Source organism: Novosphingobium sp. fls2-241-R2A-195 (assembly GCF_030209485.1).
GTDB lineage: Bacteria > Pseudomonadota > Alphaproteobacteria > Sphingomonadales > Sphingomonadaceae > Novosphingobium > Novosphingobium resinovorum.
Genome location: NZ_JARVRY010000007.1, coordinates 107,726 through 211,428, shown reverse-complemented (window position 1 = coordinate 211,428; position 103,703 = coordinate 107,726). Strand labels below are relative to the sequence as shown.

The following is a 103,703-nucleotide window of genomic DNA, read 5'->3' as shown; positions in this document are numbered from 1 at the left end:
GGATAGGCGCCGGTCCGTCCGGCGTAACCCCCGTTTCCTGCTTACTCCGAGGGCGAGCCAACTTCACCGCACGAACATACGGCCTAGTGTATCCTTGATGGGAGGTCGGGTGGGGGCGTGGGCCGGTGCCGAATCCGCCTGAAGCGGACAAACTTCAGCCCGGTTGCATTCGCGGCGCTCTGCGGCCATTTCCAAGGGCATGACCCAAGGCACCGAACAACATATGCGCGTGGGGATCATTCCCGTCACGCCCCTCCAGCAGAACTGCTCGCTCCTGTGGTGTACCGCCACGATGAAGGGCGCGCTGGTCGATCCCGGCGGTGACCTGCACAAGCTGAAGCAGGCACTGGAGAAGACCGGGGTGACGCTTGAGAAGATTCTTGTCACGCACGGCCACCTCGACCACTGCGGGCAGGCCGGCGTGCTGGCCAAGGAACTCGGCGTGCCGATCGAGGGGCCGCAGGAGGAAGACCGCTTCTGGATCGCGCAGCTCGATGAAGACGGGCCGCGCTGGAACATGGAGGCGCATACCTTCGAGCCCGACCGCTGGCTCGAAGACGGCGACAAGGTCACCGTAGGCGAACTGGAACTCGACGTCGTTCATTGTCCGGGGCACACGCCCGGCCACGTCATCTTCCATCACGAGCCCAGCAAGTTCGCCATGGTCGGCGACGTGCTGTTCCAGAACGGCATCGGCCGCTGGGACTTCCCGCGCGGCAATCTCGACGATCTGGTGCACTCGATCACACAGAAGCTCTGGCCGCTCGGGGACGACGTTACTTTCGTCCCCGGCCACGGCCCGGTGAGCACGTTCGGACAGGAGCGTCTGACGAATCCCTACGTCAGCGACGAGGCGATCAAACGCGGGCTACCGGTCTAGAATCGCCCCGTCGCGATCAGCACGGCCATCAGTGCGAGTCCCAGCAACGTCAGCACCGAGATGATGAAGCCGGCCGCGCGCAGGGGAGATTTCTCCGCCTTGTCCATCCCGATCCCGTGGGCGATGCGCGCCAGCAGATAGAGTGCGCCGACGATCGCCAGCCATTGCCCGGCTTTGCCGGAAAGCTCGATTGCGGCGACGAGAATCAGCACGAACGGCGCGCTCTCGCCGTAGTTGGCCTGAGCGCGCATGCGGCGCAGAAGCACGGGATTCTCGCCATCGCCGTGCCACACCTTCGCCGCCATGCGCGCCTTGCCGGTACGCACCGCCAGCCAGAAGGCGACGACGGCTGCTGCGGCGGACATGCTGAGGGTGGTCTGCAGAATCATATAGGCGTACTCCCGATTGGTGACGGCTTGATGGTGGAGGGAGTAACGGGTTGCAACTCGCGTGAAATGGGTTATAGGCGCGCCTTCGCAAGCCGCCGTGTCCCTACCCGGTCACCGGCGGCCTTTTTGACAGACACGTATTTGCAGGAACAGGTGCCGAAATGGCTGTCCCTAAAAGAAAGACTTCGCCCTCCCGCCGGGGCATGCGCCGCAGCCATGACGCGCTGAAGGTTGAAGCATTCCACGAATGCGGCAACTGCGGCGAACTGAAGCGCCCGCACAACCTGTGCAATTCTTGCGGCCACTACAACGGTCGTGAAATCGTCGCGGTCGAAGTCTAAGACTTAGATCCTACGACGTATTTCGGAGAAAGCCCCATGAGTTTGCCGCGTATCGCTATCGATGCGATGGGCGGCGACGAGGGCGTGCGCGTCATGATTGAAGGCGCCGCGCTTGCGCGCCGCCGTCATGACCGTTTCAAGTTCCTGCTCGTCGGTGATGAGGTGCGGATCAAGGCCGCGCTCGAAAATCATCCGAACTTGCGGGCCAGCTCCGAAATCCTGCACACCGATGGCGTGATCAGCGGTGAGGACAAGCCCAGCCAGGCGCTTCGCCGGGCCAAGGGCACGTCCATGGGGCGCGCGATCGAAGCGGTGAAGCTCGGCCATGCCGGGGCTGCCGTCAGCGGCGGCAATACCGGCGCGCTGATGGCGATCTCCAAGCTGACGCTGCGCACGATGCCCGGCATCGATCGTCCTGCACTGGCGGCCCTGCTGCCGACGCTGGGCGACAACGACGTCATCATGCTCGACCTCGGTGCCAATACCGAGTGCGACAGCCGTAACCTGGTCCAGTTCGCGATCATGGGCGCGGCTTATTCGCGCGTGGCCACCGGCCGCGCCGAACCGCGTGTGCGTCTGCTCAACATCGGCACCGAAGAGACCAAGGGCACCGAGGAACTGCGCGATGCAGCCGCTGTGCTCAAGGGCGCGGCCGAAAACCTTGCGATGTCCTTCGACGGCTTCACCGAGGCGGACAAGATCTGCCGCGGCGACGTCGATGTGGTCGTCACCGACGGTTTTACCGGCAACGTCGCTCTCAAGGCGGTGGAAGGCACGGCCCGCTTCGTCGCCGACCTGCTGCGCCGCGGCTTCAGCAGTTCGCTGCGCTCCAAGATCGGGTTCCTGATCTCGAAGCCGGCTACCGACCTGCTCAAGCACCACCTCGATCCCAACAATCACAATGGCGCGGTCTTCCTTGGCCTCAACGGCATTGTCGTGAAGAGCCACGGCAGCGCCAATGCTGCAGGCGTGGCCAATGCCGTGGCGGTCACCGCCCGGCTCCTGGAGGAAAACGTGACCGAGCGTATCTCTGCCGACCTGGCCCGTCTGGGAGGGTCGACCTGGCGCATGCCTAAGGGGCTGACCGGCGTACAGGAAGAGCGCGCCTGATGATTCGTTCGGTACTGATCGGAACCGGCTCCGCGCTCCCGCGCAATGCCGTCAGCAATGCCGAACTGGCAGGGCGGGTCGATACCAGCGACGAATGGATCGTCGAACGTACCGGCATCTCCAACCGCCACATCGCCGAGGCCGACGAGACCACCTCCAGCCTCGCCACCGAAGCGGGGCGCAAGGCGATCGAGGCTGCGGGCATCGATGCCGATTCGATCGACCTGATCGTGCTGGCGACTGCCACGCCCGACCAGACGTTCCCCGCCAGCGCCACGATCGTCCAGAGCCGGCTCGGTTGCCGTGCGGGCGGAATCGCCTTCGACGTTGCTGCGGTGTGCTCGGGCTTTCTCTATGCCGTCGGCGTTGCCGATTCGATGCTGCGCACCGGCATGGCCAGGCGTGCGCTGGTCATCGGGGCGGAGACTTTCAGCCGCATTCTCGACTGGGAAGACCGCACGACTTGCGTGCTCTTCGGCGACGGCGCGGGCGCCGTGGTGCTGGAGGCGCAGGAACAGGTGGGTGAAACTCCCCGGGGAATCCTCGCGACCCGGCTTCACGCCGATGGCGCGCACAACCAGTTGCTCTTCGTCGATGGCGGTCCCTCGACCACCGGTACGGTCGGCAAGCTGCGCATGAAAGGCCGCGAGGTTTTCCGCCACGCCGTCGTCAACCTTGCGGAAGTCCTGCGTGAAGTCATTGAAGAGGCTGGCCTTTCCACCTCCGACATCGACTGGCTCGTGCCGCATCAGGCCAATGCGCGCATCCTTGATGCGACGGCCAAGAAGCTCAGTCTGCCGCCCGAAAAGGTGGTGATGACGGTCGGCCAGCATGCGAATACCTCGGCTGCGTCGGTTCCGCTCGCACTCGATGTGGCAGTGCGCGACGGTCGCATCAAGCAGGGCGATCTCGTCATGCTGGAGGCCATGGGTGGCGGATTTACGTGGGGTGCGAGCCTGATTCGCATCTGACAAGCGACTGCACCGCACCGGTTGCGTTCAATATTGGACGCACCGTTGATTTCTTGCCTGTTTCTAATATTATGCGTCACATCGGCGCACTATGGGGATGCGGGATTGATGCGCGCTACGGATACTTTGACAAGGGCTGAGATTGCCGAGGCGATTCATCGCAAGCTGGGCATATCCCGTGCCGAGTCGCTTGCCATGGTGGAAGCGATCCTGCAGCACATGACGACGGCCCTCAGCGATGGCGAGAACGTCAAAATCTCGGGCTTCGGCACTTTCCTGCTGCGCGACAAGGGCGAACGGATAGGCCGCAACCCGAAGACCGGCGTAGAAGTGCCGATCACCCCCCGGCGCGTCATGACCTTTCGTGCCAGCCAGATGCTGAAGGACCGTATCGCCACAGATTGACGGGAAAGTTCCGTCGGGAAAAGGCAGGTATGGACGTTTCAGCACCCGGTGCGCCTGTAAGGGCAGCATTTTTCGAAGATGCCCCGCTTTTCGAAGACGGGAAGGAGCCGCAGGCGCTACGCACGATCGGCGAAGTGGCCAAGGCGCTCGCGATCAGGCCCCATGTGCTAAGGTACTGGGAAGAGCAGTTCGCGTCGCTCCAGCCGATTAAACGTAGCGGAAATCGACGATATTACCGTCCGGAGGACGTTGAGTTGATCCGCGAGATCGATCGGCTTGTCCATCGTGAGGGTTACACCCTGCGCGGCGCAGCCAAGGCGATCAGCGACAAATCGTCACTGGCGGTAGCAAGTATTGCGGCACCCGAAATGAGCAATCGGCAAGAATCATCGGCAGAAGATTTCTTCCGTAGACTTTCGGAGATTCGCGAAGGGCTCGCGGGCGCGCTCATGCGAGCCTGATCATTACTCAGTCCCGCAATATCTCGAGAACCTGACCGAGCAGCCAGTCCTGGGCATCGGGTTCGACATAGCTGTGGCTGGCTTTGCTGCAGATACGGATGCGGTCGTCGGTCTTGTCCCAGTGGGAAAGGAAGGCCAGTCCGGTACGATCGCGTCCCGCGATCAGGAAGCGCACCGACCCTTTGAAGCCTGCGATACCTTGCGCTATTTCGGCAGTCAGCCCGCTCAGTGTCGAAGGCGCGGGGCGGGTGGCGGTAACCAGGCTCCGGGCCAGCTTTGACAGTGAGACCTTGCCGGTCAGCAATCGCTTGATTGCCGCTGGATCAGCGAGACGCCGCCGGTAGTGATCGCGCACGATCTCGGCAGGGGCTTCCTCGTCGGAATTCTCGATGGTCCAGGGGTTTGAAAGCACAAGGCCGTCCAGACCTGCGCCTCCTGCAAGCATCAGGGCACTGGCAGCGTCGCAATTGCCGAAACCGATGACATGCTGAACATGGGGGGCTTGGCTTCGCAGGGCTTCCAGCGCCGCGGCAATATCCGCAGAACTGTGCCTGAATCCAAGATTTTCGCCTTCGCTGTCACCCACGCCGCGTCGGTCGAAGCGCAGGACTGGAAAGCCGTGGTCAGCGATTCGGGCGGCGAAGCGGGCTTGACCGTTCCACGCTCCGGCGCGCACTTCGTTCCCGCCCGAGACGAGCAGAATTGCGCAGTTTCCTTGAGCTTCGTCTAGAGTGGCTGCGAGCCTTTGACCGGCACAGGCGAAAAAGAGGTGCCGTCGCTTCATGCCCGGAGCGCTCCTGTCAGCAGGGTGGCAAGGGCGTCGGCCTGTGCGCCATTCTCATCGGGCTCCGCGCGTAGCCAGAGGCCGCTTCCACCGACTTCATCCTGCCCGATGACAGTGGGGGTTTCGTCCGGGACCATCGGTTCGAAATCGCGGTAGAAGTCGGGACCGATTTCGTAACCGGCGAGGGTTATGCCGCGCGTGACCGCTGCTTCGGCGAGAGCTTCGCGGTTTTCCTCCCGCCCGGCTTCGCGGGATGAGAGGATGCGTGCGCGTAACAACTGGCGCAGGATCGTCGTTGCCTTGACGGGGGCATAGTGGAATGCGGGCAGAGACTTCGGAGTAAACAGGCTGCCGCCGCGCATGCCCAGCACGTGGGTCGCCCTGAAATGCCGGGCAGCGGAGGTCATGGCATCCAGCCAGCCCGCCGGATTCTGAATGACGAGGGGCAGCATGCTCTCGTTGCAACCGGGGAGATCGGGCAAAACGCTGTCGATCCTGGCAAGTTCGAGTCGCCGCATGACCTCTACGGTGAAGCGACGCAGCTTGTTCCCCTCATCGAAGAGGGCGGGTATGATCAGCAGGCGATGATCGCGCCCCGCATCGCAGGACAGCGCGAATTCCTCGCTGGTTCCGCCGCCGGGGAGCGGGCAGGGCCAGCTTGCCGGAACCATCAGGCGCCGCGCTTCGCCTCTACGAACGCGAGCAGGCCGCCGTAAGTCTCCAGCATCTCGCCTTCGATCTCGTCGTCGTCGATGATGATGTCGAGGCGATCCTCGAGTTCAGTCAGAAGACCGGCCACGGCCATCGAATCCAGTTCGGGAAGGTGCCCGAACAGGCCTGTGTCATCATCGAACGTATCGGCCTGACCCGGCTTGAGCCCAAGCACATCCGTCAGGATGCGGCGCAGCAGCAGGTCGGTTTGGTCTGGCATGGCCCCTCGGCAATCTGTCATTCTTGACGGCGCCCTCTAGCCGCGCTTCGCACTTGCGGCAAGTGACCGCAGACCGATCCCGGCAAGAGAAGCCCAATTGCGCGGATCGAAAGGGCGGAACATGTCGAGCCGGTAGCGGGGCCGCTGGGTTTCCATCCAGTCCTGCTTGTAACGATCGTCGCCGGTGCCGAAATCGACGAGATCCACGCGGTCGATTTCGATCACGTGGCGCATCAGCGCCGCCGTCAATACGGAGCCGGGAGAAAGCGGCTTTGCGGCCTCCCGGTGGGCGAGCTTGTGGATGAACGCGGTGCCGCCCTCCACCGTCCACATCTGGGCGGCAATGGCAGGGCCTTCGGGAGCATCGGCAGCATGGGCCAAGGCAAGGCGCAGGCGGCCCGCTGTGCCCTCTGCTTCGGCAAAAGTACGCAGGAACGCGGGCGAGCCTTCCTCGGGCTTCCAACTCTCGGAGTAGATTGCTTCGTACTGTTTCCAGGCTTCGGCGTCGAAGCGGGACAACACCCGGGTCGTGACTTTGCCCGACTTGCGCTTGAGGGTCGTGCGCAGCTTTCCGGGGCGGCCGGCGAGATAGTCCTCGAAACTGCGCTCCATGACCGGAAGCACGCGATTGGTGTCGCAGACTTCGCGTCGAACGAGCCACCCGGTGGCCTTGAATGCTCTGGTGAGGGTGGACATGCTCCCGTCCTCTTCCGGCAATCCGTGAAGCGTCACGCGGTGTGTCCGGCGGCCCAGATCGCGAGCCAGAGCCTGCAGGGGAGCTTCGCCGCTGAGGATCGGTCTGAACCGGAAAGTGTACCAGTTAGCCAGTGCCGAAAGCTGGCCGCGATGCCCGCAGAGCGGAAGAATCGCCACGCCATCAGCTGATTTCGCCACCGCAAGCACTGGCAGGATGCCGCAGTGTTCGACCAAGCCCTGCCACCAGGCCAGTCGATCGAAGGGCGCATGCTGCTGCGCGTCGGAGAGCAGCCGCGCAAGCGCTTCATCCGATTGCACTTCCTTAAGATCGGAGTGATAGTCGATCTGCAAACTCGCCACGTACCCCTCGCGGAGCCTTTCCTTCTCATGCCCGGCCCAACAACGCTCGGCCCAATGTCCGATAGCGCCGAAAATCCGATCCTGCCGCTCGATCACCTCGTGCTGCGAGGGGTCGATTCAGATGACGCGCTAGTGCTGCGCGAAGGCGTGCTTAGCTGGAAGGATTTAAGAAGGCGTGTCTCTCTTCTTGCCGCTTGGCTGGCTCGCGAGGTTCCCGAGCGGGGCGCGCGGGTGGCGACGTGGGCGGCCAAGGGGGAACTCACCTGCCTCATGCCGCTGGCGGCGGCGCGGGCGGGGCTGGTGCATGTTCCGGTCAATCCGCTGCTCAAGCATGCACAGGTCGCGCATATCCTTTCGGATAGCGGTGCTGTGCTGCTGATCGGAACGCCGGCCCGGCTCAAGACGCTGGAAGCGGACGACGTTCCCGCGCATTGTCGGCAGTTGGGGGAGGCAGAGGCACTTTCGACTGCGGCCGAACTCGACGGTGATATGCTACCTTCCGAGGCTGATCCCGACGACCTGGCCGCAATTCTGTACACCAGCGGATCCACGGGGCGCCCGAAGGGGGTCATGCTGAGCCACGCGAACATGTGGCTCGGGGCCGAAAGTGTCGCGGACTACCTAGGTCTGGCGCGGGACGACCGGACCTTGGCGGTGTTGCCGCTTTCGTTCGATTACGGGCAGAACCAGTTGCTTTCGACTTGGCATGCGGGGGGCTGTGTAGTCCCGCTCGACTATCTGATGCCGCGCGATCTGGTGAAGGCGGTGGAGAAGCATGCCATCACGACACTGGCGGCCGTGCCCCCGCTCTGGGTGCAGGTCACCGAAATGGAATGGCCGGTGCAAACGGCATCGCGCCTGCGGCGCCTAACCAACAGCGGCGGCGCCTTGACCGTGGACCTCGTTCGGCGACTCAGGGCGCTGTTCCCCCAAGCTCGGCTGTTCCCGATGTACGGCCTGACCGAAGCTTTTCGCTCGACATATCTAGACCCCGATCTCGTCGATACGCATCCCACGTCCATGGGCATGGCCATTCCCCACGCAGAAATACTTGTTATCAATGACTTGAATACTGTATCTCAGGATGGAGAAGAGGGGGAATTGGTCCATTGCGGACCACTGGTGGCGCAAGGATACTGGCAGGATCCGGCGCGCACCGCCGAACGCTACAGACCGGCGCCTGCCGCCTCGCGATATGGCGGGATCGCCGTCTGGTCTGGGGACCGCGTGAAGCGCGAGCCGGACGGTTTGCTGTATTTCGTCGGTCGCCGCGATGCGATGATCAAGAGCGCAGGCAATCGCATTTCGCCTCAGGAGGTCGAGGACGCCGCGCTTGCGACCGGGCTTGTCGCTGAGGCGGTCGCTCTGGGCGTGCCGGACGAACGACTGGGGCAGGCCGTTCATCTGGTGGTCCGGGCCTCGCCGGAAACTTCAGACGCAGTCGAAGAACTGCCACGTAAACTCATGCAGGAACTTCCGAATTTCATGCATCCCAAAGTGATTCACTGGCGTGAAACGATGCCGGTCAGCCCGAATGGAAAGCTCGATCGTACCGGTCTTGCCACCGAGATCGTGCATGGGATCGAGCAAGGGGGGGCAGCCGCATGAAGCCGCTGGGGCCGATTCCGGTCGGGTACGAAGCCATCGGCGGCACGCTTGCTATCGGTGGCCGACCCGTGACGCATTGGGTCGAGGAAGCGGCGTCGACGCCATTGTTTCTCTATAGCAGCGACCTCATCCGTGGACGTGTGGCCGCGTTGCGCTCGTCGCTGCCTGGGCGTGTCGCTCTCCACTACGCAGTCAAGGCCAACCCGTTCCCGCCGCTGTTGGCGCTGATGGCCGGGCTGGTCGACGGGTTCGACATTGCATCGGGAGGGGAGCTCGAAATCGTCCGCGATGCGGGCCTCCCTTTGCATCACGTCAGTTTTGCCGGGCCGGGCAAACGCGACGCCGAACTGGAAACGGCGATCCTCTCCGGCGTGACGCTCAATCTGGAATCCGAGGGCGAAGCAGTCCGCGCCATCGCCATCGGTGATCGGCTGGGCATCGCTCCCCGTCTCGCCATTCGCGTGAACCCGGAGTTCGATCTCAAGGGATCGGGAATGAAGATGGGCGGCGGCGCCAAACCGTTCGGTGTCGATGCCGAACGGGTGCCTGCGCTGGTGCGCGAGGTCGTCGCCAGTGGTGCGGAATGGCGCGGGTTTCATATTTTCGCGGGAAGTCAGGCGCTCGATGCCGAGGCGATCGCCGAGACGCAGGGCCAGGCGCTGGCGCTGGCGGCTCGGCTCGCCGAAGACAGTGGAACGCCACTCCCGCACTGCAATCTGGGTGGCGGGCTCGGTATTCCCTATTTCCCAGGGGACACGCCGCTTGATCTTTCGCTCCTCGGCGAGCGCTTGGCTGCGCGACTGGAGACACTTCCCGAGGTGCTGCGGGACACGCAGTTCTGCATCGAACTGGGGCGCTATCTCGTCGGTGAAGCTGGCGTCTATATCGCGCGTATTGTCGATCGCAAGATCAGCCACGGCGAAGTCTTTCTCATCACCGATGGCGGGCTGCATCATCAGCTTGCGGCTTCGGGCAATTTCGGGACCGTGGTGCGGCGCAATTACCCTTCGGCGATCGCCACCCGTTTCGGCGCGGAAGTGGAGGAGGAAGCCTCGATCGTCGGATGCCTCTGCACGCCGCTCGACAAGCTGGCGGACAAAGGCGGTTTCCCTCGCGCCGAAGTGGACGACCTGATCGCGGTGTTTTGCGCCGGGGCCTATGGTGCCAGCGCCAGTCCGGCCAGCTTCCTCGGCCAGGGCCCCGCGAAAGAAATGCTGGTCTGACCTTGCGTTAACGCCTGAATCGCTCGCGTCCCGATTTGGGACCGCCGTGGAATTAGCCTTGCAAGGCTAACGCAATATTCACCGTTTGCATCGATACGGGGGACTGAATTTTGCCGGGCCTGACTTGCGCGCATGGCGTGCGAAGCGGGCCGGGCGCAGGACGAGGACGTTTTGATGCCGCATCTTCCAGCCCGACTTCTGGCCGCTACCGCGCTTGCCAGCGTCGCCCTGACCGGATGCGGCGCCTCCGGCGGCCCTGCCCGGGAATTGCCGCCCGCGTCTTTCGTGTCGATGCAGGAAGGGCCGGGTGAGGAATACGTCATCGGTCCGCTCGATCAGTTGACCGTCTTCGTCTGGCGCAACCCCGAACTCGGCGCGAAAGTGCAGGTTCGCCCCGATGGCCGCATCACCACGCCGCTGATCACCGACATGCCCGCCGTGGGCAAGACGCCTTCGATGCTGGCCGAGGACCTGCGCCTTCAGCTGTCGCAATACATCGAGGACCCGCTGGTTTCGGTCATCGTCGATGGGTTCTCAGGCACGTTCAGTCAGCAGATCCGCATCGTCGGCGCCACCGAAAAGCCTGCGTCGATCCCGTACCGCGCGAACATGACCGTGCTGGACGCGATGATCGCGGTGGGGGGGCTTTCCGAATATGCCTCGGGCAACAGCGCGCGCCTGATCCGCTTCGACAAGACGGCGGGCAAGCAGCAGGAATACAAACTGCGCCTCGGCGACCTGCTCAAGAAGGGCGACAGCAAGGCCAACGTCATGCTGTCTCCCGGTGACGTGATCATCATCCCGGAAAGCATGTTCTAAGATGGATTCGCTCTACGAAGAACTGCTCGCCGGACTGCACAGCATCTGGCATCGTCGCTGGATCGCGCTGGCCGTGGCCTGGGCGGTCTGCCTTGCGGGCTGGCTGGTCGTGGCGCTGATCCCGAACAGCTACGAATCGCACGCGCGCATCTTTATCCAGCTCGACGACGCCCTGGCTGAGCAGGTCGGCATCGGCGTGGCGGACAAGAAGCGCGACATCGAGCGAATTCGCCAGACCCTCACCAGCGCCGTGAACCTCGAGAAGGTCGTTCGGGCGACGCGCCTCGGCGACACCATCGAGAACCCCAAGGCGATGGAAGCGGCGGTCCTCAAGCTGGGCAAGAACGTCAAGGTCGTGAGCCAGGAGGACAACCTCTTCGAGATCACCGCGACCGCCAACGACAGTTCCTTCTCTGATGCCGAGAACGCCAAGCTGGCGCAGAGTGTGGCACAGAAGCTGATCGACATCTTCCGTGAGGAGAACCTCTCCGGCAATCGCGGTGACATGGTCGAGACGCTGGAGTTCGTGAACCAGCAATTGCGTACGCGCGAGCGCGAGCTGGAATCGGCCGAGAGCAAGCGCACCGCCTTCGAAGCGCAGCACCCGGAAATGGCGCTGGGTGGCGCGGCCGTGGCGCAGCGTCTGGAAACTTCGCGCGCGACGCTGCGCGATATCGATGCCGACCTTTCGGCGGCGCAGAGCGCGCTGGCGGCGATCGACGGGCAACTTGCAGGCACGCCGCGCACGATCTCTGGCGGCGCGGCGGATGGCGGGGCGCAGTCCTCGCTCGCCCGCGCACAGGCTGATCTCGCGGCGATGCGAGCGCGCGGCCTTACCGAGAATCACCCGGACGTGATCGCGGCCAAGAACCAGGTTGCGGCGCTGCGTGCGCCTGCGGCTCAGGAAGCGGCGAGCGGCGGCGGCACGATGAATCCGGCCTATTCCTCGCTCCAGTCGATCCGCGCCGAGCGGCAGGCGAGCGTACAGGCTTTGCAGTCGCGCAAGGCGGCCACGCAGTCCGATCTTGCCTCGCTGACTGCCTCCGCGATCTCCGATCCCGAACTCGCGACCCAGGCCCAGCGCATCAATCGTGACTACGACGTGCTTCGCCAGCAGTACGACAAGCTTCTCCAGGACCGCGAGGAACTGCGCCTGCGCGGCGAAGTGAAGACCGAGCGCGAAGCGGTGAAGTTCCAGGTCGTCGATCCGCCGACGAGCCCGCGTACGCCGGTCGCGCCGAACCGTCCGGTGCTGCTGCTGGGCGTGCTGATCGTGGGCTTCGCGGGTGGGTGCGCCGGCGCCTTCGCCTTGAGCCGGGTGCGTTCGGTCTTCGCAACCACCGCGGGGCTGGAGAAGGCGACCGGCCTGCCGGTGCTGGGCGCCATCTCGCACAGCCTGACGGACCGGGCACGCGCGCTCCGGGCCAAGCGCCTCAAGTATTTCTATGCCGGGACCGCCGCGCTCTGCGGACTGTTCGTGGTGCTGCTTGCCGCCGAATTCATTCAGCGTGGCATGGTGGCGTGAGGGGACTGACATGACCGATCATCGCAAGATCCCCGTTCCCAACCAGCCTGATGAACCGGAGGGCGAATCGCTGTTCGAGCGCGCCAATGGCCGGTTCGACTTCAACACGCTGATTGCGAAGCCTGTGGCGTTCCCGGAGCGGTCCGCCAGGCGTGCGCCTGCAAGGCCAGAGCCCGTTTCCGCTCGACCCGCACACGCGCCTGCAGCCGTGGTTCCGGCTCCGGCGCCTCAGCCCGCCGCAGAACCGGCGCCTGAGCCCGCACGCTTCAGCGATACCGTGCATCCCGTCGATCGCGAGCACCTGCGCGAGCAGGGCCTGATCGTGCCCGAAGGCGCGGTCACCGAGCTTCTGGAGGAGTTTCGCATCATCAAGCGCCAGCTGCTGGTTCAGGCTGCAGACCTGCGCCGCCAGAAGGCGGGGCCGATGGCACAGCGCGTGCTGATCTCCTCGCCGCATCCGGGCGAGGGCAAGACTTACTGCGCTCTCAATCTCGCGCTGTCGATCGCGGCGGAGAAGGAGAGCGAAGTCCTGCTCGTCGATGCCGACTTCGCCAAGCCTTCGATCCTCTCCGCGCTCGGCCTTCCGGGCGGTCCGGGGCTGATGGACGCGCTGATGGACGAGACGATCGACGTTGCGACTTGCGTGCTCGGCACCGACATTCCCGGGCTCTGGGTGCTCCCCGCGGGAGATACGACGGCGCACGACAGCGAGTACCTGTCCAGTTCACGCACCGCCCGTATCCTCGACCGGCTGACGCAGGGTGCGGCGAACCGCATGGTGATATTCGACTCGCCTCCTGCGCTGGCGGCTTCGCCTGCGGCCGAACTCGCCAAGTACGTTGGCCAGACGGTCGTGATCGCGCGCGCCGACAAGACCGGGCGAGGGTCGCTGGACGACGCGATCTCGCTGCTGGGTGCATGCCCTAACGTGCAACTGCTGCTCAACGCGGCCCAGTTCAGCCCGAGCGGTCGCCGCTTCGGCTCCTATTATGGATACAAGGGATGACCCGCATGAAGCAGGCATCTGGCATGGTGGCGCTGGCGGCGCTCGCCTTTGCGCTGCCGGTGGCGGCTCATGCCCAGTCGACCGGCTACGGTAGCGGCATGGGTAGCGCCGGTTCCGGCATGGGCGGCGATAGTGCATCCGATGCGACCTCCGGCAAGTCCGATCGCGCGTCGCGGCGCGGTGCGAAGGGGCAGACCAAAGGTCAAGGCGGCAAGCGCATCGACATCGCACCTTACATCGAGGTCGACCAGATCGTCACCGCCGAACTTTCGCCCGGTAGCGACGTGCTGACTTACACCCAGGTCGCGGTCGGCGTGGATGCCTCGATACAGGGACGCAACAATGGCGCTTCGGCCTCGGTGCGCTACCAGCGCCAGTTCGGCTGGGGCAAGAAGGCGGGCGACGGGGATGTGATCAGCGGCCTCGTGCGCGGCTACACAACTATCGCGCCGGGCGTTACCTTGGAGGCTGGAGCACTCGCTTCTCAGGTCAATGTCGAGAACGGTGGCTCCGCGCTTGCCGCAGGACCGCTCTCGGGCAACGGCAAGTCCACAGTCTATTCGGTCTATGCCGGCCCCTCCGTGACCCAGCGGATCGGCGACCTCGACGTGGGCGCCAACTACCGCGCCGGTTTCACCAAGGTCGAGCAGTCGAACGCTTCGCGTGACCTCCAGACCGGTGCAGCGGCCGACGTCTTCGACAAGAGCGTCGTCCAGTCTGCGGACGTGCAGGCGGGCTTCGCGCCGGGCACAGTGCTGCCGGTCGGCGTGGGCGTCGGCGGCAGCTTCTATCAGGAGGATATCTCCAACCTCGACCAGCGGGCCCGCGACATGCAGGCCCGGGCGATGGTCACCGTGCCGGTCAGCCGCACCGTTCAGGTGGTTGGCGCAATCGGCTATGAGGACTTGGAGATTTCCAGCCGCGATGCCGTTCGCGACGCCGATGGAGCGCCGGTGATCGGTTCCGACGGCCGCTATGTCACCGACAAGTCCTCTCCGCGCGAGATGGCCTACGACGTCAGCGGCCTCATCTGGGATGCCGCCGTGATGTGGCGCCCGAGCCGTCGCACTTCGCTGTCGGCGCATATCGGCCGTCGCTATGGTTCGACCAGCTTCGGCGGCACGCTGGCTTATGCGCCAAGCGATCGCAGCCAGTTCAACGTTGCGGTCTACGACAACGTCTCGGGCTTTGGCGGGCAGGTCAACCGCGCGCTCGATCAGCTGCCGGACGATTTCGAGGTCGTACGCGATCCCATCACCGGGGAACTGCGCGGCTGCGTCGCCTCGCTGGAGGGCGGTAACTGCCTGTCCAGCGTCCTAGGCTCGGTCCGCTCGTCTACTTTCCGGGCGCGCGGCGTGGCGGCGAACTATTCAATGAAGTTCGGCCGCCTGAGCGCAGGGATCGGCGCGGGCTACGACCGCCGCAAATACATCGCCGCGCAGAATACCGTCCTCGCCTCCGCCAATGGTGTGCTGGATGAGAACTGGTGGCTGGTGGCCTACATCGGCGGTGATCTGGGCCGCGACGCGGGCTGGTCGGCCAACGTCTACGCCAACTGGGTCAGCAGCAACGATCCGCTGACCGGCGACGTTGCCGGCTACGGGGCTTCGGCCAGCTACTACAAGATGTTCGCGCCGCGCCTGCGTGGTACGCTTGCGATCGGCATTGACGGGGCGAAGAACGACACGCCCTCCATCGACGACCTGTGGACCGCTTCGGCGCTCGCGGGTCTGCGCTATACCTTCTGAGGAGAGAAACCCGATGTTCGACGACTTCTACGGGCTCGACGCCAGGCCTTTCCAGCTTACTCCCGATCCGGCGTTCTATTTCGAGAGCAGCACGCATCGCAAGGCGCTGTCCTACCTCGGCTACGGTCTTGCCCAGGGCGAGGGCTTCGTGGTCATCACCGGCGAGGTCGGCGCGGGCAAGTCCACACTCGTCGCCTACCTGATGGCGACCATCGATCCGGCGCGCATGACGGCCGCCAACGTGGTGACCAGCGCGCTCGACGGCGAGGAGATCGTCCACGTCGTCGCGCAGTCGTTCGGGCTGCCGGTCATGGGGCATGACAAGGCATCCGCGCTCGGCACGCTGGAAGCGTTCTTCCACGACGAGGCGCGTGCAGGACGCCGCTGCCTGCTGATCGTCGACGAGGCGCAGAACCTTTCGGTCAGCGCGCTGGAAGAGCTGCGCATGCTCTCCAACTTCCAGCTCGGCTCGCACCCGCTGCTGCAGACGCTGCTGCTCGGCCAGCCCGAGTTCCGCGAGACCTTGCTCGAGAGCAACCAGCTCGAACAGCTGCGTCAGCGCGTTATCGCGACGCACCATCTCGGCCCGATGCACGTGCGCGAGGTCCAGCCTTACGTCGAGCACCGCCTCGGCTGCGTCGGCTGGAAGGGCAACCCGAGCTTCGATGCGGCGCTGTTCCCGGCGATCCATGAGGCGACCGGCGGTATCCCCCGCCGCATCAACCAGATCGTCAACCGTTTGCTCCTGCTGGGTGCGGTGGACCGCCGAGAGCACCTCGACGCCGCGATGCTCGAGCAGGTGCTTGACGAGATGAACGACGACGGCGCGCTGGCAGTGGTCACCAAGGTCGCGGAGCCTGAAGTTGCCGCTGCGCAACCGGTGGAAGCCGCGGCTTTCGCAAGTGCGCCGGTGCAGGCGATCGATACCTCCGTTGTCATGGCGCTGATCGAGTCGGCACTCGCCGATCGCGAGGCGCTGGATACGGAAGGCGCGACCGCGCTCATCGAGGCGGCGCTCGCTCATCGCGACATGCTCGACACCGCCGGCGCCAATGCGCTGATCGAGGCTGCCATGGCCGGGCGCGACACGCAGATTGGTGAGTTGCACTCGGCGATCGCACAACTCACCGCTGCTGCCGAAGAGCGCGAAGCCTCGGCACGGCAGGCGCAGGGCGAGCAGTTCGGGGCGCTTGAGCAGCAACTGGCGGATGCCATCGCCCGCTCGGACAAGCTCGAGGCGCGCCTCGGCGAGACCGAGCGCACGCTGCGTCACACGCTGACCATGCTGATCGAGTGGATCGAGAGCGGCGACGGCCAGCGCAACGTCGCCTGAGGGAGTTTCTACCCCATGTCGGTGCCGATCAACGGCCTTTCGGTCGATGTCGAGGACTGGTTCCAGGTCGGCGCCTTCGAGAAGGTGATCGACCGGGAGAACTGGAACTCGCTGGCCACGCGCGTCGAGCGTAACTGCGACGAAATCCTGCGGCTTTTCGCCGACGCGGGGGTGAAGGGCACGTTCTTCACCCTCGGCTGGGTGGCGGAACGGAATCCCGCCTTGATGTGGCGGATCGCCGAAGAAGGCCACGAGGTCGCCAGCCATGGCTGGGATCACGAGCGCGTGTTCCGTCTCGGCAGGAAGGCCTTCGCCGCCGACATCGACCGTGCCCGCAAGGTGATCGAGGACGCCTCGGGCCAGACGGTCAAAGGCTACCGCGCGCCCAGCTTCTCGATCGATGCCCGTACGCCCTGGGCCTTCGAGGTGCTGGCGGAGCAGGGCTATGCCTATAGCTCCAGCGTGGCTCCGATCGCGCATGACCATTATGGCTGGCGGGAAGCTCCGCGCTTTGCCTTCCGGCCGATCGCCGATGCCGAACTGATCGAGATCCCGGTCACGACCGCCCGGTTCGCCGGACGGCGGCTGGCGGCTGGCGGCGGCGGCTTCTTTCGGGTGCTTCCTTACGGGTTCTCGCGCTGGGCGATCCGGCAGGTGAACCGCGATGATCGGCGCCCGGCGGTGTTCTACTTCCACCCGTGGGAGATCGATCCCGGCCAGCCCCGCGTCGAAGGGGCGCCGCTGCGCTCGCGTTTCCGGCACTACACGAACCTGTCGGTGATGGCCGACAAGCTGGAGCGACTGGTCGGCGAATTCCGCTGGGGCCGCATGGACGAACTGGCCGCGCGCGAAGCCTTGCGCGCCGAACCGCTGGCCTTCGCTGCATGAACGCGCCCTTCGTGCCACTGACCGCGCAAGTCCGTCTCGTCGATCTGACCGACCCGGGCGAGGTCGCGCGCCTTCAAGGCTTCGTGGCGCGCCATCCGCAGGGGACGCCGTTCCATCGCCCCGCATGGTTCGTCTCGGTGGCAAAGGCGACCGGCAACCGCGCGCTGGCGCTCGTTCAGGAGAAGGGGGGCGAGATCGTTGCTTTCCTGCCGCTCGATGCCATTCATTCGCCGGTATTCGGCCGACTGCTGGCCTCGACCGGGTTCGCGGTCGGCGGCGGGCTGCTGGCGACCGGGGACGCCGATACCACCGCCGTATTCGCCGCCGTTGAGGAACTGGCACTGCGCCTCACCTGCCCGACGATCGAACTTCGCGGCGGGGTACTTCCTCCGGCGGGCGAAGGCTGGGCACTCAAGACCCGTTCACACGCCAACTTCGCCCGCCCGCTCGCGGCTGACGACGAAGCGCAACTGCTGGACATCCCGCGCAAGCAGCGCGCCGAAGTGCGCCGCTCGCTGGGCATGGACCTGACGATCGAGATAGGCACTGCGGAAGCGGATCGCGCCGCGCATTACGCCGTGTTCTGCGAAAGCTATCGCAACCTCGGCACGCCGGTCTTTCCCCGAGCGCTGCTCGATGCGGTCATCGATGGTTTCGGCGACGATGCGGACATTCTCACGGTGCGGCATCAGGGCGTGCCGGTGGCGAGCGTCATCAGCGTCTATCATCAGGGCGCCGTCATGCCGTATTGGGGCGGCGGAACCTGGGACGCCCGGCGCCTCAGAGGCAACGACCGGATGTACTACGAACTCATGCTCCACGCCCGGCGGCGCGGCTGCACGGTATTCGACTTCGGCCGCTCGAAGACGGACAGCGGGGCCTATAATTTCAAGCGCAACTGGGGCTTCGAGCCAGAGCCGCTGACGTATGCGACCTGGACGGCTCCCGGCATTGCCAGGCGCGATGCCGACCCGACGAGCGGCAAGCTCTCGCTGCAGATCAAGCTGTGGCAGCGGCTGCCTCTGGCAGTGGCCAATCGCCTCGGCCCCCTGATTGCACGCGGTATCGGTTAATGGGTGAAATTCTGTTCCTGGCGCACCGCATCCCGTTTCCCCCGGATCGCGGTGACAAGATACGCTCCCATCACGTGCTCAAGGCGCTTGCCGCACTGGCTCCGGTGCACGTGGCCACATTCTGCGACGACGAGCAGGACCGTGCGTTCGAGCCGGACCTGGCCAACCTTGCCGCAAGCTATCGCCTGGTCGAGCGGTCCAAGTCGCTGCCGGTCGCCGGAGTGCAGGCACTGGCCAGCGGTCGGCCGATCAGCCTCACCGCGTTTTACGACAAGCAGCTCGAAGCCTATGTGCGCGACCTGCTTGCCGAGCGGGACATCGATACCGTCTACGTTTTCTCCGGCCAGATGGCCCAGTACGTGCCCGGCGAATTCCGTGGCCGCGTCGTTGCCGACCTGGTGGACGTCGACTCCGCCAAGTTCGAAGCCTACGCCGCGAAAGGACGTGGCTTTCGATCATGGATGGAGCGGCGAGAAGGCCGCCTTCTGCGCCAGGAAGAGGCGAGGATATGCGCAGGTGCCTCCGTCACGTTGCTGATAAGCGGCGCCGAAGTGGGCCTCCTGCGTTCGCGCCTCGCCAGTGATAGCCATGGAGAGCGTTACGGCGAGCATGGCCGCGTGCGGGCAATGGGCAATGGCCTTGACGCCGCATATTTCGACCCCGGCGCAGTAAGCCCGGAACCGCGCATGATAGAGAAGGGCGCGCCGCGCATCGTCTTCACCGGACAGATGGACTACGCGCCCAACATCGAGGCCGCCACGCGCGCCATCGATCGCGTGTTGCCCCTCGTGCGCCAGACCTGTCCCGACGCCACGCTGCATATCGTAGGGCGCAATCCGCCACCGGTTCTGCGGGACCGCTCGGGACGGGATGGCATCCAAGTCTGGGGCAGGGTGGATGACATCCGGCCGTGGCTCACCGCTGCGGATGTCGCCCTGGTGCCGCTCGAAATCGCGCGCGGTGTGCAGAACAAGGTACTTGAAGCGATGGCGATGGGCTTGCCCGTAGTTCTTTCCCCTGGCGCGGCGATCGGCATCGACGCGCTCGACGGGCGTGATTTCGCGATACGTGACGGCGATGCCGCGATGGCACAAGCCGTCCTCGACCTCGCGCGCGCGCCAGAGGCCGCGAAACTGATGGGTGCTGCTGCCCGGACGTGGATCGTCGGCAATGCCAGCTGGGAGGCCGCACTGGCGCGCCTTCCCGAATATCTCGGAACGATGAGCGAGGCGCTTACGGATGTCGCCTGAGCTGGCCGCATCCATTGCGGGGCCCGCCCGTGCGTGGCGCGCTCTTTCGCCGCAATGGCGCGGCGCTCTCCCGCGCCTCGGCGCGGCATGGCTGGTGCTGCTGGCCGGCTTTGCGGGAGACTGGGCGGCGATGGCGCGGCAGTGGTGGGACATTTCCACCTACAACCATGTCCTGCTGATCCCTGTGATCCTCGGCTGGCTAGTCTGGCAGCGCTGGCCACAGTTGGAGCAGCTTACGCCCCTGGCCTGGTGGCCGGGCCTGGCCTTGCTTTCGGGCGCGGCGTTCCTGTGGTTGCTAGGGGCAATGTCGGGGCTGGACCTTGCCCGGCAGGCGGGAGTCGTGGCCATGCTGGGGGCATGCGTCCCCTTGATCCTTGGTGTCAGAATCAGCGTGGCGCTGGTGTTCCCACTCGGCTATCTTGTGTTCTTGGTCCCCGTCGGTGAGGAACTGGTAAACGTCCTGCAGACGATTACCGCCGAGATCACAATCGCCCTGACGCACCTCAGCGGCATTCCCGCCGAGATCGACGGTGTCTTCATCAATACGCCGGCCGGTCTCTTCGAGGTCGCTGAAGCCTGTTCGGGCGTGAAGTTCCTCATTGCCATGGCCGCATTCGGCGTTCTTGCGGCCAATGTCTGCTTTCTGAGCTGGCGCCGCCGTACGGCGATGCTGCTGGCCTGCGTGGCCGTACCTATCCTGGCGAATGGCGTTCGTGCCTGGGGTACGATCTATGCCGCCCAGATTTTCGGTATCGAGGCGGCGGCGGGCTTCGACCATATCGTCTACGGCTGGTTCTTCTTCGCGATCGTGCTGGCGCTGGTGATCGCGTGCGCCTGGCGATTTTTCGATCGGCCCCTGAATGCTCCGGTGATCGACCTTGTCGCCATTGAGAATGCCTCCTGGCTGGGTCGTCTGGAGGGCTTCGCCTTTCCCGGCACTGCAGCGTTGGTCGGGTTCGCGCTCGTGCTGGGCGCGGCGCGGTGCTGGGCGCTTGCGGCGGATACTATCGCCGCGCCGATGCCCGCGCGCATCGACCTGCCTGTAGTCGAGGGATGGACCCGCGTGGACTACGCGCCGGCGATCTGGTGGGAACCGCGCGCTCAAGGTTCCGATCATCGCCTCCTCGGGCGCTACCGCGATGCCAGGGGGCATCAGGTCGATGTCTTCGTCGCGCTCTATGCCAGTCAGGGAGAAGGGCGCGAGGCCGGCGGTTTCGGCCAGGGCGCGCTAGTCCCCGCCAGCGCCTGGGCGTGGCAGGCACCCGGGCCCTCTCTCGAAGGTGGAAAGGGCGAACGCCTCCTCGGCAACGGCAGTGTCGAGCGGTTGGCCATGACGTGGTATCGTCAGGGCGCCCTTTTGAGCGGGAGCAATGCCCGGCTCAAGCTCGCGGTGATCGCCGACCATCTGCTGTTCCGGGCGGAACCCACGACCATGCTGATTCTTTCCGCCGAAGACATTCCGCGTGGCATGGCCGAGCAGTCGATCGCTTCCTTCCGCGCCTCCACCGGATCGCTTGCGCGCTGGATGGACGGTATCGCTCAGGTCAGGTAGGTCGAGCGACGATGTGCGGGATCGCTGGAATCTATCATCTGGAAACGCCCAAGCCGGTCGATCGCGCCCGGGTCGAGGCTATGTGCGACGCCATCGCGCATCGTGGGCCTGACGGGCAGGGCGTATGGACGGCACCGGGCGTTGCCCTGGGGCATCGCCGCCTGTCGATCATCGACCTGGCAGGCTCACCGCAACCCATGGCCTCTCTCGATGGCCGCGCGATGCTCGTCTTCAACGGCGAGATCTACAACTACCGCGAACTGCGGCATGAGTTGAAGGCGGCTGGGGAGCATTTCCGCACCGATGGCGACAGCGAGGTCATTCTGGCAGCCTGGCGGCGCTGGGGGCCGGATTGCGTCACTCGGCTGTTCGGCATGTTCGCCTTCGCGATCTACGATCTGGATGCACGCACGCTGTTCCTTGCGCGCGATCGACTGGGCGTGAAACCGCTGTACTACGCGCAGTTGAGCGACGGAAGCCTGGCCTTTGGCTCCGAACTCAAGGCCCTGACCGCTCATCCGCTGCTACGGCGGGAGATCGACCCGCTGGCCGTCGAGGATTACCTCACCTGGGGCTATGTCCCTGACGATCGCGCCATCCTGAAGGGCGTCTCCAAACTGCCGGCGGGACATTCTTTGCTGCTGCGGCATGGGGCGCCGATGCCGCGCCCGGCGCAGTGGTGGGACGTCTCCTTTGCAGAACGGCGCAAGGGTAAACCCGCCGACCTTGAGGCCGAACTGCTGCATCTGATGCGCCAGGCGGTGTCATCTCGCATGGTCGCCGATGTCCCGTTGGGCGCGTTCCTGTCGGGCGGTGTCGACAGTTCCAGCGTCGTCGCGTTCATGGCCGAAGCGAGCGGCAATCCGGTACGCACCTGCTCGATCGGATTCGATGTCGCCGGGCTTGATGAGAGTGCCTATGCGACGAAGATCGCGCAGCGCTTCGGCACGAACCACGCCTCTCGGATCGTTTCCCCCGACGACTTCGCCGCCATCGACCAGCTCGCGGGCATGTTCGACGAACCGTTCGCCGACGCCTCTGCCCTCCCGACGTGGCGGGTCTGCCAGCTGGCGCGTGAATCGGTCACGGTGGCGCTGTCGGGGGACGGTGCCGATGAGGCGCTCGGTGGCTATCGCCGGCATGTGTTCCAGGCCGGCGAGGACAGGGTCAGGGCGTTGTTGCCGCAATCGCTGCGGGGGCCGGTATTCGGAGCGCTTGGTAAGGTCTATCCGAAGGCCGACTGGGCTCCGCGGCCGTTGCGCGCGAAATCGACCCTTCTCGCGCTGGCGGGTGATTCTGCGCAAGGCTACGCGCGTTCCATGGCGTTTCTGCCGCCCGAATTGCGCGACCGCCTCTATTCCGACGAGTTCCGCCGTCTGCGAGGCGATTACCGCGCCGAGGATCCGGTGCTCGCGCTGATGCGCGGGGCGCCGGCTCGTTCCGGGCTCGATCGCGCCCAATATGCAGACCTCAAGGTCTGGCTGCCGGGCGACATTCTCACCAAGGTCGATCGCACGAGCATGTCGGTCAGCCTCGAGGCGCGCGAGCCGCTGCTGGATCACCGCCTGATCGAATTCGCGGCGAGCTTGCCGGAGCGGATGCGCGTACAGGGCGGGCAGGGCAAGTGGCTGATGAAGCGGGCGATGCGGCGCTATCTGCCCGATGACGTGCTCTTTAGGCCCAAGCAGGGCTTCGTGACGCCGATCGCGCAATGGTTTCGTGGTCCGCTCGCCGAAACGGCCCGTGACATTGCGGGAGGAACTGCCTTGGCGCGCACCGGCTGGTTCGACCAGCGGCGCCTCTTGGGTCTCGTCGACGCGCATGTATCGGGAACTTCGGACAATTCCCGATTGCTCTGGCAGATGCTCATGCTTGACAAGGCATTTACCTCGCTGGGTGTCAATTGATCAGCCCGCTTGACGGCGCTTTGCCCGGAAATTCGGCGTTTCGGCCGGACCACGCCATTAACTACACAGTTTCTTAGTATCTTTGCGATAGCTCATGCCCACCAGAGCCTCATTTGCAGGGCATGAATGAACAGAATCGGTCGCCATCACCAGTATTCAGAGCGGAAGCCTGCCGCGCTGGTGAAGTGCGCCTGGGGCAACCTCACGGTTCGGGCAGGGGGAAAGCCATGACCGACGTGTGGGGGCAGTTTCGCAGCTTCTGGAAAAGGCCGCGTGTCCGGATCGTTTTCTGGGCAGCGTTGACGGGCCTTGCGATGGGTATCAGCGGTCTTGGTCTGCCGCTTGAGGACTACTTGCGCAACGTGCGCTGGATGTCCCGCACACAGCCGGCGAGCGGCGACATCGCCATCGTTCTGCAGGACTCTCAGACTCTTATCCAACTCGGCGCCAATGACATCTCTCATGGTAACGACGCAGATGCGATCAACCAACTCTTTGCTGCAGGCGCAAAGCGAGTCTTCTTCGACCGGTCGTTTTCGATGCCGGGTAACGCAGCTGACGATGCCAAGTTTGTGGCAGCGCTGAAGGCGAACCATGGAAAGGTGGTGCTGGGTGCTGCGGTGGACAGCAATGGCCAGATGGGTAACTTTGCCGGCAAGATTCCGCTTCAGGCTTATCGCGACCATGCCGGAGTGGCATCGGTGCTGGTTCGCCATCGCCCACTCAATCAGAACGTCCAGCTTCCTTATGCATCTGGAAGCCCGGTGGGCAAGATTCCCTCCCTTGCAGCTGCGATTGCCGGGGTGAATGGCAGCACCGACGAACTGTTCTTCCCGGACTTTTCAATCGCCGTCAGTTCGTATCCCACTTTAACTTATATCGATGTGATGCGCGGTCATTTCGATCATTCGCTTGTTCGCGGCAAGAATGTTCTGATTGTTCCGGCTGCAGTAACCTTCAATGATATTCATTCGATCCCCGGTCAGGACGTTAACGCACCGGGGGGCTATTTCCATGCGATTGGCGCCGATACTCTGAAGCTTGGCATGCCGCGTGAGTATGGCTGGTTTCCTGCATACCTGCTGGTTCTGGTCGTTATTGCATCGGGTCTTGGCCGAGGGCGCGTCCTTGACGTCTACCGTTTTACGGGCCTGGTTGCGGTGGTGGGTGCTGTGCCGTTCCTTTTGGACTATGTAAATGTCCAGGTTGAGGTCATTCCTGCCTTTTCCGTGGCGCTGGTGGCTGTCATTCGTATGCGGAACCTCGACAGGGTCGAGGAGGCGGGAGAAACCAACACAGGTTCGGGCTTGCCCAGCGTTCAGGCTTTGCGCAATTCGCCTGATCTGTCCACGCGCATTCTGGTTGCCCTGAAAATCCGCAACTACGGTGGGATCATCGGCAGCTTCGCCGAGCATGTCGAAGCGCAACTCGCCAAGGAGATCGTGCGACGTATCCGCATCAGTGACGAAAGCGTCCTGATCTATCACGAAGGCGGAATGTTCGTCTGGCTGTCATCTATCCGCAGCACTTTCGACCTCTTCGAGAATCTCGAAGGTTTGCACAGGATCGTCCAGAATGGCATCCAGGTAGGTGGTATCGACATCGACCTGTCGTTCAACTGCGGCATCGACTCGGATTTCGATCGTCCGCTTTCGGGCCGGGTCGCCAGCGCCATGCAGGCAGCCGAAGAAGCCGTGCGAAATGACGAACTGGTCTATCAACACGATGCCCGCAAGCATGAGGCGCAGTGGGAAATCTCGCTGCTGACATCGCTGGATCGCGCGATCGACAACGGGGAAGTCTGGGTGGCCTACCAGCCTAAGCTCGACTTGCGGTCGAACCGCATCAGCGGAGCCGAAGCTCTGGTTCGCTGGACTCATCCCGAGCGCGGACCGATTAGCCCGGATAAGTTCATCCGCATTGCCGAGGAATTTCACCGGATCGAGCGCATCACCCGTTTCGTCATCAACGACGCGGTGAGGGTTGCAGTCGAACTGGAGCGCCATGGGTACGAGATGACGATGTCCGTCAATATTTCGGCCCAACTCCTGCGCAATCCGGGCTTGCCTGGAATGATCGCGGAAATTCTCGCGGCGCATGGCCTTTCGCCTAACCGCCTGATTCTTGAAATCACTGAAACCGATCGTCTCGATCGCAGCTCCAAGACGTTCCAGATGCTCCAGCGCCTGGTCCAGTCCGGTTTGCGCCTTTCGATCGACGACTTCGGCACCGGTAACGCGACGATCGATTATCTGCGCTACCTGCCTGCAAGCGAAGTGAAGATCGACAAGACATTCGTGTCGTCGATGGAGGGTAGCAAGGAAGATCTGCTGCTAGTGCAGTCGATCATCGAGATGGCGCACTCGCTGGACCGCGTCGTCGTGGCCGAAGGTGTCGAGACTGCTAAGGTTTTGGAGATGCTGTCAGGCCTCAATTGTGATCTAGTTCAGGGTTATCATGTGAGTCGCCCTGTCCCATTTCGGGATTTCTTGGACTTCGTATCCGGCCGGAGGGCGCGTTTGATTGGTTAAAAATTCCTTGATGACTCGTTAACTAACTATTATCCATGAGTTCGACCGTAGCAATGCGGTCGTTCACATGGGGAATGAAGATGAACAAGGACATCTGGGGCGGTGGTTGGTGGGGCGGCGGTCTCTAATAGAGATTTCCGTTGCACTAGTCCGAGATAATTGACTCGGATCACTGCAAATAAAAAGAAGCGCTTTCCAGAAGAACTCCTGTCTTTTGGAAAGCGCTTTTTCTTTATCTACTGCATATGTTTGTGCAAATGGGAATGGGTAATAGCGCCAGATGTGCATGCAAACCGCCGCCATTAGTTGGTTAACCAACTAATATATCGGACGATGCCGCGCAAAATTATGCGGCTTCGGCATAACGAAGCGCATCCCGATTCGGGACTTGTTAACGAAGTTCAGCCTTCGCCGTGGCCGAGTGCGAGGTAATCTGCGCTCTGCATTTCATTAAGGCGGCTGATCGTGCGGTCGAATTCGAACCGTCCAGTCCCGGATTCATACAAATCCTCAGGAGCTGCATCAGCAGCTGCAATCAGCTTGACCTTGTTTTCGTAGAGTGCGTCTATAAGCGTCACGAAGCGTGCCGCCTCATTTCGACGGTCCGGCCCCATCTTCGGAATGCCGACGAGGATCACCGTGTGATAGGCGCGGGCGATCGCGAGGTAGTCCGCCGCACCGCGAGCCTCCCCGCAGAGCCGCTTGAAGCTGAACACGCCGACGCCCTTGAGGCTCTTCGGGACGTGAAGCATCCGGCCGCCGCCGACGTCGATATCCGCCGACGGAACATGTTCGCTGTCTTCGGGGGGGTAGTCGGTGAGACGGTAGAACGCCTCTCGCGCAGCTTCCGTCGAAGGTTCTCCGAGCGGTTCGTGCCAGGTCGCCATGCCACCGAGGCGCTGCATGCGATAGTCCGTCGGGCCGTTCAGGGTCAGGACGTCGAGTTCCTGCTCGATCAGTCCGATGAACGGCAGGAAATGCTCGCGGTTGAGACCGTCCTTGTAGAGCTCGGAGGGCGCGCGGTTCGACGTCGTCACGATCGTCACGCCTTCGTTGGCGATCAGGTACGTGAAGAGCCGGCTCATGATCATCGCATCGGCCGAGTTGTTGACCACCATCTCGTCGAAGGCGAGGCAACGCACGTTTCTAGCAATGGCGGCGGCGACCGGCGGGATCGGGTCGCCGGTTTCCTTCTTGCGCTCGTCGCGCAGGAGCGCGTGGACTTCCAGCATGAAGGCGTGGAAGTGCACGCGGCGCTTGCCGGGAATGTCGAGCGTCTGGACGAACAGGTCCATTAGCATCGACTTGCCGCGTCCGACACCGCCCCACATGTAGACGCCGCGCGGCGTGACGGCCTTCTTGCCCAGCAGCTTGCCGAAAAGACCGGTCGAGGACGACGACTTGTAGAATTCGCGTTGCAAACGGCTCAGTCGCTCGGCGGCCGCTGCCTGCTCCGGATCGGAGCGCAGTTCGCCGGTCGCGACCAGCGCCTCGTAGCGTTCGAGCATCGCGCTCATCGTGGCGCGCCCGGCTTGCGCAAGGTACCCATGAAGCTGGCGACGAGATGGTCGCCCTGCTGCACGGTGCCGCGCATAAATGCGAGGCGACCGGTTTCCTTCATCACTTCGGACACGACGTCGAGCGGCTCGCCGATGCGGCCGGCGCCGATGAACTGGTTGGTCAGTTCCAGCGTCACGCCGCCGATCATTGCCGGGCCGACGATAAGGCAGGCGGCGGCGAACATGCCCACGTCGATCATCGCCAGGGTGACGCCGCCGTGGATCGCATCGAGGATGTTGCTGTGCCGCTCGTCGACTTCAAGCAGTCGCAAGCACGCGCTCCGCGGGCCATCCGGGCGGACGATCATCCGGCCCAGCCCATGGGAGTTGAACCGAGGTCCCTCGTTCAGTTCCCATGTGTGCCAGCCCGGAAACTCCGGGTCCGGCTCATGGACGAATGCATTCTGCACCACGGCGACGCAGCCCGATCAGACCTGTCCTGTCAGACCTGTCGCTCGGCCTGCATCTTCTTGATTTCGGCGATGGCGCGCGCGGGCGAGAGGCCCTTCGGGCACACGTTCGCGCAGTTCATGATGGTGTGGCAGCGGTAGAGGCGGAAGGGATCTTCCAGCTCGTCAAGGCGCTCGCCGGTCATCTCGTCGCGGCTGTCGGCGAGCCAGCGGTAGGCCTGCAGCAGGATCGCCGGGCCGAGGAACTTGTCGGAGTTCCACCAGTAGCTCGGGCACGAGGTCGAGCAGCACGCGCACAGGATGCACTCGTAGAGGCCGTCCAGCTTCTCGCGCTGTTCGGGGCTCTGCAGGCGCTCCTTGCCCGACGGGGTGGTCGAGACGGTCTGCAGCCAGGGACGGATCGAGGCGTACTGCGCGTAGAAGTGCGTGAAATCGGGAACCAAGTCCTTGATCACATCCATGTGCGGCAGCGGGGTGATGCGGATGTCACCCTTCAGGTCCTCGATCGCGGTGGTGCAGGCGAGGCCGTTCTTGCCGTTCATGTTCATTGCGCACGAACCGCAGATGCCTTCGCGGCACGAGCGGCGGAACGTCAGCGAGGGGTCGATCTCGTTCTTGATCTTGATGATCGCGTCAAGGACCATCGGACCGCACGCATCGAGGTCGATCTCGAACTGGTCGTAGCGCGGGTTTTCGCCCGAGTCCGGGTCGTAGCGGTAGACGGTGAACTTCTTGACCTTGGTGGCGCCCTCAGCCTTGTGCACGTTGCCGCGCTTGCTGATCTTGCTGTTCGCCGGGAGGGTGAAGGTCGCCATGGTAGAATCCCCGTGATCTTGCAGTGCGGCATGAACCGCTTTGTGGTCCCCCTCTAGCGATTCGTCCGCATAGGGCAAGAGGTGACTATGGAGAGGTGAGCGGTGGAATATCGGGAAATGCACCGATATCGGCGCTGCAGCGGGCCTTGCGGGCGCATGGCGCGCAAGTGCCGTTGCGAAAGTCGCGGGCGTCGAGGTTTACACGGTTTACACGGTCCAGAGGGAAAAGGTGTCACTTTGCGCGGTCTGGCCGCTGCCATCCCACGAAAATCCGCCATTCCTGTGCTGGAATGTGTCACCTTGTGTGTAACCTTGCGGCGCCGATGTGTCACCTTGGGTGTCACTTTACGATCCCGGGGTGTCACCTTGCGGGCCGGACCTGTCACCTTGCGACGGAAAGCCGCGAGCCGGAACACGGTGCCTCGGATCGAAAACAAAAGAGTGAGAACGCAAGAGGACATGGCCGGAAAAATACTCCGCCCATGTCCCTGTAGGAAAGCGGCGGTCAGTAGTTCGGCAGATGCGTGCCGAGGTGCTTTCCGGCGATGTAGCCGAAGGTCATGCCCGGACCGAGCGTGCCGCCTGCGCCTCCGTAGGCCTCGCCCAGCACCGCCGACATGACGTTGCCCGCCGCGTAGAGGCCCTGTATCGGATTGCCGCTCCAGTCGAGGACCTGCGCATCGGCGTTGGTCTTCGGACCACCGGCGGTGCCGAGCGCCCCGGCTTCCATCTTCACCGCGAAGAATGGCCCCTGATCGATCACGCCGAGCGTGCGGTAAGGCGGTTCGAACTCCGCATCGCCCCACATGTAGAAGTTGTCGTAGGTGTTGTCGCCGCGGTTGAAGTCGTCGTCGTGGCCCTTGCGGACCAGATCGTTGAAGCGCGTCACCGTCGCCGCGAGCCCCTGCGGATCGATCCCGGCCTTTTCGGCGAGTTCCTCCAGCGTGTCGGCCTGCATCATGAACGAGGGCACGGGGCCGCCCGGGGGCGTGTTGAAGGTCTGGTACTTGCTGCGATAGCGCTGGTCGATGATCAGCCAGTACGGCAGGTTGGCGTAGGCGTGCGTACCTGCATCGAAGGCGTGGAGCGCCTTGCCCATGGCGTTGTAGTTGGCCGCCTCGTTCACGAAGCGCTTGCCCGCACGGTTGACGAGGATCGCGCCGGGGCGCGCGCGTTCGTCCGAACCGAGCAGATAATTGGGCTTGGCGGCGCGGTGCTGGGGCTGGAATTCCAGTACGCTCTGCTGCCAGAAGGCGTGCTGCATGTTGCCGAGCTGGGCGCCCGCCTCGATCGCCATGAGCAGACCATCGCCTTCGTTCTCGGGCACGCTGACCGGGCCGGTGAGGGGGCCACGCAGGAAGGTCTTCACCAGCGTCTCGTTCCATTCGAAACCGCCGGTGGCGATGACGACGCCGCGCCGGGCGCGCACGCGGTAATCGCGGCCACCCGCATCCTCGGCGACGACGCCGATCACGCGATCACCGTCTTTCACGAGCTTGCGCGCGCGCTTCTCGAATTCGACCGGAATGCCGCGATCGATCACCGCCAGGAACAGCGATCCCGCCAGTGCCTGACCCAGACCGCGATAATCGCCTGCCTCGCGCTCGGCGAGCGTCGCTTCGTCCAGCGTGCCGTTGATCGCTTCCATCAGGCTGCCGCGCACCGGGTAGGCCATCTTGGTCGGGTTCACGCGGGTCGCCCATTTGCCGAGCCGTTCGAACGAGAAGGCATCGTTATCCAGCGAGCGGCCGCCGTCGGGCTTGGCGCCGGGCATATAGGGCTGGTAATCGGGGAAATCGGCATAGGCGTGGAAGCGAACCGGCGTCTTGTCCGCGAGATAGCGGATCATCTCCGGCCCGGTTTCCATGAAGGCCATGAGCGTATCGGGATCGAGCGCCCCGGGTGCCAGCGAGTCGAGATAGGCGACGACATCTTCGTCGTCTTCGGTAATGCCTGCTTCGAGCTGGTGGTGGTTGCCCGGAATCCACAGCATGCCGCCCGACATTGCGGTGGTGCCGCCGACCATGCCGGTCTTTTCGAGGATCACCACGTCCTTCGCGCCGAAGTCATGCGCGGCGATGGCCGCCGTCATGGCTGCGCCGCCCGATCCGAGCACGACGACGTCGGCCTCGAGATCCCAATTCGCGTCTTGTGTCATCCAGTCCGTCTCCCAACAGGCCGTTCGCGGACGACAGGATCGGCGGAAGACCGCCTGCGCCGCTTGTTCTTTATGCGGGCACTGTAGGTTTCGGCGGGGACGGACAGCCACTCCGACATGTCATAGGGCACGGTGCCTTCGGGCCTCCCAAAGTGACGTCATTGCGAGCGCAGCGAAGCAATCCACGGCCGCGTAAACCGCCCTGGATTGCTTCGCTGCGCTCGCAATGACGAAACAGGGGAATCGGCCCTGAACGCAAAGACGCCGCGCGTGACCCCTTGGGATCGCGCGCGGCGCCTGCGTTTTCAGACTTTTAGCGATTACTCGCCGAAAGTGCGCTGCCACCAGCCACGGCGCGGCGTCGGAGAGGCTTCCGCGTCAGCCGGAGCAGCCTCAGCGGCGACCTCGGGTTCGGCGACCGGCTCGGGAGCCGGAGCCACGGCAGCTTCCGCCTCGACGTCCGCCTTCTTGCGACGGGTGCGCTTGGGCTTTGCCGGAGCTTCCTCGGCGACCGGCTCGGGAGCCGGAGCCACGGCAGCTTCTGCCTCGACGTCCGTTTTCTTGCGACGGGTGCGCTTGGGCTTTGCAGGCGCTTCCTCGGCGACCGGTTCGGGCGCTTCGACGACGGCTTCTGCCTCGACGTCCACCTTCTTGCGACGGGTACGCTTGGGCTTTGCCGGCGCTTCCTCGGCGACCGGTTCGGGCGCTTCGACGACGGCTTCGGCTTCGACGTCCACCTTCTTGCGGCGGGTGCGCTTGGGCTTTGCAGGCGCTTCTTCGGCGACCGGTTCGGCCGGGACGATCGGCTCGGCACTGATGCCGCCATCGGCGACCGGCAGCGCGGCTTCTTCGGCAGCCAGTTCGAGACCTTCAGCGCCGATCACGGCGTCCTCGCCCTCTGCGCCGTTCTCGGCCTCACCTTCACCGCGACGACCGCGACGACGGCGACCACCGCGACGGCGGCGCTTCTTGGGTGCGTTGGTGTCGTCACCCTCGGCCTCGGTGCCCTCGGCTTCGACGATGCTCTCGCCTTCGTCTTCGGCGTCGTCGCCTTCGTCCGAAGCGTCGGCAGCTTCGACCTCAGCGGTCTCGGCACCGTCCTCGCGGCGATCGCGGTTGCGGCCACGGCGGCGCTTGCGGCGCTTGCTGCGGCGGCCTTCACCGTCCTCGGACGCTTCGGTGCGCTCGGCAGCCTCTTCGGCTTCCAGCTCTTCGTCCTCGTACTCTTCCTCGACGAAGTCGTCCTCGACGTCCTCGGCGATGGGCTCGAAGCGGGGCACGAACTCGTTGCGCGGGCCCGACGACATGACGCGCATCTTGGCGCCTTCGTTCTCACCCTCGGGGATGACTTCGACGGTGACGCCGTAGCGCTCCTCGATGTCGGCGAGGTCGGTGCGCTTGGCGTTGAGCATGTAGACCGCCGCCTCGGTGGAGGCGAACAGCGAGACCACGATGCCCTTGCCCTTGGCCGCTTCGTCCTCGATCAGACGCAGCGCCGAGAGACCGGCGGAGCTGGCGGTGCGGACGAGGCCGGTGCCGTCGCAGTGCGGGCACGAACGCGTGGTCGCTTCGAGAACGCCGGTGCGCAGGCGCTGGCGGCTCATTTCCATCAGGCCGAAGCTGGAAATGCGGCCGACCTGAATGCGGGCGCGGTCGTTCTTGAGCGCTTCCTTCATCGCCTTCTCGACCTTGCGGACGTTGGAGCCGTACTCCATGTCGATGAAGTCGATCACGACGAGGCCGGCCATGTCGCGCAGGCGCAGCTGGCGGGCGATTTCGGCAGCGGCTTCGAGGTTGGTGGCAACCGCCGTCTGCTCGATCCCGTGCTCCTTGGTGGCGCGGCCCGAGTTGATGTCGATCGAAACCAGTGCTTCGGTCGGGTTGATGACGATGTAGCCGCCCGAACGCAGCTGCACGACGGGGTCGTACATCGCGGTCAGCTGGTCCTCGGCGCCGAAGCGCTGGAACAGCGGAACCGGGTCGGCGTAAGGTTTAACCTTGCGGCCGTGGCTGGGCATCAGGAGCTTCATGAAGTCCTTGGCGGCGTGATAGCCGGCCTCGCCCTCGACGATCACTTCCTCGATGTCGCGGTTGTAGATGTCGCGGATGGCGCGCTTGATGAGGTCGCTGTCCGAGTGGATCAGCGCCGGAGCGGCCGAGCGCATGGTCTGTTCGCGCAGCTCGTCCCACAGGCGGGCGAGGTAGTCGAAGTCGCGCTTGATCTCGGTCTTGGTGCGCTGGAGGCCCGCCGTGCGGACGATGCAGCCCATCGAGCGGGGCAGGTCCATCTCAGCGATGATCGACTTCAGGCGCTTGCGGTCCGAGGCCGAGCTGATCTTGCGGCTGATGCCGCCGCCGTGGCTCGAATTCGGCATGAGCACGCAGTAGCGGCCCGCGAGGCTGAGGTAGGTGGTGAGGGCCGCGCCCTTGTTGCCGCGCTCTTCCTTGACGACCTGGACCAGCAGCACCTGGCGGCGCTGGATGACGTCCTGGATCTTGTAGCGGCGGCGCAGCGCCATGCGCTTGGCGCGCAGGTCGTCGGCTTCCTTCGAGCGGCCCGAGGGACGGCCACCCTGGCGGCGACGGCCACGGCCACGACGGTTATTGCCTTCGGACTCTTCGTCGCCGTGCTCGCCTTCGTCGTCGGCGTGGAACGGGTTCTCGACCGCGCCGTCCTCGATCGTGGCGACGTGGTCCTTCTCGGAGGTGTCGACCTCGGTGATGCCGCCATCGTCGTTGTAGCCGCCGTCTTCGTCCTCGTCGTCACCTTCGGTGGCGCGCAGGGCGGCTTCTTCCTCGGCGTGGGCGGCTTCTTCCGCCAGCAGGGCCTCGCGGTCCTCCTTGGGGATCTGGTAATAGTCCGGGTGGATTTCGCTGAAGGCGAGGAAGCCGTGGCGGTTGCCGCCGAAGTCCACGAACGCGGCCTGGAGCGAAGGCTCCACGCGCGTCACCTTCGCGAGGTAGATGTTCCCCTTGATCTGCTTGCGTTCGGTCGACTCGAAGTCGAACTCTTCAATGCGGTTTCCCTTGACGACCGCCACCCGCGTTTCTTCCGGGTGGCGCGCATCGATCAGCATGCGGGTTGCCATTTGGTATTCTCCGTGCGCGTCGACGCCGGGCCGGATCAGCCTGGCGGATGCGCGTATGTTCACTGTAGGCGAATGCGCCCCGCAGAATCACGACGCGGCCACTTGGGGCGGCGTTCCAAACTGAGGGGGCGAGTTTTGGCGCAATGGTGGAGCAATCCAGCGCTCCATGCGCGGCGAAAGTAGTGGCTGCCCCAGTAGCATGTGTGGCAGCATGTGCGTCTGCGAGCGAAGACACGCGCGGCGTATTAGAACGCGCGGAAAGTTGCGACCACGCCGCCCGCGCCCTTTCGGGCGTCGAATGGCAAGGCGGCAACTGGCTTCTCATGGCTCACTTCAACCTGATAAGGCACTCCGGAAAAAGGATTATTTCCGGCTCCCTGGACCGAGGCTTGCGTCTGGCTCTGCCGGTCCTGTCCGGCGCCATATGGTTATGGTATTGCCGGATTGCGAGGACCGACGCGCATTCCTCGCCTCGGTTCTGCTGGCCTAGCATTCATGACGCAAGACGGCAAGTTGCTTGGACCGTTGGAATTTGGCGGGCATCGGCCCGGGGCGGAGCGGCTGACCAGCCTGTGGGAAAGCGCGGGGGCGCAGGATTGCCCGCCCGCCAAACGCGGCTTAGTCCTTGGCGCAAATGTCGCGCACCTTGCAGTTGATCCTCGTCTTCGTCGCGCCGCTGGCGGTGCTTGCCGCCGCGTTCGCGGTGAGCGGGGTATGGCCGGTGCGGGCCGGGGGCTACGACTACGTCATCCGCTTCGACCTGCCCGGGGTGAACGCGCCGATCGACCTGCCGCGCGTCGATGGGCCGCCCGACGCCAGCCGTCCGCTGGTGGTCATCGATCCGGGCCATGGCGGCTTCGATCCCGGCGCGGGGGCAGGAGCGCTGAAGGAAAAGGCCGTGGCGCTGCAGATCGCATTGGCGCTGCGCGAGAAGCTGCTGGCAAGCGGCGGCCTGCGCGTGGCCCTGACGCGCGACACCGACCGCTTCATCGCGCTCGCCGATCGCCCTGACATCGCCCGGCGGCTGAACGCGGACTTGTTCGTCTCGATCCATGCCGACAGCGCCGAGGCTGATTCGGCGCGCGGGGCAAGTGTCTATGTCCTCTCGGAAAAGGGATCGAGCCAGGCCGCCGAGCGGTTCGCCGAGCGGGAAAACGGCGCCGACCGCGTGAACGGCGTCAAGCTGTCGAAGACGAGCGCGCAAGTGGGCGCGATCCTGCTCGACCTCTCGCAGCGCGGGGCGCAGGCGCGCTCCACCCAAGTCGCGACGCTGCTGCTGCGCGAACTGGGCGACGCGGGCGTTGGCATGCATCGCGACCGGCCGGAAGCCGCTGCGCTGGCGGTGCTGAAGGCGCCCGACATGCCCTCGATCCTGTTCGAGACCGGCTACATCAACAACCCCGACGACGCGCAGGCGCTGGGATCGAAGCAGGGGCAGCAGGTTCTGGCGGAGGCGGGCGCGAAGGCGATCCGCGCCTATTTCGCAAGGAACCCGGGTGGTTGAGCGGGCTGCACGCGTCGTCCCGGACGTGATCCGGGACCGGTGGCGGTGTTTGGGCGGCAGGCCGCGGGCAGCTTCGTGCGCTGTTTACGGCCAGCGGTTCCGGATCAGGTCCGGGACGACGAAGAGTTGCGACGAGAGTGGTTTCCTTGCGCCAAAACGCCGTGCTAGAGGGCGCACGCAATGACCGACGCGATTGATCCCGGCGAACAGCCGCCCGAAGACGCGACCTACCGCATCCGCCGCGATGGGCCGGGACGCCTTGCCGCTCTGCGCAGGGCTTGGCACGAACGCAAGTGGATGCGCCGTTTCGGCTATCTGTGCATGGCAGGCTTTGCCGGCATCGCCGCGTTCTGGGTGTTCCTTGCCCACGACCTGCCGGACGCCAACAAGCTGCTGGAATACCAGCCGCCGCTGCCGACGATGGTGCGCGGGATGGACGGCGAGATCGTCTATTCCTACGCCCGCGAACGGCGCGTGCAGCTGCGCTTTGTCGATTTCCCCAGGCCGATGGTCAACGCCTTCCTCTCGGCCGAGGACCGCACGTTCTGGACGCACGGCGGCGTCGACGTCGGTGGTCTGGCGGGCGCGGTGGTGGATTATGTCACCAAGTACGGCTCGGGCGTGCGCGCAAAGGGCGGCTCGACGATCACCCAGCAGGTCGCCAAGAACATCCTGATCGGCGACGAGTATTCCGTGACGCGCAAGCTCAAGGAAATGATCGTCGCCCGCCGTATCGAGGGCGTGCTGACCAAGCAGCAGATCCTTGAACTCTACCTCAACGAGATCCCGCTCGGCCGCCGTTCGTTCGGCGTGCAGGCGGCCTCGCGCGCCTATTTCGACAAGGACGTCGAGGACCTGTCGCTCAGCCAGAGCGCGTTCCTTGCGATCCTGCCGCGTGCGCCGGAAGTCTACGGCCGCAAGAAGAACGAGGACCGCGCGATCGAGCGCCGCAACTGGGTGCTCGACCAGATGGTGCGCAACGGCTGGGCCAGCGCGCAGGACGCCGCCGCTGCCAAGGCGGAGCCGCTCGGCCTCGTCACCCAGCGCACCAGCACGTACGAACCTTCGAACGGTTACTTCCTGGAGGAAGTTCGCCGCCGCCTGATCGGGAAGTACGGCGAAAAGGCCGAGGACGGTCCGAACAGCGTCTATGCGGGCGGTCTGTGGGTGCGTACCTCGCTCGATCCGCAGATGCAGGTCGCGGTGCGTGATGCGTTGCGCAAGGGGCTGCTGCTCTATCACGGCAATCGCGGCTTCGTGCGGCCGATCGCGCATCTGAGCGACCTCGAGAACTGGCAGAGCCAGCTCGTCGTCGCCAACAAGACGATCGACTACAAGGACTGGCGCGTCGGCGTCATTCTCGATGCCTCGGGCAGCACAGGGCGCATCGGCTTCTCCGACGGCAACGTTTCCACGCTGACCGGTATTTCCGACAAGGCCAAGGTCGGAGATCTGGTCGCGGCCCAGCCGGTGGGCGGTAGCACCTGGGCGCTTCGCGGCATTCCCGAAGTCTCGGGCGGCATGATCATCGAGCAGCCCGGTTCGGGTCGCATTCTTGCCATGCAGGGCGGCTTCGATTCCGGGATCGACAGCTTCAACCGCGCGACGCAGGCCGAACGCCAGCCCGGCTCGACCATCAAGCCCTTCGTCTACGCGACCGCGCTGCAGAACGGCATGACCCCCGCCACGCAAGTGCTCGATGGCACCTTCTGCGTGTTCCAGGGCGCGGGTCTGGGCAACAAGTGCTTCCGTAACTTCGGCGGCGCGGGCGGCTCGGGCAGCCATACGCTGCGCTGGGGCCTCGAACAGTCGCGCAACCTGATGACGGTGCGCATCGCCAACGACGTGGGCATGGCCAAGGTCACGCGCACGTTCCACAACATGGGCATCGGCGATTACCAGAAGTACCTGTCGTTCGCACTCGGCGCGGGCGAGACGACGGTGGGACGCATGATCAACGCCTATGCGGCGCTGGCCAACAACGGCGTGCAGTTCTCCGGCTCGGTGATCGACTACGTGCAGGACCGCAATGGCAAGGTGATCTGGCGGGCCGACAAGGGCACCTGCAACGCCTGCAACATGGCGCAATGGGACGGCAAGCCGATGCCGCGCATCCAGCGCGTAGGCAAGCAGGTGATGGACGCGCCGACGGCGTACCAGACCGTGCATATGCTCGAAGGCGTCGTCACCCGCGGCACGGCCGAGCGCCTGCGCGACCTCAAGCTGCCGATGTTCGGCAAGACCGGCACCACCAACGGCCCGACCGACGTGTGGTTCATGGGCGGCAATCAGGACTACGTGGGCGGCGTCTACATCGGCTACGATACGCCGCGCTCGCTGGGCGGTTACGCGCAGGGTGGCCGCATCGCCGCGCCGATATTCAAGGACGTGGTGCTGGCGACGCCGGGCCGCTGGTCGCACCAGCCTTTCGTGGCGCCGCAAGGCATCCGCATGGTCCGCATCGACCGCGTGACCGGCAAGCGCGTCATGGGCGTCGAGCCCACCGACGAGCCGAAAGCCTCGGTAATCTGGGAGGCCTTCAAGCCCGACACCGAACCGCGCCAGTACACCGCAGAGGACGAGTTCAGCCGCCGCCGCGACGCGCTGGTGGCCTCGATCCGCAGCGCCCGCGACGTGCGCGATGCGAATGCGGCGGCAGCGGCGGGTGACATGGGCAACTTTGCGGAAGAGCAGGGCGGGGTATACTGATCCCCGCCGGGGCCGGACGGGACATGCGCCGCCGGCCGAACAGGAGGGGAAGTCGATGAAGAGAATGGCGGGTATGCGCGGCATTGCAGGCTGCGGAGTGATGGCCCTGATGCTGGCGACGGCGCCGGTCGCGTCCGGACAGGCAGCTCCTGCGGCGCAGGAAACGAGCGCCGCGCCCGATGTCCGCCCGGACGTCGCGGCCTATCTCAAGGCGTTCTACGCCAAGCCCAACCCGCCTTTCACGCGCGAACTGCTGATGCAGATACACAAGCTGCCGCCTGCTGCGCTGGCGGCGATGGCGCAGCAGGATCTGCCGATCGGGAACGTTACCACGAAGGACGTGACGATGCCCGGGCCCGGCGGGCCGATGGCGCTGCGCCTGTTCGATCCGCGCCCCAAACGCGGCCCCGGCTCCGTCGTGGTGTTCTATCACGGCGGCGGCTACGTGCTCGGCAGCATCGATACCCATGCCGGGCTCGCGGCGGAGATCGCGCGGCAACTGGACCTGCCGGTGGTGTCGGTCGAGTACCGCCTCGCGCCCGAGAACCCCTGGCCCGCCGCACCGGACGACGGCGAGGCGGCGGCGCGCTGGGTGGCAGCCAACGGCAAGGCCTTCGGGCGCGCGTTCACCGGCCTTATCCTCAGCGGCGACAGCGCGGGCGGCAATCTCACGCTCGTCACCGCCGCGGCGCTGCGTGACAAGCCTGCGGCCGTGCCGGTGGTGATGCAGATCCCGATCTATCCGGCGACCGATTTCGGCAAGCTCTATCCCTCTTCGAAACTGTTCGCCGAGGGGTACATGCTCGACGCGAAGAGCATGGCGAGCTTTACCGAGCACTATGCGGCCGATCCCAAGAGTCCGCGCACCTCGCCGATCCTCGGTGATCTGGCGGGCCTGCCGCCGACGGTGCTGGTGACGGCGGGGCTCGATCCTCTGCGCGACCAGGGGCGTGCCTATGCCGCCAAACTGGTCGAGGCCGGGGTGCCGACCGCCTACTTCGAGGGCAAGGGCCTGATCCACGGCTTCGCGACGTTCCGCAAGGCGATCCCTTCGGCCCAGACCGACACGGCGGCGTTCCTCCATGTCGCCCGGGCGATGCTTGACGAGGCCGCGCCTCCAAAGAAATGACATGATCGTGTCAACATGACACCCCGTTTCCATGGAAACGGGAGTATCTGAGTCGCGTCATCCGCTGGTAGGACTGGTCGATGAGACCATCCGCCTGAACGGCCGCCTGCGCAGCGTCTTCGGCGAGGCGCGGGCGGGATGCGCGCTCAACGACAGCGAGCACATGGTGCTCACCGCGGTGGTGGAGGCGCAAGATGCCCCCACCGTCGCGCAGATCGGCCGCTCGATGGGCCATGCGCGCCAGCTGGTGCAGCGCGCCGCCAATGCCCTGCGCGATGCCGGGCTGGTCGAGACGTTCGAAAATCCCGCACACAAGCGCGCCATGCTGCTCCGCCCGACCGCACGAGGCGCGGCGCTCAAGCGCGAGATCGACGCGCGCGCCGATGCACTGGCCGCGCGGCTGGTGCTCGATTCCGAGGAAGTCGCGGCCGCGACGGCCGCGCTGCGCGCGGTGCGCAGGCAGATAGAGGCGCATTTCCGCGCTCGCTGAGGAGAGGATGATGGACGCCGATCTCGACCGGCTGGCCCCAGTCGGGCCGCTGACCGAATGGCTGGACGCCTTCGTGCCCGAACTGGGCAAGGGGCCGCTGCGCACCGCGGTGCTCTCAGGGGGCACGTCGAACGTGGTGCTGACGATCGACCGGGGCGAGAAGCCGATGGTCATGCGCCGTCCACCCGCCGTGCCGCCGCCGGGAGCGGAGAAGGGCGTGCTGCGCGAGGCGCGTATCCTGACGGCACTCAAAGGCACTCAGGTGCCCCATCCGGTGTGCTACGGGTCCTGTTCCGACGACAGCGTGGTCGGCGCGCCGTTCTACGTCATGGAGAAAGTCGAGGGCTGGGCACCGAACTTGCGCGGCGAGAAGATCCACAACGAACCGCCCTTCGATGCGATGCCTTGCGAATACGGCATCCCCTTCGCCATCGTCGACGGGCTGATCGCGCTCGCCAACGTCGATCACGAGGCGATCGGGCTGGGGGACTACGGCAAGCCGGGCCGGTTCCTGGAACGGCAGGTCGATCGCTGGGCGGGCCAGCTGGCGTCCTACAAGGAGCGCTACGGCTACGAGGGCCGCGTGCTCGAAGGCTATGCTGAAACCGAGGACTGGCTGCGGCACGCGCGGATGCCGGAGGAAGTGCGCGGGATCATCCACGGCGACGTCGGCACCCCCAACATGATGTTCCGCCACGGCCCTCCGGCGCGCCTTGCGGCGATGATCGACTGGGAACTGTCCACCATCGGCGATCCGATGATCGACATGGGCTGGTTCACCGGCGGCATGCGCGACGAGGACGATCCGGACCGGGAGTTCCCGACCGCACTGAACAACCCGGCCAACTTCCCGACGAAGCAGGAACTGGCGCGCTATTACTGCGCGGGCACCGGGCGCGACATCCGCGACTTCGAGTGGTTCTCGGTGCTCTCGAAATTCAAGTCCGGGTGCCTGCTCGAATACAAGGTGGCGCAGGCGGAGGCGGGGATATTGCCGAAGGAGACGGGGCGCTTCTTCGCGCGCATCGTCGAGCAGTGCTTCCGCGATACCGCCGCGCAAGTGGCGAGAATGCAGTAAATTCCTCCCCCGCCGGGGGAGGAATGGGAGAGAACGATGATCGATTTTTCGACGGACCCGGAATTCCAGGCCAGGCTCGACTGGATGGACCGTTTCGTGCGCGACGAGTGCGAGACGATGGACCTGCTGTTCCCCGAACAGGGCGCGCAGTTCGATCCCTCCTACGCGGCGGCCCGGCGGCATCTGAAGCCGCTGCAGGAGCAGGTGAAGGCGCAGGGGCTCTGGGCCTGCCATCTCGGCCCGCATCTTGGCGGTCCCGGCTACGGACAAGTCAAGCTGGCGCTGATGAACGAGATCATCGGCCGCTCCACCTGGGCGCCGACCGTCTTCGGCACCGCCGCGCCCGATACCGGCAATGCCGAAATCCTCGCCCTGTTCGGCACGGCGGAGCAGAAGCAGAAGTACCTCGGCCCGCTGATGGCCGGCGAGATCGTCTCGTGCTTCTCGATGACCGAGCCGCAGGGCGGCGCCGACCCCGACGTCTTCACATGCCGCGCCGTGCAGGAGGGCGACGAATGGGTGATCGAGGGCGAGAAGTGGTTCTCCTCCAACGCCCGGTTCGCCAGCTTCCTGCTGGTCATCGCCGTCACCGATCCGGATGCTCCGCTGACCGAGCGGATGAGCATGTTCGTCGTTCCCGCCGACACGCCGGGGATCGAGATCCTGCGCAACGTCGCCATCGCCGGGGACTTCGAACCCGAGAACGGGCATCACGCGCATATCCGCTACAACCGGGTCCGGGTGCCGCTCGATCATATGCTCGGGGGGCCGGGCGAGGGGTTCAAGGTGGCGCAGGCGCGGCTGGGCGGGGGCCGCATCCACCATGCCATGCGCACGGTGGGCATGTGCAACCGCGCGCTCGACATGATGCTGGAACGCGCCGTCTCGCGCCGGACCAAGGGCGCGATGCTCGGCGATCACCAGCTGGTGCAGGCCAAGATCGCCGATTCGGTGATCGAACTGGAGCAGTTCCGCCTGCTGGTGCTCAAGACCGCATGGCTGATCGACGAGATCGAGGCGGGCCGCCTGAAGCACGGCGCGGCGCGCAAGCACATCGGCATGTGCAAGGTGGCGATGGCCTCGGTCTATGCGAACGTCGTCGGTAGGGCGCTGGAGGTGCATGGGTCGCTGGGCATCTCGCTCGATATGCCGCTGGCCAAATGGTACGGCGGTAACATGGCGCTGGCCTTCGCCGATGGGCCGACCGACGCGCACCGCTCGCAACTGGCGCGCGCCTATCTCAAGCGGGTGCGGCCGGCGGAAGGGATGTTTCCGACCGAGCATATCCCGACGCGCACCGCGAAGGCGCTGGAGCGCTACCCGAACGCGAGAGATGCCTGAGATGGACCCGCTGTTCGACTTCACCGGCAAGGTCGCGCTCGTCACCGGCGGGTCGCGCGGGCTGGGCTACCAGATGGTCCGCGCTTTCGCCGAACGCGGTGCCGACGTGATCGTCGCCAGTCGCAAGCTCGATGTCTGCGAGGCGGTCTGCGAGGAAATGCGCGGTCTTGGCCGCAAGGCGATGGCGATCAGCGCTCACGTCGGCCGCTGGGACGAATGCGAGCGGCTGGTCGATGAAGCCTACGCCGCTTTCGGGGCTGTGGATATCCTTGTGAACAATGCGGGGATGAGCCCGCGCATGCCTAGCCACGAAGTCAGCGAGAAGTTGTTCGATTCCGTGCTCAACCTCAACTTCAAGGGGCCGTTCCGGCTCTCGGCGCTGGTGGGCAAGCGCATGTTCGACCGCGCCGAGGCAGGCGGGCCGGGAGGCTGCATCATCAACGTGACATCCTCGGGCTCGATGATGCCGCTGCCGCAGGTGGTGACCTACGGCTCGTCCAAGGCGGCGCTCAATGCGATGAGCCGCTCGCTGGCGTGGGAATATGCGCCGCACGTGCGGGTCAACACGCTCTCGCCGGGCGCATTCCGCACCGACATCGTCGAGGCATGGCCCGACAAGGGGCAGGGGCCGATCCCGATCCCGCGCGGGCATGCGGCGAACCCGGAGGAGATCGTCACCGCCGCGCTGTTCCTGGCCAGCCCTGCCTCGGTCAACGTGACGGGCTCGATCGTGCGCTGCGACGGGGGGCAGCATTGAGCCCGCGCGCGGTCATCGGCCGCGCCTTCGGGCCGCCGGAGAGTTACGCCCTCGAAGAGTTCGACCCCGGTGCTCCCGGCGAGGGTCAGGTGCGCGTCGGCATCAAGGCCGCTGGTGTGTCCTATGTCGATGTGCTCACCGCGATGGGGCATTACCAGTTCAAGCCGCCACTGCCCTTCATCCCCGGAAGCGAGGCGGCGGGCGTGGTCGAGGCGGCGGGGCCGGGCGTGACGCACCTCGCCCCCGGCGACCGCGTGTTCTGCGGCGGGCTCGGCGGGTTGTTCGCCGAGGCCAATCTCTTCGCCGCAGCCAACATGGCGAAAGTGCCCGAGGCGATGACGTTCGAGCAGGCCGCCGTCTTCGCGGTGAACTACCAGACCGCGTACTACGCGCTGGCCGATCGCGGGCGGGCGAAGCCGGGCGAGACGCTGCTGGTGCTCGGCGCGGCGGGGGGCACGGGCTATGCCGCGATCCAGGTCGGCAGGTATCTGGGCCTGCGCGTCATCGCTTCGGCCTCCAGCCCCGAGAAGCAGGCGGCGGCTCTGGCGGGCGGGGCGCATGCGGTCGTCACCACCGGCGCGCAGAATTGGCGCGATCAGGTCATGGCGGCGAACGACGGCAAGCCCGTCGACATCGTCTTCGATCCCGTGGGCGGCGAGGCGAGCGAACCGGCCTTCCGCAATCTCGGCTACGACGGGCGCCATCTGGTGATCGGCTTCACCGCCGGGATCGCGGCGCTGCGCACGAACCTGCCGCTGCTCAAGAGCGCCAGCCTCGTGGGCGTGCAGATGCGCGATCACGCGCTGCGGCGTCCCACCGAGGCCGCCGCCCTGCGGCGCAAGGTGATGGAACTGGCCGCTGAGGGTGTGTTCTCCCCCGCGATCGCCGAACGCTATCCGCTTGAGCGTCATGCCGAGGCGATGAACGCGGCCTTCTCGGGCAAGGCTGCTGGCCGGGTCGTGCTGGCAATGGAGTAACGCCCGGGCGATGCTGGACGGCCTTGCACGCAATGCCGGTCGATTTGCCGACAATGTCGGGTAGCATCCCGCGCAGGTGATACGAATGGTGGGGAGCACCGACGCCGATAGAAGCGCCTCGGTCCCGCCATCGGGAGAGAGCCATGGCGGAGACTCTGTTCACGTTCCAGATGCGCGAGCACCGCGATTGCCTGTTTCACGGCAGTCGCGGGCAGGAATACTGCCGGGGTGACATCTGGATCGCGGACGATGCGGCGACCGCCGACTTGCATTCGGAGCGCAAGGCAGTCGGTGCAATCTCGATCATACGGCGACGTTCGGCCGCCAATCTGTTCTTCCGCCGCTCGCGCCGTCATATTCGCGAGGATGCGACGGACCTCTCGATCCTGTGGTTCGTCAAGCGGGGGGAACTCGCCGTCTCCAACCAGTGCGGCGGCAAGGTGGCGAAAGCCGGGGACTTCCTCATCACCCGCTCGATGTCGCCGTTCTGCGTGGAGTGCCGGATAGGCCAGGACGGAATGCACGAAGTGCTGAACCTCGCCGTGCCCACCCACATCCTGCGCGGCTTCGTGCGGCAGGAATTCAACAACGGCCTGTTCATGGCGATGGAGCGCGCCGAACTCGCGCTGGCCGAGACGCTGCTGGACGAAGTGCTGGCCGACGAGGGGCGCATCGGCGAGGCGTCGGCGCGGCTTCTGGTCGATACCGCGCTCGGCCTGATCGGCAATGCCATCCGCGCGGGGGAAGACACCGCGCCCGCCCGCCTGTCGATCGCCGAGCGGAGGCTGGAGCAGGTGCTGCGGTTCATCGAAGTGCATCTGGCCGATCCCCTGCTGTCGACGGCGATGGTGGCGAAGGGCTGCGGCATCTCTCCGCGCTATCTCTCGTTCCTGCTGCGGCTGCGCGACACCTCGTTCTCGGAACTGGTCTGGGAGCAGCGACTGGCGAAGGCGCGGGACTGGCTCATGGCTTCCGACCCGCGCGAGGTGTCGATCGGGGAGATCGCCTATGGCGTCGGCTTCAAGAGCCCCGCGCATTTCAGCCGCATGTTCAAGCGCGTCTTCGGTGCCAACCCGCGCGAGTATCGCGGAGAGAGCGCGGTGCAGGAGATGATCGCGGTGAGTGCGGAGGAGCCGTTCGGATCGTGTCCGGTGTTCGCCAGAGACGGCGGGGCGATGCTTTCGGCAACCGGATAGTGGCCGCTTGCATCGGTGTCGGGGCTGGCCAATCCTCGGCGGCAAGGACGTCTGGAAGAGAGGAATTGCCATGAAGATGAAGCTCGTCGCGCTCACTCGCCCGCAGCCCGGCCGCGAGGCCGAGTATCACGAATGGTACGACACCAAGCACTTGCCCGAACTGGTCAACACATTCGGCATGGCAGGCGCCCAGCGCTACAAGCTGGCGGCGCGGCTGATGGGCGCGGACCCCAACGAATTCCTCGCGATCTACGACATCGAGGCGGATGACCCGATGGCCTTCCTCGGCGCGCTGGGCGCTGCCTCGAAGTCGGGCGAACTGACGCAGAGCGACGCGCAGGACATGGGCACCTGCTACACCGCGCTGTTCACCGAGCACGGCGAGCGGGTGGTGCCGGGGTAATACGCCCCGAGGGGAGTCAGCGGCCCACGAACTTCGGCGGCCGCTTTTCCCTGAGGGCCTGAATGCCCTCCAGATGGTCCATGCTGCGGACCGAGACGCTTTCGTAGGCGATCCCTGCATCCATCAACGCCGTCGCCAGCCGTTTGAGTTCGAGGTTGGTGAGTATCTTGGTCGCCCGGATCGCCACCGTCGCGCCTGCCAGCAGCTTCGCGCAGAACGCATCGACCGCCGCGTCGAGTTCATCTGCCTGAACGCAGTGGTTGATCAACCCGATCTCGGCCGCTTTTCTGGCCGTGAGCAGGTCGCCGGTCAGCAGGTACTCCTTCGCCCGCGTCAGGCCGATGCGCTGCGCCCAGATCACCGCGCCGCCGTCCCCCGCGACGAGGCCGAGGCCGACGTGCGGGTCGCCGATCTTCGCGCCCTCGGCGGCGAAGATCACGTCGCACAGCAGCGCCAGCGTCGCGCCGAGGCCGACCGCGTGGCCGTTCATCCGGCACACCACCGGCTTGTCGATGTCGAGCAGGGTGGAGACGATGCGCTTGGCCACGCGCGTCTCGTGGTCGAAGAGGTGGGGGTTGCGCGCATTGTTCTCGATGTGGTCGAGATCGCCGCCTGCCGAGAAGGCGCGGCCCGCGCCGGTCAGCACGACGACGTCCGATCCGGTATCGACCTGTGCGAACCACATCGCCTCGGCCAGATCGTCGTGAAGCTGGAGGTTCACCGCGTTCAGCGCCTCGGGCCGGTTGAGCGTGATGCGCAGCAGCCGTCCTTCGCGGGCCATTTCGATCGTGGCCAACTGTGGCAGGGCGGGCGCGGTATCGGTCATTTCGGCAGGTCTCCTCTTCCCTCCAGCGTCATAGGCCGGGCGGTATCGAGGACCATGCGAAAACGCGATTTTGCCCAAACCTTTCGCTCCGGCGAAACCTTTGCCCCTCGCGTTGCCAAAGCGGGCGAAGTTCGATCTACCGGGCTGAACGCATGCGCAGCAGCGCGGCTAGGCGGAGAGGTTACGGCACGATGACGCAGTTCGACGAGACTTTCGACTGGGTGGTCGTGGGCAGCGGCGCAGGCTCGATGGCTTCGGCGCTCTTGATGAAGCAGGCTGGCAAGACCGTCGTGATCCTCGAGAAGGCGCAGTGGGTCGGCGGCACCACGGCGAAGTCCGGCGGGGTCATGTGGATACCCGGCAACCGCTTCATGGACCCCGGCGAGGACAGTCTGGAACGCGCCTGCCAGTACCTTGATGCGGTGGTGCCCGACGATGCGGAATCCCCCGGCACCAGCCCGGCGCGGCGCCGCACTTACGCGGTCGAGGCGCCGAAGATGCTGGACTTCATCGTCGCGCAAGGCGTGCGGATGGAGCGTGGCTCCCGCTTCTGGCCCGACTACTACGACGAACTCCCCGGCGGCATGAAGACCAGCCGCACCGTCACCGCGCTGCCCTTCGACAAGAACGAACTGGGCAAGGAGTGGGCGGCCAAGCTGCGCAAGGGCTTCCTCGAAGTGCCGGTGAAGCTGGACGACGGGATGAAGCTGCCGTTCATGAAGCATTCGTGGGAGTTGAAGCGCGTCTTCATCAAGATCGCCTTCAAGTTCGTCGCAGGCAAGCTCACCGGCAAGCACTGGGTCACGGCGGGTGCGGCGCTGCAGGGGCGGATGCTGAAGGCTGTGCTGGACAAGCAGGCGGCCGACATCCGCGTGAATTCACCCGTCCGCGAAGTCATCATGGAAGGTGAAAAGGCCGTCGGCGTCGTCACCGAGAAGGACGGCAGGCCTTGGCGCATCGGTGCGCGGCTGGGCATCCTGATGAACGCGGGCGGGTTCTCGATGAACCAGGCGATGCGCGACACCTACATGCCGGGCACGCAGTCGAAGTGGTCCAACGGCATCGAGACCGACACCGGCGACATGCACCGCGAACTCGCCGCGAAGGGGGCCGCGCTGGCGCAGATGGACCAGATGGTCGGCTTCCAGATGACCGACGCGCCCGGCTGGGACACCGACTACGTCAAGCCCGGCACCCAGAGCACCACCGCCAAGCCCCATGCGATCCAGGTCGACCAGTCGGGCCTGCGCTACATGAACGAGGGCGGCTCCTACGAGGCGTTCTGCGAGACCATGCTGATGCGCAACCGCACTGTCCCTGCGGTGCCGAGCTGGGCGATTCTCGACCAGCAGTACATGGACGAATACGCCGTCGCCGGTAAGGGCACCGCGAAGAAGAACATGGCCAAGTGGCTCGCCTCTGGCTGGATGCGCAAGGCCGAAACGGTAGGCGAACTGGCCGGGATCATCGGCGTCCCCCCGGGTGCTCTGGAAACCACGGTCGCACGCTGGAACGGCTTCGTGCGCGGCGGCCGCGACGAGGATTTCCAGCGCGGCGAGCGGGCCTACGACAACTTCCTCGGCGATCCGTTCTTCAAGGACGGTCCGAACCAGACGATGGGGACGATCGACAAGGCGCCGTTCTATGCCTTCCCGGTCTATCCCGGCGATGTCGGGACTTACGGCGGCGTCGTGTGCGACTGCGATTCGCGCGTTCTGCGCGAGGACGGCTCGGTGATCGAGGGGCTCTATGCCTGCGGCGTCACCACCGCCTCGCCGATGGGCCGCGTCTATCCCGGCGCCGGCGCGAGTGTCGGCCCGTCGATGACCTTCGGCTGGATCGCGGCCAAGCACGCGGCCGGCCTCGGCAACCAGGTGTCCTGAAACGCAGATACCGCAGGGGCGGTTCGCCCGTCCTTGCCAGCGGGGCCTGCCCTGAACCAATGTTCAGCCATCCCAGCAGCCACGAGCTGTCCGAGAGAGGAATCATGAGCGAAACGCCAACCAACCGGGCCATCCCCGACGCCGCCACACAGGTCGACATCTACCGTCGAATGATCCGCATCGAGCGCAACGACGACCTCACCCGTCAGCAGATCCGCCGCGGCCGCATCACCGCGCCGTATTATTCGGCGCGCGGGCAGGAGTGCATTCCCTCGGCGATCTCGGTGCTGCTCAACAATGACGACAAGATCTGCACGATCTATCGCGGCATCCACGACATGGTCGCCAAGGACATGCCGCTGCGGCCCCTGTGGGCAGAAATCTGCGGCCGCGTCGACGGCACCTGCAAGGGCAAGGGCGGCCCGATGCACCTCACTCACCCGGAGACCGGCGTGATGGTGACGACGGGCATCGTCGGCTCCTCGATGCCGATCGCCAACGGCTTCGGCTGGGCGGCGCTGCTCGACGGAACGAAGCAGGTGACGGTCGCCTATTTCGGTGACGGCGCCAGCAACATCGGCGCCTTCCACGAGGCGCTGAACCTCGCTTCGGTGTGGAAGCTGCCGGTGATCTTCGTGTGCCAGAACAACGGCTTCGCCGAGCACACCCGCTACGAGAACGGCACCTCGGTGGACTTCATCGCCAAGCGCGCGGCCGGCTATGGCATGCCGGGCTACACGGTGGACGGCAACGATCCGCTCGACGTCTATGCCCATGCCCACGCCGCGATCGAGCGCGCCCGCGCCGGTGAAGGGCCGACCTTGCTGGAGTGCAAGACCTTCCGCTTCATGGGCCACGTCTTCGGCGACAACGACGCCTACATGACCAAGGAAGAAAAGGCCGCCGCGATCGAGGCCGATCCGCTGCCGCGCTTCCGCCAAAAGCTGATCGACGACGGTGTCGCCAGTGCCGAGCAGCTCGACGAACTCACCGCGAAGATCGAGGCCGAGGTCAACGACGCCATCGACTACGCAATGGCCTGTGAATTCCCGTCCGACGACGAACTGCGCCGCGACGTCTTTGCCGAGGAGATTCCGGCATGAGCACTGATACCCTGGAAGCCCCCGTCGTCGAGACGGTGAAGATGAACGGCCTGCAGGCCATCAACGCCGCGCTGAGCGAGGCGATGGAAGCCGACCCCAAGGTCCTCGTTCTGGGCGAGGACATCGCCGACAACGAGGGTGGCGGGGTGTGCGGCGTGACGCGCGGGCTGTCGACGAAGTTCGGCACCAGCCGCGTGCGTTCCACCCCGATCTCTGAACAGGCGATCATGGGCGCGGCGATCGGCGTGGCGATGGCCGGCTACAAGCCGGTGGCCGAGATCATGCTGATGAACTTCACGACCGTCGCCATGGATATGATCGTCAACCACGCGGCCAAGCTGCGCTTCATGTCCGGCGGGCAGAGCCAGGTGCCGCTGGTGATCCGCACCATGACCGGCGGCGGCAACCAGACCGCCGGGCAGCACGCCGACTTCTACGAGGCGTGGTTCGCGCACACCGCGGGCATCAAGGTGGTGATCCCCTGGACCCCGGGCGACATGAAAGGCCTCTATCTCTCGGCGATCCAGGACCCGGATCCGGTCATCATCATCGAAAGCGTCAAGACGCTGTTCGTGCCGATGGACACGCCGGTCAACCAGGGACCGATCCCGCTGGGCAAGGCCAACGTGGTCGTACCGGGCAGCGACATCACCATCGTCTCCTACGGGCAGATGATGTTCACGGTGATGCAGGCGGTCGAGGAACTGTCGGCAGCAGGCGTCTCGGTCGAAGTGGTGGACCTGCGCACGATCTCGCCGTGGGACAAGGAAACGGTGCTGGCCTCGGCCGAGAAGACCGGACGCCTGCTGGTGGTGCACGAAGCGGGCCGCAACTTCGGTCCCGGCGCGGAGATCGCCGCGACGGCGCAGGAAGTGCTGTTCGGCAAGCTCAAGGCGCCGGTCGGCCGCCTCGGCGCGCCGTATTGCGCGGTGCCCTTCGCCAAAAAGCTGGAGGATGCCTATCTGGTGCAACCGCCCGAGATCGTGGCGGAGGCCAAGCGGCTGATGGCGATCTGATACCCACCCCGTCCGGCTAGTTCGCTGCGCTCTCAAGCCTACCGGCCCTCCCGCACGCGGGAGGGCTAAGCGGTGGCCTTTCATTCCCCTCCCGCCTGCGGGAGGGGGCAGGGGTGGGCCTTACTTAACCCAACACCGCCTGTTCGCGCTTCTCGGGCCGGATGTAGATCGAGGTGATCTTCGGCGAGAGCGCCTTCATCCGCGCCTCCAGTTCCTCGATCAGCGTTTCCGCCTCGCCCATCGGCAGGTCGTCGGCAAAGTCCGCGCTGATCGCTACGAACACCGCGTCCGGTCCTGTGTGGACGGTGCGCACATGGTTGACCGAGGTGATGTGCGGGTTGCCTTCCATCACCCCGCGCAGCCCGGCAATCAGTGCCGGGTCGGCGGCCTCTCCGATCAGCAGCCCCTTGGACTCGCGCGCCAGCAGCACTGCGACGGCCGCCAGCACCAGGCCGATCAGAACCGATGCCGCGCCGTCGAGTCTTGGTTCCGCAAAGTAGCCGCTCGCCCAGATGCCCGCCGCTGCTATGGCGAGGCCGATGAGCGCTGCGCTGTCCTCAAACAGGACGATGAATCCCGGCGGGTCCTTGGAGCGGCGGATCGCCTGCCACCAGCTTTGTCCGGCGCGGCCCGCGTTGAATTCCTTTACCGCGATGGCCCATGACGCGCCTTCCATGAGGAAGGCGATGCCCAGCACGATGTAGCTGAGCGTCGGGTCCTCGACGGCGCGTGGCTCGCGGATATGGGCGATGCCCTCGTAGATCGAAATACCCGCGCCGCCCGCGAAGATCAGGATCGCGACGACGAAGGCCCAGAAGTACAGCTCGCGCCCGTAGCCGAAGGGATGGGCTGCGTCGGCTGCGCGCTTGCCCTGCTTCTGGCCGTAGAGCAGCAGGATCTGGTTACCGCTGTCGACCAGCGAATGGACACCCTCGGTCGCCATGGCGGAGGAGCCGCCGATACCTGCCGCCACGAACTTGGCGACGGCGATGCCCATGTTCGCCGCCAGCGCGCCGTAGAGGACTATGTTGTCGCGGATGTGTCCGGAAGTCTTGGCCATGCCCGGCACAACGAGCGGCGGGGCAGGGCGTTGCTTACCGTCGTCCCGGACTTGATCCGGGACCGCTGCCCGTGAGCAGCCTACCCGTCGCTTAGACACCTTGCCGCATGAACTGCGCCTAAAGACAGCCACCGGTCCCGGATCAAGTCCGGGACGACGACTTGCTCCGGTCGATCTGTCAGCCCAGCGCCTCTCGCCCCGTCCGCTCGTTCCATAGGTCTGGCGATCCGCAAAGCTGCAGGTTCAGCATCGCGCGTTTCATGAAGCGGTGGATCGGGTGTTCCTCGGTCAGGCCGATGCCGCCGTGAAGCTGGATCGCCTCTTCGGTGACGAATGCGAAGGCCTCGGCCGCGAGCGTCTTCGCCGCGGCGCACTGGACGAGGGTTGCAGCATCGTCGCGCACCCGGTTCCACAGGAGCGCCTCGGCCACGGCAATGCGCGCCTTCATATCGGCGGCGCGGTGCTTGAGAGCCTGGAACATGGCGATGGGCCGGTCGAACTGGCGGCGCATCTTCATGTATTCGATGGTGAGTTCCAATGCGACATTCGCGGCACCGAGGCAGTCGGCGGCGACGGCAAGGTGCGCTTCGGGCGCCAGCGCGTCGTGCAGCGCTGCAGCGCCGTCCGCATCGGTGAGCATGAGTGCCGGATCGGGCGCGTATCCATCAAGAACGATGTCGAACAGGCGCCGGCTGGGGTCCCAGATCGCGCGCTCCACGATAGAAACACCCGGCGCATCGGTCGGCACGAGGGCATAGCCGCCCGGCAGCTTCGCAACGACCGCCACCGCCATGTCCGCATCGAACACACCGCCGACTACGCCCGAAAGCGTGCCGTTCGGTGCCGCCTCCAGCTTCGCGGGGAGCAGGTGCAGGGGGGCGTATTCGCCCCCCGCCAGCCGTTCCAGCCACTCGACCCGCGCCGCAATCTCGCTCGCCAGCACGGCCTGCAGGCCCAGTTGCGCCGGGATCAGCGGCGTCGTCGCCAGCACGCGGCCCATCTCGAAGTGGATCGCCGTCGAGGCTTCGCGGCCGAGGCCGAGGCCGCCGTCTTCCTCGGGCAGGCGCACCATCAGCCAGCCCATCTCCGCCACCAGCCGCCAGCTTTCATCGCGGCCGGGGGAGAGCGCGTCGGCGGGGAACGCCTTCTGCGCGGCGTCGGTCAGTTCGTTCAGTTCGATCATGTCAGGCCACCCAGGCTTTCGGCTCACGCGGCATGTCGAGCATGCGTTCGGCGATGATATTGCGCTGCACTTCCTCGCTGCCCCCGGCGATGGTCCAGGCGTAGGAGTTCATGAAGTCCGCCATCCAGTTGCCGGTGTTGAGGTCGCCGAAGGTGATCGGCGCTACGTATTGCTCCGCGATGCCGCCAAGTCGCAGGCCCAGCTTCGCATAGGCCCTGAGCGCCCGGCTGTAGCTGTTCTTGACGATCGAGGCGTCGCCGATCCGCTCGATGCCGTTGATGCGGTTGTCGAGGAACTGGTCGGCCACGGCGCAGACTGCGTCCACTTGCGTCACCAGTTCGCCGAAATCGCGCAAGTACCCGCGATCCTCGCCGCGGCCGGTTTCGCGGATCAGATCGGCGATCCGGGTGAGGGCGCCGCGCATCCGGTAGGACAATTCCATCAGCGTCAGCCCGCGCTCGGAAGCGAGCGTCGCTTGGGCCACGGCCCAGCCCTTGCCTTCCTCGCCGACGCGCTCGGAGACGGGGATTTCCACGTTGTCGAGGAAGATCTCGGCGAATTCCTCGTCGCCCTGGATCTGGTGGATCGGGCGGACAGAGACGCCGGGCGCCTTCATGTCCATCAGCAGGTACGTGATGCCCGCCTGCTTGGGGCCGTCCGAGGAGGTGCGCACCAGCAGCAGGCACCGTTGCGCGAACTGCGCCATCGTCGACCAGACCTTCTGGCCGTTGACGACGTAGACGTCGCCCTTGCGCTCCGCCCTGGTCTTGATGGCCGCGAGATCCGATCCGGCGCCGGGCTCGGAGAAGCCCTGGCACCATGTCTCGCCCTCGAGGATGCGCGGGAGGTAGCGGTCCTGCTGCTCCCGGCTCGCACATTCGTGCAATGTTGCGAAGGCATGGTACGTCGAGACGAAGGAGAGCAGCAGGCGCGGGCAGTCTGCCTTCGCCAGTTCCTCGTAGATCACTTTCTGCTCGGCCAGGCTGCGGCCGCCGCCGGGGAACGCGGCGGGCCAGTGCGGGATGGCGTAGCCTGCCGAAACCAGCCGCGTAAACCAGTCGCGCTGGGTGCGGACGAAGTCGTCCTGCGTGCGGCTCGCGTCGCGCCAGCCGGTCGGCGCCTCGGCGGCTAGGAAGGCGCGCACTTCGCGGCGCAGCGCTTCGAGATCGGGCGTATCGGTCATGGACACCGTCCAAGCACGGGGCACGGCGGCGCGTCCATAAGGGGCGGTACGCGCGGGCGATATCGGGAGGTTAGACCGCCACCTCGATCACGTCGCCCTTGATCCGCACCTCATAAGTATCGATCGGCATCGAGGCGGGCGGGTTTATCGGCTTGCCGGTTTCCAGATCGAAACGCGCGCCGTGAACCGGGCAGGAAATCCACCCCGCGCGCACGCGGCCGCATTCAAGCGTTTCGTAGGCGTGGCTGCACAAGTTGCGCACCGCGTAGACCTGATCCCGCGCGCCGACGAGGAGCACGCTGATCCCGCCCACCTCGACCACCTTCTTGCCGCCCTGCGGAACTTCATCGAGTTTCGCCACCGCGACGAATGCCTTCTCGCTCACCCGTGTCCTTTCTTATCTCTTCGCTGCGTCCTTGCGGTACTCCGCAGGTGATTTCCAGCACAAGTGGTCGATGCGCAATCGCGCCAGCGATTCCGACGCCCCGGCGGTTGTGGGGCGAGGCTGCCTGTGCCTAACGAAAGGCTGAGAGGAGGGCGCCGCCCCGATGCAATTCGAATGGACCGCCGGGCAGGACGCCTTCCGGCACAAGATCCGCGACTTCCTGCACGCCAACCTGCCTGCGGACTGGGAGAAATTCTCGGAACACGGCCCTGCGTCCCCGGCGCTGACCGCCTTCGCGCGCGACTTCTGTGTCAAGCTGGCGGAAGCGGGCATCCTCTTCCCGCACTGGCCGGTCGAGATGGGCGGCGAGGGCCTCGGCCCGTGGGAACAGCAGATCCTGTCCGAAGAGATGTGGATCGCCGGCGAGCCGCGCGGCGGCCAATACATGAACGTCAACTGGATCGGCCCGACGCTGGAGAAGTACGGTACGCCCGAGCAGAAGGCCCGCTACCTCGAGCCGATCACGCGCGGGGAATCGCTGTGGTGTCAGGGTTTTTCGGAACCTGACGCCGGGTCGGACCTCGCCTCGCTGCGCACCCGCGCCGCGCTGGACGATGGCAACTACGTCATCAACGGGCAGAAGATCTGGACCAGCTATGCAGGCCTTGCCGACACCTGTTTCCTGCTGACGCGCACCAGCGACGACCGCAAGAAGGGCATCACCATCATTCTGGTGCCGATGGACACGCCCGGCATCACCGTGCGCCAGATCCCCTCGCTGATCGGCGAGGGCGACATTCACGAAGTCTTCTTCGACGACGTGACCGTGCCCGAGACCGCCCGCTTCGGCGAGGAAGGGCAGGCGTGGGAGATCGTCGCCTATTCGCTGCGCAACGAGCGCCTCGGCATCCCGCGCTTCACGCTGGCGCGCGCGGCGCTCGATCGGGCGGTGGCGATGCTCAAGGAGCAGGGGCGCTTTGCGCGCGAACATGTGCGGATCGAGGCGGCGCGTTGTGCCGCACTGTGCGAGGCGGCGGGCACGGCGAACTACGCCGTCGTCCAGAAGCGCGTCGACGGCCTCGCCATCGGTGCGGAGTCCAGTTCCGCCCGCTACGCCACCGTCATGGCCGAGCGGGCGGTCTGCGAATTCGTCGTCGAGTTCCTGCCCGAAGCGCTCGCGGGGGCCTCGCCCTACCTCAAGATGCACCACCAGCGCGGCATCGTCGCGGGCGTCGCGGCGGGGTCGGCGGAAATCCAGCTCAACATCATCGCCAGCGACGTGCTGGAACTGCCCCGGGAGCCGCGCTGATGCACTTGTCCCTCAACGAGGATCAGCGGCAGGTCCTCGACTTCATCGACAGCCTCGCGCGGCCTTACGCGGGCGTCCCGCTGCACGATGCCGGCCTCACGCTCGAAAGCGCGGAACTTGACGCGGCGCTGGTCGAGAACGGGTTTCTCGACGTCCTGATGGTCGAGGAACTCGGCCCCGTCACCGCCGCGCTGGTGGTGGAGAAGCTGGCGCGGCTGCCCTTCGCGGTGGAGGCGGCGGCATCGTCCTTCGTGCGCCCCCTTATCGATCCGGACCTGCCGCGTCCGCTGTGTCTGGTCGAGGAGGGGCGCATCGGAGGCCCGGTGCGCTTCCTGCGACCGGGGGCGAGCGTCGTGATCGTTGGCCCTTCGGGCGTGCGCAGCTTTAAGGCGGACGAGAGCGTGATCGCGGCGGCGCAGGAGGATGCGCTTTATGCCTATCCCGTGGCGTTCCTGACCGGTCTTCCGGATGCGATGACCGCGCATGAGGTCGATCCCGCCGAAGTGCTGCGGTCGTGGCGCGTGGGCGTCGCGGCCGAAGCCGCGGGCCTGCTGGGCGCGGCGCTGGCGTCTACGGTGACTTACGTGTCAGAGCGCAAGCAGTTCGGCCGCCCGCTGGCCACCTTCCAGGGCATGCGGCATCGTCTGGCCGAAGACCAGGTCATGACCAACTCGGTCTACTGGCTCGCCCTGCGTGCGGCCGGGACCGGCGATCCCGGCGACGCCGCGCTGGCCCTGCTGCATGCGCAGGAGGCGGCGAAGCGGGTGTGCTACGACTATCACCAGTTCCTCGGCGGCATGGGCATGACGCTGGAGCATCCGCTGCACTTGTGGACCTATCGCCTCAAGCTGCTGACCGCCGAACTGGGCGGGCGCGGCGAGCAGGGGCTGGCGGCGGCCGAGGCGCTGTGGGGGTGAACCACATAGCGCCGTCATTGCGAGCGAAGCGAAGCAATCCAGGGCCACATAAACCGCCCTGGATTGCTTCGCTTCGCTCGCAATGACGGTTGAACGGCTATCCCATCACCGCCACGCTGTCGCTGACCAGCCGCACCAGTTCCGCCTGCCCGCGCACGCCCAGCTTGGCGTAGAGACGCTTGGAATAGTTGCGCGCCGTTTCCAGCGTCAGGCCCATGCTTTCGGCCGCCTCGGCGATCGACTGCCCCTCGTTCAGCGCGATCGCCAGCTGGGCCTCGCGCGGGGGCAGGTCGAACAGCCGGGTGAGACGCTCCACGCTGGCCGGCGTTCTGGCATTGGGCAGGCGGCACAGCGCCAGCATCGAGGGGCGCGGCATGTCGCTAGTGGCCGTCAGCAGCGCTTCCAGCCGAGGGTCCTCATGCAGCATTACCGCACGCGGCGGGGGCGGCGTCGACGAGGCGAACAGCACGGCTGCGCCGCCCAGTTCACGCTCCGCATGGACGCCGAGATCGCGCAGGCGCTCCCCCACGCGCGGCGTGTAGCCGAGATTCCCGCGCATCCATGCATCGAGGCGCGGGTCGATGGCCAATAGCCGCGCCTCGCGGTCGAACACCATCCACGCCGTGGCGCTGCGCGCCATGCCCTGCGCACTGACGCTGGCGCGGATGCGGTGGTGCTCCAGCGCTACATAGCTGCGCAGCGCCGCCTCCACGTAAGGCGCGAGCGAGGAGAGCAGGGCGCTGTCCGCCGCCTCGCAAGGTTTGGCGCGGGCGAGGATAAGCCATGCATCGGTCTCCGCGACACGCGGCAGGCGCACCACCCGCTCGTCGGCGATACCGAGGCGCGCCATCTTGGCCAGGCGATCGGCCCGGAAGACGGGATCGTGGTCCACGAACTCGCCGACGCTGTAGACGCGGCCCGGGCGCAGCTGGTCGTAGTGCAGGCGCTCCAGCGCATGCATCTCGAACGGATCGAGTTCGCGTGCCTCGCTGCGCAAGTCGCGCCCGGCGTGGAAGTCGGTGATCTGGGCATGCGGGCCGTCGCCCTGCTTCATCACGATGCTGACGTACTCGGCATCGCTCCGGCGACGCAGGCGCTCGAGAAACTCGGCAAACTGCGCCTTGTCGCCAATCCCCGCTATCAGCGGCAGCAGCAAATCTGTCTCGTCGTTGGATGTCAGAGCCATACCTACCTCCCATATGGGAGGTTCTGCGATTTGTCATCCTTGCAAAGAGCGATTCGAGCCCAACAAGAGGGCGACCCTGCGAAGGCCAAAGGACCAGAGATCCTGATGAAGACCCTGACGCACCTCGACAGACTCGAGGCCGAAGCCATCCATATCATCCGCGAAGTCGTCGCCGAGGCCGAGAAGCCGGTGATGCTCTATTCCGTCGGCAAGGACAGCGCGGTGATGCTGCACCTTGCGCGCAAGGCGTTCTATCCCTCGCCGCCGCCGTTCCCGCTGCTCCACGTCGATACAACGTGGAAATTCAAGGCGATGTACGAGCTGCGCGACAAGATGGCGCGTGACAGCGGCATGGAGCTGCTGGTCTACCAGAACCCGGAAGCGGCCGAGAAAGGCATCAATCCGTTCGACCACGGCGCGCTCCACACCGACATGTGGAAGACCGAAGGTCTGAAGCAGGCGCTCGACAAGTACGGCTTCGACGCGGCCTTCGGCGGCGCCCGCCGCGACGAGGAGAAGAGCCGCGCCAAGGAGCGCATCTTCTCGTTCCGCACCTCCTCGCACGGCTGGGATCCGAAGAACCAGCGCCCCGAACTGTGGAACCTCTACAATGCCCGCAAGGCGCGCGGGGAATCGATCCGCGTGTTCCCGATCTCCAACTGGACCGAGTTGGACATCTGGCAGTACATCCACCTCAACGACATCCCCATCGTCCCGCTCTATTTCGCGGACAAGCGCCCCACCGTGGAGCGCGACGGCATGCTGCTGATGGTCGATGACGAACGCTTTCCGCTCAAGGACGGCGAAGTGCCGGTAGAGCGCTCGATCCGCTTCCGCACGCTGGGCTGCTACCCGCTGACGGGCGCGGTGGAGAGCGAGGCGAAGACGCTGCCCGAGGTGATCCAGGAAACCCTGCTCACCACCACCAGCGAGCGACAGGGCCGCGCCATCGACAAGGACGCCGGCGGCGCCGGCATGGAAGTCAAGAAGCAGCAGGGGTATTTTTAAGCCGCTGCCTTCTCGTACTTTTCCCTCGTCACCCTGAACCTGTTTCAGGGTCCATTTCTCGTCGGAGACCATCGGCCTGATTGGCGCGATGGATGCTGAAACAAGTTCAGCATGACGGAGTGTGATACATGACTGACACTATCGAAACTGCCGAAGCCCGCTACGTCACCGACAGCCTGATCGCCGAGGACATCGACGCCTACCTCGTCCAGCACGAGCACAAGACGATGCTACGCTTCATCACATGCGGCAGCGTAGACGACGGCAAGTCCACCCTGATCGGGCGCCTGCTCTACGATTCGAAGATGATCTTCGAGGACCAGCTCGACGCGCTCACCGCCGACTCCAAGAAGGTCGGCACGCAGGGGCAGGAGATCGACTTCGCGCTCCTCGTCGACGGCCTCGCCGCCGAGCGCGAGCAGGGCATCACGATCGACGTGGCCTACCGCTTCTTCAACACCGAGAAGCGCAAGTTCATCGTCGCCGACTGCCCCGGTCACGAGCAGTACACCCGCAACATGGTGACCGGCGCCTCTACCGCCGACCTCGCGGTGATCCTGATCGACGCGCGCAAGGGCGTGCTGGTGCAGACGCGCCGCCATTCCTATCTTTGCCACCTGATCGGCATCAAGAACATCGTCCTGGCGGTGAACAAGATGGACCTCGTCGACTACGACCAGGCCGTGTTCGACGGTATCGTCAAGGACTACGCAGAGTTCGCCAGGTCGATCGGGATCGACAGCTTCACCGCGATGCCGATTTCCGGCTTCAAGGGCGACAACATCACCACGCCTTCGGCCAATACGCCCTGGTACAAGGGGCCGACGCTGGTGGAGCACCTCGAAACCGTCGAGGTTCTCTCATCGGTCGATGCCGACAAGCCGTTCCGCTTGCCGGTGCAGTGGGTGAACCGTCCCAACCTCGACTTCCGCGGCTTCTCGGGCCTCATCGCCACCGGCAGCGTCAAGCCGGGCGACAAGATCCGCGTCCTGCCCTCGGGCAAGACCAGCGCGATCACCCGCGTCGTTACTTATGACGGCGATCTGGACGAAGCCGTTGCCGGTCAGTCGGTTACAGTGTGTTTCGAAGACGAGATCGACTGCTCGCGCGGCTCGGTCATCTCGGTCGCCGACAATCCGCCGCAGACCGCCGACCAGTTCGAATCGACGATCGTGTGGCTGGCCGACGAGGCGCTGGTCCCCGGCCGCGCCTACTGGCTCAAGCTGGGCACGCAGCAGGTCTCCGCGACCGTGGCCGAGCCCAAGTACACGGTCAACGTCAACACCATGGAGCACATGGCGGCCAAGACGCTGGACCTCAACGCCATCGGCGTGGCGGAACTGACCACCGACAAGCAGGTCGTCTTCGAGCCTTATGCCGACAACCGCACGCTCGGCGGCTTCATTCTGATCGACAAGATGACCAACGCCACCGTCGCGGCGGGCATGCTCAACTTCTCGCTGCGCCGTTCGCAGAACGTGCACTGGCAGGCCGTCGACATCGACCGCAAGCAGCACGCGGGCCTCAAGAACCAGAAGCCGGCCGTGCTGTGGTTCACCGGCCTCTCGGGTTCGGGCAAGTCCACGATCGCCAACATGGTCGAGAAGAAGCTGCACCGGATGAACCGGCACACCTTCCTGCTCGACGGGGACAACGTGCGCCACGGTCTGAACAAGGATCTGGGCTTCACCGAGGCCGACCGCATCGAGAACATCCGCCGTGTGGGCGAAGTCTCGAAGCTGATGACCGACGCGGGGCTGATCGTCATCACCGCGTTCATCTCGCCGTTCCAGGCGGACCGCGAGATGGTGCGCGCGATGCTGCCCGAGGGCGAGTTCATCGAGGTATTCATCGACACCCCGCTGAAGGTCGCCGAGGCGCGCGACGTCAAGGGCCTCTACAAGAAGGCGCGTTCCGGTGAGCTGAAGAACTTCACCGGCATCGACAGCCCTTACGAAGCGCCGCGCAATCCCGAGGTGCGGATCGACACGACGGTGATCTCGCCGGAGGAAGCCGCCGAACTCATCGTCAACACCCTGCTGGGAGACGCCTGATGGCCTATACCGACGGCGATCTCGCAGCGAAGCTGGCGGACGAGGCAGGCAAGATTCTCCTCAGCGTGCGCGGCTCCGGCCTGTTCGGCGGCAAGGCACTGGGCAAGGCGGGCGACCAGACCGCCAACCAGTTCCTCTGCCACGCCCTGCGTGAGCAGCGTCCCGAGGACGGCCTGCTCTCCGAGGAGGAGAAGGACAACGCCGAGCGCCTGGCCATGAGCCGGGTGTGGATCGTCGATCCGGTGGACGGCACGCGCGAATACGGCGAGGAGCGCGCCGACTGGGCGGTCCATGTCGGCCTTGCGGTGGACGGCGTGCCGGTGCTGGGCGCGGTGGCGCTGCCGGGCGCCGACCTCGTGCTGCGCTCCGACCAGCCGGGCGAGGTGCCGCCTGCGCCGGAAAAGCTGCGCATGGTCGTCAGCCGCACCCGGCCCGCGAAAGAGGCCACCAGCGTAGCCGAGACGATCGGCGCCGAACTGGTGCCGATGGGCTCGGCCGGGGCCAAGGCCATGGCGATCCTGCTCGGGCAGGCGGACATCTACCTGCACTCGGGCGGGCAGTATGAGTGGGACAGTTGCGCGCCGGCCGCCGTGGCGCTCGGCTGGGGGCTGCATGTCTCGCGGATCGACGGTTCGCCTTTGGTCTACAACCGCGAGGACGTCTACATGCCGGACCTGCTGATCTGCCGGAAGGAGCACGCCGACATGGTGCTGCGCGAGGTCGCGGCGCTGGTTTGAGCCACCATTCCTCGTCATTGCGAGCGAAGCGAAGCAACCCAGGGCAGCATCACGCTGCCCTGGGTTGCTTCGCTTCGCTCGCAATGACGAACTGAGGGCGGGGGGCACCGGAATCGCCCCCACGGCATTTTGCTATCGATTGTGTATCACATCTCAGTCAACATTGCTGTTCAGTGACACCCTCGCTATAGCCGCCCCTTTTTACGGGTAATCGGGGGCAGACATGGAAGCGAGGACCAGGCGCAGGGTCAGGGACCCGATCGCGACGCGCGAGACGATCCTCGAGGCGGCCAGCAACCTGCTCGCCAAGGACGGGCTGGAGGGGGTAAGCCTCTCAGCCGTGGCGCATCTGGCGGCCGTCAACCGGGGCACTGCCTACCAGCACTTCGAAACGCGCGAGAAGCTGATCGAGGCGACGATCCAGTGGGTCTCGGACAAGCTGTTCCGCGCCGTGTTCGGCGATCCGGAGACGATCGGCGACCGCCGCGTCGAGGAAGTCGATACCGCCGCGCTCACCGACCGCCTGTGCGATTTCGCCATGGAGAACCCGGAAATCTGCCGCGTCTGGCTGCAGCAGGTGCTGGCCTCGCCGGACCCCAGCCAGGACCCGTTCTGGCGCGAGTATGCGGGATCGCTCCAGCGCTTCGCCGATACCAAGCTGGCGATGCCCGGGATCGATGCCGAGGTGTTCTCGGTGATGAACCTTGCCGGCGTGTTCTTCTGGCCGATCTTCGCGCGCGCCCATGCCGCGAACGAGGAGGAGCGCAACGCGCTGACCAAGCGCTTCAGTCACGAGATTTTGCGCCTCTCGATGTACGGCTCGATGAACGCCTCGCGCTTTCCCGAAGTGGCGGCGCGGCTGGCGGCGGAGGATGGGGCTGCGCAGTCTCGCGGTCGAGGTTAGCGCGAGGGGGCTTCGACAGGCCGTGCCTGACCCTTCGACAAGCTCAGGGTGAGCGGACGTAACGTAAACCTCTCAATTCCCGCTCAGGCTGAGCTCGTCGAAGCCCCCTCGGCGAGCCACTTCCATTTCGCCTCCGCGATGCCATGTCCCGCCGGCATTGACGCATGGGGTCCGAACCCGTCAGCACGGCAGGCGAGTTCGACCCCGTATCGGGCCGAAGAGGGAGTTCGCCAGAGATGTTTTCCGCCATCGTCATCGACAAGACCGAACAGGGCCAGACCGTCGGCCTGCAGCAGCTCGACGAAAGCGCGCTGCCCGAAGGCGACGTGACCATCGACGTCGCCTACTCGACGCTCAACTTCAAGGACGGCCTCGCGATCACCGGCGCCTCGCCGGTCGTGCGCAAGTTCCCGATGGTGCCCGGCATCGACCTCGTCGGCACCGTGACCGCGAGCAGCCACGGCGAGTGGAAAGCGGGCGACACCGTCGTCCTCAACGGCTGGGGCGTGGGCGAAGTCCACTGGGGCGGTCTTGCACAGAAAGCGCGCCTCAAGGGCGACTGGCTGGTGCCGCTGCCTTCGGCCTTCACCCCGGCGCAGGCGATGGCAATCGGCACGGCGGGCTACACGGCGGCGCTGTGCGTCGATGCGCTGGTCGATTTCGGCGTGACCCCGGATCAGGGCGAGGTGCTCGTCACCGGCGCAACCGGCGGCGTTGGCTCGGTTGCGATCACGATCCTGAAGAAGCTGGGCTATTCGGTCGCCGCGCTGACCGGCAAGCCGGGCGAGGCGGACTACCTCAAGGCGCTGGGTGCCGAAACCATCATCGACCGCGCCGAACTGGCCGAGAAGGGCAAGCCGCTGCAGAAGGAGCGCTGGGCTGGCGTCGTCGATACGGCTGGCAGCTTCACCCTCGCCAATGCCTGCGCGCAGACGAAGTACGGCGGCGCGGTGGCGGCCTGCGGTCTGGCACAGGGCGCGGACCTGCCCGCGACCGTGATGCCCTTCATCCTGCGCGGCGTGGCACTGCTCGGCATCGACAGCGTCATGGCGCCCAGGGCCAAGCGGCTGAAGGCATGGGACCGTCTGGCCAAGGACCTCGATCCCGCCGCGCTCGACACCATCGGCCAGACCATCGGCCTCGGCGACGCGGTGGAAGCGGCGAAGAAGTTCATGTCGGGCGAGGTCAAGGGCCGCTTCATCGTCGACGTGAACGCTTGACGTCGGCATAACGGAGAGGACGGCATGATGGCTTCGGTCAAGGTGGTGGACGGCCTTTCGGTCGTCCACGGCATTCCTCTCGGCGAGGAGCAGGGTATCGGCGCGCTGACGCTGGGCGGCTACGTGCGCGAGGTTACCGGGCGCTACGGCCCGCGCGAGGCTGCGGTGATCCACCTCGGCGGGGAGGTCGTGCGCTGGACCTACGACGATCTCTACGCCCGCTCGCTGGAAGTGGCGAAGTCGCTGCTGACGCTCGGCACCGGCAAGGGCACGCGCGTGGGCGTGCTGATGACCAACCGCCCCGAATTCCTCGCCGCCGTGTTCGGTGCGGCGCTGGCCGGATGCGTGGCGACACCGATCAGCACCTTCTTCACGCCGTCCGAGCTGGAAGTGGTGCTTCAAGCCTCGGGCGTATCGGTGCTGCTGCTGGAACGCTCGGTGCTGAAGAAGGACTTCGCCGAGATGCTGGCCGGGCTGGAGCCCGAGGTCATGACCGCCAAGCCCGGCGCGCTGGCTTCGCGCAAGTTCCCGTTCCTGCGCTACGCGGCGATGATCGACGGCGATGCGCCGCATGGCATGATCGAGACCTTCGGCGCCTTCCGTGCGCGCGGCGAGGCGGTGGACGAGGGCCTAGTGCTCGCTGCCGCCGATGCGGTCTCGCCCGCTGATCCGGGAATCCTGCTGTTCTCCTCGGGCTCCACCGGCAAGGCCAAGGGCATCCTCAGCGCCCATCGCGGGGTGTGCCTGCAACTCTGGCGCTGGCCGCAGTGGTACGCGATCAGCGACGATTGCCCCGCCCGCACGTGGTCGGCCAACGGCTTCTTCTGGTCGGGAAACTTCGCTTGCGCGCTGGGCGGCACGCTCTCGCGCGGGGGGACGCTGGTGCTGCAGCGATGGTTCGACGCGGCCGAGGCGCTGGACCTGATGGCGGCCGAGCGCGCCAACATGGCGCTCGCCTGGCCGCACCAGTGGCCGCAACTTGAGGCCGCGCCGAACTATAACAACATCGATCTGTCTGCGCTGGTCTACGTCGATGCCAATATGCCGATTGCCCGCCAGCCCACCGTGACGACAACATGGCGGGAGCCGGGGCAGGCTTACGGCAACACCGAGACCTTCACGCTCATCACCGTTTATCCGGCGGGCACCCCCGAAGCGATCGCGGGCAAGTCTCACGGGATTCCGACCGCAGGTTCCACGATCAAGATCGTCGATCCCCTGACCGGCGCGACGATGCCGCTGGGCGAGCGCGGCGAGATCGCGGTGAAGGGGGCGACGGTGATGCTCGGCTACCTCGGCATCCCGCTGGGCGATTCGACCGACGGCGACGGTTTCCTGCGCACTGCAGACGGGGGCTATGTGGACGCAGCGGGCCGCCTGTTCTGGGAAGGCCGCCTCAACGACATCATCAAGACCGGCGGCGCGAATGTTTCTCCGCTGGAGATCGACGAGGTCATCCGCGCGCATCCGGAAGTGAAGGTCTCGCAGACGGTGGGCGTGCCCGACGAACTGCTAGGCGAACTCGTGGTCTCGTGCATCGTGCCGGTCGAGGGAACCAGCCCCAGTCCCGAGGCGATCCGCGATTTCGCGAAGGAGAAGCTGGCCAGCTACAAGCTGCCCCGCCGCATCCTCTTCGTCGCCGAGGACGATCTCAAGACTACCGGCAGCTCCAAGATCAAGACCGCCGAACTGCGCAAGCTGGCAGCGGAACGGCTGGCGGACGCCTGAGCGGTGGGCGAGCCCGACTTCGCCGACTGGCTCGCCCTCTGCAACCTCAAGGCCGCCTATTGCCGCCTGCTCGACACGAAGGACTGGGAGGGCTGGAAACAGCTTTTCACCGAGGACTGCGTGCTCGACACGACAGCCAGCGGCGGCACCCGGGAGCAGGGCCGCGACCGTTTCGTCGCGCAGGTCAGCGAGGCGCTGGCGAACGCCCGGACCGCGCACCAGATTCATTCGCCCGAGATCGCCATCTTCGGCGACCGGGCGCAAGTAGTATGGGCGATGCAGGACCGGGTCATCAAGGGCGACTTCGCGCTCACCGGCTATGGCCACTATCACGAGACCTGCGTGCGCACGCCCGGAGGGTGGAGAATCGCCGAGCAGGTGCTGACGCGGCTGATCCTCGAGATCGAGCGGCCCGGTTCTCACATCGGCAGCCGGGCGTCATCACTCTGATGTAATCGCTGGGGCGCGTCGTCCGGCGATAGGCGGGGCCAGAGCGAGCCGCTATGGTACTCTCCGAAGCAGCCGACCTGCATGTAGCGGGCGGCGAAGGGAGCGGAGGAAGCGTGGGCAAGACCATCGTCATCACAGGTGCCGGAGCAGGCCTCGGCAAGGCTCTGGCGCAGCGTTTCGCCAGTGAGGGTGAAACCGTGATCCTGCTCGGCCGCACCTTGTCCAAGGTGCAGGCCCTTGCGGACGAACTGGGCGGGCCGGCCCTGGCGATCGAATGCGACGTCGCCGATGCGGGCTCGGTACGCACCGCCTTCGCGCAGATCGCCGAGGCGCATCCGAAAATCGACGTCCTGATCAACAATGCCGGAATCTACGAGCCATTCACCGTGGCCGAGGCGACCGACGAGCAGATCGACAGCATCCTGAACACCAATCTCAAGGGGCCGATCTACTGCTGCCGTGCGGCGATCCCGATGATGGAGAGCGGCGGCCTGATTATCAACGTGGGCAGCGAGTCCGTCGCTGTGCCGTTCGTGATGCTCTCGCTCTACCAGTCGAGCAAGGCGGGGCTGGAGATGTTCACAACCGCGCTGGAGGCGGAACTGGAGGAATCCGGGATCCGCGTCGCCCTGCTGCGCGCCGGGCCGATGTACGATGACGGCAAGTCCTCGCCGAATTGGGACCGCGATGCCGCCATGCGGTTCCACATGGGCTGCGCGAAGAACGGGCTGGACCTGCGCGCGCGGCCGGTTTCGCATTCCGCGTCGCCCACTTCCGTGTTCCGCGCGGTGATCGACCTGCCGCCAGACGTGCGCGTCAGCCACGTCTCGATCGGCGCGCGCAAGATCTGACCATCCGGGCCTGACCCTCTCTTGAAGGACATGACATGACCACTCTTCCCGAAGCCCGGCTCTATATCGACGGCAAGCTGCGCGATGCCACCGGAGGCGCTACTTTTGACGTCATCAGCCCCTGGACCGGCGAGCCCGTCGGCAAGGCGGCTGACGCCACTGCCGCCGACGTGAACGAAGCGATCGCCGCCGCCCGCCGCGCCTTCGACGAGACCGACTGGTCCACCAACGTCGAAAAGCGCGTCGCCTTGGTCAAGAAGTATCGCGAACTGTTCGAGCGTGAACGCCCCCGCCTGGCACAACTGGCGATCCATGAGGCCGGCGCGGCGCAGGGCGCCGTGGGCCGCGCCCATGTCGGCATGGCGATCGACGGCTGGGACGATTACATGGCCGTGTTCGACAAGCTCGAGTGGGAGAAGGACTACGGCGAGAAGCCAGCCTTCGGCATGATCCACAAGCGCCTCGGCGTGCGCGAGGCGGTGGGCGTCGTCGGCGCCATCACGCCGTGGAACGTGCCGCTCTACGTCAACATCGGCAAGGTCGTGGCAGCGCTGCTGGCCGGTTGCACGGTGATCCTCAAGCCGGCGCCGGATACTCCGGGCATGGGCGCGATCTTCGGTGAGCTGGCAGCGGAGGCAGGCTTCCCGGATGGCGTCATCAATGTCGTGTTCGGTGCCGATGCGGCGCTGGCAGGCGAGATGCTGGTTACCGATCCGCGTGTCGACCTGATCTCGTTCACCGGCTCCACCGGCGTGGGCAAGCGCATCATGGAGCAGGGCGCGCCGACGCTGAAGCGGGTGTTCCTCGAACTGGGCGGCAAGTCGGCCAAGATCGTGCTCGACGATGCGCCCAACTTCGCGATGGACGTGGGCATGACCATGCTGGTCTTCCACGCCGGGCAGGGCTGTGCCGTCCATTCGCGCCTGCTGGTTCCGCAAAGCCGCTACGAAGAGGCCAAGGCCATCCTCAAGGGCGCCTACGGCAACTTCGGCGACAACTGGGGAGACGTCGAAAACCCGGCGCACATCATGGGCCCCGTCGTGTCGAAGCGGCAGATGGAGCGGGTGAAGAGCTACATCGACCTAGGCCAGCAGGAAGGCGCGACCTTGCTTGCGGGTGGCAACATCCGTCCGGACAAGGGCGGCGGATATTTCGTGGAGCCGACATGCTTCGTGGACGTTACCAATGACATGCGCATCGCTCAGGAAGAGATCTTCGGCCCCGTTCTGGTCGTCATTCCCTACGAGGACGACGAGGATGCCATCCGCATCGCCAACGAAAGTTCCTACGGCCTTTCGGGCGGCGTCTCGGGTAGCCACGACCGCGCGATCAACATTGCGCGCAAGGTGCGCACCGGTTCGATGAGCGTGAACAACGGCATGTGCATCGCCGGCGACATTCCCTTCGGCGGCTTCAAGGCCAGCGGCATGGGCCGCGAATGGGGTCTGGAAGGCATCGAGGAATTCACCGACGTCAAGCTGCTCGCCTGGCCGGTCGGGCAAGTGGAAGCCGCCTGAGACGCGATGCCCGGAGAGGTTGCAGAGACGGAGCACCTTGCGACACTGCCGCCGGCGCTTGCGGCGGCAGTTGCCACGGCCTGCGCGGCGGTCAGCCACAACCTCAACGGGCAGCGCCTCGGCCGCAAGGGCAGGGTAACGCGCGAGCGTATCCTGGCTGCGGCAATCGAACTGATCGAGGATTCGGAGGAGCCGGTGACGCTCGCCCGCGTAGCGCGGGGGGCGTCGCTGGGCATGACCTCGGTTTACAACTACTTCACCGACATGACCGAACTGTTGCTGGCGGTGCTCGACCCGGTCATGGCGACGGCGGAGAACGATTACCTCTCGCTCGCGCGCGAGCGCTGGGCGGACGAGGAACTCTACGCGCGCTGCTATGCCTTCGTGCGCGCCTACCATGGTTTCTGGGCAAGGCATTCGCGGCTGCTGCACTTGCGCAATGCGCTGGCTGACCAGCAGGATGCGCGCATGATGGCGCATCGTATCCGCAGTAGCCGTCCGATCATCGCGCTGCTCGTGCGGCAGATGAGCGACGAACCGGTCGGTCTCGGACCCCATACCTCGATGGCAACGATGGTGATGATCGGCATCGAGCGTTCCGTGACACTGGTGACCGACCGCGAGCTGCGCAAGCTCGTCGGTATCGAGCCGGAAATGAGTGAGGATCGCTATCTGGTGCCCGGCGCAAGGCTGATGGAATTTGCGATCAGCGATGCGCGCAGATAAATCCTCCCCCACCGGGGGAGGAATCGGACCTCATTTGCCCTTTCCGCCAACGCCCTTGAGGTAGGCTTCCATGCCCTCGATGTAGTCGGGGTTCAGCATCAGCGCGCTGTTCGCCATGCGCTCGACATGGCGCGCGGAATCGCGGCCGACTTCGGCGCACAGTTCGATCGCCACCTTGGCGGCGCCCATCTGCTCGCCGTTCTGATTCGCCAGGTGGCGGCAGAAATCCATCACCTCCGCCTCGAACTCCGCGTCCTCGAAGACCTGATGGACGAGCCCCATGGTGAAGGCCATGTCGGCGCTGGCAGGTTTGTTGGCCATGATCAGCCAGCGCGCCCAGTGCGGCCCGCAGATCCGCGTCAGTCGTGAGACGCCGCCCGAAGCGGGCAGAACGCCGAACAATCCTTCCGGGAAGGCATAGGCCGCGCTCTTCGCGGCAAGGCGGAAGTCGCACGAAAGGCTCATCTCCAGCCCGCCACCCACGCACATGGCGTGATGCGCCGCGACGATGGGCTTCTCGACGTGCTCCATCTCGTCCCAGAGCTGCTGCATGTTGTTGAGGTTGAGCCGATGGTTTTCGCGCACCTTGCTGGCGGAGTTCGCCGCGACGTTGGCTTCGGACACGATGTTGCGGTTGCCGCCACGCAAGTCCGCGCCTGAACTGAAGTAGCGCCCGGCCGAGCGGATCAGCATGACCTTGAGGTCCGCCCGTTCGCGTAGCCGCAGCACGGCTTCGGTGAGCAGGTCCATCATCTCGCGGCTGATGGCGTTGAGCTTGTCCGGCCGGTTGAGCGTGGCGACGAGAATGCCGTCGATTTCTTCGGTCAGAAGGTGCGGTGCGTCTTCGGTCATTGTTATCTCCCTCAACCGCGAGTGCGCGGCAGGCCGAGCCCGCGTTCGGCGACCATCGAGCGGTGCACTTCGCTGGTGCCGCCGTAGATCGTCGTGCCCGCCGCGTGACGGTAACACTGGTTGAGCAGCGCGACTGCCCCCTCGCGCTTGGAAAGCGAGAGCGGTGCCGTCAGGTCTAGCAGGTCGCGGCTGTCGCTGAGGAACTTCTCGGAGGAGTACATCTTCGACATGGGCCCGAAGGCATGGTTCGGCTTCTTCTCGATGCTGGACCACTGCGCGCGGTAGGTCAGCATGTCCGATATCCACAAGTGCGCCACGCTGCGGGCAAGGCGGCACTGGGTGCGCACCTCGCCGTCGATGCCGAGTTCGCGGGTCACTTCCTCGGCCGCCTCGATCATGGCCTTCATGACCTTGGAGAAGCCGCCGCCGTGCTCCAGTTCCAGCGCTGCACTCATCGTCTTCGTGCCGCCGTCGATCTCGCCGAGACGCCACGAATCGGGGATCACCACGCCGTCGTAGAAGGTGATGTTGGTGCGCTCGTCCTGGAAGGTGTGGACGGCCTGCACCGTCACGCCCTCGGTCTTGAGAGGGACGATGAACATCGTCAGGCCCTTGTGCTTCGCCACGTCGGGATTGGTACGCGTGAGCATCAGCACGTAGCTCGAAAGGTTGGCGCCGCTGGTCCACATCTTGGTGCCGTCGATGCGCCAGGAGCCGTCGTCCAGTTGCGTCGCCTTGCACTGTGCGGCGAAGACGTCCGAGCCGCACGAGGGCTCCGAATAGCCCAGCGAGCACAGCACGTCGCCGCCGACGATCCTGGGCAGGACCTCGGCCTTGAGTTCGTCCGACCCGTACTTGTCGATCATCATCGCCACCATCGCCGCGACATTGGCGCCCGGCGTGTTGTAGCCCTGCCGCTCCATCTCGCCCATCGCGGCAATGCGTGCGTAAGGAGTGATATTGCGGCCGGAGAGATGCTCGGGCAGGCCGGGGAACAGCAGGTTGTGCTCGGCCAGCATCTTGTGAACCTCAGGCACGTAGCCTTCCCAGGAATAGTGGAACCTGGCCTTCTGTTCCTGCGTAACCTTGGTGGCGAACAACTCGGCGATCTCGGCGCAGACCTGGCGAGCCTCGTCGCCGAGATCGAAATCGAGCGGGACCTCGCCAGAAGCGGGCAGGGCGACCGTCTCTCCGGCATAAAGACGGCGTCCGGCTTCTTCCAGAGCGAGTGCGGGGTCGCCGGCGACCAGTGGCCATGCCTTTGCGCGCAGGTTGTAGAGGTGTACGTCGTATTCGTTCGACAAGCCGTAGCCGCCGAAAGTGTGCAGGCCCTGCGCCACCGATCGTGCCGCAGCATCGCAGGCGTACCAGTAGGCGAGCGAGATCGTGGCGGCGGCCGCGTCGGAGCCGTCGTAGATGCCGCGGATCGCCTTCCAGGCAAGGAACTTGGCGCCATCGACGTCGCACAGCAGGTCGGCGAGGGGATGCGAGATGCCTTGGAAGGTGCCGATGAGCTGGCCGAACGCCTTGCGCTCACCCGCGTAGACGGCTGCCATCTGCAGCGCCTGCCGGCCGATGCCGGAGAGCGCGACCGCCATGTAGAGCTTCCACTCCTCCAGCCCGGCGGCGAACAGGGCTAGCGCCTCCTCGCCGGAGCCGAGCACGATCGTCTCGCCTGCGGCAAGATCGATCTCCGCGATCGGCGTGGTGGCCAGGTTGGCTTCGGCCTTCGCACCCGCAGGTGTTACCAGCACGACATCCCGGCCACGCCGCGCGACGACCGCCTTCGCCACTGCTCCGCCGGCGATCCACTGCTTCGAATGCTGCGCAGCATCCTGCATGGCGATCGTCACGACCGACTCACCGCCGATCGTCGCTTCGAGAAGATCGTCCTGGCCACCAAGCTGAGCGAGCAGGCGTGCCGACACCAGCGTTTCGGCCAGAGGGCCGGAGACGAGCGTGCGCCCGGCCTCCTCCATCAACAGTGCCGCGTCGAACAGGCCCAGGTCCATGCCGCCCGCATCCTCCGGCACGCGCATGGCGAAGGCGCCGAGTTCGGCCAGACCGCTCCACAGCGCCGCATCGAAGCCATCGGTCTCCTGTGCCTTGCGAACGCGCACGGTGCTGGAATGCTCGTCGAGAAAGCGCGCGAATGTGTCGCGCATCATTTCCTGTTCGTCAGTGAGATCGAAGTTCATGGCAGGCTTTCCCGGAGCTTATCGTTTTCCTTCACCATTGGTCCTGAACACAGGTTGGAAGGGCGTTCAATCCGGCCTCGGCGGCAATCGCGGGCACGATGCGGATGACAAGGAACGGGGCAATCGCACAAGCGATGGCTCGGGCTCGCGAGTGGCTAGCGGGGCGTGGGAGCGATAGTCTCGACGGCAATAAGACAAGCGGGGCGAAGCACCGGCGAACGCACTCACGGGAGACGAGAGATGGAAATGAACGACATGGTCATCATCAGCGTCGATGACCACATCAGCGAACCGCCCGACATGTTCCGGAACCACTTGTCCGGCGCACTCCTCGAATCCGCGCCGAAGATGGTCAAGGACGAGAACGGCAAGGACGTCTGGGTCTATCAGGGACAAAGCTTCGCTTCGGTTGCGCTCAATGCCGTGGTGGGGCGGCCCTTCGAGGAATACGGCATGGAGCCGACCTCGCTCGACCAGCTTCGCGAAGGGGTCTACATGGTGGACGAGCGCGTGAAGGACATGGACGTCAACGGCGTTGCGGCCTCGCTCAACTTCGGCTCGGTGTTTGACTTCGCCGGAGGGCGCCTGCACCGGGTGCCCGACCGCGATCTGGCGGTGAAGCACGTCAGCGCCTACAACGATTGGCACATCGACGAATGGTGCGGCGCGCATCCCGGGCGCTTCATACCCTGCGCTATTCTGCCGACCTGGAACATGGACGCCACGATCGCCGAACTGAAGCGCGTGAGCGCCAAGGGCTGCCACACCGTCTCGATCAGCGAGAACCCGACCTGCCAGGGCCTGCCGAGCATCCACAACGAATACTGGAAGCCGTTCTACAAGGCGATCGCCGATCTCGACATGACGATCTGCATCCACATCGGCGGCGGCAATCCGGCGCCGCATGCATCGATGGAGACACCGATTGAGGCATGGATTTCGACGATGCCGATGACGATTGCCTATGCGGCGTCGGACTGGCTGCAACTGGAGGCACTGCACGAGTATCCGGACATGCGCATCGCGCTGTCAGAAGGCTCGATCGGCTGGGTGCCCTACTTCACCGAGCGGGCCGATTTCTCCAACTCGCGCCACAAGTACTGGACGCATTCGCGTTTCCAGGACCTGAAGCCCAGCGAGATGTTCCGGCGTCATTTCCTGAACTGCTTCATCGACGATGCTTTCGGCCTGCAGAACATCGGCTTCATCGGCGAGGACAACATTGCTTACGAATGCGATTATCCGCACTCGGACACGCTCTGGCCCGAGGTGCCGGAGAGGCTTTGGCCGACGATAAATCACCTGACCAACGTACAGATCGACAAGATCACGCACGGAAATGCCATGCGCTGGTTCCGCTTCGATCCGTTCAAGCATCACGCCAGAGCAGACCTGACCGTCGGCGCTCTGCGGGCCAGGGCAGCGGCACAAGGCGTGGATACGAGCCCGAAGTCCTCGCTCGGCGAGCGTCCGCTGGAGCAAGGCGAAGTGCGGCCGGTCACATCGGGCGACATCATGAAGATGTTCAGGCGCCACGAGGACACCGATCGTCTCGGCCGCATGGCCGGACAGGAGGCGTAAGCAAACGACAAATGTGAGCAAACGACAAGCGTGAAGGGAGGCATCGTCCTGGAGAAAATTCGGGACGATGGATGGCAAACAAAAGAAAAGGCCCCGCGAGACGTGCTCGCGAGGCCCTTTCCCGTTGGGAAGTGTGAATTCAGGCAGCGTGCGAGAACTGCTCCACGCTGGACTGCGGGTGATGGGCCACGGGATCGGGCAGGCACGCGCGCATGGCGTCGCTCAGGCACTGGAACAACGCTTCCGGGTTCACCTTGTCATCCTTGCCGTAGACGATGCTGACGACCAGCGGGTGCCCTTCTGGCTGGCGCGGGACGAGGCCGCTGAGCGCATCGGCGCCCGTGGAGAAGCCGGCCGGTCCGAACAGGTGGCGCGGATCGCGGCAGGCGTCGATACGGGCCATCATTTCCGAGAATGCGAACTTGTCCTGCTCCCCTGCTTCGGCGTTGAGGCGGCGCACCATGCCTTCGCAGCGCTGGCGGGTGACGGTGGACAGCATCAGCCAACCCGGCGCGTTGCGTGCCAGAGGCTCCTTGACGCCGCCAGCCAGTTCGCGGGTGGCAGCGGGCGCGCGGGGCCCATGGCGCCAGTTCACGATCTGCGCGTCGAGACCGACCATCGAATGCAGTGCCACCGAAAGCCCGGTCTGGGCAACGAGACGATCCATCAGGCGCACGATACGGCCGTCACGCACCAGTTCCGGCTGGCCGGAAGTGCCGATCAGCGCCGCGCGCGGGGTAAGGCTGTAGGCACGCGAGTAGGGGTCCTTGTGCAGCAAACCCAGTTCTACGAGGCTCGACAGCAGTTCCGAGGTGCTCGACTGAGGCCGGTTATACCGGCGCACGATATCCATGACGGTCGCTTCGCGGTGCGCGTCGTCGAAGTACTCCAGTACCTCGATCACCCGGCGTGCGATCTTTGCCTTGTTCGATGACGTTGCCTTGCCAGCCATGAGGTCTCTCTCCTTCCCTCTCGCGTGGTTGATGAACTCGATCGTTAGCGTCGAGCTTGCCTCAATCCCCGAGTCGTAATCCCAGATAACTGAGTCATTCTCGTTTTTTGCTGACTTTGGTTAGCATCAACAACGATGTTCATCAAGCGTCCTTTTTGTATACGAACGTTGAAAGAGAGACGAGCGCGGTTTTCCGCCGGTCGAGCCGAGCTGATGGCGCGGAAAAGGCCGGTAAACTGTGTCGGTCGGTGGAGGGGCTGGTCAATTCAATCAGGGCGGTTCATGCCTGTACGGGACGAACGGAAATCAGCAAGGAGTCATATGGAGAGCCGGGAAATATACGGTTTGACCGTTCCTGCGACTGATTTTGTCTCTGGCGGATTCGTGCTGGTCGAGCCGATAACCTTCATCGATAGCGATGGCTTTTCGCCTGATTTCCACCATCTGGGCCTGCCGCCTTGGCCGGTGATCGCGAAGGGAAAGTGGCACGATGCCTTTGCAAAGTTGGATACTTTCGTCGAGGATGGCTTTGATGCGAGACAAATCCGCAGAGCGGTCGAAGCCCGCCCGATCGCTGCGGCGACTCTGGTGCAACTGCTGCGCCTGCTGCCTTCGCTGAGTCTGGAAGATGGCCTTGTGGCCGAGTCGCTGGCCTATGCCACGCTGCAGGGGAGCAGCGAGCACCGCAAATGGCAGGCGGGGCGAGTGCGGGCGGCGGACGGACGAGCGCCCGGTGCCGTCCTGCTGACTCGCGAAGGTGATGCCGTGACGGTGACGCTCGACCGTCCGGATGCGGACAATGCGATCGACCGGCCGATGCGTGATGCGCTGCACGAGGCCTTTGCGCTTGCGAACCTCGACACCACGATCACCTCGGTCACGTTGCAGGGGACGGGGCGCTGCTTCAGCCTCGGCGCTGACCTTGACGAGTTCGGCACGACGCTCGACCTGGCGATGGCGCATGCCATCCGGCGTCGCACGTTGCCCGCCAACGAGGCGCTGCGCTGCGCCGATCGCTTTGTGGCCGAGATCGACGGTGCCTGCGTGGGGTCGGGACTCGAACTGGCCGCGTTCGCATCGCGTATCACGGCAACGCGTCGCTCGTGGTTTCAACTGCCGGAACTGGCGATGGGAATCATTCCCGGCGCCGGAGGTTGCGTCTCGCTCACTCGCCGTATCGGGCGTCAGCGGACCGCCCTGATGGTGCTGTCAGGCCGACGCATCAGCGCGCAAAAGGCGCTCGAGTGGGGACTGGTCGATGCGCTGGTGGACTAGGTTTCCGCCTGCGATCACCATTCTTACGTCGCTTTTGTCGAGGCGGGCGCGAACTTCGGACCATGGGCGGTCCATAAGGCACAAGTCGGCCATTGCGCCGACCGCAATGGCGCGTTGGCGTGAGAAGTCGGCCGGTTCCGTTAGATAGAGCGCCAGCGCCTCCTCCGGCGTCAATCCTTCATCGGCACCGATCACTGCCCCGCTCGGGGCGCGGCGGTTGACGGCGGCGGTCATGGATTTCCATGGATCGGCTTCGCCATAAGGTGCGTCGCTCCCTCCGGCGAGGGGCAGGCTTGCGGCGGCCAGGCTGCGCAGGCGATAAAGGTCTGCGTGGTGCCTCGGATCGACGTCTGCCAGATAGCGGTCGCCACGCTCGGCAATGAAATGGGGCTGGACACAGGCTGACAGGCCGAGGTCGCGCATGCGGGAGACGAGATCGGGAGAGGCTACGGACACATGTTCGATCCGGTCGCCGCGGACGCTGCCGGCCACTTCGAGCACGGCGAGTGCGAAGACCAATTCCACCTCGGTCACGCAATGAACTGCGACCGCGCGGTTCTGGGCATGTCCGGAACGCACAAGAGCGACAGCCTCGTCGAAGTCGGGCAAGGCGTTCTCGTGGAGATGCAGCTTGAGCGGGCCGAGAGTGCATCCGGGCGGCAGATGTTCCCCCAGCGCAAGGCTGCCCGCGATCATCGACGACTGCAGGAGGCGCCCGTCACTGCGTTGCTGCGCGAAATGCCGAGCGACGCCAGGGTCGTTGCGCGGGGACATGTCGGTTATGCCGGTAACGCCGCATCTGGCAAGCCGGGCGCTGGTCTGCGCGAAATCGGGAAGCGAACCTCCGAGCGTGCGGCTGAGCCATGCGTCCTCTTCGAACAGACGGCCGGTAAAGCGTCCGCCGGCCCTTTCCAGCCCTGGCGGCGCGTCCGCGATCGCAAGCAGTTCCTCCAGCGCGCGCGAGTTGAGCAACCACATTCGCCCGGTGCGATGCTGCATGCGCAGCGGACGATCGGCAACCATGCGGTCCAGCATCGCCGCATCGGGCAACACGCCGTCGAGGACGCTTTCATGGAAGCCGACGCCGCGCAGCCATCCTGTGCCGGGCGCCTGGAGGGCCCGCGCCAATTGTGCCGAAGTCAGGACATCGGGTTGTCCGCAGGAAATCGAGGATTGCTGCGCGGCAAGCGCTGCAAGATGGATGTGGTGATCGTGCAGGCCCGGCAGCAGCAATCCGCCTCGTGCGTCGATGACCTGCTCATCGGAGCGGGGAAGCAGGGTGCCGATCGATGCGATACGCGGGCCTTCGATCCTCACGTCGCCGGGCCCGGTGCCCCATATCTCGGCATTCCGGATCAGCATCGTGCGAAAGCGTTCAGATAATGCGCCGTGTCGGCGCCGATGGGTCGCACGGGTGCGGTCAGTGCGCGCGGGCTCACTGTGGGGAAAGGGGCGCCGATCGCCTGTCCCCATGCACATAGTTCGGCGTCGATCATCGCGCGATCATGCGCCCGTTCCTCGGCGAGTGCCATGGCGCAGATCGCGCTCATCGACAGGCCGATTTGCTGGGCCACGCCGCTGCGCAAGGCGGAAAGCCCTTCGCGCGCGGCGACGATGCCGGTGAGGGGGTCGGCAATGGCATCGCCCACGTAGCCGATGCCGCCACCCGCATCGGCCATTGCGCGGGTAAGGCCGCCCGCCACGCCGCAGTCGTTGCCGATGCCCACCCAGTCGGCGGGATCTCCGCTCGCTCCGTGACCCGTGATGGAGAGCCAGACCAGCCCCGGCGTTTCGCGCATCAAGGCTCCCGCATCGATGCCGAGATGCCGCAATGCGCGCGGTCGCGAGGCTTCGATCACGATGTCTGCCCGCCGGATCAGCGCCACGAGGGCCACCTTCTGCGCATCGTCGGTAAAGTCGACGAGGAGGCTGGCCTTGCCTTGGTTGATCCGGTCGAAGGTCTCCGGATCGTCACGCCGGATCAGGTCCGGGCGGGTGAGGCTCTCGACTTTCAGAACTTCCATGCCTGCCTGCCAGAACAGGTGGCCCGACAGTGGCCCGGCCCAGATCGCGGAGAGATCTACGACTAGTGGCCGATGCCCTTCCGGCCTGTCGCGGCGTTCGCCGCGCAGCATGACGTCGATTGCGGGCGATGCCGGAGTTTCATCGACACGGGCGACGGGTAGACCGAGCGTGCGCCCGGTCTGCACGAGGTCCCTGGCGTCATGGCGCAGCACGGCTGCAGCAATCGCCTCCCAGTCGCCCGTATCGATCGCAGCATCGCCGAACAGCGCGGGTAACAGCTCGCGGTCCACCTCGCGGATCAGGGTGAGCGCAAACCATTCGCCGTCACGCGCAGGCATGAGCCTGCTGCCGCCTAGCCCGGCCGAGGTGGTGCCCGTGATCGTGTAGCCGCCGTTCGCCCCGCGTTCGCCCATCAATGTGGCACCATCGAGCCGGGGCAGCCCATGCCAAGTCGTCATGGCCTGCAACTGCCGGTCTGCCCACCGCGCGAGCGGGATCGCAGGAGCGGGGGGAGTGCGGTCAGCCGGCAAGGACTTCCTTTACCTTACGGCGCAGCAGCTTGCCCATCTCGTTGTAGGGAAGCTCTGCCAAGAAGGCGACTTTCTCCGGCACGCGCGAGGAGCGCAGGCGCGAACGGACGAGGTCCTTCAGTTCGGTTTCGGCTGGAGCCTCGAACCCGTCGCGCGTGACGATGGCAATGCCTACCGCCTCTCCCCATTCGACCGAGGGGATCGCGCAAGCGCAGGCATCGGCGATGGCGGGGTGCGTGAGCAGCACGTCCTCGATCTCGCCCGGCGACATGTTCTCGCCGCCACGCACGATCACGTCGTCGGCGCGGCCGGAAAGGAACAGGTAGCCGTCCTCGTCCATGTAGCCGGCGTCGCGCGTGGGGAACCAGCCTTCTGCATCGAGCGCGCTCTTTTCCTTGTACTCACCGGAGACCTGCTCGCCGCGCACGTAGATCTCGCCAGCCTCGCCGAGTGGCAGGACTTCGCCGCTCTCGCTGCGGATTTCGATCTCGACCGTCGGGATCGGCTTGCCGAGCGAGGTCAGGCGGGCGCGGACTTTCGGATCTTCGGAGGCGAGCGCCTCGCGGTGATCGTCGGGGCCAAGCAGGGCGATGGTGGAACTGGTCTCGGTCAGGCCATAGGCGTTGGTGAAACCCGCTGCCGGGAAACGTTCGAGAGCCTTGTGGATGACCTCCAGCGGCATCTTGCCGCCGCCGTAGGCGATGGCGCGCAAGGATGCGGTCCGGACGACCGCGCCTCCATCCGCAGCCTTTTTGTCCATGGCATCGACGATGCGGGCCAGCATGGTCGGCACGACGAAGGCGTTGGTGATCGCCTCCGCCTCGACGAGGCCCAGCCAGCCCTCGGGCGAGAATGCGGGCAGCATGACGATCTTGCGCTGGGCATATATCGAGGACAGCAGCGCCGAGATTCCCGCGATGTGATAGGGCGGCACGACCACCAGCGCGGCGTCGGCCTCGTCGGCACTGGCGAACTCGACGGTGCCCAGGATATAGCCCAGCAGGTTGGAATGGCGCAGGATTGCCGCCTTGGGCGCTGCCGTGGTGCCGCTGGTGAACAGCTGGATCGCCACGCCCTCACCCGGATCGTACTCGCGTGCATCGTCGGCAGGGACGGTTTCCTGCGCTTTAAGGGTGAATTCCTCGCGCGAAAGGATCGTATGGCCCTGACCCCCTGCTATGCGCGTAACGCGCTCCTCGTCGCCGATGACGAGGGCCGGGGCGATGCGCCCCAGCAGCGCGGCGAGGTCGGCGTCGGGCAGGCGGTAATTGAGCGGGCAGTAGGGCACTCCGGCTAACGCCGCGCCGAAGACCGCGATCACCGCCGCTTCGCTGCTCTCGTCGAGGAGCGCGACATATTCGGCGCCGCTATTCTGAATGATCGAGAAAGCGCCGCGCGCGGCGGCTAGGAGGTCGCCATAAGTCCAGCGCTTGCCGTCGCAGACGAGGCCTACGCGGTCGGGTGCGGCCTCGGCCGCCATTTCGAGAAGGAGAGCGATGTTCATCGGAGCGCCGGTTACCTTGCGTGTCAGTCCGAGGCTGGGAGCGGCTTGGCGTCCTTGACGACGAGCGCCTGCCCATCGACAGAGAGTGAGCCCTTGCCGGGCTTCACGCAGAGCAGTTCGTACTGGCCGGCGGCATCGACATAGCGCTTGCCCATCAATGTGCCGGCCGAGAAGTCGGCGGCGAGGGGGGCTGCCTCGGCGGGCTTGGCCTCACCCATCGGCGCGCCGCCGCATTCGATCTGGCCTTCGGCCGCGCGGATCACCATGACTTCGGTGTCGCAAGCGGCGCTTTTCAGGCGGGTTCCAGGCTTCATCTCGGCTTCCTTGTTCTCTTGTGTATCGTATGCTCGGGCCGTGGTGCAGGCAGTCACGGCTCAGGCGATCGCGCCCTTGGCCTTCCATTCCTCGATCCGGTCCCACTCGACGCCCATTTCCATGAGCACGATCTCGGTGTGCTCCGAGGCCTGCGGCGAACGAGTGGTTTCCACCGCCTCCCCGTTCCACTGCACGGGGCCGCGCACCAGCTTGAGCGGGGCCCCGCCGTCAGCGCCTTCCACCTCAATGATCATGTCGTTGGCAAGGGCCTGCTCGTCGGTCAGCAGCTCATGGAAGCTCTGGATCGGCGCCCACTGGCCCGAAAACGTCTTGAGGTGCTGGCGCCAATATTCGAAGGGCTGCGCACCGAAGGCTTTGATAAGGATGTCGCTGGCGGCGCCTGCATTCTCGAACAGCGCGCGCGGTTCGGAGAAACGCGGATCGTCGGCCGCTTCAGGCACGCCGAGGTGCTCGAACAGGCTGCGGATGTGGCCGGTGGGCGAGATCGTGCACAAGTTGATCGTGCCATTGTCGCTCGTCTGATAATTGCCCATGAACGGGTTGCGCGCCGCGCCGCCGGTGCCGGGCATCGGGTTGCGCGTCAGCACGCCGGTCTCGGCCACCTGTGCGATCACCGCGCCCGAAGCCCAGGCAGCGGTGCTCAGCAGCGAGACGTCCAGTTCGACCGCCTCGCCGGTCTTCTCACGGTGGAACAGCGCGGCGGAGATTCCGCCGGCGATGAACATGCCGCCGATCGAATCGCCGAACGCCGGGATGCCCTGAGAGATCGGTCCGGGTAGTTCCTCGGGCGTCATCGAATAGGCGATGCCGCTGCGCGACCAGAAGCAGGTGCCGTCGAAGCCGCCGACCTCACGCTCCGGCCCCTTGTTGCCGAGCGCCGAGCCGCGCGCGTAGATGATGTTGGGATTGACCGCGCGGATGTGCTCGACGTCGAACTTGTTCTTCTGGCGCACCTGCGGGAGGTAGTTGGTCAGGAACACGTCGCATTGCTTCGCCAGTTCGTAGAGCACTTCCTGGCCCTCGGGCGTGGACAGGTCGATGCCGACGCTGCGCTTCCCGCGATTGGGGTGTTCGAACAGCGTGTGGCGCAGCGGGTCGAGCGTGACACCGCCCATGTTGAGGAAGCCGCGCTGGGTGTCACCGCGCACGGGATGCTCGATCTTGATCACGTCCGCGCCCCAGTCGGCAAGGACGCCACCCGCTGCGGGCGTGAAGGTGAACTGCGCCACTTCGAGGACGCGGACGCCCTGCATGACCTTTGTCGACATCTGCTGCCAATCCCCGTGATTTTCTGTCTGGCGCCCCGGTTTTCCGCCGTTTGCGTCTGTGGTCCCGGTGTGCGCGCAAAGCCGGGAGGGATCAACCGGGTGGCCCATCGTGCCGACGATCATGCCTGCAAGCGCCCGCTTTCCAAGGGTTTCGGACGGGCCTGCAAGGCAGGGCAGTGGAGAATGCCGCAGAGGCGATGATGTTGCTCAAAGCGCTTTTTCAGATGCGAATTTCGCAATTGACCGGGTGTTCAAAAAATACTAACCCAGCTTAGTAAGTAAATAAGTCCGACCGTTCAGGTTCGCAGTTTTCGGAGAAACGCCATGAAGAAGTTCGCCACCCTCGTCGCTATCGCCACCATCGCTTCGGTGCCTGCCGTCGCCTTCGCCGAGACCACCCAGGTCCGCGAAGCCACCGAGGAAGCCGCTGCAGGCGCCGTCTCGGTCAACGCCGGAAAGATGCTCTATGCCGCCGATGGCTACCGCATTGCCCCGATCTATCGCGTTACCGCCGATGGCAACCCGCAGGTCATCCTCAATGGTCGTCTCGTGACTGTTCCGGCCTCCAGCCTCAGTGACAACAGCGGCAAGGTGACCACTTCGATGTCGAAGAAGGAACTTGCTGCCGCGAAGTAAGTTTTCGCGATACTCTCAAGAAGAAGAGGGCGGCGCCGGATGGCGTCGCCCTCTTTTTTTTTGGGATGGGTGGCAGGTAGCTCCGCTTGCTCGACGAAGCAGGGTGGCGAAAGGCTCTCAGCCCCGGCTGACGTTCTCGTAGATGCGCGTCATGAAATCGAGGAGCGTATCGACCTCTTCCTCGGAGAATCCGGCAAACATCTTCTGCTCGCTCTCGGTGGCGATGGTACCGAGCTTCTCGAGGAGCGGTTGGGCCTGTTCTGTCAGGTAGACGGCGCGGGCGCGGCGGTCGTCGCGGCGGTCGCGACGTTCCAGCAGCCCCTCGGCGCAGAGGCGGTCGATCAGGCGACCGGCGGATGCTTCCGACATCTCCAGGTATTCCGCGACGGTCCGCTGCGTCGAGCCGGGATAGCGCGCCACGATCGCAATCATCGCCCACTGCGAGCGCGTCACGTTGAGCGCGGCGACCTTGCGGTCGAAATTGTTGCGTTGGAGCCGCGACACGATGGTCATGCGCAGCCCGACCTGCCGCGTAGGGCTCTCGTCGCGCATGTTGAAGGGGTTGCTGATCGTTCCCATCGGCTTTTCGTCGGCTTCGGTCGCCACTAGGTGCTCCTTGTACTGCGCCTTCAGACGCGCTCGATGATTATGGCAGGGGCCATGCCGCCCGCCGCGCACATCGTGATGAGACCGTAACGCCCGCCGGTGCGCTCGAGTTCGTCGAGAGCAGTGCCGATCAGCATGGCGCCGGTGCCGCCGATCGGGTGGCCGAGCGCGATCGACCCGCCATTGGGATTGACCTTGGCGCGGTCGAGGTCAAGGTCGCGGATGAACTTCTCGACGACGACGGCGAATGCCTCGTTCACTTCGAAGACGTCGATGTCATCGGTAGTGAGCCCCGCCTTGGCAAGCACCTTGCGCGCCGCGGGCACAGGCCCGTTGAGCATGAGGGTCGGACAGTCGCCCGTCTCCGCCATTGCGACGATGCGGGCACGCGGCTTCAGGCCGTGTGCCTCGGCGTACTCCTTCGACGCCAGCAGGATCGCCGAGGCACCATCGACCACACCCGAGGAGATGCCGACGTGATGGATCGGCTTGATCTCGATCTCGGGATAGACCTGGTTGATCAATTCGCCGTAAGTCTTCCCGCCGGGCGCGGACGGCATATTCAGGAACATTTCGAAAGCCGGCTTGAGCTGGGCGAGGCTTTCGGCGGTGGTTTCCGGGCGAGGGTACTCCTCGTGGTCGAGGATGACTTTGCCCTCGTCGTCCTTCACGACGATCGTGGACTTGTCGAAACGCCCTTCCGCCAGGGCGACGGCGGCCCGGCGTTGGCTCTCGACACCGAGTGCTTCGAGTTCCTCGCGGGTGATGCCTTCCATCGCGGCGATCGCGTCGGCGCAGACGCCTTGGTTCGACTGCGGGTGCCTGGCCTGCAGGCGCGTATTGCCTGCCCCCATGCCGGCACTGCCGACCCCGGCCTCGCGCATCTTCATACCGTACATATTGGCGTAGGAGAGCATGTCCATGCCGCCGGCCACCATGAGGTCGGCCATACCCGACTTGATCATTGCCGCCGAGAGGCTGGTGGCGGTGAGGCTCGATCCGCAGAAGCGGTTGAGTGTGACGCCGCCCGCCTTCACGTCGTAACCGGCGTCCAGTGCCGCCATGCGCCCGATGTCGCCCGCCTGCAGTCCCAGTGCGGCCGAGACGCCCCAGATCACGTCGTCGACGTCCGCGGTTTCGAGCCCGTTGCGATCCTTGAGCGCGGCGAGGACCGTTGCCGAAAGATGTTCGGGATGCATCTGCGACAACGCGCCCTTGCCCATCTTGCCGATCCCGCGAGGGGTGCGCACGGCGTCGATGATATAGGCCTCGGTCAAGACAGGTCTCCTCGCGTTCCTTCGCGCAGCAAAGCGCGTTTTTTCGCGTGATGCGGGCCTGCTGCCCGATTTGCAATCTAGGTAGCGGGCGCTATCGCCGCAGCGATTGCTGACTATGGTTAGTATGTCGGAATTGTGTTCGCTTGCTTCAATGGATCGTCTTCGCGATGGGCAGGTTGACGGCTGCGCCGGTGCGTTCAACATCGGCGGACAGACATAACGACAGGGGATGAGCAGCCATGGCGACGGCGCAGGATGAGGAGGCAGGCGGCGCCTTCGCACCGCTTCGCGAACGTACGTTCCGCAATATCTGGACCGCCAGCCTGTTCTCCAACTTCGGGCAGCTCTTCCTGGGCGTCGGCGCGCAATGGGAGATGACGCGGCTGAGCAATTCGGCGAGCATGGTCGCGCTGGTGCAGACGGCGATGATGATCCCGCTGATGCTGGTGACGCTTCCGGCCGGCGCCATCGCCGACATGTTCGATCGCCGCCGGATCGCCATGACCGGCCTTACGTTCAGCGCGGTGAGCGCGGCGGTGCTCGCAGCGGTGACCTTTGCTGGACTGACGACGCCCGGAATGCTGCTGGCGTTCTGCATCCTGATCGGCGCGGGCGTGGCGCTGTTCTCGCCTTCGTGGCAGGCATCGATCCCGGAGCAGGTCTCGCGCTCTCACCTGCCTGCCGCCGTAGCGCTGGGGACGATCAGCTACAATGTCGCGCGCAGCTTCGGTCCCGCATTGGGCGGCCTGATCGTGGTGCTCTACGGCGTGAAGGTCGTGTTTGGCATGACCGCACTGCTCTACCTGCCGCTGCTGACGGCGTTCTTCCTGTGGCGGCGGACTCATGTGCCTTCGCGGCTGCCGCCCGAACGGATAGACCGGGCGATCCTGACCGGCGCGCGCTATGCGCTGCATGCGCCCGCAGTGCGTACTGCGCTGCTGCGTGTACTGGGATTCGGGCTGAGTACGGCTACGGCTTCCGCGCTTGCCCCCTTGATTGCAAAGGATTTGCTGCACGGAAATGCTGCAACGTTCGGTATCCTGCTTGGCGCTCAAGGCGTTGGCGCGGTGGGCGGCGCGCTGTTCGTCAGCCAGATCCGGGCGATGATCTCTACCGAGTGGGCGGTGAGGCTGTTCGCGATCATGAGCGGGGCGGCGCTGGTGGCGATCGGGTTCAGTCACTCGCTTACGGTCACATGCCTCGCGTTCCTTTTGGTGGGCGCGGGCAATATCCTGACTATCGCGATGCTGAACGTGACAGTGCAACTGTCGGCCCCGCGATGGGTGACGGCGCGGGCGCTGTCACTGTTCTCCTCCGCGATCACAGCGGGGATCGGCGTCGGCGCCTGGGGTTGGGGCGTGGTCGCCGCGCGGAATGACGTGGCCTTCGCGCTGGTAGCCTCGGGCATGGCCGTTGCCGCGACGGCGCTCCTCGGTACGATATTGCCAATTCGGGAGGATCCCGAGGCCGATATGGATTCGGTCGAGATCGGCCATGAGCCCTCAGCCGCGCTGCCGCTGACCTTGCGGTCCGGGCCGCTGGTCGTCGAGGTTGAATACGACGTCGATCCCGGGCAGGCCCGCGAGTTCTACGAAGTCATGATGACGATGCAGAAAGTGCGCAAGCGCAACGGCGGCTTCGACTGGACGATCTCGCGCGACATCGAAAACCCGGCCCTCTGGACCGAGCGATACCACTGCCCGACCTGGGGAGACTACCTGCGCATGCGCGGCCGCTACACCCAGAGCGATTTCGACATCCAGGCACAGGCGGACGGCTTCAACCGCAGCAATCATGGCCGCCGGGTGCGTCGTCTTCTCGAAAGGCCCTTCGGTTCGGTGCGCTGGAAGGCGGAGTCCTTCGATCCGCGACAGGAGACGATCGGCTACATCACGCCGGGAACCTGAAAAGGCCGCGAATCTGCCGGCGCGATATCTGGGGCGAAGTACGCCCCGTCTCTGGATCAGCGGACGTCCTCGTGTAGCGTCTCTGCAAAAGCAGTTTGGGAGGGATATCTTGAAAACAGCAGGGACTTGTGCGTCCGTGTTCGCATTAGCGGTGATGGCGCCTGTTTCGGCGTATGCACAGGATGCGCAGCAGGCCACCGCCGTTGACGACGGTGCGATCATCGTCACCGCACAGCGGCGCGCAGAGGCACAGGTCGATGTGCCGATCTCGATCACCAACCTGTCGAGCGACGCGCTCAAGACCGCGAGCGTCCAGCAGCTTGCCGACATCGGCAAGGTCACCCCGGCGCTGCGGTTCGACTTCGCGGGCGGGTTCTTCCAGCCCACCATTCGCGGCATCGGTACGGCGGTGACGACCTCGGGCGGCGGTGGCAACGTCGGCATCTACATCGACGGGTTCTATTCGCCGAACCCGCTGGCGGCCGACTTCGACCTCATCAGCGTCAGTTCGATTCAGGTGCTCAAGGGGCCGCAAGGCACGCTGTTCGGTCGCAACACCACCGGCGGCGCGATCCTCGTGACGACCCGCGAGCCCTCGACGTCGGGCAATGCCTTAGAGGGGCGCGTAACTTACGGCCGCTACAACGAGGCCAAGGCCGAAGCCTTCGCGAACTACGTCATATCCGATCGCGTGGCACTGAGCCTTGAGGGCCAGTATCGCCGCGGTGACGGCTGGCAGCGCGACGTCTCCAATAATGATCGGCGCGTTGGCGACTACGAGAACTGGTCGTTCCGTCTCGGCCTGAAGGCGGAACTGACCGACACGGTGGACGTCCTGCTTCGCTACAAGCACGGCCAGGTGGACGATCCCTCGACGATGCTGGCCTCCAGTCTCGACACTTCGGACTTCGGGCTTGGCGCGCCGTTCGGCGGAGTGCCGGGGACTTACACCACGGCCAAGAACCGCATCGCCAGCGGCTCGGTGCCGGAAGTCTTCCGCTCCAACACCGACGTAGTGCAGGGCACGATCCGCGCCGACCTCGGCTTCGCGGACCTGACCTCCTACAGCCAGTATCGCAGCGAGAACTCGCTGATGTCGCAGGACCTCGACTATTCGGGGCTTGACCTGTTTCAACTAGGCCTGCCCAATCTCAACGAGACCTGGAGCCAGGAACTGCTGCTCACGTCGAAGGCGGGGCCGAAGCTGCAGTGGACGGCGGGCCTGTTCTACTTCCAGAATAGCGACACTTACATCACTTACATCAACAATGGCGGCAACGCGCCCGACCAGCGCATCCGGCTCGGCGGGTCGAGCACCACGGTCAAGAGCTACGCCGCCTTTCTCGACGCCACCTACGAGATCACGCCGCAGTTCTTCGTGACCGCCGGTGCGCGCTATTCGATCGACAAGATCGTCGATGCCTACTGGAACCAGCAATTCGCTCTCACCGAGATGCCGGTGCCGAACATCTCGAACAACAAGCTGACCCCGCGCGTGGTGCTGCGCTACAAGCCGACCGACCGGACGAGTATCTACGCCTCGTTCACGAAGGGCTACAAGGCGGCGATCTCGGACGTCGGAGGTTCGTGCCAGATCCCCGACACAAACTATACCTGCAACCGCGTCAAGCCCGAGGATATCAACGCCTACGAAGTGGGCTTCAAGTACGAGGATCGCGGCTTTTCGTTCGAGGCCGCCGCGTTCTACTATGATTACAAGAACTTGCAGGTGTCGATTTACCGCACCGGCACGGCGGAGATCATCAACGCCGCGACCTCGGAAATCTACGGGCTGGAAGGCGCATTGCACTATCAGGTCACGCCTGCGTTCCAGATCAACGCTGGCGCCTCCTACGTCCATGCACGCTACAAGCGATTCAACAACGCGCCGGTCTATGTGCGCTGCTCCGAACTGGGCGAGGAAACCGCCGCGACTTGCGCCGCCAACGGGGTCAGCTTCGTCGTGGTGCCCACCACGCTGGAAGACGTGACGATGCAACGCAACCCGGAATTCACTGGCTTCGTCGGCGCGCGCTACGAGACCGATCTGGCGGGCGGCGAACTCGCGCTGTCGGGCAACCTGTTCTACTCGTCGAGCTTCTTCTTCGGCCCCTCGGGTGTCCAGTTCGAGCAGGGTGGCTACGAAACCCTGGCCCTTCGGGCGCAATGGAACGCCCCCGATGACGGGTTCCACGTAGCGATCTTCGGGGACAACGTCACCAACAGCCGATACCTCACGCAGGCGCAGTATTCGAGCTTCGGCATTGGCGCGAACTGGAGCAAGCCGGTCACGTACGGCGTGGAACTGGGCGTGAAGTTCTGAGCAGAGGGCGTTCCCTGATGGGAATTGCCACATGCAACGACAGTTGCTGACCTGCCGGTTTCAGGCTGAACGCAGCACAAGGGAGAGATCGATGCCGCAAGATGCAAACAGGAACTGGCGTGTCGTCCAGTGGGCGACCGGCAACGTCGGCAGTCGGGCCTTGCGCATGCTCATCGAGCATCCCCGGATGGAACTGGTGGGCCTGTGGGTCAGTTCGCCGGAGAAGGTCGGCAAGGACGCGGGCGCACTCTGCGGTCTTGCGGAAACCGGCATCAAGGCGACGAATTCGCTTGAGGAGATCGTCGCCCTCGATGCCGACTGTGTCCTGTTCATGCCGCAGGGGACCGACTGGGACGCCCTGTGCGCGCTCCTTGCTTCGGGCAAGAACGTGGTGACGACGCGCGGCGACTTCCATTATCCACCTCTCATGGATGCCGGAAGACGCGCCCGGGTCGAAGAGGCCTGTACGGCAGGGGGTACGTCGATCCATTCCACCGGGTCGAGCCCCGGTTTCGTCACGGAAGCGCTGGCGATCCCTCTGTTGTCGCTCCAGCGCGAACATGGTTTGCTCACGATCGACGAATATGCCGACGTGTCGAGCCGCAATTCGCCCGACATGCTGTTTCACATCATGGGCTTCGCGGCGCCGATGGCACCATTCGACCAGTGCCGGGCCGAGCATCTCAAGGGGGATTTCGGCAGCTCGCTTTCGCAGGTCGCCGAGGCCATGGGGCTACCTTGCGATGATATAGAAGCGGTCGGCGAACTTTCCGCGACGCGCGGTGACCTCGATATAGCGGCCGGCAAAGTGCCCGCCGGCACCGTCGGCGCGATGCGTACAACCATCACCTGCAAGCATCAGGGTCGTCCGATCCTGCGCTTCCGCGCTAACTGGTACGTCACCACCGACATCGAGCACGAATGGGACTTGCGCGAGTCCGGATGGCGGATCAGCACCGAGGGCGACACGCCTGTCAAGGTGGACATTACTTTCCCGGTCGCGGAGGAAGACTACGCCGCCTACACGCCCGGCTTGACCGCGCATCGACCTATCAATGCCATTCCAGCGGTCTGTGCGGCCGCGCCGGGCATTCGCACTACCGTCGAACTGCCGCAGATCGTCCCGCTTTACGGCTGAGTTGCCGGCCCCGCCACCGTCGGCGTCGACTGATCGCCACCCAATACGCGGTAAAGCGCGATCCGGTTGCCCGCCTGTGTCAGCCGCACCGCGATCTCCGCCTGCCGCGCGGAATAGAGGCTGCGCTGCGCATCGAGGTTGTCGAGCGAGCCGACGATACCTCGGCGATAGCTCGCCTCGGTGAGCGTAGCGGTGTCCTGTGCCGCGCCGGTGAAGGCCGTCGCGGCGCGCAGGCGTTCGGCGAGGGTGCCCTGGTCGGCGAGGGCGTCGGCGGTTTCTTGGAAGGCGGTCTGGATCGCCTTCTCGTAAGTCGCCAGGGCCGCGTCGCGCTGGGCCTTGGTCACCTCGACATTGGCCTTGCGGCCCCCTGCGTTGAACACCGACCAGCTGCCATCCGCACCCAGCGTCGTCGTGCGCGAGGCCGTGTCGAACAGGCTCGATAGCGACTGGCTGGCGAAGCCGATCAGGGCGCTTAGCGATATCGTGGGGAAGAGCTGTGCCCGTGCGACACCTATGTCGGCATTGGCGGCGCGCAGTTGGTATTCGGCCTGAACCACGTCCGGGCGGCGCAGCAATACTTGCGTCGAAAGCCCGGCAGGCACTTCGCCGAGGCTGGCGTTGACCTCGTCGATCCCGGTCGGCAGCAGCGCGCGATCGAATTCCGCACCTACGAGAAGGCGGATCGCGTTGATGTCCTGCGCCAGCGCGGCGGTCTGCGTGGCGAGGTCGCCATTGGCGGTTTCGAGAACCTGTTCGGCCTGCCGAAGTTCGGTACGCGCGGCGACGCCGCCCTTGAGACGGGCGGACGACAGCCGCACGCTATCCTTGGCGTTGGCCGCAGTAGCCTGTGCCAGCTTGAGCAAGTCGGTGTCGGCGGCATACGTCGCCCAAGCCTGTGCAAGATCGGCGACGAGACCAAGGCGAACCGTGCGCGCTGCCGCTTCCGTCGCCAGCGCTGTATCGCGGTCCGAGCGGGTGGCGTTGGCGAGCTTGCCGAACAGGTCCAGCTCGAAGCTGGAGATACCGCCCTGTACCGAATAGCTCATGCCGTTGAGGCCGAAGCCGCCGCCGGTCTCGGTGTCGGTGGCGGAGCCGCTGATGCCGACAGCCGGGAACTGGTTCGCCCGAGTTACGCGCACTTGTGCCCGCGCCGCGGCGACATTGGCCGCCGCCACGCGCAAGTCGCGGTTGTTGGCCAGTGCCTCCTCGACGAGCGACTGCAGGCGAGGATCGCGGAATATGTCCTTGTAGGACACCACCGGCAGCGAAGCCTCGCTCTGCTGCAGGTATGCGTCGCCAACCGGCCACGAGGTCGGGACGGGCAGGTCGGGCTGGACGTATTTGGGAGCCAGCGAACAGGCGCCAAGGGCCAGGGCAGGCAGGACGCCCGCCATCAGGCGGATGCTCATGCGCTTCATGCGGGGTCTCCCGAGCGCCCGCGGCGCTGCTGCAATTTCTCTCGTGCTGCGGCAAGACCGTCGCGCACGCTGCGGCGCACGAGCACGAAGAACAGCGGTATGTAGAATATCGCAAGGATCGTCGCGGTGAGCATGCCGCCGACGACCGCCGTGCCGATGGCGACGCGGCTGTTAGCGCCCGCGCCGGTAGCGATGGCAAGCGGCAGTACGCCGAAGATGAACGCGAAGCTGGTCATCAGGATCGGGCGCAGTCGGATCTTTGCGGCCTCCAGCGCGGCGTCGATGACGCGCTTGCCTTGCCGTTCAGCCTGCTCGGCGAATTCGATCATCAGGATCGCGTTCTTCGCGGCGAGGCCCATGGTCGTGAGCAGGCCGATCTGCAGGTACACGTCGTTCTCCAACCCGCGCAACGTGACGAAGGCGATGGCGCCCAACAGGCCGAGCGGAATGACGAGGATCACCGCAACCGGGATCGACCAGCTCTCGTAAAGCGCCGCAAGGCACAGAAACACGACCAGCAGGGACAGGGCGTAGAGGATCGGTCCTTGTCCGGACGACAACCGCTCCTGATACGAGGAGCCCGCCCATGCGACGCTCACGCCGGGAATATCGGCGACGAGTTGCTCCATCACGTTCATCGCCGTGCCCGAGCTGACGCCGGAACCGGCATTACCGGAGAACTCATAAGCGGGCAGGCCGTTGAAGCGCGAGGTGGAACTCGGCGCCGTCGACCATCCGATCGTCGAGAACGAAGAGAAGGGCGCCATTTGCCCGTCGGAGCCGCGAACGAACCACTGCGCCAGATCTTCCGGGCGCGAGCGGAACTGCGCATCGCCCTGTACGTAGACGCGCTTGACGCGGCCCTTGTCGATGAAGTCGTTGACGTACGTACCGCCCCAGGCCGTCGAAAGCGTGGCGTTGACGTTGCCGGGGGTCAGGCCGAACGCGGTGAGAGCGCGGATGTCGGTGTTGATCTTGAGGGTCGAGACGTCCGGCAGGTTGCTCAGGCGCACGCCCGACAACTGGTCGTTCGCGCCCGCGGCGGCGAGCAGCTTTTCGCGAGCGGCCATGAACTTGTCGTCCGACAGTCCGCTGGCGTTCTGCAACTCCATCGTGAAGCCCGCCGAATCGCCGAGGCCGCGAACGGCGCCCGGCACCAGCACGAAGACCTGCGCGTCTCGCAGGCCGCGGAAGGCGGCGCTGGCGCGCTGAACGATGGCGTCGGCGCCGTCCTTCGGGTCGGTGCGCTGCGACCAGTCGGTCAGGTTGATGAAGCCCTGACCGCTGTTCTGGCCGGATGCACCGCGCCCGCCGCCCGCGACGGAGAACATGCCCGCGACGTTGTGCTTCTCGTAAGTCGTGAAGTACTTTTCGATTTCGCGCTGTACTTGCTCGGTACGCGAGCGCGGGGTGCCGGCGGGCAGGCGCCATTGTACGCTTATGTTGCCCTGGTCCTCGTTCGGCAGGAAGCCTGTCGGCAGGCGCTGGAACAGCAGGAACGTGCCAACGCAAGTAACCGCGAACAGCGCGAGCCAGCGCCACTTGTGTGCAACCACGACGTCCACCTTGCGCACATAGGCATCGGTGACACGCTCGAAGCTGCGGTTGAACCAGGTGTGGAACTTCTCCCAGCCGCGCGCGAGCCAGGGCAGGTGGCGTTCGATCCAGTTTGGCTGGTGATCTTCCTCGCCATGGGGTTTCTTGGCCTTGAGCAGCGTCGCCGTCAGCGCCGGGCTGAGGATCAGCGCTACCAGCACCGAAAGCACCATCGCGGTCACGATGGTCAGCGAGAACTGGCGGTAGATCACGCCCGTCGAGCCGCCGAAGAAGGCCATCGGCAGGAACACCGCCGAAAGCACCAGCGCGATGGCCACCAGCGCGACCTGAATTTCCTCCATCGACTTGATGGTGGCGTCGCGCGGGGACATGCCGGGGTTCTCTTCCAGCAGGCGCTCGACGTTCTCGACCACGACGATGGCGTCATCGACCAGCAGGCCGATAGCCAGCACCAGCCCGAACAGCGTCATCGTGTTGATGGAGAAGCCCATCACGTAGAACACCGCGAAGGTGCCCAGCAGCACCACCGGCACCGCGATCGCCGGGATCAGCGTGGCGCGCCAGCTCTGCAGGAACACGAACATCACGATGACAACGAGGATGATCGCCTCGAACAGCGCCTTCTCGACCTCTTCGACCGAGAGCTTGATGAACGTCGTGGAGTCGCTGCCGTAGATGTACTTCACGCCGTCGGGCATCTCTGCCGCGAGGTCCTGCATCTTCGCCTTGACCGCTTCTGCCGTGCGCAGGGCATCGGCGCCGGGCGCCAGCGAGATCGAGATGCCTGCGCCGGGGTGACCGTTGACGCGGCTGACCGAGGTGTAGCTGTCCGCGCCGATCTCTACCCGTGCGACATCGCCAATGGTGACGACCGAACCGTCCGGGTTGGTCTTGAGCACGATGGCGCGGAACTGGTCGGCGGTCTGCAGGCGCGAACCGGCGGTGACGACGGCGTTGATCGCCTGATCGTCGACCGCAGGCGTGCCCCCGATCTCGCCCGCCGCGACTTCGGTATTCTGGGCGGTGATCGCTGAGGTCACGTCGCTGGGCATGAGCGCCACGGCGGCGAGCTTGCGCGGGTCCAGCCAGATACGCATCGCGTGCGGCGCGCCGAACACGTTGACGTCGCCCACGCCCTGGACGCGCGAAAGCGGGTCCTGGATGTTCGAGGCAAGATAGTCCGACACGTCCTGGTTGGAGCGCTGGTCGGTCTCGTCGTAGACCGCCACCAGCAGCAGCTGGTCGGCGTTCGACTTGGTCACGGTGACGCCGCGCGCCTGCACGGTCTGCGGCAGGCGCGGGATCGCCGACTGGACCTTGTTCTGGACCTGGACCTGCGCGATGTCGGGGTCGGTGCCCTTGGCGAAAGTGGCGCTGATGCTCGCCTGCCCGCGATTGCTCGATTCGGAACTGAAGTAGAGCAGGCCGTCGATGCCGGTCAGTTGCTGCTCGATGATCTGCGTCACCGAGTTCTCGATCGTCTGCGCCGACGCGCCCTGATAAGTGGCGCGGATGTTCACCTGCGTCGGCGCGATGTCCGGGTATTGCTCATTGGGCAGGAAATTCAGCGCGCCGAGGCCGGCGAGCATCACGATGATCGCCAGAACCCAGGCGAAGATCGGGCGATCGATGAAGATGCGGGACATGAACCGTCAGCCGCGCTTGTGACCGGATTGGGCTGCCTCTGCGCCGGTTCCCGCGCCTTGGCCTTCCTTGCGCGGCTCGACCTTCTGAGGCGCCGTGCTCACGACCGGCTTGATCGACGCGCCCTGACGCAGACCGTTGAGCCCTTGCGTGATGACCTTGTCGCCTTTCTTCAGTCCGCCGGTCACGACCGCGAACTCATTGTACGTGCGGTCGGCGGTGACCTTGCGGCGCTGCGCCTTGTTGTCGGCGCCGACCAGCATCACGAAGGCGCTGCCGTCGAAGTCGCGCTGCACGGCGTTCTGCGGGATGAGGAAGGCGTTCGGGTCCGAAGCCTGATCGAACATCGCCGTCACGAACATGCCGGGAAGCAGAATGCCGTCGGGGTTAGGAAAGCGCGCGCGCAAGGTGACGGTGCCGGTGGTCTGGTCGACCGTGACTTCGGAGAACTGCACGGTGCCCGCCTGCGGATAGCGGATGCCGCCGTCCAGCATGAGGTGGACCTCGGTGCTGCCGGGGGTCACGCCGCCTTCGGCAAGGCGGCGACGCAGGCTCGTCAGCTCGGCGGCGGACTGCTGCATGTCGACGTAGATCGGGTCCATGCGCTGGATCACCGCGAGCGGATCGGCCTGCGTGGCGCTGACGAGGGCGCCGACGGTGAACAGCTGGCGTCCGATCTTCCCGCTGATCGGCGCGGGAACGGTGGTGAAGCGAAGGTTGATCTTTGCCGTGTCGAGCGCGGCGGCGTTCTGCGCGATGGCGGCCTTGGCTGTCCTCGATTCCGCCAGGGCGTCGGTATAGTCCTGCTTGGCGATCGCTTCCATGTCGGCGAGCGGGCGATAGCGATCCGCTTTGACCGAGGCTGCATCCGCCGTGGCGCGGGCGCTGGCGAGGTTGGCCTGCGCCTGGTTCACCGCCGCGCGGTAGAGGCTGGGATCGATCTCGAACAGCGGTTGCCCTGCCTTGACCGTGCTGCCCTCTGTAAAGAAGCGGCGCTTTATCACGCCGGTCACCTGCGGACGCACCTCGGACGTCTCGAAGGCGACCGTACGGCCGCTGAGCGTTGCCGAGAGGGGGACGCTGCTGGTCTGCGCAACAATATAGCCGACTTCGGCAGTGCGCTGCTGCTGACCTTTTGACGACCCGCCGGAGCATGCCGCAAGCGACACTCCGGCAAGCGCGAGGGCGGCAACAGGCAGGAGCGGCCAGCGCCAACCGGAGGGCCGGCGAAGGGCATAAGGGGGGAAGCTGTTCAAGTCGCACGCCTTGTTGGATGTTGCCCTGTCCTATTCAGCAAAACGGTGTGCGAGCAAGCGCCCATTTCGCAGATGCGACAATTTGCGACTAAAGATCAAAGCCGCATGACAATCCGGCTGAACGTGCCGAAATCCATCACAGTTTCCCGTCATGGAGATTTATTTCGGGCGCGACACCAAAGGAAAGGAAATGGTGCCCGAGGGCGGATTCGAACCACCGACACTGCGATTTTCAGTCGCATGCTCTACCAACTGAGCTACTCGGGCACTCGTTCGGCGGCGGCCTCTGGAAGAGACCGGCGAGCGGTGTGGGCGGGCCTATGAAGAAGGTGGCCGACCTTGGCAAGCCCTAAATGACGAAGAAATTTCAATCGTCCTGTGGATTGTTTTTTTCCTGCCCGACGAAGTCCTCGGGATCGTGGGGCTGCCCGGGCAGGGCGTAGCCGTCGTCCAGCCACTTCAGCAGGTCACGGTCGCGGCACTGCTTGGAGCAGAACGGCGTGAACTCGGCGGCGCGGGGTTTGCGGCAGATTGGGCATTTGCGTTCGGAGAGGGTCATAGCGGCACCGCCTGCGCGAATCCGGCGGCCAGCGCAAGCGTGCGCTCCTCCTGCCAGCGGATCGTGCGCCCGGTGCGCCGCGCGAGGTCGGCGAGCCATTCCTCGCTCGTCGCGGCGCGCACGGCCGGGTGCGCGGTGAGCAGCAGCGCGCCCGGTTCGGCGACATGTTCGGCGCTGCGCATAAGCAGGCGCGCGGCGGCGGTGACGGGGGCGGCACGCACCCGCTGCGGGATGGAGGGGCGTTCCAGCCGCGCGACGAGTTGGACAAAGCCGAAGCCGTTCATCGCCGTGCGCTGGTGCGGCCAGTGGTCGAGCGCCTTGGCCAGCGCTTCATCCACCGCGCGGCGGTCATCCTTGCGCTCCAGCGAGGGGAAGTCGATGCCTATGGAGCCGGCAAGGTCGAGCCGCCCGACCCCGTCGGCGATCGCGGGCACGGCGGCCAATGCCAGCGCGGCGAGCGGCAGGATGCCGTCGATATCGATCAGCGTCATCGCCGGGGTCGGCGTCACCACCAGCGATCCGCCCTCGAAGGCGATCACGCCGTCAAGCGCCTCGGCCACGATCTCGGGCCAGGGATCGTCGGGAAAGCGGCGGACCTTCCTGACCGGCAGTCCGCCGCCACGCAGCGATTCGGCAAGGGTGGGAGCAGGGCGAGGGGCAAGATCGCTGGCTCGGGTCTGGGCCAGTTTGTAGCGGCCGGTCTCGGCCATCGCTGCGCGGGTGACGATCACCCGCTGGCGCGCGCCTTCGCTGGCGGATTTGGGCAAACCGTCGACGAACGCCTCCTCGCCCGAATCGAAGCGAACCGTTCCGCGTGAGGCTCCGGCGCGGCGCGATACCAGCACTGCGTCAGCGACTTCACCGGCGGTCAGCCGGCCCGGCCATTCCAGCCTTGCGGCAAGGACATGGCCGTTATCGACGAGAATCGCGCGGGTTTCGCCGATCCCCTCTTCGACCAGCCATTCAGCCAATGGGGAAGCCTGCGCCCTTCAGCAGGGCGCGCGTCTCGAACAGGGGGAGGCCGACGACGCCCGAGTGGCTGCCGGAAATCCACGCGATGAGGCCTTCGGCGCTGCCCTGGATGGCATAGCCACCGGCCTTGCCCTCCCACTCGCCGCCGGCGATGTAGGCTTCAACCTCGTCTTTGGACAATTGCTTGAAGCGCACGATCGTCTCGTTCAGTCGCTCGTGCAGGGTGCCGCCGGGCGCGCGCAGGGCGATGGCGGAGAGGACGCGGTGCCGCCTGCCCGAAAGCAACGCGAGACATTCGCGCGCGGTCTTCTCATCTTCGGCCTTGGGCAGCACGCGGCGGCCGCAGGCGACTACGGTGTCGCCAGCCAGCACGAAAGCATCGCCGGGAGGCAGCGCAAGCGCCTTTTCCCGCGCCATGCGCCGGGCGTAATCGCGCGGCACCTCGCGGGGATGCGCAGTCTCGTCGATGTCTGCAGCTTCCACCGTGAAGTCGCTCATCCCGATGCGGGAGAGCAGTTCGCGGCGTCGCGGGCTGGCGGAAGCGAGAACGAGTCGGGGGGCGCCATGCCCCGCCGACAAATCTGCCGCAGTCAGGTCAGGACCCGAACTGGCCAGGGCCGCCACGGCCCGGCATGAAGCGGTAGGTGATGCGACCCTTGGTGAGATCGTAGGGGGTCAGCTCGCAGAGCACTTCGTCGCCGACCAGCACGCGAATGCGGTTCTTGCGCATCTTGCCTGCGGTGTGGCCGAGGATCTCGTGGCCGTTCTCCAGCTCGACGCGGAACATCGCGTTGGGGAGAAGTTCGACCACGCGGCCGCGCATTTCGAGGAGTTCTTCTTTCGCCATTGGCGATCAGTTTCCATTGTTCTGGTGTGTCATCGGCGCGCGACATAGCCACGACTCCGCGAAAATGGAAGCCTTGGCGGCATTTTTGCCGTTCGTGTGACTGCTTTGTCGCCATTTGCGCATCGCGCCATGGCCCGCAACGACTTCGCGACGATGCGTACAGTAGCAAGGGCCGCCGGTTCATGTTCGCGCAAGACGATTGCGACAAAATGATACCGCGCCCCAGCTTGTGGTCCGCAAGAGGCCAAGGCAATAGCGCGGGAGGGGAAGGAACACATCACTATTTCACAGATGCACCTTGGCGGAGACTGCACTTGCGTTCCTTACCTCTGATCAGCCTTGTGGCGAGCCTCGCCATGCCGATGCCTGCGTTCGCGGCGGAAGCGGCGGCTGACGCACCCAGCGTGCCGGTCATCAAGGATGACGACACCGATCCCGACAACCCGCTGGAAGTCCACGGCAACGAGATTCTCGTCACCGCGCCGCGCGTGATCGGCTCGATCGACGTGCCCCAGCAGCCCATTGCGGTCTTCGACGAGAACGACATCGCGTCCTATGGCGTCGCCTCGATCGAGGAACTGCTGGATGCGATCAGCCCGCAGACCGGCAGCGGCCGCGGGCGCGGCGGCTCGCCCGTCATGCTGCTCAACGGCCAGCGCATCTCCAGCTTCCGCGAGATGCGCGGCATCCCGCCCGAGGCGATCCGCCGGGTGGAAGTGTTGCCCGAGGAAGTGGCGCTGCGCTTCGGCTATTCGGCCAACCAGCGCGTCGTCAACATCATCCTCAAGGACCAGTTTTCGGCGGTGACGACTTCGGGCGAATACAACCGCCCGACGCGCGGCGGCTACGACAATTACGAGCTGGAAGGCGGCCTGTTCAAGATCACCGGGCCGCGCCGCTTCAACGTCAACGGCAAGCTCGACAACACCAGCATGCTGACCGAGGCCGAGCGCGGCATCACGCAGGACGAATCGCGTGTTTCGCAAGTCGCGGGCGATCCCGATCCAGCGCGCTATCGCAGCCTCGCCGCGCAGGACCACGAACTGACGCTGGAAGGCACGATGACGCAGGGGCTGGGCGAGAAGGGCCTGGCCGGGGCGATCACCGCGACCGGCGGATATACCCGCTCGAACACGCTCTCGCTTTCGGGCCTCGACACGGTTCCGCTGACCTATGACGGCCAGACGCTGCGCCGCACGCTGGCCGATCCGCTGCGAAACCGCTCGATCACCGATACGTTCGAGGGCGGGCTCGGCTACAGCACGATGCTCGGCGAATGGCAGGTCAGCGCCACCGCCAATGCGACGTATACCGACACGAATACCCGCGTCGATCGCCGTCGCACCGAGACGCAGTACGGCGACCTGCAGGCCGAAGTCGCATCCGGCGCGCTTTCCATCACCGGAGCGCTGCCCAATGTGCCGGGCGCAGGCGTGGACGTCGCGACCACGCGCCAACTGACGCTGTCCAACCTCGTCACCCTGTCGGGCAAGCCCTTCCGCATGCCTGCGGGCGAGGCCAACCTGACGGTCAAGGGTGGGTACGATTACGACCGCTCGATGAGCGAGGACACCCGCACCACCGTGGGCAACGTGACGCTCCGGCGCGGCGATCTGCTGGGCGGTGTCAACCTCGCCCTGCCGCTCACCAGCAAGGGAGAGGATTTCCTTGGCGCGGTGGGCGACATCACGCTGAATTTCAGCGGCGGACTGGACCACCTGTCGGACTTCGGAACGCTGACGGACTGGAGCGCGGGCGTCACATGGTCGCCGACCGAGACGCTGATGTTGCAGGCGAGCTATATCGTCGATCAGGCCGCGCCCAAGCTGACGCAACTGGCCGCACCGATGGTCGAGACGTACAACGTCGCGGTCTACGACTTCACCAATTCGCGCACCGCGCTGGTCACTACCGTGACCGGCGGCAATCCGGACCTGAAGAAGGAAACCCAGCGCGACTGGAAGATCTCGGCGCAGTGGAAGCTGCCGTTCCTGCAGCGCTCCAACCTGATCGTCGAATATTTCCGGAACCGGTCGAGCAACGTCACCCAGTCGTTCCCGCTGCTGACCTCGGCGATCGAGGACGCCTTCCCGGACCGCGTGACGCGCGACGCGGACGGCAACCTGACCCGCATCGACCGGCGCGCGGTGACTTTCGACGAAGTGAAGACTTCCTCGATGCGCTGGGGCTTCAACATTTCGGGCAGCCTTGGCGGTTCGTCATCGGCTGGCGGCGGTACGCCGGCAGGCCAGCCCGCGCCGATGAGCGCTGCGCCGACGCAGTCGGTCACCGGTCCGAATGGGCCGATGGCGGGCGGTCAGGTGTTGAATGGCGGGCAGGCGACTGGGGAGGCGGGGCGTCCGAACTTCGATCCGTCGCGTTTCGCGGCGATCCGGGAGAAGCTCTGCGCGCCCGGCGCAAGCGATCCCGATCCGGCGAGCCTGCCGGAGGGTCTGCGCAATCGCTTGGTTGGCGCGGACGGCAAGATCGACCCGGCCAAGCTGGCCGAGTTCAAACAGCGTGCCTGTTCGGCCGAAGGGCAGGGCGCCACTCCCGGCGAAGGCGGCGGCCGAGGTCCGATGGAGCCGGAGCGTTTCGAACGAATCCGTACCGCGCTTTGCGCAGGCGGCAGCGGCCCTCCGGACGTGGCGAGCCTGCCCGACCGCATGCGCGAGCGCATCATGGGCGCCGACGGCAAAGTCGATCCGGCCAAGCTCGCCGAACTGCGCGAGCGCTTCTGCAATGCGCCGACGCCGGCCCCCGGCACGACCCGCGCGCAGGGCGAGCAACCGATGTTCCCGCCCCCGGGTGCTTTCGGGGGGCAACCGCCGATGGCTTCCAATGCGGGCGAGCGGGGCGCCGGTGGGACGCGTGCCGAATCTGGCGGACGCGGACCGGGCGGTGGGCCGGGTGGCCCTCCGGGCGGCGGCTTCGGCCCGCCGGGTGGACGGGGTGGCAGTCGCTGGAACCTCTCGGTTTATCACACTTGGCGCTTCACCGACACGATCCTGATCGCTCCGGGCGTGCCGGTGCTCGATCAGCTCAATGGCGATTCCACCACGGCGGGCGGCACTCCGCGCCACACGATCGAGGCGGAGGGCGGCCTGTTCAAGAACGGCTATGGCTTGCGTCTGAAGGCCGAGTGGAACGCGCCCGCGCGGGTTGACGGTTCGGGCGCTCCGGGGAGCCAGGACTTGCGCTTCGGCAGCACTTTCGACGTATCGCTGCGCATCTTTGCCGATCTCGGCCGCAACGAGGCGCTGGTGGCGAAGATGCCATTCCTCAAGGGCTCGCGCCTGTCGCTCCGGGCCGACAACCTGCTCGATTCGCGCCAGAAGGTGACCGACCAGAACGGCGCAACGCCGATCGCCTACCAGCGCGCCTACCGCGAGCCGCAGGGCCGCGTGCTGGGGATCGATTTCCGCAAGATGTTCTGAGGACGGGCAAGGCCCACCCCCGACCCCTCCCGTAAGCGGGAGGGGAAAAATGGGCGGTCCCCCTCCCGCTTGGGGGAGGGGCTGGGGGTGGGCGCGTCCGGGCACTTCCCCTTCGCGCGAACCTTCCCTATCTGCACGAACATGGCGAGAACACCAGCCGGCACTCCCGAGCAGCCCAACCATCTCGAACGCTTCAACGAGGAGCGGGCGACCTACACCGTGCGCGGCTCCGACCAGCCCGACCTGCAGGCCGGCGTCGAGGTGATCCGCGACACCGTCCGCACGCTCCCCGCCAAGCCCGGCGTCTACCGCATGCAGGACGCGCGCGGCGACGTGCTCTATGTCGGCAAGGCGCGGGTTCTGAGGAACCGCGTCGCCAACTATACCCAGTGGGAACGCCTGCCCGGTCGCCTGCAGCGCATGGTCAGCCAGACGCGCTCGATGACGATCGTGACGACCAATTCGGAAGCCGAGGCGCTGCTGCTCGAAGCGCAGCTCATCAAGCGCTTCCGGCCCGCGTACAACGTGCTGCTGCGCGACGACAAGTCGTTCCCGTTCATCCTGCTGCGCACCGACCACGAGTTCCCGCGCATCATGAAGCATCGCGGCGCGCGGCGGATGAAAGGCAATTACTACGGCCCCTTCGCCAGCGCCGGCTCGGTCAACACCACGATCAACGCGCTGCAGAAGCTGTTCCTGCTGCGCAGCTGCACCGACAGCTTCTTCGCCCGGCGCGACCGGCCTTGCCTGCTCTACCAGATCAAGCGCTGCTCGGCGCCCTGCGTCGATCGCATCGACGAAGCGGGCTACAAGGAGCTGGTGCAGGAGGCGAAGGATTTCCTCGGCGGCAAGTCCAACGCGGTCCAGCGCAAGATCGAGGCGCAGATGGCCGAGGCTGCCGCCGACCTCGACTTCGAGCGTGCGGCCATGCTGCGCGACCGCCTGCGCGCGGCGACTTTCATCCAGGGCAGCCAGGCGATCAACGCGGAAGGGCTCGACAATGCCGACATCTTCGCGATGGCCAGCAAGGGCGGGCAGGTCGGCGTGCAGGCCTTCTTCATCCGCGGCGGCCAGAACTGGGGCCACCGCGCCTTCTTCCCCACCCATACCGAAGGGCTGAGCGAGGAAGAGGTGATGCAGGCGTTCCTCGCGCAGTTCTACGAGGAAGTGCCGCCCGCGCGCTGTATCCTCGTCGACCGCGAACTGCCCGAGGCCGACCTCATCGCCGAAGCCCTGCGCGAGAGTGCGGGCGGCAAGGTGGAAATCTCCGTCCCCCAGCGGGGCAACCGCCGCAACCTGATGATGCAGGCCACGCGCAACGCGGTGGAAGCGCTCGACCGCCGCCAGGCCGAGCGTGGCACGCAGGCGAAAGTCTGGCGCGAGATGGCCGATTTCCTCGAACTGCCGGACCTGCCGCAGCGTGTGGAAGTCTACGACAACAGCCATATCTCGGGCACCAAGGCGCTGGGCGCGATGGTGGTGGCGGGGCCGGAGGGCTTCCAGACCAGCCAGTACCGTAAGTTCAACATCAAGTCCGCGCAGACCGACGACGACTACGCGATGATGCGCGAGGTCATGACCCGCCGCTTCGGCCGCGTGCAGGAGGAAGACCCGGAGCGCACCGGCGGCACCTGGCCCGATCTCGTCCTGATCGACGGCGGCAAGGGCCAGATGAACGCGGTGAAGGACGCGCTGGAGGAACTCGGCATCGAGGACGTCAACCTCATCGCCATCGCCAAGGGGCCGCATCACGGGCGCGAGGGGCGCGAGGTATTCCACTTCCCCGACGGGCGGGAGAAGATGCTGCCGGTGAATTCACCCGTGCTGTTCCACCTCCAGCGCCTGCGCGACGAGGTCCACCGGTTCGTCATCGGCGCGCACCGGGCCAAACGCAGCCGCGCGATCACCGCCAGCCCGCTCGACGAAATTCCCGGCATCGGCCCGGCCCGCAAGCGCGCGCTGCTGCTGCACTTCGGCACGGCCAGCAAGGTGCGTGCGGCGAGCCTGGAGGACTTGCGCCGCGCGCCGGGCGTCAGCGTGGCGGTGGCGCAGACGATCTACGACTTCTACCACCCGAACGGCTGAGCGGCGCGACACCTGCGGCGGGCCGCGCAACTGACGATCATCTCCCCGGTTGAAGTTTCCGTAGGACGGAGGCGGGAAACGGGAGATGCAACGTGGTTACACTTAGTCCGCTCGCCATAGCCGTCGGCGTGATCGCGCTGGCCGTTCTGGTCGGCGTTGTCGTGACAGTCATGCGCAGTCGCCATACAGCGCGGTTGCGTGATCGATTTGGCGACGAATACGATCGCACTATCGACCAGTCCGGCAGCATGTATGAGGCCGAGACCGTGCTCCATGAGCGCGAGCAGCGCGTCGCCGCCTTCGACATTTGCCCGTTGGAGCCCGCCCGGCGGGAAGCGTTCGTGCGCGCATGGCTGGAAGTTCAGGCCCAGTTCGTCGATGACCCGGCGGGTGCCGTCCAGCGCGCCGACGTGCTGCTTGCCGACGTCATGACGGCGCGTGGCTATCCGGTGGCGGACTTCGACCAGCGCTACGAAGACCTGTCGGTGGATCACGGCGAGGTCGTCGCGCATTACCGCACCGGCCATCACATCGCCGCGAGTCATGCCCGCGGCGAGGCAGGCACCGAGGAACTGCGCCGGGCGATGATCCACTACCGCGCGCTGTTCGACGATCTCGTCAACGAGCCGGAAAACTTCAGCCCGGTGATTGAGCATCGCGGCGGCCGCATCCATGACTTGCGTAAGGAAACGACCCGGCGTTCCTGATCCTGCATCAGCCCGCGGCGTGGTGGTGCGTCAGAAGGTTGCTGAACGACGCGCCGCCCTGCCATGCGCGTTCGTGGAAAAAGAACACGACGGCATTCACCAGAGGTTCGATCAGGGCGATCCCACCCGCCATAGTGATCGATCCGGTGACGAGATAAGCG

87 protein-coding genes and 1 tRNA gene (1 of these 88 cut by a window edge) are annotated in these 103,703 nt (G+C 65.5%); 53 read left to right on the top strand and 35 right to left on the bottom strand.

All coding sequences use genetic code 11. From position 1 onward, the window contains the following. Positions 1–199: 199 nt before the first annotated feature. Entirely contained in the window at positions 200–880 is a 681-nt protein-coding gene (locus QRN25_RS08420; RefSeq protein ID WP_285018644.1) for an MBL fold metallo-hydrolase, read from the top strand. Here QRN25_RS08420 and QRN25_RS08415 read toward each other — a convergent pair. Next, the gene (locus tag QRN25_RS08415; RefSeq protein WP_285018642.1) at positions 877–1,269 is read right to left on the bottom strand and encodes an MAPEG family protein; all 393 of its coding nucleotides are present in this window, start codon (positions 1,267–1,269) and stop codon (positions 877–879) included. The genes QRN25_RS08420 and QRN25_RS08415 overlap by 4 nt on opposite strands. Before the next feature lie 161 nt (positions 1,270–1,430). On the opposite strand from QRN25_RS08415, the gene rpmF reads away from it, so the two are divergent. The 5 genes from rpmF to QRN25_RS08390 all read left to right on the top strand — a co-directional run bounded on the left by rpmF (position 1,431) and on the right by QRN25_RS08390 (position 4,557). Continuing rightward, the gene (rpmF, locus tag QRN25_RS08410; RefSeq protein ID WP_008829420.1) at positions 1,431–1,610 is read left to right on the top strand and encodes a 50S ribosomal protein L32; all 180 of its coding nucleotides are present in this window, start codon (positions 1,431–1,433) and stop codon (positions 1,608–1,610) included. Between the two features lie 36 nt (positions 1,611–1,646). Continuing rightward, positions 1,647–2,720 (top strand): phosphate acyltransferase PlsX, encoded by a 1,074-nt coding sequence (gene plsX, locus QRN25_RS08405; protein WP_008829421.1) that lies wholly within the window; start codon positions 1,647–1,649, stop codon positions 2,718–2,720. Then, on the top strand, positions 2,720–3,691 hold the full coding sequence (locus tag QRN25_RS08400) for a beta-ketoacyl-ACP synthase III (protein ID WP_285018640.1): 972 nt from the start codon (positions 2,720–2,722) through the stop codon (positions 3,689–3,691). Before plsX ends, QRN25_RS08400 begins: the two co-directional genes overlap by 1 nt. Before the next feature lie 108 nt (positions 3,692–3,799). Beyond that, positions 3,800–4,096, top strand: coding sequence for an integration host factor subunit alpha (locus QRN25_RS08395; protein WP_008829423.1), 297 nt, complete (start codon positions 3,800–3,802; stop codon positions 4,094–4,096). Between the two features lie 29 nt (positions 4,097–4,125). Next, on the top strand, positions 4,126–4,557 hold the full coding sequence (locus QRN25_RS08390; protein ID WP_271183516.1) for a MerR family transcriptional regulator: 432 nt from the start codon (positions 4,126–4,128) through the stop codon (positions 4,555–4,557). Between the two features lie 7 nt (positions 4,558–4,564). On the opposite strand, the gene QRN25_RS08385 is transcribed toward QRN25_RS08390, so the two are convergent. From QRN25_RS08385 to QRN25_RS08370, 4 genes are read right to left on the bottom strand one after another with little or no spacing between them, the layout of a single operon-like run. After that, a complete protein-coding gene (locus tag QRN25_RS08385) occupies positions 4,565–5,341 on the bottom strand; it encodes a hydrolase 1, exosortase A system-associated (RefSeq protein ID WP_285018637.1) in 777 nt (258 codons plus the stop codon). Then, positions 5,338–6,012 (bottom strand): hypothetical protein, encoded by a 675-nt coding sequence (locus tag QRN25_RS08380; protein WP_285018635.1) that lies wholly within the window; start codon positions 6,010–6,012, stop codon positions 5,338–5,340. Before QRN25_RS08380 ends, QRN25_RS08385 begins: the two co-directional genes overlap by 4 nt. Further along, positions 6,012–6,272, bottom strand: a complete 261-nt coding sequence (locus QRN25_RS08375) for a phosphopantetheine-binding protein (RefSeq protein ID WP_285018633.1) — start codon at positions 6,270–6,272, stop codon at positions 6,012–6,014. The genes QRN25_RS08380 and QRN25_RS08375 overlap by 1 nt, the downstream gene beginning before the upstream one ends. A 36-nt stretch (positions 6,273–6,308) precedes the next feature. Beyond that, on the bottom strand, positions 6,309–7,424 hold the full coding sequence (locus QRN25_RS08370) for a GNAT family N-acetyltransferase (protein WP_285018631.1): 1,116 nt from the start codon (positions 7,422–7,424) through the stop codon (positions 6,309–6,311). Here QRN25_RS08370 and QRN25_RS08365 point away from each other — a divergent pair. From QRN25_RS08365 to QRN25_RS08305, 13 genes are all read left to right on the top strand, one after another. Further along, positions 7,383–8,936 (top strand): acyl-CoA ligase (AMP-forming), exosortase A system-associated, encoded by a 1,554-nt coding sequence (locus tag QRN25_RS08365; protein WP_285018629.1) that lies wholly within the window; start codon positions 7,383–7,385, stop codon positions 8,934–8,936. The genes QRN25_RS08370 and QRN25_RS08365 overlap by 42 nt on opposite strands. Further along, complete coding sequence (locus QRN25_RS08360; protein ID WP_271183511.1) at positions 8,933–10,159, top strand: pyridoxal-dependent decarboxylase, exosortase A system-associated; 1,227 nt, start codon at positions 8,933–8,935, stop codon at positions 10,157–10,159. The genes QRN25_RS08365 and QRN25_RS08360 overlap by 4 nt, the downstream gene beginning before the upstream one ends. A 174-nt stretch (positions 10,160–10,333) precedes the next feature. Then, positions 10,334–10,978, top strand: coding sequence for an XrtA/PEP-CTERM system exopolysaccharide export protein (locus tag QRN25_RS08355; protein ID WP_271183510.1), 645 nt, complete (start codon positions 10,334–10,336; stop codon positions 10,976–10,978). Between the two features lies 1 nt (position 10,979). Continuing rightward, positions 10,980–12,503 carry an XrtA system polysaccharide chain length determinant gene (locus QRN25_RS08350; protein WP_285018626.1) on the top strand — a complete coding sequence of 508 codons (1,524 nt, stop codon included), beginning with the start codon at positions 10,980–10,982 and terminating at the stop codon, positions 12,501–12,503. A 10-nt stretch (positions 12,504–12,513) separates the two neighbouring features. Then, positions 12,514–13,509 (top strand): P-loop NTPase family protein, encoded by a 996-nt coding sequence (locus QRN25_RS08345; RefSeq protein ID WP_285018624.1) that lies wholly within the window; start codon positions 12,514–12,516, stop codon positions 13,507–13,509. Continuing rightward, complete coding sequence (locus QRN25_RS08340; RefSeq protein ID WP_285018622.1) at positions 13,506–15,257, top strand: preprotein translocase subunit YajC; 1,752 nt, start codon at positions 13,506–13,508, stop codon at positions 15,255–15,257. The genes QRN25_RS08345 and QRN25_RS08340 overlap by 4 nt, the downstream gene beginning before the upstream one ends. A gap of 13 nt (positions 15,258–15,270) precedes the next feature. Beyond that, entirely contained in the window at positions 15,271–16,590 is a 1,320-nt protein-coding gene (locus tag QRN25_RS08335; protein ID WP_285018620.1) for an XrtA/PEP-CTERM system-associated ATPase, read from the top strand. Between the two features lie 15 nt (positions 16,591–16,605). Continuing rightward, positions 16,606–17,478 (top strand): XrtA system polysaccharide deacetylase, encoded by an 873-nt coding sequence (locus QRN25_RS08330; RefSeq protein WP_285018618.1) that lies wholly within the window; start codon positions 16,606–16,608, stop codon positions 17,476–17,478. Next, positions 17,475–18,551 (top strand): FemAB family XrtA/PEP-CTERM system-associated protein, encoded by a 1,077-nt coding sequence (locus QRN25_RS08325; protein ID WP_285018615.1) that lies wholly within the window; start codon positions 17,475–17,477, stop codon positions 18,549–18,551. Before QRN25_RS08330 ends, QRN25_RS08325 begins: the two co-directional genes overlap by 4 nt. Then, entirely contained in the window at positions 18,551–19,801 is a 1,251-nt protein-coding gene (locus tag QRN25_RS08320) for a TIGR03087 family PEP-CTERM/XrtA system glycosyltransferase (protein WP_285018613.1), read from the top strand. Before QRN25_RS08325 ends, QRN25_RS08320 begins: the two co-directional genes overlap by 1 nt. Next, a complete protein-coding gene (gene xrtA, locus QRN25_RS08315) occupies positions 19,791–21,353 on the top strand; it encodes an exosortase A (RefSeq protein ID WP_285018611.1) in 1,563 nt (520 codons plus the stop codon). Before QRN25_RS08320 ends, xrtA begins: the two co-directional genes overlap by 11 nt. Positions 21,354–21,364: 11 nt before the next feature. Next, positions 21,365–23,260, top strand: coding sequence for an XrtA/PEP-CTERM system amidotransferase (locus QRN25_RS08310; protein ID WP_285018657.1), 1,896 nt, complete (start codon positions 21,365–21,367; stop codon positions 23,258–23,260). Between the two features lie 227 nt (positions 23,261–23,487). Next, positions 23,488–25,791: an EAL domain-containing protein gene (locus QRN25_RS08305; RefSeq protein ID WP_271183501.1), complete on the top strand. Its 2,304-nt coding sequence runs from the start codon at positions 23,488–23,490 to the stop codon at positions 25,789–25,791. A gap of 401 nt (positions 25,792–26,192) precedes the next feature. Here the strand turns inward: QRN25_RS08305 and zapE are convergent, their stop codons facing one another. The 5 genes from zapE to QRN25_RS08280 all read right to left on the bottom strand — a co-directional run bounded on the left by zapE (position 26,193) and on the right by QRN25_RS08280 (position 33,822). Further along, positions 26,193–27,308, bottom strand: coding sequence for a cell division protein ZapE (gene zapE / locus QRN25_RS08300; RefSeq protein WP_271183500.1), 1,116 nt, complete (start codon positions 27,306–27,308; stop codon positions 26,193–26,195). Beyond that, a complete protein-coding gene (locus tag QRN25_RS08295; RefSeq protein ID WP_271183499.1) occupies positions 27,305–27,622 on the bottom strand; it encodes a PaaI family thioesterase in 318 nt (105 codons plus the stop codon). The genes zapE and QRN25_RS08295 overlap by 4 nt, the downstream gene beginning before the upstream one ends. A 170-nt stretch (positions 27,623–27,792) precedes the next feature. Next, on the bottom strand, positions 27,793–28,575 hold the full coding sequence (locus tag QRN25_RS08290; RefSeq protein WP_008832647.1) for a succinate dehydrogenase iron-sulfur subunit: 783 nt from the start codon (positions 28,573–28,575) through the stop codon (positions 27,793–27,795). A 505-nt stretch (positions 28,576–29,080) separates the two neighbouring features. Beyond that, positions 29,081–30,733: an FAD-binding protein gene (locus QRN25_RS08285; RefSeq protein WP_271183498.1), complete on the bottom strand. Its 1,653-nt coding sequence runs from the start codon at positions 30,731–30,733 to the stop codon at positions 29,081–29,083. 320 nt (positions 30,734–31,053) lie between these two features. Beyond that, positions 31,054–33,822 (bottom strand): Rne/Rng family ribonuclease, encoded by a 2,769-nt coding sequence (locus QRN25_RS08280; protein WP_285018605.1) that lies wholly within the window; start codon positions 33,820–33,822, stop codon positions 31,054–31,056. A 634-nt stretch (positions 33,823–34,456) separates the two neighbouring features. Between QRN25_RS08280 and QRN25_RS08275 the strand changes: the two genes are divergently transcribed. From QRN25_RS08275 to QRN25_RS08230, 10 genes are all read left to right on the top strand, one after another. Then, positions 34,457–35,326, top strand: a complete 870-nt coding sequence (locus QRN25_RS08275; protein ID WP_036524454.1) for an N-acetylmuramoyl-L-alanine amidase family protein — start codon at positions 34,457–34,459, stop codon at positions 35,324–35,326. 180 nt (positions 35,327–35,506) lie between these two features. Next, on the top strand, positions 35,507–38,035 hold the full coding sequence (locus QRN25_RS08270; RefSeq protein WP_285018602.1) for a penicillin-binding protein 1A: 2,529 nt from the start codon (positions 35,507–35,509) through the stop codon (positions 38,033–38,035). A 64-nt stretch (positions 38,036–38,099) separates the two neighbouring features. Further along, complete coding sequence (locus QRN25_RS08265) at positions 38,100–39,164, top strand: alpha/beta hydrolase (protein ID WP_285018655.1); 1,065 nt, start codon at positions 38,100–38,102, stop codon at positions 39,162–39,164. 31 nt (positions 39,165–39,195) lie between these two features. Continuing rightward, complete coding sequence (locus QRN25_RS08260) at positions 39,196–39,654, top strand: MarR family transcriptional regulator (protein ID WP_036524466.1); 459 nt, start codon at positions 39,196–39,198, stop codon at positions 39,652–39,654. Positions 39,655–39,664: 10 nt separating this feature from the next. Beyond that, the gene (locus QRN25_RS08255; RefSeq protein ID WP_285018599.1) at positions 39,665–40,732 is read left to right on the top strand and encodes a phosphotransferase family protein; all 1,068 of its coding nucleotides are present in this window, start codon (positions 39,665–39,667) and stop codon (positions 40,730–40,732) included. Between the two features lie 36 nt (positions 40,733–40,768). Further along, positions 40,769–42,073 (top strand): acyl-CoA dehydrogenase family protein, encoded by a 1,305-nt coding sequence (locus tag QRN25_RS08250; protein WP_285018598.1) that lies wholly within the window; start codon positions 40,769–40,771, stop codon positions 42,071–42,073. Position 42,074: 1 nt separating this feature from the next. Next, a complete protein-coding gene (locus QRN25_RS08245; RefSeq protein WP_285018595.1) occupies positions 42,075–42,830 on the top strand; it encodes an SDR family NAD(P)-dependent oxidoreductase in 756 nt (251 codons plus the stop codon). Beyond that, positions 42,827–43,807, top strand: a complete 981-nt coding sequence (locus QRN25_RS08240; protein WP_285018593.1) for an NADPH:quinone oxidoreductase family protein — start codon at positions 42,827–42,829, stop codon at positions 43,805–43,807. The genes QRN25_RS08245 and QRN25_RS08240 overlap by 4 nt, the downstream gene beginning before the upstream one ends. 143 nt (positions 43,808–43,950) lie before the next feature. Next, on the top strand, positions 43,951–45,003 hold the full coding sequence (locus QRN25_RS08235) for an AraC family transcriptional regulator (protein WP_285018591.1): 1,053 nt from the start codon (positions 43,951–43,953) through the stop codon (positions 45,001–45,003). Between the two features lie 70 nt (positions 45,004–45,073). Further along, positions 45,074–45,406 (top strand): hypothetical protein, encoded by a 333-nt coding sequence (locus QRN25_RS08230; RefSeq protein ID WP_271183489.1) that lies wholly within the window; start codon positions 45,074–45,076, stop codon positions 45,404–45,406. Between the two features lie 16 nt (positions 45,407–45,422). On the opposite strand, the gene QRN25_RS08225 is transcribed toward QRN25_RS08230, so the two are convergent. Beyond that, positions 45,423–46,232: an enoyl-CoA hydratase/isomerase family protein gene (locus tag QRN25_RS08225; protein WP_285018589.1), complete on the bottom strand. Its 810-nt coding sequence runs from the start codon at positions 46,230–46,232 to the stop codon at positions 45,423–45,425. Between the two features lie 191 nt (positions 46,233–46,423). Between QRN25_RS08225 and QRN25_RS08220 the strand changes: the two genes are divergently transcribed. From QRN25_RS08220 to QRN25_RS08210, 3 genes are all read left to right on the top strand, one after another. Further along, positions 46,424–48,115, top strand: a complete 1,692-nt coding sequence (locus QRN25_RS08220) for an FAD-binding protein (RefSeq protein WP_285018587.1) — start codon at positions 46,424–46,426, stop codon at positions 48,113–48,115. A 104-nt stretch (positions 48,116–48,219) separates the two neighbouring features. Next, a complete protein-coding gene (locus QRN25_RS08215) occupies positions 48,220–49,218 on the top strand; it encodes a thiamine pyrophosphate-dependent dehydrogenase E1 component subunit alpha (protein WP_008830330.1) in 999 nt (332 codons plus the stop codon). Further along, positions 49,215–50,234, top strand: coding sequence for an alpha-ketoacid dehydrogenase subunit beta (locus tag QRN25_RS08210; RefSeq protein ID WP_285018585.1), 1,020 nt, complete (start codon positions 49,215–49,217; stop codon positions 50,232–50,234). Before QRN25_RS08215 ends, QRN25_RS08210 begins: the two co-directional genes overlap by 4 nt. A 124-nt stretch (positions 50,235–50,358) precedes the next feature. Here QRN25_RS08210 and QRN25_RS08205 read toward each other — a convergent pair whose 3' ends face one another. From QRN25_RS08205 to QRN25_RS08190, 4 genes are all read right to left on the bottom strand, one after another. Next, the gene (locus QRN25_RS08205; protein ID WP_285018583.1) at positions 50,359–51,294 is read right to left on the bottom strand and encodes a cation diffusion facilitator family transporter; all 936 of its coding nucleotides are present in this window, start codon (positions 51,292–51,294) and stop codon (positions 50,359–50,361) included. Positions 51,295–51,472: 178 nt separating this feature from the next. After that, positions 51,473–52,477 carry an acyl-CoA dehydrogenase family protein gene (locus tag QRN25_RS08200; RefSeq protein ID WP_285018581.1) on the bottom strand — a complete coding sequence of 335 codons (1,005 nt, stop codon included), beginning with the start codon at positions 52,475–52,477 and terminating at the stop codon, positions 51,473–51,475. A gap of 1 nt (position 52,478) precedes the next feature. Beyond that, positions 52,479–53,660: an acyl-CoA dehydrogenase family protein gene (locus tag QRN25_RS08195; protein ID WP_285018579.1), complete on the bottom strand. Its 1,182-nt coding sequence runs from the start codon at positions 53,658–53,660 to the stop codon at positions 52,479–52,481. Between the two features lie 70 nt (positions 53,661–53,730). Continuing rightward, the gene (locus QRN25_RS08190) at positions 53,731–54,045 is read right to left on the bottom strand and encodes a Rieske (2Fe-2S) protein (protein WP_036524485.1); all 315 of its coding nucleotides are present in this window, start codon (positions 54,043–54,045) and stop codon (positions 53,731–53,733) included. A 163-nt stretch (positions 54,046–54,208) separates the two neighbouring features. Between QRN25_RS08190 and QRN25_RS08185 the strand changes: the two genes are divergently transcribed. Both QRN25_RS08185 and QRN25_RS08180 read left to right on the top strand, forming a co-directional pair. Continuing rightward, a complete protein-coding gene (locus QRN25_RS08185) occupies positions 54,209–55,354 on the top strand; it encodes an acyl-CoA dehydrogenase family protein (protein ID WP_285018576.1) in 1,146 nt (381 codons plus the stop codon). Then, the gene (locus QRN25_RS08180) at positions 55,354–56,271 is read left to right on the top strand and encodes an acyl-CoA dehydrogenase family protein (RefSeq protein ID WP_285018574.1); all 918 of its coding nucleotides are present in this window, start codon (positions 55,354–55,356) and stop codon (positions 56,269–56,271) included. Before QRN25_RS08185 ends, QRN25_RS08180 begins: the two co-directional genes overlap by 1 nt. A 97-nt stretch (positions 56,272–56,368) precedes the next feature. Here the strand turns inward: QRN25_RS08180 and QRN25_RS08175 are convergent, their stop codons facing one another. Beyond that, positions 56,369–57,457 (bottom strand): helix-turn-helix transcriptional regulator, encoded by a 1,089-nt coding sequence (locus tag QRN25_RS08175; protein ID WP_036524493.1) that lies wholly within the window; start codon positions 57,455–57,457, stop codon positions 56,369–56,371. Between the two features lie 105 nt (positions 57,458–57,562). Here QRN25_RS08175 and cysD point away from each other — a divergent pair, with 105 nt between their 5' ends. From cysD to QRN25_RS08125, 10 genes are all read left to right on the top strand, one after another. Continuing rightward, positions 57,563–58,465, top strand: a complete 903-nt coding sequence (gene cysD, locus QRN25_RS08170) for a sulfate adenylyltransferase subunit CysD (protein WP_285018571.1) — start codon at positions 57,563–57,565, stop codon at positions 58,463–58,465. Positions 58,466–58,593: 128 nt separating this feature from the next. Continuing rightward, positions 58,594–60,519: a sulfate adenylyltransferase subunit CysN gene (gene cysN, locus QRN25_RS08165; RefSeq protein WP_285018569.1), complete on the top strand. Its 1,926-nt coding sequence runs from the start codon at positions 58,594–58,596 to the stop codon at positions 60,517–60,519. Beyond that, the gene (locus QRN25_RS08160) at positions 60,519–61,256 is read left to right on the top strand and encodes a 3'(2'),5'-bisphosphate nucleotidase CysQ (protein WP_285018567.1); all 738 of its coding nucleotides are present in this window, start codon (positions 60,519–60,521) and stop codon (positions 61,254–61,256) included. The genes cysN and QRN25_RS08160 overlap by 1 nt, the downstream gene beginning before the upstream one ends. A 223-nt stretch (positions 61,257–61,479) precedes the next feature. Further along, positions 61,480–62,160, top strand: a complete 681-nt coding sequence (locus QRN25_RS08155; protein ID WP_036524500.1) for a TetR/AcrR family transcriptional regulator — start codon at positions 61,480–61,482, stop codon at positions 62,158–62,160. A gap of 236 nt (positions 62,161–62,396) precedes the next feature. Next, entirely contained in the window at positions 62,397–63,380 is a 984-nt protein-coding gene (acuI, locus tag QRN25_RS08150) for an acrylyl-CoA reductase (NADPH) (RefSeq protein WP_285018562.1), read from the top strand. A gap of 24 nt (positions 63,381–63,404) precedes the next feature. Next, positions 63,405–65,108: a class I adenylate-forming enzyme family protein gene (locus tag QRN25_RS08145; RefSeq protein WP_285018560.1), complete on the top strand. Its 1,704-nt coding sequence runs from the start codon at positions 63,405–63,407 to the stop codon at positions 65,106–65,108. A 3-nt stretch (positions 65,109–65,111) separates the two neighbouring features. Continuing rightward, positions 65,112–65,558, top strand: coding sequence for a nuclear transport factor 2 family protein (locus QRN25_RS08140; RefSeq protein WP_285018559.1), 447 nt, complete (start codon positions 65,112–65,114; stop codon positions 65,556–65,558). 113 nt (positions 65,559–65,671) lie between these two features. Then, positions 65,672–66,409: an SDR family oxidoreductase gene (locus QRN25_RS08135; RefSeq protein ID WP_285018557.1), complete on the top strand. Its 738-nt coding sequence runs from the start codon at positions 65,672–65,674 to the stop codon at positions 66,407–66,409. Between the two features lie 35 nt (positions 66,410–66,444). Beyond that, positions 66,445–67,926: an aldehyde dehydrogenase family protein gene (locus QRN25_RS08130; RefSeq protein WP_271183471.1), complete on the top strand. Its 1,482-nt coding sequence runs from the start codon at positions 66,445–66,447 to the stop codon at positions 67,924–67,926. Between the two features lie 6 nt (positions 67,927–67,932). Then, on the top strand, positions 67,933–68,652 hold the full coding sequence (locus QRN25_RS08125) for a TetR/AcrR family transcriptional regulator (RefSeq protein WP_285018556.1): 720 nt from the start codon (positions 67,933–67,935) through the stop codon (positions 68,650–68,652). 30 nt (positions 68,653–68,682) lie between these two features. Here the strand turns inward: QRN25_RS08125 and QRN25_RS08120 are convergent, their stop codons facing one another. Next, positions 68,683–69,504, bottom strand: coding sequence for an enoyl-CoA hydratase/isomerase family protein (locus QRN25_RS08120; protein WP_285018554.1), 822 nt, complete (start codon positions 69,502–69,504; stop codon positions 68,683–68,685). An 11-nt stretch (positions 69,505–69,515) separates the two neighbouring features. Further along, the gene (locus QRN25_RS08115) at positions 69,516–71,702 is read right to left on the bottom strand and encodes an acyl-CoA dehydrogenase family protein (RefSeq protein WP_285018552.1); all 2,187 of its coding nucleotides are present in this window, start codon (positions 71,700–71,702) and stop codon (positions 69,516–69,518) included. 240 nt (positions 71,703–71,942) lie between these two features. Between QRN25_RS08115 and QRN25_RS08110 the strand changes: the two genes are divergently transcribed. Then, on the top strand, positions 71,943–73,283 hold the full coding sequence (locus QRN25_RS08110; RefSeq protein WP_285018549.1) for an amidohydrolase family protein: 1,341 nt from the start codon (positions 71,943–71,945) through the stop codon (positions 73,281–73,283). A gap of 139 nt (positions 73,284–73,422) precedes the next feature. Here QRN25_RS08110 and QRN25_RS08105 read toward each other — a convergent pair whose 3' ends face one another. Next, entirely contained in the window at positions 73,423–74,235 is an 813-nt protein-coding gene (locus tag QRN25_RS08105; RefSeq protein ID WP_285018546.1) for a helix-turn-helix domain-containing protein, read from the bottom strand. A gap of 345 nt (positions 74,236–74,580) precedes the next feature. Here QRN25_RS08105 and QRN25_RS08100 point away from each other — a divergent pair, with 345 nt between their 5' ends. Further along, positions 74,581–75,510 (top strand): enoyl-CoA hydratase/isomerase family protein, encoded by a 930-nt coding sequence (locus QRN25_RS08100; protein WP_285018543.1) that lies wholly within the window; start codon positions 74,581–74,583, stop codon positions 75,508–75,510. Here QRN25_RS08100 and QRN25_RS08095 read toward each other — a convergent pair. The 5 genes from QRN25_RS08095 to QRN25_RS08075 all read right to left on the bottom strand — a co-directional run bounded on the left by QRN25_RS08095 (position 75,445) and on the right by QRN25_RS08075 (position 81,173). Next, a complete protein-coding gene (locus QRN25_RS08095; protein ID WP_285018542.1) occupies positions 75,445–76,872 on the bottom strand; it encodes an amidohydrolase family protein in 1,428 nt (475 codons plus the stop codon). The genes QRN25_RS08100 and QRN25_RS08095 overlap by 66 nt on opposite strands. Beyond that, positions 76,866–77,993 carry a CoA transferase gene (locus QRN25_RS08090; protein ID WP_285018540.1) on the bottom strand — a complete coding sequence of 376 codons (1,128 nt, stop codon included), beginning with the start codon at positions 77,991–77,993 and terminating at the stop codon, positions 76,866–76,868. Before QRN25_RS08090 ends, QRN25_RS08095 begins: the two co-directional genes overlap by 7 nt. Before the next feature lie 61 nt (positions 77,994–78,054). After that, the gene (locus QRN25_RS08085) at positions 78,055–79,569 is read right to left on the bottom strand and encodes a class I adenylate-forming enzyme family protein (protein WP_271183462.1); all 1,515 of its coding nucleotides are present in this window, start codon (positions 79,567–79,569) and stop codon (positions 78,055–78,057) included. A 23-nt stretch (positions 79,570–79,592) separates the two neighbouring features. Then, complete coding sequence (locus tag QRN25_RS08080; protein WP_271183461.1) at positions 79,593–79,883, bottom strand: hypothetical protein; 291 nt, start codon at positions 79,881–79,883, stop codon at positions 79,593–79,595. 60 nt (positions 79,884–79,943) lie between these two features. Further along, entirely contained in the window at positions 79,944–81,173 is a 1,230-nt protein-coding gene (locus QRN25_RS08075) for a CaiB/BaiF CoA transferase family protein (protein ID WP_271183460.1), read from the bottom strand. Positions 81,174–81,497: 324 nt separating this feature from the next. Between QRN25_RS08075 and QRN25_RS08070 the strand changes: the two genes are divergently transcribed. Continuing rightward, entirely contained in the window at positions 81,498–81,809 is a 312-nt protein-coding gene (locus QRN25_RS08070) for a hypothetical protein (RefSeq protein WP_271183459.1), read from the top strand. Positions 81,810–81,926: 117 nt separating this feature from the next. Here the strand turns inward: QRN25_RS08070 and QRN25_RS08065 are convergent, their stop codons facing one another. Together QRN25_RS08065 and QRN25_RS08060 are read right to left on the bottom strand one after the other, a co-directional pair. Further along, positions 81,927–82,415 (bottom strand): MarR family winged helix-turn-helix transcriptional regulator, encoded by a 489-nt coding sequence (locus tag QRN25_RS08065; RefSeq protein ID WP_271183458.1) that lies wholly within the window; start codon positions 82,413–82,415, stop codon positions 81,927–81,929. 23 nt (positions 82,416–82,438) lie between these two features. Further along, on the bottom strand, positions 82,439–83,692 hold the full coding sequence (locus QRN25_RS08060) for an acetyl-CoA C-acetyltransferase (protein WP_271183457.1): 1,254 nt from the start codon (positions 83,690–83,692) through the stop codon (positions 82,439–82,441). A gap of 239 nt (positions 83,693–83,931) precedes the next feature. Here QRN25_RS08060 and QRN25_RS08055 point away from each other — a divergent pair, with 239 nt between their 5' ends. The 3 genes from QRN25_RS08055 to QRN25_RS08045 all read left to right on the top strand — a co-directional run bounded on the left by QRN25_RS08055 (position 83,932) and on the right by QRN25_RS08045 (position 89,060). Next, the gene (locus tag QRN25_RS08055) at positions 83,932–85,599 is read left to right on the top strand and encodes an MFS transporter (protein ID WP_285018536.1); all 1,668 of its coding nucleotides are present in this window, start codon (positions 83,932–83,934) and stop codon (positions 85,597–85,599) included. A gap of 136 nt (positions 85,600–85,735) precedes the next feature. After that, positions 85,736–87,922, top strand: coding sequence for a TonB-dependent receptor (locus QRN25_RS08050; RefSeq protein ID WP_285018533.1), 2,187 nt, complete (start codon positions 85,736–85,738; stop codon positions 87,920–87,922). A 91-nt stretch (positions 87,923–88,013) separates the two neighbouring features. Further along, the gene (locus tag QRN25_RS08045; protein ID WP_285018531.1) at positions 88,014–89,060 is read left to right on the top strand and encodes an NAD(P)H-dependent amine dehydrogenase family protein; all 1,047 of its coding nucleotides are present in this window, start codon (positions 88,014–88,016) and stop codon (positions 89,058–89,060) included. On the opposite strand, the gene QRN25_RS08040 is transcribed toward QRN25_RS08045, so the two are convergent. The 8 genes from QRN25_RS08040 to infA form a co-directional block, all read right to left on the bottom strand. After that, entirely contained in the window at positions 89,051–90,478 is a 1,428-nt protein-coding gene (locus QRN25_RS08040) for an efflux transporter outer membrane subunit (protein ID WP_285018528.1), read from the bottom strand. The two genes, QRN25_RS08045 and QRN25_RS08040, sit on opposite strands and share 10 nt — an antisense overlap. Further along, on the bottom strand, positions 90,475–93,681 hold the full coding sequence (locus tag QRN25_RS08035; protein WP_285018526.1) for a multidrug efflux RND transporter permease subunit: 3,207 nt from the start codon (positions 93,679–93,681) through the stop codon (positions 90,475–90,477). Before QRN25_RS08035 ends, QRN25_RS08040 begins: the two co-directional genes overlap by 4 nt. A gap of 6 nt (positions 93,682–93,687) precedes the next feature. Further along, entirely contained in the window at positions 93,688–94,935 is a 1,248-nt protein-coding gene (locus tag QRN25_RS08030) for an efflux RND transporter periplasmic adaptor subunit (protein WP_502910435.1), read from the bottom strand. Between the two features lie 191 nt (positions 94,936–95,126). Then, positions 95,127–95,202 (bottom strand) — tRNA-Phe (locus QRN25_RS08025). A 100-nt stretch (positions 95,203–95,302) separates the two neighbouring features. Next, positions 95,303–95,494: a DNA gyrase inhibitor YacG gene (locus tag QRN25_RS08020; RefSeq protein ID WP_008832185.1), complete on the bottom strand. Its 192-nt coding sequence runs from the start codon at positions 95,492–95,494 to the stop codon at positions 95,303–95,305. After that, a complete protein-coding gene (locus tag QRN25_RS08015; RefSeq protein WP_285018524.1) occupies positions 95,491–96,465 on the bottom strand; it encodes an Rne/Rng family ribonuclease in 975 nt (324 codons plus the stop codon). Before QRN25_RS08015 ends, QRN25_RS08020 begins: the two co-directional genes overlap by 4 nt. Continuing rightward, complete coding sequence (locus QRN25_RS08010; RefSeq protein WP_036524918.1) at positions 96,458–97,045, bottom strand: Maf family protein; 588 nt, start codon at positions 97,043–97,045, stop codon at positions 96,458–96,460. Before QRN25_RS08010 ends, QRN25_RS08015 begins: the two co-directional genes overlap by 8 nt. Positions 97,046–97,061: 16 nt before the next feature. After that, positions 97,062–97,313 carry a translation initiation factor IF-1 gene (infA, locus tag QRN25_RS08005; protein ID WP_008832182.1) on the bottom strand — a complete coding sequence of 84 codons (252 nt, stop codon included), beginning with the start codon at positions 97,311–97,313 and terminating at the stop codon, positions 97,062–97,064. Between the two features lie 314 nt (positions 97,314–97,627). On the opposite strand from infA, the gene QRN25_RS08000 reads away from it, so the two are divergent. From QRN25_RS08000 to QRN25_RS07990, 3 genes are all read left to right on the top strand, one after another. Then, entirely contained in the window at positions 97,628–100,750 is a 3,123-nt protein-coding gene (locus QRN25_RS08000; protein WP_285018522.1) for a TonB-dependent receptor plug domain-containing protein, read from the top strand. Positions 100,751–100,891: 141 nt separating this feature from the next. Beyond that, the gene (gene uvrC / locus QRN25_RS07995; protein WP_285018521.1) at positions 100,892–102,835 is read left to right on the top strand and encodes an excinuclease ABC subunit UvrC; all 1,944 of its coding nucleotides are present in this window, start codon (positions 100,892–100,894) and stop codon (positions 102,833–102,835) included. 92 nt (positions 102,836–102,927) lie between these two features. Further along, the gene (locus tag QRN25_RS07990; protein WP_285018519.1) at positions 102,928–103,542 is read left to right on the top strand and encodes a hypothetical protein; all 615 of its coding nucleotides are present in this window, start codon (positions 102,928–102,930) and stop codon (positions 103,540–103,542) included. A gap of 7 nt (positions 103,543–103,549) precedes the next feature. On the opposite strand, the gene QRN25_RS07985 is transcribed toward QRN25_RS07990, so the two are convergent. Then, positions 103,550–103,703, bottom strand: the 3' portion of a protein-coding gene (locus tag QRN25_RS07985; protein ID WP_285018517.1) for a DUF2061 domain-containing protein. It continues 65 nt past the right edge of the window; the window shows 154 of its 219 coding nt (coding positions 66–219); its start codon lies off the right edge, out of view — the gene reads right to left on this strand; the stop codon is at positions 103,550–103,552.

Coding starts and splice junctions, on each gene's coding strand:
- QRN25_RS08420 (WP_285018644.1), top strand. CDS start 200: ATGACCCAAGGCACCGAACAACATATGCGCGTGGGGATCATTCCCGTC.
- QRN25_RS08415 (WP_285018642.1), bottom strand. CDS start 1,269: ATGATTCTGCAGACCACCCTCAGCATGTCCGCCGCAGCAGCCGTCGTC.
- rpmF (WP_008829420.1), top strand. CDS start 1,431: ATGGCTGTCCCTAAAAGAAAGACTTCGCCCTCCCGCCGGGGCATGCGC.
- plsX (WP_008829421.1), top strand. CDS start 1,647: ATGAGTTTGCCGCGTATCGCTATCGATGCGATGGGCGGCGACGAGGGC.
- QRN25_RS08400 (WP_285018640.1), top strand. CDS start 2,720: ATGATTCGTTCGGTACTGATCGGAACCGGCTCCGCGCTCCCGCGCAAT.
- QRN25_RS08395 (WP_008829423.1), top strand. CDS start 3,800: ATGCGCGCTACGGATACTTTGACAAGGGCTGAGATTGCCGAGGCGATT.
- QRN25_RS08390 (WP_271183516.1), top strand. CDS start 4,126: ATGGACGTTTCAGCACCCGGTGCGCCTGTAAGGGCAGCATTTTTCGAA.
- QRN25_RS08385 (WP_285018637.1), bottom strand. CDS start 5,341: ATGAAGCGACGGCACCTCTTTTTCGCCTGTGCCGGTCAAAGGCTCGCA.
- QRN25_RS08380 (WP_285018635.1), bottom strand. CDS start 6,012: ATGGTTCCGGCAAGCTGGCCCTGCCCGCTCCCCGGCGGCGGAACCAGC.
- QRN25_RS08375 (WP_285018633.1), bottom strand. CDS start 6,272: ATGCCAGACCAAACCGACCTGCTGCTGCGCCGCATCCTGACGGATGTG.
- QRN25_RS08365 (WP_285018629.1), top strand. CDS start 7,383: ATGTCCGATAGCGCCGAAAATCCGATCCTGCCGCTCGATCACCTCGTG.
- QRN25_RS08360 (WP_271183511.1), top strand. CDS start 8,933: ATGAAGCCGCTGGGGCCGATTCCGGTCGGGTACGAAGCCATCGGCGGC.
- QRN25_RS08355 (WP_271183510.1), top strand. CDS start 10,334: ATGCCGCATCTTCCAGCCCGACTTCTGGCCGCTACCGCGCTTGCCAGC.
- QRN25_RS08350 (WP_285018626.1), top strand. CDS start 10,980: ATGGATTCGCTCTACGAAGAACTGCTCGCCGGACTGCACAGCATCTGG.
- QRN25_RS08345 (WP_285018624.1), top strand. CDS start 12,514: ATGACCGATCATCGCAAGATCCCCGTTCCCAACCAGCCTGATGAACCG.
- QRN25_RS08340 (WP_285018622.1), top strand. CDS start 13,506: ATGACCCGCATGAAGCAGGCATCTGGCATGGTGGCGCTGGCGGCGCTC.
- QRN25_RS08335 (WP_285018620.1), top strand. CDS start 15,271: ATGTTCGACGACTTCTACGGGCTCGACGCCAGGCCTTTCCAGCTTACT.
- QRN25_RS08330 (WP_285018618.1), top strand. CDS start 16,606: ATGTCGGTGCCGATCAACGGCCTTTCGGTCGATGTCGAGGACTGGTTC.
- QRN25_RS08325 (WP_285018615.1), top strand. CDS start 17,475: ATGAACGCGCCCTTCGTGCCACTGACCGCGCAAGTCCGTCTCGTCGAT.
- QRN25_RS08320 (WP_285018613.1), top strand. CDS start 18,551: ATGGGTGAAATTCTGTTCCTGGCGCACCGCATCCCGTTTCCCCCGGAT.
- xrtA (WP_285018611.1), top strand. CDS start 19,791: ATGTCGCCTGAGCTGGCCGCATCCATTGCGGGGCCCGCCCGTGCGTGG.
- QRN25_RS08310 (WP_285018657.1), top strand. CDS start 21,365: ATGTGCGGGATCGCTGGAATCTATCATCTGGAAACGCCCAAGCCGGTC.
- QRN25_RS08305 (WP_271183501.1), top strand. CDS start 23,488: ATGACCGACGTGTGGGGGCAGTTTCGCAGCTTCTGGAAAAGGCCGCGT.
- zapE (WP_271183500.1), bottom strand. CDS start 27,308: ATGAGCGCGATGCTCGAACGCTACGAGGCGCTGGTCGCGACCGGCGAA.
- QRN25_RS08290 (WP_008832647.1), bottom strand. CDS start 28,575: ATGGCGACCTTCACCCTCCCGGCGAACAGCAAGATCAGCAAGCGCGGC.
- QRN25_RS08285 (WP_271183498.1), bottom strand. CDS start 30,733: ATGACACAAGACGCGAATTGGGATCTCGAGGCCGACGTCGTCGTGCTC.
- QRN25_RS08280 (WP_285018605.1), bottom strand. CDS start 33,822: ATGGCAACCCGCATGCTGATCGATGCGCGCCACCCGGAAGAAACGCGG.
- QRN25_RS08275 (WP_036524454.1), top strand. CDS start 34,457: ATGTCGCGCACCTTGCAGTTGATCCTCGTCTTCGTCGCGCCGCTGGCG.
- QRN25_RS08270 (WP_285018602.1), top strand. CDS start 35,507: ATGACCGACGCGATTGATCCCGGCGAACAGCCGCCCGAAGACGCGACC.
- QRN25_RS08265 (WP_285018655.1), top strand. CDS start 38,100: ATGGCGGGTATGCGCGGCATTGCAGGCTGCGGAGTGATGGCCCTGATG.
- QRN25_RS08260 (WP_036524466.1), top strand. CDS start 39,196: ATGGAAACGGGAGTATCTGAGTCGCGTCATCCGCTGGTAGGACTGGTC.
- QRN25_RS08255 (WP_285018599.1), top strand. CDS start 39,665: ATGGACGCCGATCTCGACCGGCTGGCCCCAGTCGGGCCGCTGACCGAA.
- QRN25_RS08250 (WP_285018598.1), top strand. CDS start 40,769: ATGATCGATTTTTCGACGGACCCGGAATTCCAGGCCAGGCTCGACTGG.
- QRN25_RS08245 (WP_285018595.1), top strand. CDS start 42,075: ATGGACCCGCTGTTCGACTTCACCGGCAAGGTCGCGCTCGTCACCGGC.
- QRN25_RS08235 (WP_285018591.1), top strand. CDS start 43,951: ATGGCGGAGACTCTGTTCACGTTCCAGATGCGCGAGCACCGCGATTGC.
- QRN25_RS08230 (WP_271183489.1), top strand. CDS start 45,074: ATGAAGATGAAGCTCGTCGCGCTCACTCGCCCGCAGCCCGGCCGCGAG.
- QRN25_RS08225 (WP_285018589.1), bottom strand. CDS start 46,232: ATGACCGATACCGCGCCCGCCCTGCCACAGTTGGCCACGATCGAAATG.
- QRN25_RS08220 (WP_285018587.1), top strand. CDS start 46,424: ATGACGCAGTTCGACGAGACTTTCGACTGGGTGGTCGTGGGCAGCGGC.
- QRN25_RS08215 (WP_008830330.1), top strand. CDS start 48,220: ATGAGCGAAACGCCAACCAACCGGGCCATCCCCGACGCCGCCACACAG.
- QRN25_RS08210 (WP_285018585.1), top strand. CDS start 49,215: ATGAGCACTGATACCCTGGAAGCCCCCGTCGTCGAGACGGTGAAGATG.
- QRN25_RS08205 (WP_285018583.1), bottom strand. CDS start 51,294: ATGGCCAAGACTTCCGGACACATCCGCGACAACATAGTCCTCTACGGC.
- QRN25_RS08200 (WP_285018581.1), bottom strand. CDS start 52,477: ATGATCGAACTGAACGAACTGACCGACGCCGCGCAGAAGGCGTTCCCC.
- QRN25_RS08195 (WP_285018579.1), bottom strand. CDS start 53,660: ATGACCGATACGCCCGATCTCGAAGCGCTGCGCCGCGAAGTGCGCGCC.
- QRN25_RS08185 (WP_285018576.1), top strand. CDS start 54,209: ATGCAATTCGAATGGACCGCCGGGCAGGACGCCTTCCGGCACAAGATC.
- QRN25_RS08180 (WP_285018574.1), top strand. CDS start 55,354: ATGCACTTGTCCCTCAACGAGGATCAGCGGCAGGTCCTCGACTTCATC.
- QRN25_RS08175 (WP_036524493.1), bottom strand. CDS start 57,457: ATGGCTCTGACATCCAACGACGAGACAGATTTGCTGCTGCCGCTGATA.
- cysD (WP_285018571.1), top strand. CDS start 57,563: ATGAAGACCCTGACGCACCTCGACAGACTCGAGGCCGAAGCCATCCAT.
- cysN (WP_285018569.1), top strand. CDS start 58,594: ATGACTGACACTATCGAAACTGCCGAAGCCCGCTACGTCACCGACAGC.
- QRN25_RS08160 (WP_285018567.1), top strand. CDS start 60,519: ATGGCCTATACCGACGGCGATCTCGCAGCGAAGCTGGCGGACGAGGCA.
- QRN25_RS08155 (WP_036524500.1), top strand. CDS start 61,480: ATGGAAGCGAGGACCAGGCGCAGGGTCAGGGACCCGATCGCGACGCGC.
- acuI (WP_285018562.1), top strand. CDS start 62,397: ATGTTTTCCGCCATCGTCATCGACAAGACCGAACAGGGCCAGACCGTC.
- QRN25_RS08145 (WP_285018560.1), top strand. CDS start 63,405: ATGATGGCTTCGGTCAAGGTGGTGGACGGCCTTTCGGTCGTCCACGGC.
- QRN25_RS08130 (WP_271183471.1), top strand. CDS start 66,445: ATGACCACTCTTCCCGAAGCCCGGCTCTATATCGACGGCAAGCTGCGC.
- QRN25_RS08125 (WP_285018556.1), top strand. CDS start 67,933: ATGCCCGGAGAGGTTGCAGAGACGGAGCACCTTGCGACACTGCCGCCG.
- QRN25_RS08120 (WP_285018554.1), bottom strand. CDS start 69,504: ATGACCGAAGACGCACCGCACCTTCTGACCGAAGAAATCGACGGCATT.
- QRN25_RS08115 (WP_285018552.1), bottom strand. CDS start 71,702: ATGAACTTCGATCTCACTGACGAACAGGAAATGATGCGCGACACATTC.
- QRN25_RS08110 (WP_285018549.1), top strand. CDS start 71,943: ATGGAAATGAACGACATGGTCATCATCAGCGTCGATGACCACATCAGC.
- QRN25_RS08105 (WP_285018546.1), bottom strand. CDS start 74,235: ATGGCTGGCAAGGCAACGTCATCGAACAAGGCAAAGATCGCACGCCGG.
- QRN25_RS08095 (WP_285018542.1), bottom strand. CDS start 76,872: ATGCTGATCCGGAATGCCGAGATATGGGGCACCGGGCCCGGCGACGTG.
- QRN25_RS08090 (WP_285018540.1), bottom strand. CDS start 77,993: ATGACGACTTGGCATGGGCTGCCCCGGCTCGATGGTGCCACATTGATG.
- QRN25_RS08085 (WP_271183462.1), bottom strand. CDS start 79,569: ATGAACATCGCTCTCCTTCTCGAAATGGCGGCCGAGGCCGCACCCGAC.
- QRN25_RS08080 (WP_271183461.1), bottom strand. CDS start 79,883: ATGAAGCCTGGAACCCGCCTGAAAAGCGCCGCTTGCGACACCGAAGTC.
- QRN25_RS08075 (WP_271183460.1), bottom strand. CDS start 81,173: ATGTCGACAAAGGTCATGCAGGGCGTCCGCGTCCTCGAAGTGGCGCAG.
- QRN25_RS08070 (WP_271183459.1), top strand. CDS start 81,498: ATGAAGAAGTTCGCCACCCTCGTCGCTATCGCCACCATCGCTTCGGTG.
- QRN25_RS08055 (WP_285018536.1), top strand. CDS start 83,932: ATGGCGACGGCGCAGGATGAGGAGGCAGGCGGCGCCTTCGCACCGCTT.
- QRN25_RS08045 (WP_285018531.1), top strand. CDS start 88,014: ATGCCGCAAGATGCAAACAGGAACTGGCGTGTCGTCCAGTGGGCGACC.
- QRN25_RS08040 (WP_285018528.1), bottom strand. CDS start 90,478: ATGAAGCGCATGAGCATCCGCCTGATGGCGGGCGTCCTGCCTGCCCTG.
- QRN25_RS08035 (WP_285018526.1), bottom strand. CDS start 93,681: ATGTCCCGCATCTTCATCGATCGCCCGATCTTCGCCTGGGTTCTGGCG.
- QRN25_RS08020 (WP_008832185.1), bottom strand. CDS start 95,494: ATGACCCTCTCCGAACGCAAATGCCCAATCTGCCGCAAACCCCGCGCC.
- infA (WP_008832182.1), bottom strand. CDS start 97,313: ATGGCGAAAGAAGAACTCCTCGAAATGCGCGGCCGCGTGGTCGAACTT.
- uvrC (WP_285018521.1), top strand. CDS start 100,892: ATGGCGAGAACACCAGCCGGCACTCCCGAGCAGCCCAACCATCTCGAA.